Genomic DNA, 109,760 nt, shown 5'->3' with positions numbered 1-109,760 from the left:
ACCGGCTCCGGAGACCGAGTCGAGCGCTCCGGTCGGTTCGTCCGCGAGGAGCACCGCCGGATCGCCCGCTACCGCGCGAGCGACGGCGACCCGCTGCCGCTCCCCACCGGAGAGTTCGTGGGGCTCGTGGTGCAGGCGATGCCCGAGCCCGACCCGTTCCAGCGCAGCCTCGGCCCGGCGACGGCGTTCGGCCCGGCGCAGACCGGAGTACAGCAAGCCGTCTGCCACATTGTCGACAGCCCGTACGCCGGACGCGAGATGGAACTGCTGGAAGACGAATCCGATCCGGCCGGCCCGCAACGCGGACAGACCGGAATCGGACAGCCGCGCCACGTCGTACTGGTCGATCCGGACCCGCCCGCTGGTCGGCCGGTCGAGGGTGCCGAGCACGTTCAGCATCGTCGACTTGCCGGATCCGGACGGGCCGACGATCGCCACCAGTTCGCCCGCCTCGATCCGCAGCGACACTCCGGCCAGCGCGTTGACCCCGCCCGGATACACCTTCGTCACGTCGGTCAGCTCGATCACTTCGGGACCCCCACGCTCAGCCCGGCCGTGATCCCGGCGCCATTGATCTCGACCCGCCCGTTCGCGAACATCCCGGTCTTCACCGGCACGTACTGCGAACTGCCGTCGCGTACGACCTCGACGCCGAAACCACCCTCCTGCAAGGCGACCAGCGCCGCGACCGGCACGGTCAGCACGTTCTTCCGCTCCGCCGCCGTGAACGCGACATCGACCGAGGCCGGTGCCGCCGCCTTCTGGTTGCTTAGCGCAACAATCACCTCGAACTTGGTCTCCGGATCCTTGTCCTGCGACGCGGCCGGCACGATCTTCGTCGACACCTCGCTGATCCGTCCTGCCACCGTGCTGTTGTCGGGCAGCGTGACCTCGACCCGGGCGTTCACCTTGGCCAAGCGTTGATCGGCCGCGTCGAGTTCTACCGTCACCGCCTTGGTCGTCCCGGTGTAGGTCAGCACGGTTTGGCCCGGCGCGGTCGGCGAACCTTGCTGAGCAGAGAGACTGTCTATTCGGATCGGTCCTGCGGTGACGACCACCTGGCCCAGTTCGACGACACCTGTCTCGTCCAGGCCGCGGTCCTCCTGCCACTCCTCGACCGCGTCGGCGGTGGCGGACGTGTACTCGTCGTCGACCGTGAACCCGGTGTAGCCCAGTGCCTTGAGGTTCTGCTCGAGCTGCAGGACATCCGGTCCCTCGCTGTCGACAGAGAGCCTCCGGTAAGCCGGCAAAGCGCCGTACATGATGCTGGTCGGCTTGTTGTTCACCCTGTAAAGCGTCTGGCCGCGACTGAGCGTCTGCCCGGTGTCCGGCAGCCAGGTGACCGTGCCGGGGCTGCGACTCGCTGCTGTTGTTGTAGTGCCGTAGCCGAGCTCACCGTCGACCGTTTCGGTATCGGTGAGCGTCTGCCGATTCACCTTGGCGGTGTTCGGCGGTAGACCGGGGGAAGCCTTGTCGGCGGCCTGGCTGCTGTCGGTCCGGCTGAGCAGAACAGCAGTCAGTACGCCACCCGCTGCGAGCAGGGCTACGACCACCAAGGCCCGCCGCATCACTTGCCTGCCAGGATGGGCTGGCAGGCCTGCTGCGCCTTCTGGAAGTCCGGGTCGTCGCCGACTGTCTTGTCAATCATCACTCCGCGCTGACCGGGCTTCGGGTCCGGGAACTTCTCGACGCCGTTCTTCCGCATGCACTCGGCGAACTTCCGCCCGTTCTCCTCCGCCTGCGGATTCGCGTTGTTCGTCCCGTCGGCCTGCGGGTCGAACTGCTTGCAGGCCTCCATCGCCTTGTCGACGTCCTCCTTGCTCAGCCCGCTGCTCGGGTCCATCTTGAGCTGGATCCCCTTGCCTGGTTCGGGATCCTTCACGTCGAGACCGTGCTCCCGCAGGCACTGGGCGAACTTGATACCCATCTCATCCCGGCTGAGGCTCGCTGGAGCACTGCTGGAGCCGGTAGACGGCTGCGCACCGGTGCCCGAGGCCACCTGACTACCGTCGTCCGAGGATCCACACCCGGTCAGGACCAAGGCTGCGAGGGCCACTGCGGCACCGAGAATCTGTCGCTTCACGTCGTCTCCTTCGAGGTTTGCTGAGGTGACCCAGCCAAGGCCCGGGGGTGTTTCCCGGGTGTTTTCGTCCGCGGTAACGAGGGGGAAACACCGCGGTCGTGGATCATGGGGAGACCGACGGAAGGTGGCGGTGGGATGCGGGTACTGGTGGCCGAGGACGAACCGTTGCTCGCGGCAGCGATCGCGGAGTGGCTGCGGGACGAGGCTCATGCCGTCGACCTGGCGGCGGACGGCTCGGCGGCGCTCGAGCGACTGACAGTCAACGAGTACGACGTACTGGTGCTGGACCGTGATCTCCCGCGTGTGCACGGGGACGATGTCTGCCGATCACTGGTTGAGTCCGGATCGGTTACCCGGGTGCTGATGCTCACTGCGGCGGCCACGATCAACGATCGGGTGGAGGGACTTGGGATCGGTGCGGACGACTACCTGACCAAGCCGTTCGCGTTCGCCGAGCTGGCTGCGCGGGTGCAGGCACTGGGTAGGAGGAGTCGTCCTGCCGACCCGCCCGTACTACGGCGTCGCGGGCTGGCGTTGGATCCTGCCCGGCACGAGGTGTTCCGGGACGGCCGATATGTTCCGCTTGCGAAGAAGGAGTTCGCAGTACTGGCTGAGCTGCTCAGGGCTGACGGAGCGACCGTCTCGGCTGAGCAGCTGCTGGAGAAGGCGTGGGACGAGCATGTGGACCCGTTCACCGGGGTGGTCCGGCTGACCATTCTCAAACTGCGCCGGAAACTCGGTGAGCCGGCCATCGTCGAGACGGTGACCGGAGTGGGGTACAGGATCCCGTGACCCTTCGCCTCCGGCTCACCCTCATCTACGGCGGCCTGTTCATGGCGGCCGGCGTACTGCTGCTGGGCCTCACCTATGCGCTGTTCAATCAGCAGCTCTCCTCGGGTGATCACGTGATCATCAAGGGCACCTATCTGTCGCCACCGGCCAGCGGTGCGACCACCGGACCGCAACCAGTGCCACCCAAGAACGTGGTTGTCTTGAACAACAAGGGCGATGTGCTGACCGGCCCGGACGCCGAGAGGGCGATGAACGAACAACGCGACCAGTTGCGGTCGGCCGCTACCAAGTCGCTGCTGACCCAGGGCGGGATCGCTTTGCTGCTCGTGGGTGCTTTGGCGGCGGGGTCTGGGTGGTTGGTGGCGGGCCGGGTGCTGGCGCCACTGCATCGTGTCACCGATACCGCACGCCGGATTGCTTTGGCGCCGGCGGCTGGCCGTGGGCTGCATGAGCGGATCGCGTTGCGTGGGCCGGATGACGAGGTGAAGAACCTCGCGGATGCGTTCGACACGATGGTGGAGCGGCTGGACCACTCGTTCGACGGGCAGCGCCGGTTCGTCGCGAACGCCTCGCATGAGCTTCGTACGCCGCTGACTCTCGGGCGGGCGTTGGTGGAGGTTGCCATGCATCGTCGATCGGCTTCGGAGGATGTGAAGCAGCTCGGCGAGAGTCTGCTGGAGATCAACCGTCGGCATGAGCAGCTGATCAGCGGATTGCTGATCCTGGCCGATTCCGAGAAGGAGCTGACGGCTCGCTATCCGGTGAACCTGGCGGATGTGGTGAGTCACGTGGTGGCGCAGCTGGCGAACGAGGCGGCGGCGAGCGACGTCGTCGTACGGGCTGATGCTGGGGATGCACCGACGACTGGGGACGCGTTGTTGCTCGAGCGGCTGGTTCACAACCTGGTCGAGAACGCGATCCGCCACAACCACGCGGGCGGCTGGGTCGAGGTGCGGAGCCGGACAGTCGGCCCGGGCGAGGTGGGGACGGGCGGCGCTGGGTGGGTTGAGGTCGAGGTAGTGAACAGTGGGGCCGACGTACCGGCGTACGAGGTCGAAGGGTTGTTCAAGCCGTTCCATCGGCTGCGGGACGATCGGCTCGTCGCCGCGAAGGGGGCGGGGCTGGGGCTCTCGATCGTGCGATCTGTGGCCGAGGCGCACGGGGGATCGGTGCGGGCGAGTCCGCGTGACGGCGGTGGGTTGACGATTGTTGTGACCTTGCCTGTCGATCCTGGCTGATCCCGTTCGTGTAGTAGGTACTACTAGGGAGGTTGTCCATGAAGCAGTACCTGCTCAGCGTCTATCAGCCGGACGGGCCGACGCCGGAACCATCGGTGCTCGAACCGATCATGAAGAACCTGGCGACCTGGAACGACGAGCTGCGCGCAGCCGGTTCGTGGGTGTTCAGTGCCGGCCTGCATCCACCGGAGTCCGCGACCGTACTGCGTGCTTCGTCGGACGAGGTGCTGATCACGGACGGGCCGTTCACCGAGGGCAAGGAACATCTCGGCGGCTTCACGATCATCCAGGTGGAGGACCTCGACGAGGCGCTCCGCTGGGGTCGCGAACTGGCTCGGATCGTCGCGCCGTTGCCGATCGAAGTCAGGCCCTTCGCCTGATGCCTGCGTCGGTCTCGGCGGCGGAGGTTGCTGCGGTGTTCCGGGCCGAGTACGGGCGGGCGGTCGCCGTACTGGCGCGGGTGTTCGGCGATCTGGAGATCGCCGAGGACGCAGTACAGGAAGCCTTCGTGGCGGCGGTGGAGAAGTGGCCGGCCGCCGGGCTGCCGCCGAGTCCGGCCGGGTGGATCATCACGACCGCGCGGAACCGGGCGATCGATCGGCTGCGGCGGGAGGCATCGCGCGAGGACAAGCAGGCGCAGGCCGCCTTGCTGCAGGCCCGGGACGAGCCGATGGAGGAGGGTGTCGTGCGCGACGATCGGCTGCGGTTGATCTTCACCTGCTGCCACCCGTCGCTGGCGTTGAACGTGCGGGTCGCGCTGACGCTGCGGCTGCTCGGCGGGCTGACCACCACCGAGATCGCGCATGCCTTTTTGGTGCCTGAGGCAACGATGGCGCAGCGGATCGTGCGGGCGAAGGCGAAGATCCGGGCCGCGGGGATCCCGTATCGGGTGCCTTATGAGGCCGACCTGCCGGAGCGCGTTCGCGGCGTGCTGGCTGTTGTCTACTTGATCTTCAACGAGGGGTACGCCGCGTCGTCGGGCGACTCGCTGATCCGCTCGGAGCTTTGTCTCGAGGCGATCCGGCTCGGGCGGCTGCTCGTCTCGCTGATGCCGGACGAGCCCGAAGCCGTCGGCCTGCTCGCGCTCATGCTGCTGCAGGAGTCACGCCGGCCTGCTCGGGTCGGCCCTGATGGTTCTCTCATCCCGCTGCCTTTGCAGGACCGGTCGCTCTGGTCTGCCGAGTTGGTCGCGGAGGGGCAGGAGCTCGTACGCCGGTGCCTTCGCCGCGGCGCGCCTGGTCCGTATCAACTCCAGGCCGCGATCAACGCTGTCCACAGCGACGCCGCCGATGCTTCGGGCACCGCCTGGGACCAGATCGTCCAGCTCTACGACCAGCTGCTGCCTTTCACCCCGACCCCGGTGGTCGCCCTGAACCGAGCAGTCGCCGTCGCCGAAGTGGACGGCCCCGCAGCCGGTCTCGCCCTAGTCGATGACCTGGACCTCGGCAACTACTACCTCTTCCACGCCATCCGCGCCGACCTCCTCAAACGCCTCAACCGCTTCCCCGAAGCCACCGCCGCCTACGACGCCGCGATCCTCCTGGCCCCCACCACCGCCGAACGCAACTTCCTCACCGAGCAGCGCCACAGCCTCTGAGCCACGCTCTAGCTGGGCGCCCACCCCGTAGCCGTTGCCCACCGCTCGGCACCCGCCATCAGCACCTCGGTGGCGGGCGCCTTGATCTGCCCGTAGTCCATCAAGTCGGTCACGTTGACAGCCAGCCGCTGCTTGAACGCTCCCCACCCATCGCGCGCTCGCTCATCCGCCCGCAGATAGTCCCGAAACAGCAGCGCATACCGCGCGTTAGGCGCGCTGTGCAGCCGAACATGCACGTTGCAGGTGCGTGCACCGACCGGCGGAGCGAAAACCAACTTCTGGCACTCCTGCCCACTCGAGACCTCAACGTGGTTCCACGGCTCCGGGCGCAACCTGAAACCCAGGCCGGCCAGCGGCATTCCTTCGTCCAGGTCGGCCACGCGGATCTGCACATCGATGCAGTCCTTCGCAGGAAGTCCCGGCACCGAGGTCGATCCGACATGATCGATCACCAGCGCGCCGAGAATCGACAGTAGCTGTTCCGCGATCTTCTCGAACTCGCTCGGCCACTCGGCCCGGTAGTCGACAACGGAGATCCCCGTACTCACTTCATCCGGAAACGGCATGGCCCGATGGTTGCACGGTGATATATGCCCGCAGCCGACGCGGCCGGCTGACTAGAGTCCGGTGCTATGGGTGACGGGTTCGAGCTGGTGTGTGAGGTGGAGCCGCCGACGCGGCCGGATTTGACGAAGGTTCGGCATCAGATCGGCGTGATGAGTCCGATCGCGGATGCCTTCCTGATCCCGGACAACCACATCGGGCGGGCGACGGTGTCGAGTGTCGCGGTGGCGAACGAGGTGCAGGCGATGGGTGCCCGCGGGATCGCCTGCCTGAATTCCCGGGACCGCAATCTCCTGGGGTTCCGGCGCGACCTGCTGACCGCGGCGGCGTACGGGGTGCGGCAGTTCCTGTTCGTCCACGGCGACGAGCCGACCGCCGGCGCCCGGACCAGCCAGCTCACCGTGCGCACGATGATCGACGAGGCCCGGGCGACCTCGTTCCCCGGCATCGCACCGTTCCAGGTCGGCGCCGCGACCCGCCTCAGGCCCGTCCCCGCCTGGAAGGCCGAGGCCGACTTCCTCTACGTCCAGGTCAGCTACGACCTCGACGAACTCCTCCGCTGGCGGGACAGCGTCGCCGTCGAGAGTCCCGTGTACGCCGGGGTGATGGTGCTCGCGAGCGCCAAGATGGCCCACAATCTGGCCGCCCTGCCCCAGCTCACCATCCCCGACAGCCTCATCGCGGCCGTCGAGAAACACCCCGATGCCGGCGTTGACGCGGCCTGTGATCACATCCTCCAGATCAAGGCGTCCGGTGCCTTCGACGGGGTCCATCTGATCCCGGTCAGCCGCTATCGCCAGGTCGCGGCCCGCCTCGAACGGGAGCTCTGACCGGCTCGACCGCCCGTCGTACGCGCCTGTTCGTGCCCTTCGGGGCCGGGAGCGACTAGTCTCAGCGTGCAGAACCGACTGATGGAGGAGGAGGCGTGGCCGTACCTGGCAAGGGTCTGATCGATGGCCTGAAGGTCACCGCGAAGACGCTGTCCCGCCGCTCCGTCACCGAGCAGTACCCGGATGTCCAGCCTGAGCTGCCGCCGCGGACACGCGGCGTGATCGCGCTGATGGAGGAGAACTGCACCTCGTGCATGCTCTGCGCCCGCGAGTGCCCGAGCTGGTGCATCTACATCGACTCGCACACCGAGACCGCGCCGTCGGTCGGTGAGCAGGCCCGCGAACGCAGCCGGAACGTCCTGGACCGGTTCGCGATCGACTTCTCGCTCTGTATGTACTGCGGGATCTGCATCGAGGCCTGCCCGTTCGACGCGCTGTTCTGGTCGCCGGAGTTCGAGTACGCCGAGACCGAGCTGCGCAACCTCACGCACGAGAAGGACCGGCTCCGCGACTGGATGTGGACGGTTCCCGCGCCGCAGCCCATCGACCCGGGCCCGTCGGTCATCGAGCCTGGTCCTTCGGTCATCGAGCCGGGGGGCGAGGAGTGACCACTGCGCTCTTCTCCATCGCGGGGGCGGTGGCAGTGGCGGCGGCGGTGGTGGTCGTCACCACGCGCCGGATCGTGCACGCGGCGCTCTGGCTCGTCGTCGCTCTCGGCGCGGTAGCGGGTTGCTTCGGCGCCTTGCACGCGGAGTTCGTCGCGCTGGTTCAGATTCTCGTGTACGTCGGCGCGATCGTCGTACTGGTCCTCTTCGCCCTCATGCTCACCAAGGCCCCGACGAATCCGCTGCCGGCGTTGACGACCCGGCGCAGCCCGTTCGCCGCGCTGGTCTCCGCAGTACTGTTCCTGATTCTTGGCGCCGGCGTAGTGCTTGCCTTCGGCAACGAGAAGATCAAGCCGGTACCGGCCGGATCGGCCGACGCGATCGGTGCGTCGGTGTTCCGGGTCTGGGTGCTGCCGTTCGAGATCCTGTCGGTGTTGTTGCTCGCGGCATTGATCGGCGCGATCGTCCTTTCCCAACGGTCCGGAAAACTGTCGGAGCTCGATGAGAAGGTGTCGTCCTCGGGGAAGGGGGACGACTGATGCCGCTGATCCTGCCGCTGCTGCTGGCAGTGCTGCTGTTCTGCCTGGGCGTGTACGGCGTGCTCGCGCGCCGCAACGCCATCACGATGCTGATGTCCTTCGAGCTGATGCTGAACGCGGTCAACCTCAACCTCGTCGCCTTCGACGCCTGGCGGCTGGACGGCCTGGCCACCGGGCAGACCCTGGCGATCTTCGTCATCACCCTGGCCGCCGCCGAGATCGGGCTCGGCCTGGCGATCGTGTTGCTGCTGTTCCGCGGCCACGGCCATGTCGACGCCGACGCGGCACGTGATTTGCAGGAGAAGGGTGCCGGGCTGTGATCGCGACCGCCTGGCGGGTGATCGGCGTCGGCTTCTCCCTGCTGGTGATCCTGACCGCCATCCTGCTGTACGGCGTCGATCCCCAGCAGACCAATCTGGGCGGCAGCTTCGTCGGGTGGGACGTCTTCCTCAACTACGACTTCCGCACCGATGACCTGACCGTCTTCATGCTCGCGATCGTCGGCGTGGTCTCGGCCTGCGTGCAGCTCTACTCGATCGGCTACCTGGAGAAACGCGTCGCGTCGTACACGGCGCTCGTCACACTCTTCACCGCCGCGATGGTCACCGTCGTCATCGCGGACAGCCTGTTCCTGCTGCTGATCGGCTGGGAGGTGATGGGCGTCTGCTCGTACCTGCTGATCGGGCACTACTGGGAGCGCCGCGACGCCCGCGCCGGTGCGATGAAGGCGTTCCTGATGACCCGCCTCGGCGACGTCGGCTTCCTCTTCGGCATCTTCGTGCTCGGCCTCGGCTACGGCACCTTCAAGATCTCCGAGCTCGGCTCCGGCCCGATCTCGCCCGGTGCCCTCACCACGGGCACCCTGTTGATCCTGGTCGGTGTGGTCGGCAAGTCGGCGCAGGTGCCGCTGCAGACCTGGCTGCCCGACGCGATGCCCGGCCCGAGCCCGGTCAGCGCCCTGATCCACGCGGCGACGATGGTTGCGGCCGGCGTCTTCCTGATCGCCCGCCTGTACGACGTGTTCACGGCGGCCGGCACGACTCTCACGGTGCTCGCGATCATCGCCTGCGTGACGATGCTGTTCGCCGCCCTGTGCGCAATGGCCGCCGTCGAGGTGAAGCGGGTGCTCGCCTGGTCGACCGTGAGCCAGCTCGCCATCATGTTCGCCGGCCTGTCGCTCGGGACCAAGGAGGGCCGCCACGGCGCGCTCTTCCACCTGCTGACTCACGCCGCCTTCAAGGGTCTGCTGTTCCTCTGCGCAGGCGTTCTGCTGCATCAGGTAGGCAGTGCGGCCTTCGTCGTGCTGCGGCGCTACACCCGCCGCGGTGCCCTGCGTAAGGCGATGCCGGTCACCTTCGTCACGATGACGATCGGCCTCGGCGCGCTCGCCGGCGTGCCTGGCTTGTCCGGCTTCTTCTCCAAGGACACGATCGTCGAAGCAGCCTGGGATCACGCCCGCGACGGTTCCGCTGTCGGCTGGGCCGTGCTGGTCTCCGTCTGCTTGACGATCGTGATGACTGCCTTCTACTGCGTACGCCTCTGGCTCTGGGTCTTCTTCCGTACGCCGGCGCTCGCGGGCGCCCTGGGTGCGTTCGAGGCCGACGATCCGATGGCCGATCTCGAGGACCCGGACACCTCGAAGCTGCGCGACGGATCGTGGTTGATGCTCGCGCCCCTGATCCTGCTGGCCATCGGAGCCGCCGGGCTCGGCTACGTCGACGGGGTCCACGTGAACTGGGTGATCGCGCTGGTGACGACCGTGCTGGCGCTCTTCGGGGCCCTCCCGGCGTACTCGTTGTGGCAGCGTGGCGCGGATCCGCGGCCGGTGCTGCTGGAACGCGAGTTCGGCGTCGACCCGGCGTACCAGCGGCTGTTCGTCGTACCGGTGCGGTGGTTCGCCAGGCTTGCTGTCGGGGGCGATCGGGATGTGATCGGGGCGTATGTGCGGGCGACCGGTAGGACCGGGACGCTCGCGTCCGAAGGTTTCCGGCGGTTGCAGACCGGCAATGTGCAGACATACCTGACCGCGGCCGTGGTCGGTGTGGTCGCGCTCGCGATCCTGGCGGGGGTGATCGGCTCGTGAACTGGTTGCTGATCGCACTGCTCGCGGTTCCTGCGCTGGCTGCTGCGTTGCTGTGGGCGCTGCCTGCGGGGACGGGTGAGCGTGTTGCCGCGATCGTCGGCTCGGTGATCTCCGGTCTCGTGCTGATCGGCTCGGCCGTGCTCTGGTGGGACCTGCTGAGGCCTCGGGGCGGGTCGGTGACGCTGGGCCTGGTGGCCACGAACGACATCCCGAGAACCTTGCCGGGTGCGATCCATGCGTCCGCCCAGACCGACGTCTCCTGGATCCCGGCCCTCGACGTCCGGTTCCACCTCGGCATCGACACGATCTCGATGCCGTTGATCGTGCTCACCGCGCTGCTGGTCTTCCTCTGCTGTCTCTACTCCCTGCGCGTCACCCCGCGCGCGGGCAGGATGCGGTCGCTGATCGCGTTGCTGCTGGTGATCGAGACCGGCGTGATCGGGACGTTCTCGGCGCTCGACCTGGTGCTGTTCTTCCTGTTCTTCGAGGTCGTGCTGATCCCGATGTGGCTCGTGATCGACCTCTGGGGCGACCACCACGATCCGGTTGGGCGACGACGGGCCGCGACCACCTTCGTGCTGATGACCGTGCTCGGGTCGGCGCTGATGCTGGTCGGGTTCCTGCTGCTGCATCGCCTGCAAGGGACGTTCGATCTCGAATACCTGAGCAGCCATCCGTGGCGGAGTAGTGGCGGCACAGGGCTCAAGGCCGCGGTCCTGATCGCCCTCGGTCTTGCGGTGAAGATGCCGCTCTGGCCGCTGCACACCTGGTTGCCGGATGCACATGCGAAGGCCCCGACGGTCGGCTCGGTGCTCCTCGCCGGTGTGCTGCTGAAGCTCGGCAGTTACGGGATGATCCGGATCCTGCTCCCGGTGCTGCCCGGCGATTCGGCCACCATCGCGCCGTACCTGGGCGGTCTGTCGACCATCGCGATCATCGCCGGGTCGCTGGCCTGCCTCGCCCAGACCGACGTGAAACGGCTGATCGCGTACTCCAGCGTCGGCCACATGGGCTTCATCGGACTCGGTATCGCGACCATGTCACCCGCAGGCCTGAGCGGCGCGCTGTTCGCGAACCTCGCGCACGGCGTCATCACCGGCCTGCTGTTCTTCCTCGCCGGGGCGATCAAGGACCGGCACGACACCAGCGACCTGCGCGAGATCGGCCGGGCTCTCTACGCCCGGTTGCCGAGGCTCAGCGGGTTGCTGACCTTTGCCTGTCTCGCCTCGCTCGGGCTGCCTGGGCTGGCCGGGTTCTGGGGCGAGATGCTGGTCCTGCTCGGCGCTTACCATCCTGGTGATCGGTTGCCGCGGACAACATTCCTGGTGTTCATGGCGATCGCCGGCATCGGCACCGTGCTGACCGCGGCCTACTTCCTGCGGTTGATCCGGAACCTCTGCCAGGGTGATCCGGCCGAGTATCCGGCGACCGCGTTCGCGGTCGACGTGAGCCGGATCGAGCTGGTCGCCTGGTCACCGCTGATCCTGCTCACTGTCTTCCTCGGCGTCTGGCCCTGGTTCCTGCTCTCGTACTGGACGTTCGTATGACGATGACCTGGACCGACTGGCAGGCGATCGCCGTACCGCTGGTGCTCGCCCTCGGCGCCGTCACGGTGCTGCTCGCCGACGCCTTCTGGCGTACCGGCAGCAAACAGGTCAGGCACACGGTGATCACGCTGGTCACCGGCGCCGTGATCCTGTTCGGACTCGCCTTCATCGCGGTGCAGCGCAACGGGTTGAAGCCCGCGTTCTGCCGGGCCGCCGTCGAAGGGCCGGCCCAATGCAGCCTGGTCTTCGAGCCGCTGACCGTCGGATTGTGGGCCGTGCTGCTGATCGGCGGACTCGGAGTCGTCGGCCTCTCGGCGTACCGGCTGCTCGACGCTGACATCCCAGTGGGGGAGTATCACTTCCTTCTGCTCAGCGCGCTGACCGGGGCCACCGTGCTGGCCGGCGCGCGCGACCTCGCGACGATGGTGATCGCGCTCGAGGTCGTCTCGCTGCCGAGCTTCGCGATGGTCGCCCTGCGACGCGACCGCCGCGGCTCCGAAGGCGCGTTGAAGGCCTTCCTCGTCTCGGTCCTGTCGACCGCCGTGATGCTGTTCGGCATCTCCTACTTGTACGGCGTGACAGGCTCGCTCTATCTCCAGACGATCGTGACACGGCTCCCCGGGATCGATCCGGACCTTCGCCGGGTCGCCTTCGCGGCAGGCTTGTTCGTGATCGTCGGCTTCGGTTTCAAGATCGCCGCCGTGCCTTTCCACGGCTGGCTCCCCGACACGTACGCCGGTGCGCCGGTCGAGGTCGCCGCCTTCCTGGCCGTCGTCTCGAAGTCCGCCGGAGTCGCAGGTCTCCTCGTCCTGGTGACCTTCGGCGTCGCCCCGAGCGGCTCATCGCTCCGAACGGTCGTCTGCATCCTCGCCGCGGTCACCATGACCGTCGGAAACCTGGCAGCGCTCCGCCAGGTCGAAGCGGTCCGTCTACTCGCCTGGTCCTCGATCGGCCAGGTCGGGTTCTTGCTCGCACCGCTGGCCGTAGGCGACGCCCAAGCAGTCGTCGGCTATCTGGCTGCCTATGTAGTGGTCACCTTGGGAGCCTTCGGTGCAGTGGCAGTTGTCCAACGCCACCGACCGGCGGGCCTACTCACCGACTACCGAGGCATGGTCCGCTCCGAGCCAGGCCTGGGCACAGCGCTCGTCTTCTTCTTGGTCATCCTCGCCGGCCTACCCCCAGGCCTAGCCGGTCTCTTCACCAAGTTCGCCGCCTTCCAAGCAGTGCTGGACGCCCACATCGGCTGGCTCGCCGTAGTCATGGCGATCAACGTGATGATCGGCCTGGCCGTCTACCTCCGCTGGATCGCCGAACTCTTCCGCCTGCCCGCCGACGACCCGTTCTCGGTCAACATCGAAAACCCCGCCGTAGCCGTCATCAGCACCTGCGCCGGCGCCGCAGTAGTCCTCTCAATCCTCCCCGGCGCCCTCTTCGCACTAGTCACCTGAAATTGCACCAAGCTGCAGCCCGAAACTCTGTCGCTGCCTCGATCGGACCCGCAGACTGACTGTCCGGCTGGAGCTTGGAGAGGTGGTCCGATGAGGCGATTGTTGGCGATGGGGCTGGTTGTTTTGGCAGTGTCGGGCCTGCTACAAGCAGTGCCAGCCAGTGCGGACCCGTACAGGGCCGGATGCCACTTCGCCGGTGGCGGGAACAATCTGAAGTGGAAGGACCTAACGACCACATCGTCCTATTCGGCCGTCGCGCATGCCGCGATCGCGGCCTGGAACTCCACCAGCACTCAGTTCAACTTCGCCCAAGTCACCTCCGGCGCCAACGTGACCATCGCCGACGGGAACTTCGGCCCCCGCATCGATGGTTCTGCTACAGCTGGCATCACACTGACCAACACCGGCGGAGATCCGTTGGAGGCGTGCGTCGGCGGGACCTGGGACCAGGGACTCATCGTCTGGTTGAACACGTACTACACCGATTCCTATCCGCCCGAAAGGCGCCAGGCGAACATGGTGCACGAACTCGGCCATGCGCTCGGCCTGGACCACACCCAGGGCAGCACCGGCACTGAATGCATACCGTCGATCATGGACGTGAATCTCGACGTCAACTTCCCGCACTGCGGCCGCACAACCCCCAAACCGGAGGACATCGCCGACGTCAATTCCATCTACTAGCGCTACCTCAGGCGTGGGCTGTCCGGGTGATAGCTGCGCTGGCGCTCCGGCACAGCGTCGGCGAAGTCGCCGGTCCCGTTGATGACGTCGCCGGCGCCGAGGCTGAGGCCGCGGGCTTTGCCGAAGCCTTTCAGTACGGCGCCGCGACCATCGGGGTCGGGATAGCTGAAATCCTCGCCCGCGCCTAGGTCTATCTCCTGTGCGGTGATTTGGCCCAGCACCTGGCAGCCGGTGCCGAGCGTGGCGGGAGCGATGATGACTGGACCGCTGCTGATTCGGGTTCTGTCGCCGACAAGCAGTTGTCCTCCGCCGGCCATCAGCCGAGCGCCACCTTCGCCGATGCGGTTGTTGTTGCCGATGGTGATCGAGGCGCCGTTGGTTGCGGCGATGAAGGTGCCTGGCAAGAAGGTGTTGTCTGAGCCCAGCGAGCAGGAGCTGTCCGGGTCGCACTCGATGACGACGCCTGGGTACAGGACATTTACATCGCCTAGGACGACTCGGGTTCCCAACAGGACGGAGTACGGGTCGAGGATGATCGTGCCTGATTCGGCCAGCTCCAGGAGTTCGGAGACGGTGCGGAGGCCGCGGGCGGTTCGCTGCTCGTCGAGGATCATCCAGCCGACAGTACCTACTGGGTGTTGGCCAGGAAGGCCTCGTGTTGGGTGTTGGCGCGCTTCCAGAGTTCGGTGCGTTCCGTCGTACTGAGGTGAGTCAGCGGGAGGCTGAAGACGTCGGCGAGGACGGTGTAGAAGTCGGGTTCCGTCTCCAGGACGACGGTGTCGAGATCGGTGGCGGTGAGCTCGGTGAGGGTGAGCGCCCGGAGGATCGCCGTACTGCGGGGCTTGCGGCGGAAGCAGGAGAGCAGCCGGACGAAGGGTGACTCCGGCGAGACGGACAGATAGGCGTGCTGTTCCTCGAAGGCCTGCATGGTCGCGGGAGCCGACTCGAAGTCCATGCCGGTCAGGCTGCTGCGTGGATCGTGGTCGAGTCGCCAGCCGTCGACGAGCTCGGACGGCCGAAGACCCAGCTTGAACGGCTCCTGCTCGAAGGATCCGACGCCGAGCGGCAGCGGCGCGAGGAGGCCCTCACCAAGACCTACATCCGCGATCCACGCGCCCGGAGCGTCGGGCAGATTGTCGACGGTCAGGACCAGGTGGCTCGCGTCGACCTTCGCCGGACGATTGGGTGTTTCCGCACCGCCCCGATGCATCGTCACCCGGTAGCCGAGCGCGGTGAGCAGCGCGCCGAACGATCCGTTCAGCTGGAAGCAGTACCCGCCGGCTTCGCGCGAGATGATCCGCGCCGCGACCGCCTCCGGATCCAGCGGACCGCCGCGGCCGAACTGGTACTGCACCGTCTCGTACGGCACCGAGTCGGCGAACGCCGCCATCAGAGTCGTCAGTGCCTCGAGGCTCGGCCCGTCATGCCCGCGAAGTCCCAGTCGGCGAAGGAAGGCGGTCGTGTCCATGAGACCGAGGGTAGGCCGCAGGTACACGGACCTGGCAGGGTAGGGCCATGACTTCGGAGCGCATCTATGTCGGCAGCTACACCAGTCAGGCAGGTGGCGGGAAGGGCATCGGTTTCGGCCCGTACGACGAGTTGGCGGTCGCCGCGGCGACGGACGACCCGTCGTTCCTGACCCGTTCGGCCGACGGGCGGTTCCTCTACGCGACGAACGAACTAGAGGCCGGCCGGGTCAGCGCGTTCGCGGTCCACGAGAACGGCGAGCTGGAGTTCCTCAACGATCAGCCGACCGAGGGCGCGCACCCGTGCCACCTGGCGATCGACCCGACCGGCAGCTTCCTGCTCTCGGCCAACTACAGCTCGGGTTCGGTGGCGATCCACCCGATCGCACCGGACGGTTCGCTCGGCGACGCGACCCAGATTCTGCAGCGTGAAGGCAAAGGTCCGAACGAGGAGCGCCAGGAAGGCCCGCACGCGCATCAGGTGACGTTCGACCCGGCCGGCAAGTACGCGTTCGACGTCGACCTCGGGTCCGACAGCGTGCACGTCTCGACGCTGACCAGCCAGGGCCGGCTCGAGGCAGTCGACCGGCTCGGGATCCACGCCGGCGCGGGACCTCGGCACCTCGTCTTCCACCCGGCCGGCGGAGCGGCGTACGTGATCAACGAGCTGGATTCGACGCTGACGGTCTGCACGTACGACGACGGCAACCTGTCCGTCGTACAGACACTGTCGACCCGGCCCGATGGTGCTGAAGGGGAGAACTTCCCGGCCGAGGTGCTGGTGTCGGCCGACGGGCGGTTCGTCTACGGCTCGAACCGCGGCGACGACACGATCGCTGTCTTCGAGACCGGTGCCGACGGCATCGATGCGGAGCTGATCCAGACGATCGGTTCCGGTGGGGTCTGGCCGCGGCACCTTGCTTTCAGCAAGGATGGTGCCCAGCTGTACGCGGCGAACGAGCGCTCCGACACGCTGGCCGTCTTCGCCGTCGACCGGAGCAGCGGCGCCCTCACCGCAACGGGGACGCCGCTGAGCTGGCCCAAGCCGGTCTGCGTGCTCCCGGCCTGACCACGTGAAGGAGCCCCGGCCGAGGGCCCGGCCGGGGATCCTGACTTTGTCAGACGAGCTTTTCGAAGAAGAACTCGTGCTTGAGGAACGACACGTCGTACTCGTGACCCGGCTGCGGCGGCAGCAGTTGCGCGGCCTGGAACAACCGCCAGCCGTCCTTCAGCGCATCGAGCCCGGTCTCGTACGGCGGTACGTCGCTGTCACCCGTCGTCGGTGACGTCGCCCCGGTCCCGTCGTACTCCGACCAGCCCACCACCCGCGCGTCCAGCGCCGACGAGGCCAGGTACAGCACGAGGACCTGCTGGCGCAGGGTGTGCTGCTGAGTCGGCAGTTGCTGGGTTGTCATGCGATCTCCTTACCCTTCGCGGCGTGCGGGTTGAGGCTGCGCTGGGCGACCACTCGCTGCGGACGGTTCGACACCCGGGTGACCCAGTAGTCCGGGTCGTAGGTGTCGTCGCCGGTCAGGGCCTGCCAGAGCTTGACCCGGTTGTAGATCTCGAGTCGTCCGGTGGCGTTCTCGTACCAGGGGAAGTACTGGCCGAGCTCGGCCGCCACCTGCTCGTCGTACAGGTCGTCGGTGTTCCACAGCTGGACCTGGCGCACGGTCGGGTTGAACCGGATCTTGAACATGTAGCGGTCGATGCCGCTGTCGTTCCTCCGGCCGCCGTGCCAGATGCCGTGGTGCAGGAACACGACGGTGCCCGGCGGGCAGGTGAGCCGGGTCTGGCCGAGCAGGTTCTGGTAGCGGCCGGTGTCGGACTCGTTCGTCCGCCGCAGGTGGCTGCCGGGCACGCTGAGGGTGCCGCCCATCTCGAGCGTCACCTCCTGCGGGTAGTACATGAGCTGGACGTCGAAGGCGTCCGGGCGGACGTCGATGATCGCGTCGCCGTGCAGGTTCTGCGCCTCGCCCTCGTTCGCCTTGCGGATGTGCACCGCGTGGTGGTCGACGGTCGGCTCGGGCCCGACCAGGCTGTGGATGGCACCGGCGATCTCCGGCAGCTGCACCAGCTTCTGGACGAACTCGCTGCCCTCGAAGGCCTCAGAGAGCGGGGTGCCGTACGGGACGCCGGGGATGCCGGCCTTCAGTACGTCGATCGCCTCGCGGTTCATCTCGTCGGGAACGACGGCGTCCATCCGGTACGCGCCGGTGGCGACGAAATGCGCCATCTGGACCGAGGTGAGCAGGTTCTTGCGATGTGGATGGGGCATGTCTCTCCCTCTCGGGGCGACTGGTCCTTGGTGGTTGGTACTCGACCAGGCTAGGTTTCGGCCCGCTTGTTTCGCGTGGGTTGAGATCACCACTGGTGGTAATTTCTCACCATGGTTCTTCTCCACCTGGCGGAGCCTCCGGAGCGGGTGCACGTCGGGATCGGCATCCATGGCGTCCTCGGCCGCCGGGACGTGTACCTGTTGCCCGACCTCTGGCAGTTCCACCTCTACGGGTACTCGGCGGACCTGACAGTGGACGGTACGACGTACCCGGTCTCGCCGGGCTCGGTCAGTCTCGTGCCGGCCGGCGTACCGGTGGAGTTCGCCTATCGAGGCCGCTCGGAGCACCTCTTCGCACACTTCCGGCCGCGGCTGGTGGGCGAGCCGTCGTACGTGCCGGCAGTGCAGGACTCCGGTACTGCGGCGCCCGTCCTCTCCGACCTCCTCCGCCAGGCGATCGAGGCGACCCCGTCCGGATCGGCGCGGGTCGCCGCCGAGGTCTGGACGGCTCTGTGGCGAGTCGCCCAACTAGGCAACGCACTCGGGGAGGGCGGCGGCACCGCAGGCCACCCCGCCGTAGCGGCCGCCATCGCCTACATCGAAGCGAACCTGGCCCGCCCCCTCACCGTCCCTCTACTGGCCCGAGCCGCCGGTGTCTCCCACAACCACCTGACCCGCCTCTTCGGCTCAGAAACCGGTACGACGGTCGTCGCCTACATCCGCCGACGCCGGATGGCCCGCGCCCGCCACCTCCTGGTCTCCTCCACCCTCTCCATCCCCGCCGTAGCCGCCTCCGTAGGCATCCCCGACCTCCACGCTTTCAACAAATCCTGCCACCGAGAACTAGGCGGCTCCCCCCGCACCGTCCGAGCCGGCTGAGGGGAGCAGTCTGTAAATCTGTCGGCTTAGGTGTTTCGCAGGTAGAGGTCGCGGAGGAGGCAGATCTCCGCGCCGTGGTGGATGAGCTCCAGGTTCACGTACAGCATCTTTCGTGCCATCGGAGCGTCGGCGAACGCTGGCGGAAAGCCCTGTGGCTGGGCGAGACCGGCAGCGCCGAGGTTGCGAACGCCGTTGATGAACCGCTCGTACTCGTCATCTAGCTGCTGCAGTGCTTCTTGAGCAGTGCCCGGGTAAGAAAACGTCTCCGTGTCGGTGGCCGCCCGACCGAAGAGCTTGCTGTTCGTCGACGCGAGCCCGACGAGCACGTGCGCCAGCCGCCAGGCGATCGTCGTCACAGGTTCCTGCTCATGCGGCGGCTCGGCGTAGTCCAGGGTGAACTCGCCCGTTCCGAAGGAGATCGGCGCGGAACTTTGACCCCGGCGGCTGACCGTCCAGCAGTCTGCGACGGGTTGCCAGAAGTACTCGTCGTCGGTGAGCCCCTCGAGGCGGGGCCGGAGCTGTTGCCGCCAATGCGACTCGATCTGGTCGACCACCTCGACGCCCCAGTCAATATCCATCTCGAAGACTGTAGTCGCACGGAAATTGGGCTGCGGCTGGTGAAGCGTCGGGGGCATTGTGGGTGCGTGACTGAAAAGCTGCGGGCGTGGCTGGCGGAGGACTTTGGGCTGCAGGTTGGTGAGCTCGAGCAGGTTCACGAGGGGGCTGATGTTGCGGCTGAGGTGTGGCGGGCCGGCTCTTATGCCGTGAAGTGGTCTGGCGGTGGCAGCGACGCCGGGCCGCTGTCGACGGCGTACCTGGCGAGTAGAGGTGTCCAGGGAGTGCCTGCGCCGGTACCGACTCTCACTGGTGGCTTGTGGAGCGAGCGTGAAGGCCGACGATTGTCGGTGATGCCTTGGATCACAGGAGAGCGTGCCAGCGACACCGGGCTGACTCTCGACCAATGGACGTCGTACGGCGCTCTGCTGGCGGCCGTACATCGCGCAGCGCCGCCCGCTGAGCTACAAGCCGCACTGCCGCCGATCAACCCGATCAACGCCCGCATGCCCGCCCTGACTCGCTCTGTTCGAGCAAGGCTCACCACACCTGCAGACGCTGTTGCAGAGGAGCTGGCAGCCGTCTGGGAAGCTCACGACGACCTGATCGCTGCGGTGCTTGAACAGTGTGCGGACCTTTCGGGCCGCGACCTCGGCGGCACCGCGGTGCTCTGCCACGCCGACCCGCACCTCGCCAACGTGCTGATCGCTCCTGGCCAACTTCACCTCATCGACTGGGACGACGTAGTACTCGCACCAGTCGAACAGGACCTGATGTTCTTCCTGGGCGGCATGGGCACCATCGGCCCCACCACCGACGCCGAGGAGAAGGCGTTCTTCACCGGCTACGGACCGGTCGACCTCGACCCCACCCGGCTCCGCTACTACCGCTCCGCCCGAGCCGTCGAAGACTTCGCCGGCTGGTCCGACTACGTCCTCACCGACGCCCCCGACCGCCAAGAGCGCCTGAACGTCGTCAAATTCATCCTCGGCCCCAACGGCCTCGCAGTACGTGCTCTCGCCTGAAAGTCGCTCAGACGAGAGCACGACCCTGCGATGCCTTACCGATGGACGCAGACGGCCCAAGGGCCGCCGTCCCTGCTGACGCTTGCACAGGCCCAGTACCCGTTCGGTTCGGGGAAGGTGGTGATGTTGCCGCCTCCCGCCGGAACCCAGGCATCTGCCAGCTTGTTGCCGTTGACGTCGAGGAGCGTGGCCCAGCCCGCGTAGCTGTTGTTCCAGGCTCGTGCCTCCCAGTCGCCGTTGGCCGCCTGCTCGATGCAGGCGGTCCAGTTGCGGGCGCTGGCGCAGTACTGGGCCGTTGTAGTGGCGTGTGCCGCCGGAGTGGCGGTCAGAGTGGCCGCGATCGCACCGGTCGCAGCCAGGGCGGACATGATCTTGCGCATGAACTCTCCCCAGATCGAGAAAATGGGCGAGGTCAGGCTAGGCAGGGCGAAGCCGGCGACGACAGCATCTCGAAAAACTTCGAAATGACCTGCTGCTGTGTCAGGCGTGCCGGAGCCAGATGTTCGGCTCGACGTACAGGCCGGTGTCGGTCGGGCGATCGATGGCGAGAGTGGTCAGGCCGTCGGGGATGACGTAGGTGCCGGTCGCCGGGAACGCCATGCCGGTCCACTTCTCCCACTCGGCGACAGTGCCGGTCATCGTCTGGCTCGCCGGTGCTGGGGCGAGCAGTTGCGCGCCAAGCCGGACGTGCGTCCGCAGCCATGGATCCAATGGCAGCCCGTCGTCGCGCGTCCAGGTCATGAACTCGGCGATGTCGATCAGCGGGTACTGCGACTTCGACGTCGGCCGCACCGGTGCGATCATCCGGGTGAGACCGCTGGCCAGCGTGTGCTCCTTGAGCGCGGTGATCACCCGGCCGGCGTGGCCCTTGCCCTGCTCGTCGTTGCGCACGGCCGCAGCCATCAGGACAAGAGTGTTCGGCTGGATGCCCGCCTCGTACTCCGTGACCGACCGCGCGAGTGAATCGGTGAAGCCGCCCGGGAGGTCGTCGATCGACTCGTCCCACCGGATCGGCACACCCCAGCAGCCCGCGATCAGCCGCCGCTCGTCGCTGGTCACCAGGTAGAACTCCCAGTCGTGGAAATACTCGACCCGGCGCTCCCGGTACGGCGCGACGCCCGCATCGTGGAAGATGAATTCCGGCCAGTCCTCCACGAACCGCTGCTCGGCCTCTTCGTCCAGCTCGGGCGCCTCGGTCACAGGGATCAGCTCGTACATGCGATGAACGCTAGCGGCGACGCTGCCCGTATGCCAGAGATATAGCGCCGGCCTCGACGCTTGGAACCATGAGCTCCTTGGCGACCGCATCCGAAGAGGTCGGGCTCTCCGCGCCGGTGCGTCGCGAGCCCGGCCGCCACCGACCGTTGCTGGCCTTGCTCGGCGGGCTGGCGACCGTACTGACCCTGCTCAGCAACCGCTACGGCTACTACCACGACGAGATGTACTTCCTGGTCTCCGGCCAGCACCCGGCCTGGGGTTATCCCGACCAGCCGCCACTGACCCCACTGCTGGCCCGGCTCGGCAATGCACTGGCTCCTGGCGAGGTCTGGGCACTACGGATCCCTGCAACCGTCTGCACGGTGCTGACGGTGCTGTTCGTAGCTCTGCTGGTCCGTGAGATGGGTGGCTCGCGCAGAGCTGAGCTGCTCGCTGCAGGCGCGTTCTCCTGCTCGACGATGGTGCTGATCACCGGGCACGTCCTGGGAACGAGCACTACCGATCTGACCTTCGTCGCTGCGCTGAGCTGGCTACTGGCCCGCTTGATCCGTACCGGCAACTCCCGGCTCTGGCTGGTCATCGGTGTTGTCCTAGGCGTCGGCCTGCTCAACAAGATGACACTGGCGCTCTGGGTCTTCGCAGCACTGACAGCTCTTGTACTGGTTGGCCCCCGCCGGATCTTGTACAGCCGCTGGTTCCTAGTAGCTGGTCTGGTGGCACTGGGGCTCTGGACGCCGTACCTGCTGTGGCAGGCCAACCACGACTGGCCCCAGCTGACCATGGCTTCGGTACTACGGGAGCAGGCAGCCCAGGGCGGCTCACTGGGTCTACTGCCGTACCAAGTGGTCGTCGGACCACTACTGCTGCCGCTCTGCGTCGCCGGCGGCGTCTGGCTTTGGCGCAACCGCCAGTACCGCGTCTTCGCCGGCACCTTCATCACCTTCACAGCACTGCTCATGGCAACGGGCGGAAAGGCCACCTACCTGGCCAGCGCCTACCCAGCAGTCTTCGCAGGCTTCGGGATCGCCGCAGACCGCTGGATGCACTCCAGTCGCCGTGAACTGACCCTGTACGGCGTACTCGGTCTGTCGCTCGTGATCGCAGCACCTCTCGGCCTGCCTCTGCTGCCAGAGCGCGCCGCGGTCTCCTACGGCAACGCGTTGACCGTCGACCAGGCTCGCAGCCAGATCGGCTGGCCCGAGCTGGCCGACTCGGTCGCGCGGGCGATGCACCAGCTGGCTCCCGCCGAGCGATCTCGCACGGTCATCTACGCCTACAACTACGGGCAGGCCTCCGCGCTCCAGCGCTTCGGGCCGGCTCGCGGGTTGCCGCAGGCGTACAGCGGGCACAACGGCTTCGGCTACTGGGGTCCGCCGCCGGACTCCGCCAACATCGCGATCGTGGTCGACGGCTCCCGGCGTACCGGTCCTGAAGACGTCCCGGAGTGGACCCGGCAAGGCTGCGCGGTGCTGACCCGGGCCGGCACCGTCGAGAACCCGACGCCGACCCGCGAGAAAGGCAAGCCGATCTGGATCTGCCAACTCCGCCAACCCTGGTCAACCCTCTGGCCCCACCTGACCCGCCTCGGCTGACACGTCGGGCTACCCGGCCACGCGCCAGCCGCTTCGGGCAGCAGTGACTTCGGTCACTGCTGTCCGGGTCAGCGGTAGTTGACGAACTGGACGGCGAAGTCGAGATCCTGGCCCTTGATCAGCGCCTGGACCGCTTGCAGATCGTCGCGGCTCTTGCTGGAGACCCGCAGTTCGTCACCCTGGATCTGCGCCTTGGCGCCCTTCGGCCCCTCGTCGCGGATCAGCTTGGAGAGCTTCTTCGCGTTCTCCTGGGTGATGCCGGCGTTGATCGACGCGGTGATCTTGTAGATCTTGCCGGACAGCTTCGGCTCCTCGGCATCCAGGCCTTTCAGCGAGATCTGCCGCTTGACCAGCTTGTCCTTGAGCACGTCGAGGACGGCGTTCACCCGCTCCTCGGTGTTCGCCTGCATGTCGATCGTCTCACCGGTCAGCTTGATGGCCGCGTCGACGTTCTTGAAGTCGAACCGCTGGCTGATCTCCTTCGCCGCCTGGTTCACGGCGTTGTCCACCTCCTGGTGATCGACCTTGTTCACGATGTCGAAGGAGGACTCCGAAGCCATGGGCACTTCCTTTCAGAGTTGCGGTCTTTCCGATTTGCTGTGAGGGGCACTGTCTGTTGTATCGTCTCTCACGCCGGTCCGCGGACCAGCAGCACCCTGGCGGGTTGCCCGAGTGGCCAAAGGGAGCAGACTGTAAATCTGTCGGCTTATGCCTACGCAGGTTCGAACCCTGCACCCGCCACAGGAGCTAAAACAGCCCCTGACCTGCAGCGATGTGGGTCGGGGGCTGATTTGTTTGCCCGATGGGGCTGCGGGCGGTTGGGGAGGGTGGGATCCACCTAGGCTGCCGGGATGAAGGGGCTGGTGGTGGGCGGGGCGTTGGTGGTGGCGTGGGCGGGGTTCGTGGTTCACAACTTTGCTGATCTGGCCGGTCAGACGTTGTTGAGTCCGGAGACGTTGTATCCGTCGCTCGGGTATGTCGCGATTGCGGCGCTCTGGGTGGCTCGCGCACGGCGTACGGGCGGCTGGGTGGCGCTGGGGTGGGGTGGCCTGCAGTTGGTGGGTGGAGCGATCATCAGTGTGTTGCCGTTGTCGTTCCTGCCGTTCGGTCCGGAGCAGACGGTGCGGCACTATCTCTTCCATGTCCTGTACGGCGTGGCGCAGGTGCCGCTGCTGGTCGTGGCGTGGCGGGCGACGCGCCGTACCGGGGAATAGGCGGTGGTCAGGCCGGGGTTGGATGTTCACGTCGGAGTTGGCTGAGTGTTAGGCAGGAGAAGCAGGCGATGAAACCCACCGAGTTCGTCAAGGTGAATGGGCAGTTCTGGGGCGAGCACCTGCGGAGTGTGAGTGAGCACCTGCCGACGAGTCACTCCCGTGAGCTGCCCGGGCCGCTGCTCTACCCGCGGACGATGGTGCTGACCGAGACGCCGGACTGGAACATCTTGGAGCTCACAGGCGTGACCAGGGAGTACAGGTCGCTTGAAGTACGGCGCCAGAAGGCGGTCGGCATCGACCAGTACTTCGCGGACGCGGCCGGCTCCAAGCCTGTCGTGATCCTGCGCGAAGCCGATGTCTACCAGGACGCGACCATTGCGACCGAGGCAGGACGTTCCGTACTGCGAAGCGCCTACCCGGGTGCTGAGGGACTGATCGGGCGCGAGCTGGTCGGGACGGGCGACGGCAAGCTGCTCCAGTTCGCGCCGGGGAACTACTCCGTACTCCACCGGGTCCTGCTCGCGTCCGGCGAGCGACTGCACTGGACATTCCTGGCGATCGCGATCCACCGATCGGAGCCGGCGGACAAGTACCGCAACTTCCTGCAGAACCTGGTCAACGAGGCACCGCACATCGACCCGGTCGGCACCTTCGCCGTACCGCGGGGCGAACTCGAGCAGCTGCTCAAGGCGGACCCGTTCGGCAGCACCTACCACCAGGGCCTGCCCAAGACGACCGTCGGTGAGTTCCTGCAGCAGCACGAAGAGATCCTGCTGTCGGCCTTCGATGCGACCCAGCTGATCCGCGAGCCGGTCCTCGAGGCGGACGACGGTACGACGCTGACGCCCGACTTCATCCTCGAACGCGAGAACGGCAGCCACATCGTCGGCGACTTCGGGTTGCCGCTGCTGGAGACGGCGAAGGACGGCAAGAAGCGCCGCCGCGCGGCATCCGGTGGGCAAGCGCGACTCACGCAGTACAAGGAGTTCTTCTCGAACGCCGACAACCGCGCGTTCGCGAAGACGAAGTACGGCGTCGAGCTCAGCGATCCCCGGATCGTCCTGGTGACGTCCGGCCAGGAGGACGTCGAGGGCGCCTCGATCGACTACGACACCGTCCTCCGCCTGCACCTGGCCGCCAAAGCCTAGATAGCCGATGCCGTTGGGGGCCCAGAGCAACGGTCAGCGGCGCGTCGGGGAACCGGATTTGGGATGGGGTAGCAGACTGGCCGCTCGGAACCGGTGAACGGGAGGCACTGTGCTCGAGATCGGCTGGCTGACCTGGGCGCTGACGATCGGCCTGATCGTGGCCTTGCTCGCGGTGGATCTGGTGATCGCGGCCGTGCGCCCGCATCGGGTCGGCTTCGGGGAGGCGACCGCTTGGTCGGTCTTCTACGTGCTGGTGGCGATCGGGTTCGGGGTGTGGTTCGCCAGCGTGCACGGTGGTTCCTTCGGCGCGGAGTACTTCGCCGGCTACATCGTCGAGAAGAGTCTGTCGGTCGACAACCTGTTCGTCTTCGTGATCATCATGACCACGTTCGCCGTACCGGAGGAGCACCAGCACAAGGTGCTGACGTTCGGCATCGTTCTGGCGCTGGTGATGCGGGCGATCTTCATCGCGGTCGGCGCGACTCTGTTGTCGCTGTTCTCGTTCATGTTCCTGCTGTTCGGGCTGTTGCTGCTTTTCACGGCGGTGCAGCTTTTCCGGCATCGTGACGAAGATCCGGACGTCGAGAACAACGTGGTGGTGAAGGTCGCCCGGCGGGTGCTGCCGGTCACCGACGAGTACGCCGGGGGCAAGTTGCTCACCCGGGTCGACGGCCGCCGGGTCGTCACCCCGCTGTTCGTAGTACTGGTGGCCATCGGTGGTGTCGACCTGCTGTTCGCGCTGGACTCGATTCCTGCGGTGTTCGGCGTCACCGAGGAGGCGTACATCGTGTTCGCGGCGAACGCGTTCGCGTTGCTCGGCCTGCGCGCCTTGTTCTTCCTGGTCAAGGGGCTGCTGGACCGGCTCGTCTACCTGTCGGCCGGACTCGCGGTGATCCTGGCGTTCATCGGCGTCAAACTCATCCTGCACTGGGCGCACGTCGATCTCGACGACCGGGTTCCGGAGGTGCCGACATCGGTCAGTCTCGGCGTGATCCTGGTCATTCTGGTGATCGTCGTCGTCGCCAGCCTGATCAAGACCAAGGGCGACCCCACAGCCAAGGCACACCCGGGATCGCTGCGTGCCTCGGCCTCGGAGCCGTCGGAGTCCAAACCGAAGAACTAGGGCTACGAGTTCGCGCAGGCCGAAGGGTTTGGAGACGTAGTCGTCGGCACCCAGCTCGAGTCCGACGACCTCGAAGCTAGGCTCGGGCAGGTGACGACTGATTGGAACGCCTGGCATCGCGCGTACGACGATCCGCAGTCCGGGTTGTCCGAGCGGTTGCGGATCATTCAGGGGCTGATCGGGGAGTGGCTCGATCGGACCGCGCCGCGCGACGTGCGAGTGGTCAGCGCGTGTGCTGGCGACGGTCGCGACCTTTTGGGCGTACTACGGGATCGCGGCGACTCGGAGCGGGTCACGGCGACGCTGCTCGAGTACGACGAAGCGAACGTTGCCCGGGCTCGGTCGGCTGCGGCCGAGTTCCCGGCGATCTCGGTGCGTCAGGTCGACGCGGGGCACCTCACGGCGTACGAAGGTGCCGTGCCGGCCGATCTGATCCTGATGGCCGGCATCTTCGGCAACGTCAGTGATGATGACATCCGCACCACGATCGAAGCTCTTCCTGGCATGTGCAATCCGGATGCCCTGGTCATCTGGACCCGACACCGCGAAGCTCCCGACCTGACGCCGACCATCCGCTCGTGGTTCGCTGCCAACGGATTCACCGAAGAGTCGTTCCACGGTCCGGCCAACCATGTCATCGGCGTGGGCGCTCATCGCTACACCGGCCCGGCCCGGCCCTTGCCCGCTCCCACCACCCTCTTCACCTTCACCCACTAGACGTCTCTCGGCTTCAGGCGGGCTGAGGGAGGATGCGGGTGATGGCGGCCTGGACGTGGGACTTGTGGGTGGGGGACAGGTCCGCGATGAGGGCTTCGACGCGGGTGGTGTAGGCGTCGTGGGCCTGGTGGGCGAGCGTGTGGCCTTCGTCGGTGAGGGCGATCAGGCACGCCCGGCGGTCGGACGGGGCGGCCGAGCGGGCGACCAGCGAGCGGCGCTCGAGGCGGTCGACCATGCTGGTCAGGCTGGAGCGCTCGATGCTCATGATCCGGCTGAGCTCGGTCATGCCGAGGGGGCCGCCGAGCAGTACGCAGATCAGGTGCGCCTGCTGGGGGGTCAACCCGAGCGGCCGGCTCGTCTCGGCGTACAGGTCCTGGAGTACGTGCATCAGCTGCACGAGGGAACCGACCAGTTCCGTGTCGTTCGTCGTCTTGGTCACCACCCCTCCACTGTAGTCCGAGGACCGAACTGTTTGGTGTCCTGATAGTTCGTAGGTCTACTATTTAGATATACGAAGTATCTACTCAGGAGGCAGACCAATGAACGTGCGCTTCGGATATGGCTCACCGGCAGAGCTCCATGAGATGCCCGAGATCCTGCGGCTCGCCGAGCAGGCGGACCGCGATGGGCTCGATCACTTCTCGACCTCGGACCATCCGTACCTGGCCGAGCGTTTCGACGGCTACGCCATGGTCGGGTTCCTGCTCGGCCGGACCGAGCGCATCGCCGGCTTCGTCAACGTGACCAACCTGCCGCTCCGCCCGGCCCCGATGCTGGCTCGTACGGCGTCCACGCTGACCGCGATGTCCGGCAACCGGTTCATCCTCGGACTCGGAGCGGGCGGCGCGTGGGATCGGATCACCACGCTGGGAGTTCCGCGACTGAGTCCGGCGCAGGCGGTCGAGGCCTTCGAGGAAGCGATGATCCTGATCCGGCAACTCTCCGGCGGTGGACCGGCCGTTACGCAGTACGGGGTTGTAGATCTCGCGCCGTCGCCGATCCCGGCGGCGGAGATCTGGACCGGATCCGTCGGGCCGAAATCGCTCGCGGCGACCGGTCGCCAGGCGGACGGCTGGATCCCCGGTCACGCGGCCGACTGGCTGAGTGAGCCCTACCGGCGATCCCGCGCGATCATCGACGAAGCGGCGGTCGCGGCCGGCCGCGACCCATCCGAGATCGCCACGATCTACAACTTCCCCGGCGCGATCACCGCCAGGCCGCAGGCCCGCACGCGCACCGACGACGGCCGCTGGATCGGCGGCTCCCCGGAACAGTGGATCGAGGAACTCACCAGCGCAGTACTCGACCACGGCGCCGCCGGCTTCACCCTCTTCTCCACCGGCCCTGAGCCCTTCGACCTGACCCTCAAACGCTGGGCCGAGGAAGTAGCCCCCGCAGTACGAGAAGCCACCGCCCTACGGGTTGGGTGAGTCCACCGTGTAAGTCGAGTCGATGAGCTCGCTGTGGTCTCGCAGTCCCCGGTGATAGCTGAACCGGACACCTGAGGAGATGAGCGGCCACTGCGTGCCGGTGACGCGGAAATGAAGGTATATGAGGGGTTCGAGACTGGCGTGGGCCGGGACCTTCCGGCCCGCCACCGGTTCCGACCTGACCTTCGCGGGATCGAAGCCCTTGCCGTGCCCAGTCACCCAACTCATCGAAGGGCTGTAGTTGAGGTCGACCTGCTCGTACACCCTGGCATCGACGAACTCGAGACCGGCCGAGACCTTCTCTGGCGTGACAGTCCGGAGTTCGAGCGCCTGACCCGATCGATTGGTGGCCGGCGGCGCCAGGAAGTAGACGTCGTCGCCCTGCTGAACTCTGGAGATGCCCAACGTCATGCCACCCGAACCGTTCATCGAGTTGCGAGCGTCGAGGAGCAAGGCTCCGGCCAGAACTATGACTACGGCGGCACCGGCGATCAACAGGCGCTTGCGCATGGCTCCCCCTCGGAACGTGATACCGGCGTCACCCAGAGTAGGTGACGCCGGGGGCACGAGCGTCAGGCGAGGGTGGCTAGTTCGTCGGGGGTCAGTTTGAGGCTGCCTGCTGCCACGTTCTCCTCCAGGTGGGCGGGGTTGCCGGTGCCGGGGATGGCCAGGACGTGGTCGCCCTGGTGGAGGGTCCAGGCGAGGCGGATCTGGGCGGGTGTTGCGTTGTGGGTGGCGGCGAGGGTCTCGACCGCCTGGGTGTGGTCGGCGGTCGCGCCGGCTTCGCGTTCGGCGCCGGCGATCGCGAAGAACGGGACGTAGGCGACGCCGCGTTCGCCGCAGAGCGTGAGGAAGGCGTCGTCGTCGCGATGCGTGTCGAGGGCATAGCTGTTCTGGACGCAGACCACCGGCGCGATGGCCTGCGCCTCGTCGAGGTGATCGGGGCGGACGTTGGAGATGCCGAGGTGGCGGATCAGCCCGGCGTCGCGGAGTTCGGCGAGCCAGCCGAAGCGTTCCGTGATCGAGTCCGCGCCGGGCTTCTTCATGATCCGCAGGTTGACGACGTCGAGGTGGTCGCGGCCGAGCTGGCGCAGGTTCTCCTCGACCTGCCGGCGCAGTTCGGCGGCGGTGGTCGCGTTGTAGAAGCCGCGTTCGTCGACGCCGGGGCCGACCTTGGTGGTGATGACGAGCTCATCGGCGTACGGCGTGAGCGCGTCGCGGATCAGCTCGTTGGCGAACCGTTGCGGGCCGCCCTCGATCCCGAGCGTGCCGCCCGGCGACATGTAGAACGCAGCGGTGTCGATGTGGTTCACGCCGAGTTCGACGGCCCTGCGCAGGACCCGGATCGCTACTTCACGATCCGGATTCGCGGTGATGCGCATGGCGCCGAAGCCCAGCCGGTTGACGGTGAGATCGCCCAATTTCCAGGTACCCGCGGAGTCCGCGGAAATGTCAGCAGGCATCCCAAGAGCGTATGTCACTCTTCAATCGCGCCGCCGATACCGCGGAGGTGCTCGCGGAAGGTCAGGCCGGGGCGCTCGGTGCGTGCCGCGAGGTAGCCGGCGAAGTCGAGCTGCCGGCGCAACGTCGTACCGGCTTTGATCAGGTCGGACTGGTGACGTTCGGTGTCGCGGATCTGTTCGGCGAGGGTGAAGACCTCGTCGAGGCGGTCGGCGGGGACGAACGCGATGCCGTCCTCGTCACCCAGTACGACGTCGTCGCGGGTGACTGTCCATTCGCTGACGGTTGCGCGTTCCAACGCGTCGGCGGGGAGTGGGCGCAGACTCAGTGGGCCGGTCGGCATAGCGCCGAGGCTGTAGACGGGCAGGCCGACCGCAATGATGTCGACGGTGTCGCGGTGCAGGCCCCACAGGACGAGCCCGGAACACCCTGCTGCTTGGGCTTCGGCAGCGACCAGGTCTCCCGCGCAGGCTTCATCGCGACGGGCCTCGTTGTCGACCACCAGTACGTCGCCAGGCTCGGCCGACTCGAACGCCTCGAGGAAGATGTCGGTGCTGCCCACGTGCTTCGCGGGCAGGACGCGACCGGCGATCCTGGCCGGGAACACCGCTGTCAACGAAACCGTCCGCACCGGAAGCTGCAACCGCACACAAGCGTCGGCAACATGCGCGCACGTCAGCGTCGCGAACCGCTTCTGAAGTTCCGCCTGCTCCATCGTCCATCCCCTTGCCTCGTCGCTTCCCTGACCTTAGTCAGAGAACCGGATACTCCGCCACACCCTTCCGTGCTCAGCGGGTGAGGAAGGTGAGGATTTCTGCGAGGGGTGGGTTGTAGGCGGTGGTGGTGTCGACGGGGAGGGTCGGGACCGGGAGCGTGATCGGGTCGAAGGTGGTGTGGGTGCGGCGGTGGGCTTCGAGGTCGGGGGCGGTCTCGTGGGCTTGACGGAGCGGATTCGTCGCGGCGCGGGTGGTGATGCGGTCGAGCGCGACATCGAGGTCCACCGTGCAGTGGACGATGCGCAGGTCGGCCAGGTCGAGGAGGGGGCTGAGGCCGGGGCGCCAGAGCCGGTCCTGGAAGGCGGCTTCGGCGACGACCGTCGTACCGCGGCCGATCAGCAGGCCGATGACGTCGAAGAACGTCGAGAGGGTACGCAGGCTGAGTTCATCGGAGGTGCTCGGCTCGAAGCCGGGGGTCGCGTGGACCATGCCTTCCTTGATCTCGTCGCGGCAGATCGCCGGACAGCCGATCGCATTCGCCACTTGATGGGCGAGGGTCGTCTTGCCGGTCCCCGGCGGCCCACTGATCACCACAAGCATCGGCTTCGAACGCACCAACGCACCCTAGCGATCCGCGGATCTGCAGGCCATCAGTGGTGCTGCCGCAGGGCGGGCGGTGGTGAGCAACTGCGCTGCGGGAGGGGGCTCGGACGGGCCTGGACGACGCCGACTGATGGCGTGGCGGACCGCTGACCGCTGACCGCGCTCAGGATGAGGCGCGGTGCGGGTTGCGGGGAGGGTTGGACAGTGTCGGCGGTTCGCCTTGGCGTCGCGGCGGTCCTCAGCGGGGTCAGAGGAATGTCGGTGGCGGTGGTTACGGTTCTGGGGAGTGGCCGTTTGGGGGGAGGTTGGGCGTGACGACGTATTCGGCGGTGCGGACGACGGGGATCTACTGCCGGCCGGGGTGTGGGGCGAAGCCGTTGGCGGAGAATGTGCGGACGTTCGAGTTGGCGGCCGCGGCGGAGGCGGCGGGGTATCGCGCCTGCCTCCGGTGCCGGCCGTACCGGGTCGCCGGGACCGTGGCGGACGATGCGCCTGAGCTGGTCTGCCGGGCGGTGCAGTTCATCATCGCCGGGGCGCTGGACGAGGCGGGTGAGGCTGCGCTCGGGATGCGGCTGGGGATCTCGGCGCGGCATCTGCGGCGGCTGTTCAACGATCACCTCGGGGTGACGCCGGATCAATTCGCGCGGTCGCGGCGGGCGCACTTCGCGAGACGCTTGCTGGATGACTCGGAGCTGACGATCGCGGATGTCGCGTTCGCCTCCGGGTTCGGCAGTCTCCGCCAGTTCAACCGGGCGATGCGGGAGGTGTTCCGGGCGACGCCGCGTGAGCTTCGCGATCGACGCCGGCGGACGGATCGGCTCACGGCAGACGGCGGTCTCGTACTACGGATGCCGTTCACCCCGCCGTACGACTGGGACGTGATGTCCGGGTTCCTCGCGCGCAACTCGGTGCCCGGAGTGGAGTCGGTGATCGACGGGGTCTACCGCCGGTCGATCGCGCTGGACGGTGATCTGGGGATGTTGGAGATCGGGCCGGGCGGGGTCGATCACCTGCTGCTGACGGCTCATCTTCCTTACTGGGAAGGGACGATCCATGTCGTCGAGCGAGCCGGCTGTCTGGTCGGCTTGGCGACCGAGCCGGTGCTGGCGACTGCGCAGTTGGCCGGTGATCCGGTCATCGGGCCGTTGATCGAGGCGCGACCTGGAGTGCGGGTTCCTGGTGCGTGGGGGCCGTTCGAAGCAGCTGTTCAAGCGGTTGTCACGCATCACCCGGATCTCGGGGAGGCGAGTGCGCGCGACGTGTTGGCGCTGGTGGTCGAGGAGGTGGGGCCGCCGGCTGAGGGTCTGGGCTTCGGGTTGACGCATGCTTTTCCGTCGGCCGAGGCGGTTGCGGGAGCAAGCCTGTACGGCGTACCCGCAGAAGTCGCCCGAACGATCAAGACGCTGGCCAATCAAGTTGCTCTAGGCAACCTATCTCTGGAAGTACCCTTCGAAGAGCTGATCCCCGCCCTGACCGCGATCGATGGAGTCAGCGAGGAGGCGGCCCAATGGACAGCCCTCCGCCTCGGAGCCCGAGATGCCAGCCCCCACAGGTCGCACGAACTTGGTCCCGAGGTCGGGGAGTCCACCGAGGCATGGCGCCCGTGGCGCGCCCTCGCCTCGATGCACCTAGAGGTCGCCGCCACGGGACCCCGGTGACGCCGATGGACGCCGTCACGGGAGACCCGTGCGGCCGGGGACGCCGTGACGCGAAACAGCCGCCGTGCCCTGGTAGCAACGGCAGCCGGGTGGATGCCGATGGACGGGCGCCGGTAGCCCGCGCTCAGGTCTGTCTCCCGCCCAAAGCCGACCGCACTCCACACCCGCACCCGCACCCGCACCCGCACCCGCACCCGCACCCGGCACCCGCGCCCCGGCACCCCGCGGGTCCGCAGATCCAACTGCTCCCTGGCGGCCGCCGCGCCCTCGAGGCAACGGCGGCTTGGGGTCGTCAGCGTAAGAGGTTGTTGTGTTTGCCGTAGGCGACTGCGGTTTCGAGGAGGGTGTAGGTGCCGTGGGTAAGTAGTTCTTCGGCGGCGCCGGCGGCTAGGCCGTAGGCGCCTATGGTGATGGCTGGGCCGATGCTGAGCCGGGTTACGCCGAGGGCGACGAGCTCGGCGACGGTTGGTGCGCCGGGGCCGATCATCAGGTTGAGCGGACGGGACAGCTGCGGGACGAGTGCCCCGATCGCCACCGGATCCAGCAGACCGGGCACGAAAATCACGTCGGCGCCCGCGTCTACATAGAGCGCCGCCCGCTTGACCGTGTCGGCTGGATCGCCGAAGAAGTACGTATCGATCCGCGCGTTGATGCAAAGCTCGATCCCGGCCGCATCCGCCGCGGACCGAGCCGCCGCGATCCGCTCCGCCTGCGCGGAAGGATCGATCAGCGCACCACCCGAGCTGTCCTCGAGATTGATGCCGACGGCACCGATCTCCAGCACCTCGGCCACCGTCTCGCCGACCTCAGCCGGCGACCCGCCGTACCCGCCCTCGATGTCGGCGGTGACCGGCACGGCGACGACGGAGACGATCCGACGCAATGCCGCCAGCGCCGCCGCACGCGTGAGTCCGCCTCCGTCCGTCACCCCGTCGGCCCACGAAAGCCCCGCGCTGGTTGTCGCGATCGCCTTCGCACCGGCCGCCTCGATCGCCCGCGCCGAACCCGGGTCCCAGGCGTTCGGCAGCACCAGCGGCGGCTGCTTGTGCAACTCCTGGAACGAGCGCGCCTGCGCCACCCGGTCGATGGTCACAGGCTGACCAGCAATTCGTGGTCGATCTCGACGAACTCGACGATCAGGTCCGCGAACTGTCCCGCGATGAGCTCCTTGTACGCCGCCGAACCCGTGTGCGCGTCGTACGCCGCCTGGTCGGCGAAATGCTCCACGAACAGCAGGTAGTCGGGCTGAGCTGGGTCGCGATACACGCGGAACGACAGCGTGCCCTCCTCCTGTCCGGGACCCTGCGGTGCGAAGGCGTGGACGAGCTCCTCGGCCTTCGCCTGGTTGCCGTCCTTCAGCTTGATGGGGAATACCTTGGCAAGCACTTTCTTCCTCCTGAGGTTGTTTCTCGATGCCTCAAGATTCGCCCGGCCGGCCACCCCAGGTCTGGCCATATTCGGTCATGTCAGTCGAGCCGCCAGCCTCTCCGGCAGCGCAGGTAACTCCAGCCAGTGAGCCAGGAACCGAGCGCGATCCGCCAGCGCCGCCACGTCGTTGATCAGGTGCCCGGTGTCGTACCAATGGAATTCCTTCGGCTCGCTTCCACCGGCGAAGAACTTCTCCGACGCAGCCCGGCTGACGCTCTGATCGAACCGCGCCGACTGGAACAGCAACGCAGCGGGAGCCGCGTCGCCGACGAAGTTGATCGCGTCGTACGGCGCCATCTCGGCGAGCATCGGTTCGTACTGCGCTGGTGTCATCGCCTCGCGTGCGTTCTTGATCTCCGGGTACTCGCTCTCCCGGTAGTGAAAACTCGGCCCCGACAATCCGGAGTCGAAGGCGAAGCACCGGAACCGGTGATCGATGCCGCTCACGGTGCCGGCCATCATCGCGCCGAAGGAGTGCCCGACGCAGCCCAGCCGGAGTACGCCGTACTGCGTCTGCAGCAGATCGGCCGCGCGCCGGATCGCGAAGATCGACTGCCGGATGTTCGGCACCATCTCGCCGGTCGCCGCCATCGGCAGGCTGATCGCGATCCCGCCGGCCTCGGCGACCTGGATCGCCTCGGGCAGGAAGCCCTCGCGCCCGCCGGTCGAGTGCTGGTAGACGACACCGGCTTCGGCCTGGTAGACGGCACCGGCCTCGGTCGGCCCCACCAGATAGCCGATGACCTGATCGCCTTCGGCGTTGTCGAACCGGCAGTCGGCGATCACCACGCCGTCACGTTCGTCGAGCGTCGTCACCACCGGGTTGAGCGGCTGCTGCTGGTCGTACTCAAGTTCTCGCATGGCTCAACGGATAACCAGCTTTTGCCGGTGGCAACTAGCGCGTCTTGTTATTCGAGACTATATGTCTCACTGAGCAAGATCATGCGCTAGCCTGAGCGTGTCAACGACGACGAGGGAGTGGGCTATGAATAACGTGTACACGCACGGCCACCACGAATCCGTACTGCGTTCGCATCGCTGGCGGACCGCGGAGAACTCAGCCGGCTACCTGCTCGCCCACCTTCGCCCTGGCATGTCGTTGCTCGACGTCGGCGCGGGTCCCGGCACGATCACCGCCGACCTCGCCCGCCTGGTCCAGCCCGGCCCGACCACGGCGCTCGAGGCCAGCGATTCGGCCCTGGAGATCACTCGCGCGAACTTCACCGAACTTGACCTCGACGTCGAGTTCGTCGTCGGTGACGTGCACAAGCTGGACCTGCTGGACGACTCGTACGACGTGGTGCACGCGCACCAGGTCTTGCAGCATGTGGCTGATCCAGTGCAGGCGTTGCGCGAGATGCGCCGGGTCTGCAAACCGGGCGGGATCGTCGCCGCCCGCGACTCGGACTACCGCGCCTTCGCCTGGTACCCGTTGCTGCCCGAGCTGGACGAATGGATGGAGCTCTACCAGCGACTGGCGCGCGCCAACGGAGGCGAGCCGGATGCCGGACGGAGGCTGCTGTCGTGGGCCTTGGAAGCAGGGTTCGAGAACGTCGAGTCGACGGCAACCAACTGGACCTTTGCGAACGACGAGGACCGCGCGTGGTGGGGCGGCATGTGGGCCGACCGGATCCTCGAGTCCGCGATGGCTCACCAGGCGCGCGCGTCCGGCGTACCGGAGTCCACCCTGCAAGCCATCTCGGCCGCCTGGCACCAATGGTCAACCACTCCCGGCGCTTGGCTCTCCCTCCTCCACGGCGAAATCCTCGCTACTGCCTGAGCTGGTCGGTGGGCTCTGTGTGAACGCGGCGCCTAGCTGGTTGGTGCTGGGTCGGACAAGATGACGAGGTAGTGGTCGGGGTCGCGGAGCCAGAGTTCTTGGTGGTCGGCGTTGGGGTTGTGGTGAAGGGCGGTCTGGATGGTGAAGCCGGCTGAGCGGGCGCGGGCGGCGGCTGGTTCGAGGTCGTCGGTCTCGAACCAGAGGGCGAATCCGTTGCCCAGCGGGAGATTCGGGTCGCCGATCATGCCGTGGTGATGGCCTGCTTCGAGCTTGTGTAGTTGGAGGATCAGCTCGCCGTCGACCAGGAGTTGTTCGTACTCCGGTCCGCCGTGGCCACTCGCCGCGCCCAGCAGCACGCAGTACCAGGCACTGCTCTTCTCCACGTCCGTCACGGCGATCATGGGTTGCGGTCTGACAGTCATGGCTTTGACGTTAGAGCGCTCAGTCGTTGCCCGTCTTGAATGAATGGGCACGCTGGCGGGCGGCTTCGTAGAGGACGGCTGTTGCGGCGTTGGCGGCGTTGAGCGAGCTTGCTGAGCCGGTCATCGGGACGCGGACGAGCTGGTCGGCGAGGTCTTTCCAGGCAGCGCTGAGGCCTGAGGTCTCGTTGCCGATCAGGAGCAAGGTGGGTTGGGTGAAGTCGTGGTCGAAGATGTCGACGGTGCCGTGCTCGTCGGTGCCGACGATCACGATCGGGATGCCTTCGGTACGGCGTACCGAAACCCAATCCATCACCTCTCGCTGGGACGGAACGCGGACCGACGGCAGCGCGAAGATCGAGCCCGTGCTGGCGCGGACCGACTTCGGGTCGTACACGTCGGCAGCGTGCCCGGTCACGATCAGCCCGTCCGCGCCGAACGCGTCGGCGGACCGGATGATCGAGCCGATGTTCCCCGGCCCGGTCGGCCGGTCGAAGACGACTCCGAGGAAGTCCTGCTCGACCTTGATCCGGTCCAGGTCGTCGGGTGGCATCTCCATCACGGCGATCAACTCAGGCGCGTTCTCGCCCTTCTCGCCCAGTTCGGCCAGCAGATCCGCCGCCATACTCACCCGCTCGGCGCCGCGTTGCTCGCGCAACAACTCCTGCGCCCAGCGAGACAGCGGGCGATCCGGGTCATGGATCAACGCGCGGATCGGCCAGCCCTGCTCGACCGCGATGCTGATCGGCCGGACGCCCTGCACGAGAAACTCGCCCGCCCGCTGCCGTTTGTTCCGATTCCCCAGCAGCGCCTGCCACACCTGGAACCGCGCATTCCGACTGCTCACCCGCACGTTCGCCACCACCCCACCTTAGGACCCTGGCTAGCGCCGGAGGCAGCTCAGCAGGGCAGGCGAGGGCATCGAGGATGCCGCGGGCGCGTCAGGTGAGGCGTTCGATCAGGCCTAGTTGGTTGCCGTCCGGGTCGGCTGTGGTGACCAGGCGCTGGCGGCCCTGCGAGACGACGATCGGGTCGGTGGTGGAAATGTCGGCCGCGGTCAGTGTCGAGATGGTGGTGTCCAGGTCATCGACGAAGAAGTTGACCATCGTCTGGCCGGCGCGGTCCGGATCGTGGAACACCTGTACGACGCCGTGGTCGCTCAGGTGCCACTCTGCCAGCGTGTCCATCGGGCGTTCGTCGGCCTCGCGCTGGAAGAACGACGCGTAGAACTCGGACGCCTTGTCCAACTCGGTCACCGGAATCACCGCGAGCACTGCGTTGATCGTCATCGTCAGGTCTCTTCCGTCGGTGGGCCGCCCCGGATGAGCGCCCCTTCCTTCGGTACGTCGGTGCCCGCGGCGCCGCCTCGACATGCTTCTGCATTCGCGGTGTTACGGGAGGACTCGAGCGAGGAAATTGTCGATGAGGGCGGCGATTTCGGTGGCGTGGGTTTCCAGGGCGAAGTGGCCGGTGGGGAGGAGGTGGATCTCGGCATCGGGGAGGTCACGCTGGAACGCCTTGGCGCCGGCGGGTGGGAAGATCTCGTCGCCTTCACCCCAGACCGCGAGCAGCGGGACCTGGCTGGTCCGGAAGTACTCCTGGAACTTCGGGTACAGCGCGAAGTTCGTCAGATAGGTCCGCGCGAGATCCAGCTGTACGGCGTACGCGCCGGGCCGCGCCATCAGCGAAAGATCGTGCTGCCAGGCGTCCGGGCTGAGCAGCGTCTGATCCGCCACCCCGGTCTGGTACTGCCACTTCACCATCTTCTCGCTCTGCATCTGACTCACCGCCGCGCCCTTCTCCGGCGTCGGATCGGCGTCATAGGCAACGATGTCGGCCCACATCGCCTCGACCACGCCGTCCTCGTAGGCGTTGCCGTTCTGGGTGATCACGGCCGTGATCCGCTCGGGGTGCTCGAGCGCCATCCGCCAGGCGATCGGAGCGCCGTAGTCCTGCACATAGACCGCGTACGCCGTGAGGCCGAGCTTCTCGGTGAAAGCGGTCGTGAGCTTCGCGAGATTGGCGAAGCTGTACTCGTATTCGTCGGCGGCCGGCATGTCGGAGTACCCGAAGCCGAGGTGATCCGGCGCGATCAGGTGGAACTTGTCCGCCAGCTTCGGGATCAGGTCGCGGAACATGTGCGAGCTGGTGGGGAAACCGTGCAGGAGTAGCAGGATCGGCGCGTCGGCCGGACCTGCCTCGCGGTAGAAGATCTGGTGGCCCTCGACCTCGACGGTCCGGTGGTGGATGGTCATCTCTAACCCCTTTATCTGTCTAATCTGGTTACGAGGCACAGCTAACACTGGTTGGGTGTAACCTGTCAACATGTCCAATGTGGTTATGCCTGATGAGGCACTGCTGCTCGTACTGCTGAACTCGGCGCCGATGGTGGATGGTGTGCCGACCGACGAGCTGCGCGGCTCCGGTGCGAGCGACTGGCTTCGGGAGCATGGAATCCCGGGTCCGCCGGCCGCTGCGCGCGAAGTACGGGATGCGGTTGCTGCCGTCGTACGGGGGCAGGCCTCGGCGGGGAGTCTGCAGAAGTTCTTGGCTGGCGTGCGGCAGGTGCCTGTGGTGTCAGCCGATGGGGTGCGGTGGCGGCTTGAAGGTGGGCGGTTCGCGGCGCGGGCGGTGCTGGCGTGGGCGGAGGTTCAGGGCCGGCTGCGGCCGTGCGAGAACGCTGAGGAGTGCACCTTGTTCCTTATCGACCGGAGCAAGGCGAACGCGCGTCGCTGGTGCTCGATGTCTACTTGTGGCAACCGTCTGAAAGCCCGCCGCCATCAGGCTCGTCTCCACGAGTAGTGCTGCGCTTCGGGTGTTGGCTAAGTCACATTTTGCTGTGGACAACTCGGCGGTTTTTGACCACTCGTGGTTGTCGGGTGGGCGTGTCTGGGGATAACTGGGCCGGATTCGCTGTTTCGCCACAACCCCTTGTTTGCAAGGAGAATCGGCGATCAGAAACTGTCGGTCGAGGCCGGTAACGTTGTGGCCGTGGATCTCGTGGAGCTGCGGCCGGCGGTGTTGCTGAGCGATGACGAACTCGTCGTCGCTCTCGACGCTGTCCATGCAACCCGCGCCCAGCTCGACAGCTACGAACTGCAACTCGTCGCCCGTCTCCACGAGACCGGCTACGCAGAAGGGGCCGGAGACCACGACACTGTCCGATTCCTGGCGGACCGCTACCGCTTCGACACAAGCGTCGCCCGTCGCAAGGTCGACCTTGCGGCAGCGCTGCACAAGTATCCGGCGGTCGCCGCGGCACTGCCCGATCCGTTCGCCGCAACGAGCCCCGATGGCACGGTCCAGTACTGCGAACCCTCCGCCGACAGCGCTCCCTGTGGCTGCGGCCGATCAGGCGACGATGTTCCGTGTGTGTGCGGAGGGTCCGATGCGGCCGATGGAGGCGACTGCGAGCGCGGTTGTGGCGGATCCGGTTGTAGTGCGGGGGTTTTGCCGGTGTTGCTGCATGTGGATCAGGCGCGGGTGATTGTGGAGGCGTTGGAGCGGATCCCGGCGCGCGCGATGGTCCCGGTGGAGGATCTGCGGGTTGCGGAAGAAGAGTTGGTGAAGGCTGGACGGCATCTGTCCCCGGGCGACCTGCGCAAACTCGGCAGCCAGGTCCGGGACCGGCTCGACACCGATGGATCGGAACCCGCCGAAGACAAGGCTCGGCAGCGCGAAGCGCTCAAGATGACCAACGCCGAAGGTGGCGTGAAGTTCAACGGGTTCCTGGCCGCCGAGAACGCCGAACTGTTCACCGGTGCGATTCTGGCCGGCTCGAAGCCTCACAAGACCGTCGACGGCGGATCCGACCCACGCTCCCGGGAGAAGCGACAGGCAGACGCGCTCACTGGCGTCCTCCACGCCGCCGCCGCGACAGGTGACCTCCCAGCCAACGGCGGTGTCAAGCCACACATCACCGTCACGATGGACCTCGACGACCTCATCAACGCCGGTAAGCACGCCACCGGTGATCTCACCTACGGCACCGGCCTGTCAGCATCCGCAGTACGCATGCTGGCCTGCGACGCCGGGATCATCCCGATGGTCCTCGGCTCCGACAGCCAGCCCCTGGACGTAGGCCGTGAAGAGCGCTTCGTCACCGGCCCGATCCGAACAGCCCTCGTCCACCGCGACAAGGGCTGCGTCGTCTGCGGCGCCCCACCCATCTTTTGCGACGCCCACCACCTGATCCACTGGATCGACGGCGGCCCAACCTCCCTGTCGAACCTGGTACTCCTCTGCCGTGTCCACCACATCGCCGTACACCAGGGCCACTGGACGGTCACGATCACCGACAACCTGGTCGACGTCACCCGCCCCCATTGGACCGAACCCTCCAGACGCACCCTCTTCTCCCCACCCGCCAACCGACCACCATCACCACCACCCGGCCCCACATCAACCGCTGCCGCAGAGGCATGCACCGACCCCCTCGACCACAGCGACCCATCCACCCCCGACCCCGCCGAGACGCCCCACCCTGCCCAGGCCTGGCCCCCAACCTGCGACACCTGTCCCCCCACCCCACCCGAAGCAGCCCCGGCCCCCGGCGCCGCCGTGACACCCCGCCCTGCCCGGGCCTGGCCTCTGACCGGCGACACCCGTCGCCGCAACCCAGACGCCATCACCAACTTCAATCCCTGGGCCGACGATCCACCTGCCCCAACCCCCAACCGAGACGCACCCCTCAATCCATGGACCGACGAAACCGCCCCACCCCCGCCGGATGAGGCGGCCCACCTCGACCCTTGGGCTGAGGAGACCCCCGTTCCAACTCCAGGTGGTAGCCATCCCTTCAGCCCGCGGGGCGTCGAAACCGCTCAACTGCCGCCGGGTGAGGCGGTGCGCCTCGACCCTTGGGGCGAAGAGCCACCTGTTCCTACTCCACGCGAGGGGACACCCTTCACTTCGTGGGGTGATGAAGCCGACGTTGCAGTCCCGCATGCGGTGGCACCGTTGAATCCCTGGGGCGACCCGAGCATCGCTTCCACCGGATAAGTCCTCCAGTTTCGCAGGCCCACTGGCAAGGCCCCGGATGTGGATCCAGACCTCGAGCCAGAAGTCGAGGCCCGGCCGATGCCTCTCGCCTCTGGCAGGTCGGACCTCGACCCCGAAGTCCGAGTCGCGCCGGACCTCGACCCCGAAGTCCGGGTCGCGCCGGACCTCGACCCCGAAGTCCGGGTCGCGCCGGACCTCGACCTCGTCTCTTGGTGTCGACCCTCGACCTCAACCTCGAAAGGCGACGTCGACCTCGAACCCGACCTCGACGCCGATTTCGACCCAATCTCGTCGTTCCAAGCGCACGGTCGGACTGGGCCTCGGAGTCGGCCTCGGCTCGGAGTCGGAAATCGACCCCGGCCTCGGCTGAGGGCCGACCTCGGCTCGGAGTCGGATCGAGGGGTGCGGGTCGGTGGGGCGATGGGACGGCGAGGGTATGTGGGCGACGGTGCGGGTGTGCGGGGAGGCGGATGTGCGGGGAGGCGGACGGTGCGGGTACGTGGGGGCAGATGGTGCGGGTAAGTCGGGTGGGTCAATGGGGGGTGGGTCAGTGGGGGTGGGGCGAGGGTCCAGGTATGCCGCGGTGCTGGCGTGTCGGTCGGAAGGGCCTAGCGCGCCCGTGCCGGTGCCCGTGCCCGTGCCCGTGCGTGGGGGTGGGTGGGTTAGTGGGGCGTGGTTGGTTGGGTCAGGGCTTCGTGGGTGGTGGTGGCTTGGCGGCAGAGTTCTAGGAGTTCGGGTTCGTTTTTGACGATCTGTTTGGCTTTGGGGCCTAGGGCGATGATGTGGTCGCGGGAGTTGAGGAGGCGGCGGTAGATGCGTTCGCGTTCGGCTGGGTCGTCGGTGTATTCGGCGTCGAGGTAGGCGGTGGCGTCGCGGCGGACGTTGGCCATTGCGGTCTGGGTACGGCCTCGGGTGCTGAAGAGGGAGCCGAAGATCGTGATCAGCAGGACGACGAGGATGACGACCAGGGAGAGGCCGGTGGTGATCTCCATGACCTCGATCGGTTCGCCGCCGTTGATGAACGGCAGGTTGTTCTCGTGCAGCGCGTGCAGGATCAGTTTGGCGCCGATGAACGCGAGGATCGCGGCGAGTCCGTAGGACAGGTAGATCAGCCGGTCGAGCAGGCCGTCGAGCAGGAAGTACAGCTGGCGGAGGCCGAGCAGGCTGAACGCGGTGGCGGTGAAGACGACGAAGACGTTCTGGGTGAGGCCGAAGATCGCCGGGATCGAGTCCAGCGCGAACATCAGGTCGGTGCCGCCGATCGCCACCATCACGAGCAGCATCGGGGTCATCGCGCGGCGCCCGTTCAGTTGGGTGAACAGCTTGTCGTCGTCGTAGCTCTCGGTGGTCCGGAACAACTTGCGGGCCAGCCGGACGATGATGTTCTGGGCCGAGTGCGACTCCTCGGTCTGCGGCCGGAACATGTTGCCGGCGGTGATCAGCAGCGCCACGCCGAACAGGTAGAAGACCCAAGCGAACTGGTTGATCAGCGCCGAGCCGAGCAGGATGAATGCCGTCCGCGCGATCAGTGAGATGACGATTCCGATCAGCAGCACCTTCTGCTGGTTCTCCCGCGGTACCCGGAAGCTGCTCATGATGATCAGGAAAACGAACAGGTTGTCGACCGAGAGCGCCTTCTCGGTGATGTACCCGGCGAAGTACTCCGACCCCATCGAGCTGCCGCCGATCACGAAGGTCCCGACGCCGAACAGCAGCGCGATCCCGACGTACAGGCTGGACCAGACGGCCGCCTCTCGCGTGGTCGGCACATGTGCACCGCGCACATGGAACACGTAGTCGAACACCAGCAGCCCGACGATCGCCGCGACCGTCAGAATCCAGGCCAACGGAGAAACGGTCATCACGAATCCGATCAGGAGGGAGGCCGGCAGGTCGGGCACCAGCCAATCACGCGACGCTCGCAGCTGTCGTCCAACAACTCATCAGAAAACTTACCGAAAGAGCATCTTTGCACTTTCGGCAAGTTCTGCTACGGTCATAGGTATGGACGGTTTGCGGGAGAAGAAGAAGCGGGAGACCCGGATCGCGCTGAGCTGGGCGGCGGTCCGCCTGACGGTGGAGCGCGGCTATCAGAACGTGCGGATCGAGGACATCGCCGCTGAAGCCGGGGTCTCGTTGCGGACCTTCCGCAACTATTTCGCGAGCAAGGGCGAGGCGATCGCCGCCCGTCAGGTCGACCGGATCGCAGCGATCGCCGACGGTCTCCGGTCCCGTCCGGCCGAGGAGCCCCTCTGGGTGGCGATCCGGGCGGCGCTCGAGAAGCACTACCTGCTGGGCCAGCCCGGACAGGGGACTGCGCAGCCGCCGGATGAGCGGTGGCTCGCGGGAGTCCGGCTGATGGGCACCGAGCCGGCGCTGCGCGGCGAGTTGGCGAAGGCACACGCGCAGGTCCAGGAGTATTTCGCCCAGGCGGTCGCCGACCGGACCGGTGCCACCGGTTTGTATCCGCGGCTGGTCGCGGCCGTGTTCAGTTCCACTATCGCGACGGTGTCGGAGGAGTGGCAGAGCGCCGATCCGCCGAGACCGCTCGACGCGCTCCTCGACGAAGCCCTCGACCTGCTGACGACGGGCCTCCCGGAGCCTCACCCGAGGACCTGAGCTCCGGCAACACCCGAACCAACTGACGCCGGTACGCCGGGCGCTCGGTCGCGCCCAGAAAACCACCGAACCACCTCGGGCGATGCGTCATGCCCGAAATCATCTGAAAGGACTACCGCCATGGAACAAGTCGTCATCGCAGGTGCTGGCCCGAACGGCCTCATGCTCGCCAGTGAACTCAAGCTAGCCGGCGTGGATGCGATCGTCATCGAGCGCCTACCGGAACGCAGTACCGTCCCACGCGCCAACGGCCTGGTCGGCCAGGTCGTCCGCATGCTCGACCGCCGAGGCCTCTACGAACGTCTGAATCCCGGCCAGCCGATCCCACAGCCGACACCCCGGTTCTTCTTCGGTGCACTGCCGCTGGACCTGAGCCAACTCGCCGACAACCCGCTCTACCTCCTCCAAGTTCCCCAAGCCCGCATCGAGCAGGTTCTCCAGGAACGCGCCCTGGAGCTAGGAGTCGAGATCCGTCGTGGGCACGAGCTCGCCGGCTTCACGCAGAACCCCGACTCGGTCCGGATCCAGATCGACGGCCCGGACGGATCGTACGAACTCGAGGCCCACTACCTCGTCGGCGCCGACGGCGGCCACAGCCTCACCCGCAAGCTCGCCGGCATCGACTTCCCCGGCGTCACCCACGACGACACGGTCTCCCGTACGGCGCACGCCACCGTCTCCGCGGCGCTCGTCGACCCGGTCACCGGTGGGCTGGCCATCCCCGGCTACGGCAAGATCCCGCCGTTCATGCATCACCGGACCGAACGCGGCCTCTTCGTCTACGCCCCGTTGCCGGGTGGCCCGCCGCTGATCAGTACCGCAGAACGCGGTGTGGCGCCCGGAACCGACCCGGTGACGCTGGCCGAAGTACAGGAAAGCGCTGAGCGGATTCTCGGCGTCGAGCTGGAACTCGGTGCGCCCGAAGGCGATGGCCCGCATCAGTTGCGACGGGTGGAAGGTGGCAACAGCCGGTTGGCCGACCGGTTCCGCGAGGGCCGGGTGTTGCTGGTCGGAGACGCGGCGCACGTGCACTCGGCGATCGGAGGTCCGGGACTCAATCTCGGTCTGCAGGACACCATCAACCTGGGCTGGAAACTGGCGGCGGAACTCCAGGGCTGGGCGCCGGAAGGCCTGCTCGACAGCTACGAGGCGGAGCGGCGCCCGGCCGGAGAACGCGTGGTGATGCACACCCAGGCCCAGTCGGCATTGATTGCCCCAGGCAAAGAAATCACCGCCTTGCGGCAGTTGTTCACGGAGTTGCTCGACAATCCCGTGAACGTCCAGCACCTCGCGGACCTGATGTCGGGAGCAGACCTCCGGTACGGCGACGGTGCTGGGCACCCTCTCGTCGGCAAGTGGGCACCGGACCCGGTGATCACTGACGCCTCCGGTCGTTCGAGCCGGTTGGCCGAACTGACCCGTACCGCCCGGCCGCTACTGATAACCAAGACCTCGGTCTTCGCCGAACTCCTCCCTGACACAGATCGCATCGAGGTAGTCACCGGCGAGGGCCCGGAGTCGCCGTTGGCCTTGCTGGTCAGGCCGGACGGGTATGTGGCTTGGGCTGCCGACGTCGATGGTCCGGCCGAGCGGGAGGCGCTTGGTGAGGCGCTCGCCCGCTGGTTCGCAGTACAGGTTCAACCTCGGCCTTTGACCAACGCGACCAGGTAGCGGCAGTCCGCCGTACCGGGGTTCTCGAAGGTGGTCGGCGACGGTGCTCCGAGTTGGAGGCAGTCGCCGGCCGCGAGGTCGTGGATGACCGGACCTTCGTGGAAGCGGAGCCGGCCGTCGAGGATCCAGATCTGCTGGTACTTGAAGATGTAGGCGTCGGCCGGGTAGGCGACGGAGGCGCCGGGCGGGAGCTCGACCTCGACCAGTTCGAGCGGGCCGTCGGTCGCGGGGGAGACCGCGCGGCGGCGGTAGCCGGTCGCCGGGTCGGTCCAGACCGGCTGGTCGGCGGCTCGGCGGAGGAGATCGCCGGTACCTTCCTCGGCGCGAGCGACCAGTTCGGACAGCGTCATTCCGAGGGCGCCGGACAGGCGACCGAGCAGTACTGCGGTCGGCTGAGCCTCACCACGCTCGATCTTGCCGATCATCGCGCGGGAGACACCGGATCGCTCGGCCAAGGCGTTCACCGACAGGTCGAGCGCGATCCGGGCCTGCTGGACGGCGGCCGCGAGCGAGGCCGAGAGGGGATCTTCCATGCTTGCCACTATAGCGGCATGTATGGCTACTATGGTGACATGTTGATCAGGGATGCGACCGCCGCGGATGCCGAGGCCTGTGCAGCGATCTACGCGCCGTATGTGACCGGCACGGTGATCACGTTCGAGCTGGTTCCGCCGACGGTGGCGGAGATGGCGGAGCGGATCGCCAGGTCCCTCGAGAGCCACGCCTGGCTGGTGCTCGAGGACGACGGGCGAGTCGTCGGGTATGCCTATGGGAACCCGATGAAGCCGCGGGCGGCGTACCGGTGGTCCTGTGAGGTGAGCATCTATCTGGAGCACGGGCGACGGCGTACGGGCGGTGGGCGGGCTTTGTACGAGGCGCTGTTCGAGCGGCTCACCGAGCGGGGCTACCGGACGGCGGTCGCGGGGATGACGCTGCCGAACGACGCCAGTGTCGGCCTGCACAAGGCGCTGGGCTTCGAACCGATCGGGACCTATCGCAACATCGGCTGGAAGCTGGACGCCTGGCACGACGTCGCCTGGGCGCAGCGGACCTTGGCGACATCTCCCAACCCGCCTGCGGAACCCCGTTAGACCCCTGGCGCGGGGCAGCTGCCGCCGGGCGTGGTGGCGAGTTCGAAGTGCCAGATCTCATTGGCGAGCGTCTGACAGAGACCGAACTTGTTGCCGTGCCGATTCACCCAGTCGTCCGCGTCCGTCGGCCCGATGTCGACAGCGTTACCGGTCACGTGGTGCGAAGTTTCAGGACTAGCGACGTACTGCAAGGCCTTCTCCCTGCTCCCGTAGCGCTGGATCGCCTTCTCCATCAGCTCTTCCTGGTACTTCTTGCTCCGCCACCCAGTGGTCAGATGCAACTCGATCCCGTCGTGCTCTGCCGCCTTGGCTGCAGCCTGAACCGCTTTGAGCAGCTTCGGATTCAGCTTCGCGATACCCGGCAGATCGGTGTCGAACGGCGACGCATTGTCAGGCAGTACGCCGTCCGCCGCGCCCGGGATGCCGCCGCCCGAGCGATGTCGCGCGCTAGGCGTGTCATCCGGTTCGCTCGAGTTCACGCTGGTGGAGGAGGGTGTCTGGTCGAGTGAGCTGCAAGCGGCCACCCCGAAACTGATGGTCGCGGCAACGACCGCCAGCGCGATCAGTATCGTCAGCCGCCGCTCTCTCTTGCGGTTGGCAACAAGTTGGTCCATGCCTCAAGGCAATCCGACAAGCTGTTCCCAGGGCGTTGAGATTTTCGGAGACACTTTCGATACATCCTGCCTGCTTCAATGGGGATATGCGGGTTCTGGTCGTCGAGGACGAGGTCTATCTGGCCGAGGCGATCCGGGCCGGATTGCGGTTGGAGGCGATCGCGGCGGATCTGGCGTTCGACGGCGACGCCGCGCTGGAGTCGGTGAGTATCAACGAGTACGACGTGGTCGTGCTGGACCGGGATCTGCCCGGCACCAGCGGCGACGAGGTCTGCCGCCGGATCGTCGCGCAGGGCCTGCCATTGCGGGTGCTGATGCTCACCGCGGCCGGCGACATCGACGACAAGGTGACCGGGTTCCAGCTCGGCGCCGACGACTACCTGACCAAACCCTTCGAACTGCGCGAGCTAGTGGTGCGGATCCGTGCGCTCGGCCGCCGGCCGGCCGACTCGATGCCGACGGTGCTCGAGTACGCCGGGGTCCGGCTCGACCCGTTCCGCCGGGAGGTCTACCGGTTCGGGCACTACGTGAAGCTCACCCGCAAACAGTTCTCGGTCTTGGAGGTGCTGATGAAGGCCAACGGCGGTGTGGTCAGCGCCGAAACCCTGCTGGAGAAGGCCTGGGACGAGAATGCGGATCCGTTCAGCAACGCCGTCCGGATCGCGATGTCCGGGCTGCGCAAGCGGCTCGGTGATCCATGGGTGATCCACACCGTGCCCGGCGTCGGCTATCGGATGGGCTCGTGAGCCGGAACGGCCCCGGCAGTTTCGGTGCGGCAGAGTCACCTCGAGCCGGTGCTGACGGCGCGAGTGAGCCCCTGGTCGCCTGGCGGCCCCGACTGACTGTCCGGCTCCGGCTGACGCTCAGCTACGCGGGCCTGCTGGTCGTCGCGGGCGGGGTGATCGCGGTCATCATCTACGCGGTGATGCGGTTCGTCCCGAACTACCCGCTGACCGCTGCGAACCCACGCGACGAAGGCCCGGTCGCGACCCGCGGCGAGATCCTCGACACGGTCGTGTCGTTGTCGGTCTACGCGATGATCTTCCTGGCGATCGTCGGGATGGCCGGCGGCTGGTTCCTGGCCGGCCGGATGCTGCGGCCGCTGCAGGAGATCACCGCCGCGGCGAAGCTGGCCGCGTCCGGCCACCTCGACCACCGGATCGGGCTGACCGGGATCAAGGACGAGTTCACCGATCTGTCCGACACCTTCGACGCGATGCTGGCGAAGCTGCAGCAGTCGTTCGAGCAGTACAAACGCTTCGCGGGGAACGCGTCCCACGAGCTCCGGACGCCGCACGCGGTGATGAAGACGATGCTCGAGGTGGCGATCGCGGACCCGGATCACCAGGACGTCCGGGAGCTGGCGCGTCGGCTGCATGAGACGAACCAGCGCGGCATCGACATCGTCGAGGCGCTGCTTTCCCTTGCCTCGTTGGACAATCGGACCCTCGAGCTGGATCCGGTCGACCTAGCAACTATCACTCGCCAAGCGCTGAACGGTTTGCAGCAGGAAGCGGCCGCTGCGAAAGTCTCCCTCAGCGCCGACCTCAGCGAGACGGTTGTTTTAGGCAACGAGATCCTTCTGCACCAGCTGGTGATGAACCTCGGCCAGAACGCGATCCGGCACAACCTCACCTCCGGCGGCACCGTATCGGTTGCTGTCAGCAACGGTCGGCTGGTAGTCGGCAACACCGGCCCGATCGTCACGCCCGAGCAGGCGCGGACCCTGACCGAAGCGTTCACGAAGAGCAGCCGGTACGCCGATGGTCACGGACTCGGCCTCGCCCTGGTCGACCGGATTGTCGATCACCATCACGGCACCCTGGAGCTCCGGCCCAACCCGGCCGGCGGCCTGACCGCAACGGTGCTGCTGCCCCTGGACGCCACGATCAGCCCGTCGGAAGTACGCCGTACGGGCTGATCGTGGTGCGGTGGACTACGGGTTGAGGCCGTGCTCGCGGAGCCAGGGCTCGGGGTCGATCGGGTCGCCGCCGCCGGGCAACACCTCGAAGTGCACGTGCGGGCCGGTCGTGTTGCCGGTGACGCCGATCGCGCCGACCTGCGTGCCCGCGTTGACCGTGTCGCCGACCGAGACGGTGAAGGCCGACATGTGGCTGTACGACGTGACGGTGCCGTCCGCGTGCCGGACCTTCACCTGGCGGCCATAGGCGCCCTCGAAGTCGGCCTGGATGACCTCGCCGGCCATCACCGAACGGATCGGCGTACCGATCGGGGCGGCGAAGTCGAGACCGGTGTGGTTGTGCGCCCAGCGGCCGCCGCCCTGCCCGAAGCGAGCAGTGAGGTGGTAGCCGGTCGTCGGCAGGACGACCTTCGGCGCGGCGGCAGCGGCTGCCTTGGCAGCGGCCTTGGCGGCGGCCGCGGCCTTCGCGGCAGCAGCAGCCTTCGCGGCGGAAGCGGCCTTGGCGGCTTGGAGCGCGATCGCCCGGCGCTCGGTCAGCGTCGCGGTCGCCGCGAGCTTCGCATTCCGGGCGGCCGCCAGCTGGGCCGCGTTCTGGCGGGCGGTCTCCAGTGAGAGGTCGAAGCGGGACATGTCGCGGGAGCCGAGCTCACGCCGCTCGATCCGGGCAGCGGTCATGGACTCCAGCGAGGGGTTCACGCTGGTGCTGGTCGCGGTGGCGGTCGAGGCCGGGCTGATGCCGACCGCGCCGGCGCCGGCTGCTGCGGCCAGTGCCGCCGTCAGGCCGACGAGCTGGGCGCCACGCACGGTGTTTCGCCGGGTCAGGCGGTGCTTCGCCACCCGACGCGAGCCGGACGAACGGCGGAGCGCACGTTCTGCTTCCGGCACGTCATGGTGAGGGGACACGAGGGCCTTCCAGAGTCGAGTAGCCGCCGAGGTGTGCCCCAGCGACTGACCGACCATAACGATGAGGTCACGGTCGCCTCAAATGCGGACTGCGATCAGATCACGGAATTCGGTGACTTTCGGTAGCCGCCTTGGCTGGGTTCCGTGGCTGCTCAGGCGTACGGCGAAGGGTGAAGTGGTTGAAATTGGGCGTGATGGGGATCACTCGCGTCGAAGCGGTATCAGACCCTCGGAACTGGATATAGAGCGTCCAAATATTGAGAGGTTTGTCGACTGACTTACTAATCTTTCAATGTCCTCTCATACTGGAAGTCAGCCCCAGAGGAAGGAGACGCACATGACAGGCCCGGCCCCGCGCGAGCTCGCCTACTACCGTCTCCACATCGATCTGCTGCGCGTCTCCAGCGCACTGTGTCTTCTGTAGCCGCCTGAGCCCCACCGCTCTGTCAAGACGTCCCCGCAGCAGGGGACGTCCGCTGGGCCCTGCCCGCTTCCTGCGATGCCTCACCCCGCCCGGGAGAAGACCGTGTCGATCACCTCATTGCCGTCGGCCTCGACCGCCGATCCACCTGAAACCCTTGCGCTGCAGGACTCCGAGCTGACCGTGGTCGGTCGCCGGCACCCGTGGCGCTGGGTCGGCGTCGCCGTCGTCCTGGTACTGCTGGCGATGTTCGTGCACGGCCTGGTCACCAACCCTGGCTGGGAATGGCCGACGTTCTTCCAGTTCTTCACGACCCGGACGATCTTCTCCGCGCTGTGGGTGACGATCCGGCTGACCGTGTACGGGACGGTGCTCGGCTTCGCGCTGGGTGCCGTGATCGCCTCGATGCGGTTGTCCAAGAGCCCTTTCCTGCAAGTGGTTTCGTGGGGCTACATCTGGGCGTTCCGGTCGATCCCGCTGATCGTGCAGTTGCTGTTCTGGTTCAACATCGCCTACCTCTACCAGACGTTGAGCCTGGGGATTCCCTTCGGACCGGAGTTCGTGCACTTCAGTACGAACGATCTGTTCGGGCCGCTGGGCGCCGCCGTACTGGGTCTGGCTCTGCATCAGGCCGCGTACGCCGCCGAGATCATCCGCGGCGGCATCATCTCGGTGGATCAAGGACAGCTGGAAGCCGCTGCCGCACTGGGGATTCCGCGGCTTCGGCAGTTCTTCCGGATCGTGCTGCCGCAGGCGATGCGGTCGATCCTGCCGAACGCGGCGAACGAGGTGATCAGCCTGTTCAAGGGCACCTCGATCGTCTCGGTGATGGCGATCCCGGAGCTCTTCTACCAGGTGCAGGTGATCTATGGGCGCAACAGCCGCGTCGTGCCGCTGCTGATGGTGGCAACCGTTTGGTACATCGTGCTGACCACGCTGCTCTCGATCGTGCAGTTCTACGTGGAGCGGCACTTCGCTCGCGGTACGTCCCGATCGTTGCCGCCGACACCTATCCAGCGGGTACGCCGTGGTTGGCACACCTTGCGCGCCCGGGCGGCCTCATGAGCAACGTGATGGTCGACCTGCGCGGTGTGCACAAGAGTTTCGGCGACCTCGAAGTACTGAAGGGTGTCGATCTGGAGGTCCGGGCCGGGACGGTGACGGTGATCCTGGGGCCTTCTGGTTCCGGGAAGTCGACGTTGCTGCGGTCGATCAACCATCTGGAGAAGGTCGACAAGGGGTTGATCCGGATCGACGGACAGCTGGTCGGCTACCGGCGACGCGGCGACAAGCTCTACGAGTTGCGCGAGCGGGAGATCCTCCACCAGCGATCGCAGATCGGCTTCGTCTTCCAGAACTTCAACCTCTTCGGGCATCTGACGGCTTTGCAGAACGTCGTCGAGGCTCCTGTGTCGGCGCAGCGTCGTAAGCGGTCCGAGGTCGAACCGTTCGCGCGGGAGTTGCTGGCGCGGGTCGGTGTCGGCGACAAGGCGGATGTCTATCCCCGGCAGCTTTCCGGTGGTCAGCAGCAGCGGGTCGCGATCGCGCGGGCGCTGGCGTTGCGGCCGAAGGTGCTGCTGTTCGACGAACCGACCAGCGCGCTCGACCCGGAGCTCGTCGGCGAGGTCCTCGACGTGATCAAGGAGCTCGCCCGGGCCGGCGACACGATGGTCGTCGTCACCCACGAGATCGGGTTCGCGCGCGAGGTCGCCGACACCGTCGTGTTCATGGACGACGGGCGCATCGTCGAATCAGGGCCGCCTTCCGCAGTACTGGACAACCCCACTCACGAGCGCACGCGCTCCTTTATTTCAAAGGTCCTCTGATGTTTCCTGTACGCCGTACTTCCGTGCTCACCGCCGTCGCGCTCCTGCTGGTGGCCGGGTGCAGTGCTGATCCCAAGACCAGCAACACCAGTGCGGACCTGGGGGTGAATACCTCGGCATCGCAGAACCGCGTGGAGACCACCAAGAACGAAGCAGCGGCCGCGTTGCTGCCGGCGAAGATCCGGGAGCGCGGGACGTTGATCGTCGGGGCCGGCTTCGGGAGCGGGAACCCGCCGCTCGGGTTCATTGCCGACGACAACAAGACGCCGATCGGGATCGAGGTGGATCTCGCGTATCTGGTCGCCGGGGCGCTCGGGCTGAAGCCGGAGATCCAGGTGACGAGCTGGGAGAACCTCTTCCTGGGGATCGACTCGGGGAAGTACGACGCAGGGTTCTCGAACATCACGGTGACGGAGAAGCGGAAGCAGAAGTACGACTTCGCGACGTACCGCAAGGACGACATCGCATTCGAGGCGAAGAAGGGTGCCGGCTGGAAGGTTGCTAGCGGGAAGGACGTTGCGGGGAAGACGATCGCGGTCTCCTCCGGGACGAACCAGGAGAAGATCCTGGTCGACTGGAACGAGGCGAACATCAAGGCTGGGTTGCCAGCAGCAACCATCAAGTACTTCAGCAACCAGACGGACACCTATCTGGCGCTGACCTCCGGGCGGATCGACGCCTACCTCGGCCCGAACCCGTCGATCGCCTACCACGTGAAGACGGGCGGCCAAACCGAAACCATCGGCAAGTTCTCCGGCGCCGGTCCCACCCTGCAAGGTCTCATCGCGGCGACCACCAAGAAGGACGACGGCCTCGTCCAGGCCTACCAGGCAGCCATCAACGCGGTCATCGCCGACGGCACCTACGCCAAGGTCCTAGCCCGCTGGAACGTCTCCACCGAAGCAGTCCAAAAGTCCGAAATCAACCCACCCGGCCTCCCCCTCACCAACTGAAAGGCAGCCATGAAGAAGACAGTGCGGTTGGTGAGCTCAGGTTCTGCGCGGGCACGACTGGGGCTGGCTGCAGTGATAGCGACCCTTGCGGCTCCTCGGTCAACGACGGTAGTTGCGGGTAGGCAGCGGCGGAGTGTTGTTGCTGTGGGAGTTGTTGTTGGGCTGCTGGTCTTGGGTGCTTGTGCGGATCCAGTGGCTGAGGCGCCTACGGGTGGGGATGCGTCGGTGGTGTCGTTCGATACTTCGGCGGGGCAGCAGCACATCGTCAGCTCGAAGGTGGACGGGATTGCTGCGGAATTGCCGGCGAGCGTGCGGGACAGTGGGAAGTTGGTGGTGGGGAGCGGCTCGGCGGGAGGTGGATTGCCGCCGCTGGCGTTTACGGCGGACGACAACAAGACGCCGATCGGTGTGGAGATCGACATCGCCTATCTGGTGGCGAGTGTGCTCGGGCTGAAGCCTGAGATCCAGACGACCAGCTGGGAGAACCTCTTCCTCGGGATCGACTCCGGGAAGTACCAGGTCGGCGTCTCCAACATCGGGGTGTCGGAGTTGCGGAAGGAGAAGTACGACTTCGCGACGTACCGGCTCGGGTTGCACGCCTTCGAAGCCAAGAAGGGCTCCGGGCTCAAGATCAGCGGTCCGGCCGACATCGCCGGCAAGACGATCGCGGTCAGCTCAGGAACCTTGCAAGAAGCGATTCTGCTGGACTGGAACAAGCAGAACCTCGCCGCCGGACGTGCCGCCGCGACCCCGAAGTACTACCAATCGGCGACCGACTACTACCTCGCCCTCGAGTCCGGCCGCATCGACCTGTACCTCGGCCCGAACCCGACCGCGACCTACCACGCCGCAACCACCGGCAAGACGGAGATCGTCGGCACGGTCTCGTCGAGCTACCCGGTGCAAGGGCTGGTCGGCGTACTGACCAAGAAGGACAACGGTCTGGTGAAGGCTCTCTCGGACGCCCTCAACGCCGCGATCGCGGACGGCAGCTACGCGAAGGTCCTGCAGAAATGGGGCCTGTCCGCCGAAGCGGTGCCGAAGTCGCTGGTGAATCCGCCCGGCCTGCCCAAAGACAAGCAGAAGTGAGAGGAGCCACGGACCCGATGGCAACGATTGCGACAATCTCCAGCAGCCCGTCCGACATCTCCCGGACGGATGCGGTGCTCTCCTATGTGACGAAACGACTGCTCAGCCACGGCCACCAGGTGACGCCGATCGTACTGCGTGATCTCCCGGCCGAACCGTTGCTGCGCGGCCGTGCGGACGACCCCGGCATCCGGACCGCGATCGACATCCTCGCCGCAGCGGATGCCGTCGTGGTCACCACGCCGGTCTACAAAGCGGCGTACTCGGGCCTGCTCAAGGTCTTCCTCGACCTACTCCCGCAGTACGCGCTGCGCGGGAAGACGGTGTTGCCCTTGGCAACAGGTGGTACGCCGGCGCACGTACTCGTCATCGACTACGCCCTCCGACCGGTGCTCACCAGCCTCGGCGCGGGCGCGATCGGCCAGGGCTGGTTCGTGCTGTCTTCCCATGTTCGCCTGTACGACGGGGGCGGGCTGCTCCTCGATCCCGCGGCTTCGGTGCCGCTCTACCAGGTCACCGAGGCATTCCTGTCGACCGTCGCCGGGCAGCCTTCGGTGGAGAGCGCTCCTGTTCAGGCGGCGGCGTTGGAGGTGGTTCGCGCACGTCCGGAAGATCCCGCGGCGGCGCCGTTGCTGGCCGACCTCAGCGTTGAGTACAGCACTCGCTACGGGCGGACCAACGAGAACACGCAGCTGACCGAAGTACCGCCGTCGGACTTCTATCAGGAGCGGGGCGGGGCGTTCGTGCTGCTGCGGCATGACGGCGAGACGGTTGCCGGCGGGGCGATTCGCCGGTACGACGATGAGACGGCCGAGGTGAAGCGCATGTGGACCTCTCACCTGCACCGGCGGCAGGGGCTTGGGCGCAAGGTGCTGGCCGAGCTCGAGTTGGTCGCGGCCGATCTGGGGTATCGCAAGCTCTACCTGACGACGGGACCGCGGCAGCCCGAGGCAGCTGCGCTCTACCTGGCGGCTGGGTTCGAACCACAGTTCGACCTCGATGCCGATCCTGAGTCGATCGGGCCGCTGCCGTTCCGGAAGAACCTCCCGGTGCGACTGCAGGTGGCGTCATGAGCCGCCGGTTGATCACCGCGGTGGAGATCGACGGGGCCGGCGGGCATCCCGCTGCTTGGCGAGGCGCCGAGGTGGATCCTTCCGCGATATTGACCGGCGAACTCGCAGTACGGGCTGTTCAGCGGGCTGAGGAAGCGGGCATCGACCTGGCGACCTTCGCCGATGCGCTGGAGGCGCCTGCTGATTTGCCGGAGCGGGTCAGTGTTCGGTTGGATGCGGTGGGTTTGGCGGCTCGGGTGGCGCCGGTGACGGATCGGATCGGGTTGGTTCCGACGCTTTCGGTGACGCATACCGAGCCGTTTCATCTGCAGGCCTCGGTGGCGACGCTGGATCACATCTCGTCGGGGCGCGCGGGGTGGTTGGTCGACGTGTCTTCGTCGGACGAGGCGGCTGCGGTGATCGGGCGCCGGGAGCCGGCGCCGGCTGCTGAGACGTGGCGCGAGGCGCGGTACGTGGTGGATGTCAGCCAGCGGCTCTGGGACTCGTGGGAGGACGACGCGATCATCCGCGACGCGGCGAGCGGGCGGTTCGTGGATCGCGACCGGATCCATTACGTCGACTTCGAGACTCCGTCGTTCGCGATCAAAGGGCCATCGATCGTGCCGCGGCCGCCGCAGGGTCATCCGCTGACTGTTGTCCGGGTGGCGTCGGAGGTGGCGCTCCAGGCCGTCGGCGAAGCAGACCTGGTCCTCCTGCCCGGTACTACGGACTTGGCTAGCCGGCTGACCGCAGTACGAGCCACTAGCCCCAAACCCCGAGTCCTCATCTCAGTCACCGTCCACCTCAGAAACCCAGAAAACGTTCGCCGTTTCCCCTCAGATGACGGAGAGCTGGACTACGTCGGCGGCGTGGAGGGGCTGGCGGAGTTGGTTGGGGAGTGGGCTGAGGCCGGGGTGGATGGGGTTCATTTGCGGCCGGGGTCGTTGGAACTCGACGTACCGGTGATCGCGGACGAGTTGTTGCCGTTGTTGCGAGAGCGGGGGTTGGTTGGGCCGGCCGTGAAGCGAGCGGCGACGCTGCGGACTCGGTTGGGGTTACGGCGTCCGGAGAACCGCTACGCGGTCGGAGGCCGGCCATGACGCGGCCGGCGGTCACCCGCTCTGCGGTGGGAGGCCGGACATGACCAAGCAGATTCATCTGGCGGCGCATTTTCCGGGTGTCAACAACACCACGGTCTGGTCGGATCCGGAGTCGGGATCGCAGATTGACTTCGCGTCGTTCAAGCATCTGGCTGAGACGGCCGAGCGAGGCACGTTCGACTTCTTCTTCCTGGCGGAGGGTTTGCGGCTGCGCGAGGTGAAGGGGCGGATCCACGATCTCGACGTCGTCGGGCGACCGGAGTCGCTGACCGTGCTGAGCGCACTTGCGGCGGTCACCACGCACCTCGGACTCGCGGCGACGGTGAACTCGACCTTCAACGAGCCCTACGAGCTGGCCAAGCGGCTGGCGACACTCGACCACCTCTCCGGAGGCCGCGCCGCTTGGAACGTGGTCACGTCCTGGGATGCGTTCACCGGCGAGAACTTCCGTCGCGGGGGATACCTCGACAAGGCGGATCGGTACGTCCGGGCGCAGGAGTCGCTCCGGATCGTGCGCAAGTTGTGGGACTCGTGGTCGTCCGACGATCTCGTCCTGGCGCAGGAGGACGGCGTCTTCGCCCGTGAAGGCGCTGGGGCCTTCGCGGACGAGGGCCCGCACTTCGCCGTACGGGGGCGGTTCGGGTTGCCGCCTTCCCCACAAGGGCATCCGGTGGTGATCCAGGCCGGGGACAGTGACCAGGGACGGGACTTCGCGGCCGAGGGCGCGGATGTGATCTTCAGCCGGCACGGGTCGTTCGAGGCGGGACAGACGTTCTACAAGGATGTGAAGGCACGGCTGGCGCGGTACGGACGGACCGAGGAGTCGCTGAAGATCATGCCGGCGGTGACGGTGGTGGTGGCCGATAGCGATGCCGAGGCGGTGGAGAAAGCCCAGCACATCCGCGAGCAGCAGGTTTCCGGGCCGACGGCGATCGTGCTGGCCGAGTTGCTCTGGGGACGCGACCTGTCGGCGTACGACCCGGATGGACCGCTGCCGACGGAGGATCCCGTGGTCGGGTCGGGGGTTACGCAGGGGCGGGTCGGGTTCAACGACCCGGGGCCGATCGTGGCGGAGTGGCGGGCGCAGGCGGAGGCGAACGGGTGGTCGCTACGGGAGACCGTGATCAACCAGCAGAACCGCCAGACGTTCATCGGCTCGCCGGCGACGGTCGCCGAGGCGATGAACCGGCACGTCCAGGAAGACGCCGCCGACGGTTTCGTCCTGGTCCCCCACCTGACCCCCGGCGGCCTCGACCCCTTCGTCGACCAGGTAGTCCCGCTCCTCCGAGAACGCGGCGTCTTCCGTACGTCGTACTCCGGCCCCACCCTCCGCGACCACCTCGGCCTCTCCCGATGACTGGAGTAGTGAGGGCACTGATTGCCCCCGGCAAGAACTCCGGTGGACCAGAGACCGGCGAGGCCGCGCCGGTCGAGCGCGCGGCCGACGGGCCGAAGTCGATCGGGATCGCCGGTGCGTCCGAGCCGGGCGTCGCCACCGTTGTGTTTGTGGGGGGTGGGCCTCGGACGGTGGGGTTGTTGGAGCGGTTTGCTGCTAGTGCGGGGGAGTTGCTGGGTGGGCGGGAGGTGCGGATTCACGTGGTGGATCCGTACCCGGCCGGTGGTGGGCGGATCTGGCGGCGGGAACAGTCGCGGTTGCTGTGGATGAACTCGATGACGTCCGACGTCACGATCTTCACCGATGAGTCGGTGCAGTGCGACGGGCCGATCGTGCCGGGCCCGGATCTCGCCAGCTGGGTCGCGGGGGTCGGAGCAACCCGGCTGGAGGAAGCCGGCTTGGAGCCGTCGGGTCCGATGGACTTCCCGCCGCGCCTACTGCAGGCCGAGTACCTCGCCTGGGCCTGGGACCGAGTCGTCCGCTCCCTACCCCCCTCCGTCACCGTCCGGACCCACCTGGACCGCGCAGTAGATGTGTCTGCTGACAACCGGGTGGTGTTGGGGTCGGGGTTGGTGATTGAGGCTGAGGTTGTTGTGTTGGCGTTGGGGTATTTGGATCGGGAGCCTACTGAGGAGCAGGTGGGGTGGGCTGCGGCGGCGGAGTCGGCGGGGCTGACCTATATCGGTCCGGGCTACACCGCCGACATCGATCTGAGTGAGTTGCAGCCGAAGGAAAACGTTATCGTCCGCGGCTTCGGGCAGGCGTTCATCGACCTGATGGTGCTGCTGACCGAGGGACGCGGCGGCTGGTACGACGAATGCGACGGCCTACTCAGCTACCACCCGTCCGGCAACGAACCGATCCTGTACGTCGGCTCGCGGCGCGGCGTCCCGTACCACGCGAAACTCGGCTACACCGTCGCCGGAGCCACCCCCGTACCCACCCGATATCTGACAAGCGAAGCGCTCGACCGGCTCGGGCCGGGGGTGCTCGACTTCCAGACCCAGGTGCGCCCGCTGGTCGAGAAGGAGCTGACCTTCGCGCACTACCAGCAACTGTTCGAGGCGCATCCCGAGCGCACCCGTTGGACCTGGGACCGCTTCTTTTCCGTCCTGGACGGAAACTTTCCGCAAGACGCGGAATTTGTTTCCGCAGTTTCCGCGGCGATTCCGTCGGCCGAGGACCGGTTCGTCCTCGCCGAGGTGGATCGGCCGCTGGACGGAGTCCTCTTCGGCGATCGCGCCCGGCTCGAGCGGTCGCTGGTCGAGCTGATCGAGACGGACCTGCTGCGGCGCGCAGACCCGGAGTACTCGCCTGATCTTGCTGTTTTCAATGCCCTGTTGAGCGTCTACAGCGTGCTGTCGGTCGCGATCACCGCCGGCCGGTTGTCCGACGAGGACCGGGTGCGGCACGTCGAGACCGAGTGGCACGGGCTCTTCTCGTTCGTCGCCAGCGGTCCGCCGCCACGCCGGCTGGAAGAACTGCTCGCCCTGCACCGCGCCGGGATCCTCCGGTTCGCCGGCCCGGAGCTTTCGGTTGCCGTGGGCAAGGACCGGTTCGTCGCGAGGAGCCCCGCCGTACCGGATGAGATCGAGGCGCGGGCTTTTGTCGAAGCCCGGTTGCCGCGCCCCGACGTACTGGCTGCCACGGATCCGTTGGTGCGTGGGTTGCTGCGGTCCGGCCTACTGGCCGCGGACGAGCTGATCGCTGCCGACGGCACCAGCCTGGGTGGCGGCCAGCTCAAGGCCGACGGCTCCTGTCGCGCGATCACGGCGGACGGCTCGGTCCATCCGTCGCTGTTCCTGCTCGGCCCGTCGGTCTCCGGCTCGGCCGGCTCGTCGGGATTCTCCCGGCCCCATTTCAACGGTCCGGGCTTCCGCCAGAACGACGCGGTCGCCCGGCAGCTCCTTCGCCTCCTCGACGTCTCCGCGGAGAGGTCTTCGCAGAAAGCAGGTCAACGCCATGCCAGTTGAGTTCCTCGGTATCGCCGGTACGAACCCGGCCAGCGAGGTCACCCCGCGGCCCGGCGGCTCGCTCGATCTCGAGTACACCGCCAAGCTCGCCCGCGCGCACGAGGACAACGGCTGGGACCGGATCCTCTTCGCCTACCACTCCGGCTCGCCCGACCCGTCCCAGGTCGCGGCCTATGTGGCCGGCAAGACCGACCGGATCAACCTGGTGGTCGCGCACCGGCCGAACGTGGCGTACCCGACGCTGACAGCGAAAACGTTTGCGACCCTGGACCACATCAGCGGCGGCCGGTTCGAGGTCCACGTCATCACCGGTGGGTCGACCGCGGATCAGGCGGCCGAGGGCGATTTCCTGGCCAAGGACGACCGGTACGGACGAACTCGGGAGTTCATCCAGATCCTCAAGCAGGCTTGGACTTCCGACGAGCGGTTCGACTTCGCCGGCAAGCACTACCAGTTCGAGCAGTTCGTCGCCGACATCAAGCCACTGCAGCAGCCGCGACCGCGGATCTCCTTCGGTGGCTCGTCGGCGGCCGCCTACGCGGTCGGCGCAGCGGAGGCGGACATCTTCGCGCTGTGGGGTGAACCGCTGGCCGGGACGCGCGAACAGCTCGCGACGATCGACACCGAGGCCGCGAAGGCCGGTCGCACCGATCGTCCGATCATCCAGATCGCATTCCGGCCGATCCTGGCCGAGACCGAGGAACTCGCCTGGGCGAAGGCGGAGAAGATCCTCGGCCGGATCAAGGACGTTCAGGCCGGCGGTGGTGCCGCGCGAGGCCGCTATCGCGATCCGCGGAAAACCCCGGAAAACGCTGGTTCGCAACGTCTGCTCAAAGCCGTCGAGGCCGGCGAGCGGCACGACCGGGCGCTCTGGACCGCGCCGACCGGTCTGACCGGTGGCGGCGGAAACTCCACAGCACTTGTCGGTACGCCGGAAACCGTTGCTGCCGCGTTGCTGGATTACTACGACCTCGGCGTCCGGATCTTCTCTGCTCGTGGCTACGACATCTACGACGACGCAGTCGACTTCGGCCGCTACGTGATTCCGCTGGTCCGCGAAGAGGTCGCGCATCGCGAGAGCGCTGTCCGGAAGGACCTGGCCTCATGAGTTACGAGAGCGACTGGCAGCTCTGGCACATCGCCCGCGAACAGGATCTGAGCACCGACTACGGCTGGCTCAGCATCACAGCCTTCAACTGGCTCACTATTACGCCTTCTGAGCTCCCTGGACTACCTGGCAAGTGGTGGGCAGCGAATGGCGAGGCGCATGTCGAGGCAAGCGGGCTAACTCTCGACGGTGAGCCCCTGGACGGTGCTGCGTCAGCCAGCGTGGCTGAGGCGGGTTCACTGGGATGGCTCTACTACGGCGACAAGCTCGCAGAGCTCGTACTGCGTGGTGGTCGGTACGCGATCCGGCAGCGCGACCCGGAGGCTGCTACGCGAGCCGGGTTCAACGGCGTACCGGCGTACCCCGTGAATCCGCGCTGGAAGGTCACTGGGTACTTCACGCCGTTCTCGGAGCCGGAGCGAGTCGAGGTGGCTACTGCTCGGCCGGACTTGCGGCAGCACGTCACTGCGGTCGGCACAGTCCACGTGGCGCTTGGCGATTCGGCGTACGAGCTGGTTGCTACTGCGGCGGGTGAGGGGCGGCTGAACTTGTCGTTCCATGACGAGACCAATGGGGTGGAGACGGCTCCTTGGCGCACTGTGACAACCGGTGTAGTGCAGGGCGATCGCAGTGTGGAGCTGGACTTCAACCGGACGATCAACCTGCCCTATGCGTTCACCGACTTCGGCACATGCCCTGCACCGGTGGCCGGCAACAACCTGGCGCTTCCCGTGACCGCGGGGGAGAAGGTGCCGCGGTGAAGTTCTGTACGTACACGCTGATCGACAACTCGCCGGACCCGATCAGCGGGCGACAGCTCACGACGTACGAGCGGTTCCAGCACGTGGTCCGGCAAGCGCAGTGGGCGGAGGAGCTGGGCTTCGACGCGTACGGCGTGGGGGAACGGCATGCGCAGCGGTTCATCTCGTCCTCGCCACCAGTGGTGCTCGCGTACATCGCAGCAGCCACTAGTCGGATCCGGCTGCTGACTACGGTGACTGTGTTGTCGCTGCTGGATCCGGTGCGGGTAGCGGAGGACTACGCGACGCTGGATCAGCTGTCGGGCGGTCGGCTCGACATCATCATCGGCAAGGGGAACGACCCGGACCAGAACGCGCTGTTCGGGTACGACCTGGACGGGCAGTGGGATCGGAACCGGGAGAAGTACGAGCTGCTGCGGCGGCTTCTGCTGGAGACGGACGTGACCTGGTCGGGTACGTATCGGCCTGACTTGGCTGGGGCGACTACACAGCCTCGGCCTTTTCAGCAGCTGGGGATACCGATCTGGCACGGCTCCGCTTCGTCTACCGAGTCCACGGAGCTGGCGGCGAAGTGGGGCGAGCCAGTGTTCTCGGCGAACGGGTTCCATCCGATGGCGAAGTACGCGGGGCTCATCGACCACTACCGCGAGCGCTGGGCGGCGTACGGGCGTGATCCGGCGGACGCTGTGGTCGGTGCCGGGTTCAACGGGCTCTATGTGAAGAAGACGTCCCAGGAGGCGGTGGACGGGTACCGGCCGATCTTCGACGCGTTCATGGATTCTCCGGGCGCCCGGCACAACCAGTTGCCGTTCTCGACGCTGGAGGAGTTCCTGGAGAACGGGTCGGTGCTGGTCGGGTCGCCCGAGCAGGTGATCGACAAGTTCGGGCGGTACCAGGAGGCGTTCGGGCATGAGCTGTCCGGCGTCTCGCTGGAGGTCGCGGGGTTGCCCGAGGACGAGAACCGGGCCAGCGTCGAGACCTTCGTCACAGAGGTCGTCCCGGTCCTGCGGGCGGCGTACCCGAGCCGGGTCTGGGCCGCCTGAAAACTGGTCGGAAGAGGGTCTGGGAACCGGTATGCTTCTCGGGTCGGAAGAGGGGGCCACAAGGCTCGGTCAGCTCGATTTCACATCGGGGTGGCAGACCGTGTAATCTCTCTCCTCGGTTCGCCCCTTTAGCTCAGTCGGCAGAGCGTCTCCATGGTAAGGAGAAGGTCTACGGTTCGATTCCGTAAAGGGGCTCTGAGAATCACCGTCCCATCCGGTTGTCCCGGGTGGGATGATGGACTCTCTGGCGGGGTAGCTCAGGTGGTTAGAGCACACGGCTCATAATCGTGGTGTCGCGGGTTCGACTCCCGCCCCCGCTACCCACCGAACGCAGTATCTCGAGAGTGCGATCACCCCAGTTGCGCACTCCTGACAAGAAGAGGCACCAGTGGCCAAGTCGACAGACGTCCGCCCGAAGATCACGCTTGCTTGCACGGTCTGCAAGGAGCGCAACTACATCACCAAGAAGAACCGGCGCAACGACCCGGACCGTCTTGAGCTGAAGAAGTACTGCGCCCGCTGCAACGACCACACCGACCACCGCGAAACCCGCTGACCCCAGCCGTTTCCGCTGGTCCACCCCAGCACCCCCGAAAGGGCCGCTCCACCCCGGAGCGGCCCTTTCGCTGTGCCCAGACACCACCGGCATCCGACTTGCCGGCCGTGGGCATCGACGCCGCACATGAGGCTGATGATCAGATCCACTTGTCCGGTCGACGGCGCTCGGCGCGCGAAGTACTCGGTCGTAAACCTTCTCCGGCAGCTGGGAACGCCGCAGCGCAGTCTCGTTGATGCTGAAGTAGCCGACGTCGGCAAAGCGCTTGTGCGGTCTCGGGTTGCCCGGCGGCATAGCCAGGATCACGTGCTGTTCAGGACGGACCTGCTTGACCGCACGAATCGCCGGTACGAAGTCGGAGTCAGCACTGATCAACAAAGTCAGGTCTGTCATCCCGCGTGCTGCGTCCGCGACCATCGCTACGGCGAGGGCGACGTCGGTCTCCTTCTCCTCATAGGACCGCACCTTGCGAGGACACCCGCACAACCAGTCTTGCGAACACTGCTTGCAGGGAGCCAGCTTCTTCGGCTTGAACCAGCCGAGTTGCAGGTCGAGCTTCGGACCACACTGGGACTTCAATGCCTCCAGGTAGTGCTGCTGCCTGGCTGATGCCTCAGGTTCGCTGCGCACCAAGGTTGTGTAGTACCGCACGACCGCTACCTCGTCCTCCGGCCGCAGGTGTTGCACCAGCTCGACGAGATCGAGCCAGAGATATCTGCGGGCGAACTTGTTCTTCATCCCGTAGTACAGGTTGAAGCCGTCGATGTATGCGGCAACCGATGCCATGGCGGATCCCCCAGGTCACGATCCGCCGGGGATGGCGAACTCGTGGTAAAGTCAACTCATCGAATGCCGGTTCGGCCGGCTGGAATGGCCCCCTCTCGAGGGGGCCGTTTTTTTGTGCGGCGAACCTTGGCGTGATCACTGTCGGTTATATCCCGCTCTACCGACAGTTCTCAAACGGTGAGGATGGGGCGGCCGGTTTCGTAGGCGTGGAGGCGGTGGGGGCGGGGGGTTAGGCAGCAGGAGCCGCAGACGGTGCCGGCGGCGGTTTGGCTGGTGTAGTAGAGGCAGCAGGTGTTGCGGAGGTAGACGAGTTTGCTGGCGGCTAGGGCGACGTCGCCCAGGCGGGAGAGGCCGGCGGGGGCTCGGGTGATGAAGGTTTCCCAGCGGTCCAGCAGGAACGACGGGTCGGTGGTGATCTCTTCGCGGGTGGCGGCGCAGAAGGCCATCGCGCAGCCGGCTGCCACGCCGCCGTGGAGTTGGCGGAGGCCGGCTCTGGTGCGGCGGTGGAGCTCGGCCGACAGTGGCAGCAGGTGCTGAGTCAGCACGACGTCGTACAAGGTTTCCAGGCCGCCGGGCAGGAAGCGGGCCGAGCGGATGGCGACGGACGCGATGCCGTGGCCGTCATGCGGACGGACCCAGAGATTCGACGGGCGGATGTCGAGGACGCGGCCTTCCAGGGCCCAGAGCAGCAGCGCGGTCGCGGGGGCACGGCCGGCGTAGAAGGACATCAGGCTGAGCGCGGCGGCGTGCGCGCTGACGTGTCCGCCGGCGTCGTTGTCGCGCTTGAGGAGTTCGGTCAGCTCGGGGCCGTCCGGTTCGAGGATCCGGTCCACCCGGAGCCAGTCCGGGCCGTCCGGTTCGCCGAGCTCCACGCCGTACCGAGGGGCGTACTGAGCCAGAGCGGCCACGCCCGCGCGTCCTGCCGTCACACATCCACCTTCCAAGTCAGATGAGTGGGTGGCGGCACTCGAGGAAACAGTCTGCCAGTAGGGTTACTGGCCATGACGATCGACGCCACGATGGTCGGCCGGAGCTACACGGCCGCCGAGTCCTATCAGGTCGGCCGGGAGAAGATCCGCGAGTTCGCCGAGGCGATCGGCGACCCCAACCCGGCGTACCGGGGAGCCGATGCCGTCGCGCCGCCGACGTTCGCGTTCGTGCTGAGCGCGCCCGCGCTGGATCTGCTGCTGGCGGATCCGGAGCTCGGGCTGCGGCTGGACCGGATCGTGCACGGCGCACAGAAGTTCAACTACGTCCGCCCGATCCGGGTCGGCGACGAGGTGGCCGCGACGGCGACCATCACCACCGTCCGCAAAGCAGGTGACGTCGAGGTGATCATGTACGAGACCGTCCTGACCGGCAGCGACGGTGAGCAGCTCGCCACCTCGACCGCGACCGTGTCCCACAACCGGGCGGACTCATGACCGCCGCCGAGGTGGGCACCGAGCTGCCGCCGCTGACCGTGACCGTGCGGCGCGACAACCTGGTCCGGTACGCCGGGGCAAGCGGCGACTTCAACCCGATCCACTGGAACGACCGGATGGCCGTGGCGCTCGGCCTGCCCGGCGTGATCGCGCACGGGATGCTCACGATGGCCTCCGCGGCCCGGGTCGTGACGGACTGGATCGACGATCCGGCCGACCTGATCGAGTACGGCGTACGGTTCACCAAGCCGGTCGTCGTCCCCGATGACGACAAGGGCGCGACCGTCACGTTCTCGGCGAAGGTGGACAAGGTCGCCGACGGCCGGGCCGAGATCGACATCACCGCGATCTGTGGCGACGAGAAGGTTCTCGGTCGCGCCCGGGCGGTAGTGCGCGTCTCGTGAAGACCGATGTGCGCCTGGCCGAGCTGACCACCCTGCGGGTCGGCGGGCCGGCCGATCGTCTGATCGAGGCGACCACCGAGGAAGAGCTGATCGCGGCCGTCCGGGATGCCGACGCGGCCGCCGAACCGGTGCTGCTGGTGTCGGGCGGCAGCAACATGGTGATCGCCGACGAGGGCTTCCGCGGCACGGTGATCAAGGTCGCCACCACCGGCATCCGGGTCGACGCCGATGCGTGCTCCGGTGCGATGATCCACGTCGCCGCCGGCGAGGACTGGGACGACGTCGTCCAGCGCGCGATCGCGGAGGAGTGGTCCGGGCTCGAGTCGATGTCCGGCATCCCCGGTCTGGCCGGTTCGACGCCGGTGCAGAACGTCGGCGCCTACGGGCACGAGGTGGCCGAGACGATCGCATCCGTCCGCGTCTGGGACCGGGTCGACAACGCAGTACGGACGATCTTCGCCGCCGACTGCGGCTTCAGCTACCGGACCTCACGCTTCAAGGAGGACCCCGCCCGGTACGCCGTACTCGACGTCGCCTTCCAACTGCCACTCGGTGACCTCTCCGCGCCGATCGGGTACGCCGAACTCGCGCGGGTACTCGATGTCGAGCAGGGCTCCCGGGCACCGATGACCGAAGTACGGGAAGCCGTGCTCGGGTTGCGGCGGAGCAAGGGGATGGTGCTCGACGAGGCGGACCACGACACGTGGAGCGCCGGGTCGTTCTTCACCAACCCGCTGCTGGACGCGACTGCCGACGTACCGGCTGGTGCGCCGCAATGGCCGCAGCCTGATGGTCGCGTGAAGACGAGCGCGGCCTGGCTGATCGAGCACGCCGGGGTCGCCAAGGGGTTCTCGATCGGCGGAGCCGCGGTGTCGTCGAAGCACACGCTGGCGCTGACCAACCGTGGTGACGCGACGGCGAAGGAGATCCTCGCGCTGGCGGCCCATGTCCGCGCCCAGGTCCACCAGGCCTTCGGGATCACCCTCGTCAACGAACCAGTACTGGTGAACTGCTCGCTCTGAGCTGACTCTTGGTGTAAAAGCCTTCACAGATCGTCAAGCGGTCCTCTAAGGTGCAAGCCACTCTCGGGGGAGAGGCTCGCGGGTATTACGGCCCGTGGGCGTGGGGCTATTGGGAGGACATCGCATGAACTTGCAGTTCAAGCGTGCCTTGGTGGGTATGTCGGCGGTGGCGCTCGTCGCCGCGGCCGCGAGCCAGGGAACCGCCGCTGTATCGGGTGCGAGCGACCAGATCACGCCGCAGCAGAAGAAGACACTGCAGGCCGGCATCCAGCTGGCACCGAAGAGCACCAAAGCACCGACAGCGACCGTGAACGGGAAGGAGGTCGCCCGGCCCAACCCGTACCTGGCGAACACCCCGGACGCGGCCGCGACCGACTGGTCGTACTGGCACAACCTGATGGATGCCAAGGGCAAGCAACGGGCCAAGTCGGCCGGGCTCGCCGCGGCCAAGACGAAGGCGGCCGGTAGGGCGCTGCCGTCGCCGATCCTGCACGACGAGGAGGAGCCGGACGCGATCTCGGGCTCCAACGACACCCAGGACTCCGCGGAGCGGGTGGCCGGCTTCGGGACCGGCGCCAAGGAGAACCCGCGGCTGCGGATCCTCGGCAGCATGCCCGACCTGACGCCGCCGCAGTTCGGGATCGGCACCGGCGACGAGGACAACGGGTCGATCCCGCTGGCCACCGAGACCGGTATCGGGACCGCCGGACGGCAGCAGATCCTCGCGACCGGCACCCTCGGCGACGGGCCGCACGGGACCGACGGGGACGACAGCAACGACTTCGACTTCTACAAGCTGACCGCCCCCGCCGGCCGGACGCTGAAGGTGAGCACCGAGGGCTCGGGTAGCACCGACACCGTGGTCGGCGTCTACAACGCGGCGGGCACCTTGATTGCTGCTGACGACGACAGTGGTGCCGGCGCCACTAGTCTGCTGACCTTCGACCTGCCGAGTGCGGGCGACTACTACGTCGTAGTGGCCGGCTACAGCCTGAACGGACCGTTCCCGACCGACCCGACCGACTCGGGTTCCGGCACCTTCGGAGCGCTCAAGGGCGACTACACGGTGACTATCGGCGCTGTCGTGGTCGACAAGGACTACTACGGCGTGAAGCTGAAGAAGGGCGATGTGCTCGGCGGCAGCGTCACCGGTGCGGCCTCGCGCCTCGTAGTACACAAGGTCGACGGTAGCCAGGCAGTCGGTTCCGAGCAGGACGCGTCGTCGCTGTACCCGGTGACGTCGCCGCTGCCGGGCGGTGGCAACGCGGTCTTCGCGTACGTCGCGGAGGAGGCGGGCTGGTACGCCGTGTCGGTGGAGAACGGGGTCGGATCGTACGACGCGACGCTCGAGGTCTACCGGTCGGGCGCCGAGCTGGACAAGAAGCAGCAGACGATCTTCCTCGACTTCGACGGAGCCCGGGTGAACACCGCGATCTTCGGTGGGCCCGGTGTCCGGCAACTGTCGCCGTTCAGCGCCTTCGTGGCCCGCTGGGGGCTGCCGAAGTCGGCGGAGAACGAGCTGATCACCAGGATCACCGCGACGGTGACCGAGAACATCAAGACCGATCTGATCGCCAAGGGCCTGAACTCGAACGTCGCCGTCAAGGTGCTGAACAGCCGCGACAGCGCGGACCCGTTCGGTCAGGAGAACGTGTCCCGGGTCGTCATCGGCGGCACCATCGCCGAGTCCGGGATCGACACGATCGGGATCGCGCAGACCATCGACCCGGGCAACTACGGGCACGAGGAAACCGCGCTGGCGTTGATGGACGTGTTGTCCGACCCGGCCAACGGATTCGGTGACCCGTCGATCAACAGCTACCTGACGCCCGCGAGCAACAAGATCAAGTTCATCTCGCAGGTGGTCGGCAATGTCGTCTCGCACGAGACGGGTCACTTCGTCGGCAGCTACCACGTCGACCAGTTCAACCCGACGTACAACCTGATGGACCAGGGCGGCAACTTCCCGTTGCTGTTCGGCGTGGGTCCGGACGGCATCGGCGGCACCGCCGACGACATCGACGTCGACTTCGGTGAAGACACCTACAACCCCAACGAGGGCTTCACCGGCACTGAAGACACGCTGAACAACACCGCTTGGGCCCTCTCCAAGCCCAAGGGATAAGAGCGTTGCGGCGTACTGCGGGCTTGGTCCTGCAGTACGCCGTACCGTCTGCTTGTGGGTATTCCAGGTGAGCGGCGGATGTGGCCGTTGTACGCGGCTGGGTTCACGACTGCGTTCGGGGCGCATGCGGTCGCTGCGAATCTGGGTGGGTTTTCCGACGATGCGGTGAAGTCGCTGTTGACGCTTGGCTTCCTGCTGGCGCTGTACGACGGCGCCGAGGTGGTGCTGAAGCCGGTGTTCGGCACGATTGCCGACCGGATCGGTGCCCGGCCGGTACTGCTGGCCGGGTTGGTCGGCTTCGCGGTCGCCTCCGGGGTGTATGTCGCAGCTGACAGCACGGGTTGGCTGTGGGTTGCGCGGCTGGGGCAAGGGGCTGCCGCGTCGGCCTTCTCGCCGGCGGCTTCTGCTTTGGTGGCGCGGTTGAACCCGGCAGCCACGCATGGGCGCGCGTTCGGCAGCTATGGGTTCTACAAGAGCATCGGCTACACGCTTGGGCCGCTGCTTGGCGGTGCGCTGGTGTGGCTGGGCGGGTTCAGGCTGCTGTTCGCGGTGATGACCGTGCTCGGGTTGGTGGTGGCAGGTTGGGTGCTGCTCGCCGTACCGGCTGTGCCGCCGTTGCCACGCACCCGGCAGACCGTTGTGGATCTGGCTCGCCGGATCACTGATCCGTTGTTTCTGCGGCCGACCGCTGCGCTTGCTGGGGCTACTGCGGCGCTGTCTGTCGGTGTCGGGTTCCTGCCGGTGACTGGCGCGGCAGCAGGACTGGGGACTGTGGCTACTGGTGCAGCTGTGTCTGTGCTTGCTCTGACGGCAGCACTCGTTCAGCCGCGTACCGGTCGAGCACTGGACGCAGGCCGGATCACCACGCGGGGTGGTTTGGCAATAGGTCTCCTCTTGGCAGCGGCCGGCCTGGGCTGCGCCACGCTGCCCGGGATCATCGGCGTCCTGCTGGCCGCAATACTGATCGGAACCGGCACCGGACTCATCACCCCACTAGGCTTCGCCGCCCTGGCCGCCTCAACCTCACCGGACCGCCTAGGCCAAACCATGGGCACAGCCGAACTCGGCCGAGAACTAGGAGACGCCGGCGGCCCCCTCCTGGTCGCAGCCATAGCCACAACAACAGCCCTCACCTACGGCTACGCAGCCCTAGCAGTACTCCTAGCCGCACTCCCCCTACTAGCCCTAACAACCGCCCGCCTCCGCAAACCCTGAGCAGAACCTGCCGAACCGGTCCGGCATGGAGCATGATTTTGCTTGCTCGGGGCAATAGCCTTTGAGAAGTGAACCCGGCAGCCATCCGGACGGTTGGTGAGCCGGGTTCTGCGCGTCTAGACACGATTCAGAACCCATTCTGCCCGGATCAACTGGCGCCATTCCCCACCCTTGGCCCAGGCCCAGACGATCGCGTCCGGAACCCACAGCATCAGATCCAGCTGTGGCGCGAGCAGTTCGTACTGCAGCGTCGCGGCGCACCCAAATCGCCGCACAGCCTGGGGGAGTTCCGTCGGCGGAGAAAGCTATTGTTTATGTTGAAAGCCCCGGTGGACCGCTGACTTCGGTCATGTCGCCGGGGCTCTGACGTTTCCTGAGCCCTGTGTTTCAGGTGAGGGTGAGGTTCTTGATCGGGGTCCATTCGTACATCTGGTGGTCTCGGTTGAGGTTGATGAGGGAGACGGCCGTGATGGTGGTGGTGGCGGTTGCGGCGGGTGCCTTCGCCAGCTGGTGGATGAGGGGGGCGATCGGGGCCGGGGTGTTCCAATAGCCCAACGAGACATGCGGGTTGAGCTGGGGGAGTTCGGGGATCGCGTCGGGGCCCCAGACGTCGCCGATGGCGGCTCGGAGACGGTCGCGGAGGTCTTGGAGCGGGGCGACGGGGGTCACCGGCAACTGCACGGTCTCGGGGTCTACGACGGCGGGGCCGATCGTTACCTTGAAGGGAGCTGAGCGGGCGAGCCGGGATTCGGCGGCGAGGACGATCTCGTCCAGGTCGGCGGCGGGGACGCGGTCGGCGAAACCTACGCCCTGCATGGTGAGGTGCAGCCACTGCGGCGGCACCGGGTCGATTCCTGGCAGGGCGGCCAGGACGTCGGCGTACGACGTGACGAGGCCTGTCACCGCAGGAGCGTCGGCGAACGTCAGGTGCCAGGTGTAGAAGGAACGGCCGGGGCGCCAGCCGGGCCGCCAGTACCAGTGGTCGCGAACCTCATCGATCATCGGTGACTCCAATCAGTCGGTCCGGCCGCGAGTCGGCGGCCGGGCGTCGTACGAACTCGCGAATGCCTTCGTGCATCGCCTGAGCCTTGTTCTCGTCCGCGTAGCGCTCACTCCGCAGCAGCGCCGCGATCTCGCTGACCCGGTGGATCAACGGACGCACCCTGTACTCCGGGGGGATCGCGAGCACCGGTCGCAGCGCCTCCACGGCGCCGTCCAGTTCGCCGACCTCCAGCCGCCCCTTCACCTGCTGCAGCCGGACCATCCGCTCGGACCCGTAGTTGCGCAGCGCGTGCGGTGCCGCCTCGAACAGGGCGACGCCGCGATCGGCGTGCTGCAGCGTGTACTTCGTCTCGCCGAGCGCCAGGTGAGCGTCGGACCACAGTCCCTCCGCGCGCTCCGGCGTACAGCGGAACGGTCCGCCGAGGTCGGCGACCGACGCGTTGACCGTGGTCCGCTTCGCGGCGTCCAGCGCCTCGCGGGCCTCGTCCAGCCGGCCGATCCGGCCCAGGTCGACCGCGGCCGCGCTCGCGAGGAACAGGGCCGACGTGCCCTCGGCGTACCGGAGTCCGTCCTGGGCGAACTCGGCCGCGCGGCTGAAGTCGTCCTGCCAGAACGCGGCGGTGTGCTGGGTGGCGCGGACCCAGGCCCGGAGTTCGTCGAAGTCGGCGGCTTCGGCGCAGGCCCAGGCGGTCCGGGTGTGGCTCTCGGCGATGTCCGGCCGGCCGAGATCGACCGACATCCAGCCGAGCAGGGTGATCGCCCAGCCGGCCGCGGCGTACAGGTCGCGGGTCTGCTGCGGCGGTTGCCGGCCGGACAGCAGCTTGAACGCGCGGTCGCGGACGGCCTTGGTGCGCTGGAAGAGCGGCTTGGTCGGCACCTTGAGGTAGCTCTGCGCGATCCGCTCGATGTCGGCGTGCAGTTGCTCGACGGTGAGCTCGCCGACGTTCGATTCCTCGGCCAGGGTGAGCAGCGAGATCGACTCGTCGCCTGCGTCGATCAGGTCGTCGGACAGCCCGGCCGTCGAGTACGGCGCCGGCTCGGGCTCCGGCTCCGGCTCCGGGTCGAGCGTGCCGCCCGGGTTCGGCGGGACGAAGCCCAGGTCGGCGTCGCTGCTGACGTTCAGCACCTGGCGCAGACCCGACCGGTACGCCGCGCCCGGCCAGCGCACGGCGCCCCGCTCGAGCTTCGCGATGTAGTGCCCGTCCAGTTCGTACTGCGTATCGGTGGTCTGCCACAACCAGAGGCAGACCGCCTCCGCAAGCTCCGCGCGGGACATGTATTCGCCCGGCGCACGCCGCGACGGGGTCCGCTCCCGGGCGGCTCGTAACAACCCATTGCCCTCTGACATGGCGGTAACTGTAGGTGCCCGAACACCCTTTGTGACGGTCAAAACATGCCTTGTGGACGAGCTGCCCCACGCTGCCCCGAGATGCCCCACGATGCCCCGGTTTTTCAACCCACATTAGTGTTTGGGGGGTGCCCGAAGAACCTTTCACCATCCTGCGTGCCGAGCTGTCTTTGTTCGATCGGGCCGAGGAAGCGTTCGCGCTGCTCGAGACTTTTCTGGAGGTCGGGCAACCTTGGATCAGTAGGGTGGATCTCGATCCGGCTCTGCTGGAGCTGCCGGACGAGATGACCGACGATCGGGTCGTCGTCCAAGGGCTGATCGACGCGATGCCGGCGACGGAGCCGAAGCGGCACTGGTGGTCGACGGCGTCCGGACGCGAGTACGACCTGAGCGACGAGCAGGCGCGCTGGGACTTCACCCGGCTCGCCTACTGCTCGATCCTGGCGACAGTCTGGGGCGACGGCACCACGTACTTCGAGGTCGCCGACCAGACCAGTGCCACCTACTGGCTGCCCGACTCCCTCAAAGCCGTGTACTTCGACGCCATCACCGCCAAGGGCTGGCAGATCCCTGCGCACTGGGCCGCCGCGATCCCGCAGTACAAGAAGCCCCGATGGAAGCGCTTCTAGAAGCTGGGCAGTTTCGCGAGTGAGGCCTGGATGTCGGCGTTGTCCCACGCGCGGTCCGTCATCGCGCCGGACAGATAGGCGTCGTACGCCGCCAGGTCGAGGTGCCCGTGTCCGCAGAGCGCGGTCAGGATGACCTTCTCCTCCCCGGACTCCTTGCAGCGCTCCGCTTCCTCGATCGCGGCGGCCAGCGCGTGCGTCGGCTCCGGTGCCGGCACGATCCCCTCGGTCCGGGCGAACAGCACGCCGGCCGCGAAGCAATCCGACTGGTTCTTCGCGATCGCCTCGATCTCGCCGGTCTCGTAGAGATGGCTGATCAGCGGGCTCATCCCGTGGTACCGCAGCCCGCCGGCGTGGATCGGGTCCGGCACGAAGTCGTGTCCGAGGGTGTGCATCTTCATCAGCGGCGTCATCCCGAGCGTGTCGCCGAAGTCGTAGGCGTACGTCCCCTGCGTCAGCGACGGGCACGCGGCCGGCTCGACAGCCCGTACGACGGGAGCCATCCGGCCGGCCCATTTCTCCCGCAGGAACGGGAACGCGAGTCCGCCGAAGTTCGACCCGCCACCGGTACAGCCGACCAGGACGTCCGGTGTCTCACCGACCATCGCGAGCTGGATCAGCGCTTCCTCGCCGATGATCGTCTGGTGCAGCAGGACGTGGTTGAGCACGCTCCCGAGCGCGTAGTGCACGTCGTCGGCCTGCACGGCCATCTCGACGGCCTCGGAGATCGCGATCCCGAGCGAACCGGTCGATGCCGGGTTGTCCGCCAGGATCTTGCGGCCCGCCTCGGTCAGCTCGGACGGGCTCGGGTGCACGGTCGCCCCGAACACCTCCATCATCGTCCGCCGATAAGGCTTCTGGTCGTACGACGCCCGCACCTGCCACACCTCACACTCCAGCCCGTACTGCGCGCACGCGAAGGCCAGCGCCGTTCCCCATTGGCCGGCGCCCGTCTCCGTGGTGAGCTTCCGGACACCCGACTTCGCGTTGTAGTACGCCTGCGGTACGGCGGTGTTCGGCTTGTGCGACCCGGCCGGTGATACACCCTCGTACTTGTAGTAGATCCGCGCCGGCGTATCGAGCGCCTTCTCCAACCGGTGCGCCCGGTAGAGCGGACTCGGCCGCCAGAGCCGATAGACATCGAGCACCTCGCCCGGGATGTCGATGTACTGCTCCTGCGACACCTCTTGCAGGATCAGGTCCATCGGGAACAGCGGCGCCAGATCGTCCGGCCCGACCGGCTGCCCGGTACCCGGGTGCAGCACCGGCGGCGGTGGCGTCGGCAGATCGTGCAGCACGTTGTACCAACGCGTCGGCAGCTCGTCCTCAGGCAGCAGGATCTTGGTCGGCATCATGCACGCAAAGTTAGGCCCGCTCCGAGCCCGCCGCAATGCCCTCGCCATGCACTCGCTGAGCACTCAGCATGCACTGGTCAGGAAGTCACCGTCGCGGCGTGATCGACGCCGAGCCACTCGTCGATCTCCGCGAGCAGTCCCTTCTGCACGTCGGCCGGCGCGGTCGACGCGAGCACCGAGCCCCGGGCCAGTTCGGCCAGCTCGGTGTCGTTGAAGCCGTGCACATTCCGCGCCGTCTCGTACTGTTCTGCGAGTCGCGAGCCGAACAGGAGCGGGTCGTCTGCGCCCAGGGCGATCCGTGCGCCCGAGTCGTACAGCTGGCGAAGCGGTACGTCCGCCGCGTGGTGGTAGACGCCCAGCGAAACGTTGGAGGCAGGACAGACCTCCAGCGCGACTCCAGCGTCGACCACACGCTTCAGCAGGTCAGGGTCCTCGACAGTGCGCACGCCATGCCCGATCCGGCCGGCTCCCAGCTCGTCCAGGCATGTCCGCACAGTCGCAGGCCCACAGAGCTCACCACCGTGCGGTACTGCGAGTAGGCCCGCGTTCCGCGCGATCCGGAAAGCCGGTGCGAACTCCGACGTCGTCCCGCGGCGCTCGTCGTTGGACAGCCCGAAGCCGACCACTCCACGGCCCGCGTACTGCGCCGCGAGGCGGGCGAGCGTCCGTGCGTCCAGGGGATGCCGCGTGCGATTAGCCGCGATCACCACCTGTACTCCGATCCCGGTGGAGGCAGCCGCATCGCGCGCGGCATCTAGGACCAGATCGGTGAATTCGGTGATCCCGCGGAACCTGCCGGCGTACCCGGACGGGTCCACCTGGATCTCTAGCCAGCGGGAGCCGTCGGCGCGGTCGTCCTCGGCTGCCTCACGGACCAAGCGGCGTACGTCGTCCTCGGTGCGTAGTACGGACCTGGCGATGTCGTAGAGGCGCTGGAAGCGGAACCACCCGCGCTCGTCGGCGGCGGACAGATCCGGCGGCCAGTCGGTGCGCAGTGCGTCCGGGAGCCGTACGCCGTGCTTGTCGGCCAGCTCGACCAGGGTCAGGTGCCGCATGGAGCCGGAGAAGTGCAGGTGCAGGTGGGTCTTCGGCAGCAGCCGCAGGTCCCGACTCGTCATTACAGAAGGTTACCGACGGATCCTCTCCTGACGAAACCGGCGGGTCCACCCGGCCCGAAACCGGGTGGACCGCCAGGATCAGCGGGAGACCTTGTAAGCCCTCGTGATCGTCTCCTGAACCGTGTTGCCCTTCGAGTCGGCCGCCTGCGCCCGGACCGACACGTACGTCGAGCCGTCGGGCACGTATACGACCGCTGCGAACTTCCCGCCTCCAGTGGAGCGCAGAGGAGCAGTCCGCCAGGTCTTGCCGTCATCGGTCGACGTCTGGACCTTCACGCCCTTCAACTGCCCGACCGGGGAGCCCTGCTGGGCCTCCGCAACGATCGGCAGCACGTGCGTCCGTCCCGCCTTCAGCTCATCACCCGGTAGGAACCGAATTGCCCACAACGGCAGGGCCGCCATACCCGCAGTGGTCGTCGACTTGAAGGTCCACGAAGTCTGCGTGGCGGTCGACAGGTCGAGTACGCCGGACCCCGCCGTCCGCACATCGAGGCGATAGTCCCCCGGACCCGCTGGTACGACGACCTCCGTGTCCTTGGGAGCTTGGAACGGATAGTCCAGCGAGGCCAGCTGCAGCCCGTTCCGGTAGAGGTCCATCGACCCGCGACCGGCGATCCCTTCGCCGTAGTGGCCATCCTTGTCCGCCTGGGGTGGCGTCAGGCCCATCGTGTCGCCGGTCCGTGAGACCCATGGCGAGTGCGCTGGGAGCGCCGGTCCGACCACAGCACGACCCCAGTTCTGGCGGTAGGTCCGGCCAGGCTGATAGGTGGACGGCGCCGAGTACAGGAACGCGGCCTCGGCGTCCCCGTTGGTGTAGATGAGGTAGCCGTCCCAGGTGACGTTCTCAGTCGTCACGTAGATCGAGGGCGTGGCCGGGAGGTGGCTGTACGGGTAGCCGTAGCCGGATCCACCCGACCGCACAGGACCTTCGCCATCGATCCCCCACACGGAGTCGGTGCCGCCTGCCTGGGCCGCAATGGTCGGCTTGACTGTGGCCAGATCACTCTGCCGGACAGCCTTCTGGACACCGTTGAAATACCCGTCCGGGTTCGTCCAGAGCAGGGCGAAGATGTACGGCGAGTTGTCGAAGAACTCTCCGCCCTCCGGATCAGGCCGGGCCCACTGGCTGGCTACCTTGCCGGTGACCTCCGGCACCGACGGGCCGAGTTGTGCTGTGAACAGCCGGACGGAGTCCAGCGTGCCGCCGATACCGCTGGACCAGCCGCCGTCCCCGATCGCCAGGCTGTAGGAGACCGTCGTGAACGCGTTGCGGGCAGCGGCTTCGGGCACGCTGATGGTGACCGGCTGAGCCTGCCGAGCGTCGACTGCGATGGTCTGGTCCGAGGTCAGGTCGAGCTTCGGCTGGACCAGGTTGCTGGACTCGGCCGCGTGCCGCTCGGTGCCGACGGTGGAGTCCAGCAGGTAGCGGCCCTTCGGCAACCGAACGTTGGTGACCCCGTCGTCCTCGGCGAAGTACCGGGGCCAGTCCTGAGTGTCCCGGTTGACGACGATGTCGAGGTAGTCCGCAGTAGCCGCACCGGTCCGGTCGAGGTGCTTGATGGTGAGGTCGTAGCTCTCCTGCTCGCGCTCGACGGACAGTGTGGTGGTCAGCGTCGCAGGCCCGGCCTTGGCGACCAGGCTCCCGGCGTACCGGCCGTCCGGTCCGGCGAAGTTCGTGTTCGAGGTGACAACGACGTCGGCCGTCCCATGAGCGGGCACGCTGAGGGTCGAGGCGCTGAGCCGTACTGCGTTCGCCGGCGCGGGCTTGCCGTCCGGGCCGGTGAAGGACGCGGTCAGGTCGAGGGAGACCGCCGCCGCCGTCGGGTTGGTGTAGGTGATTTCCTTGCTCTGGGCAACATCGTCGGTATGCGGCCAGCGCTGCGCGTCGAACGCCAGCGCACCGTTGTCCGAGGTCACCGGCAGCTTCGTGGCGGCCGCTACGTCGATCCGGCCGCGACCCTGGGCTTCCACCGGTACGCCGGCCGCCGGGATCGCGGTGCCCATCAGAGCAGCCTTCAGCTGGGGCGCCTTCCAGTCGGGATGCTGCTGGGCCAGCAAGGCGGCGGCACCGGCGACGTGCGGCGTCGCCATCGACGTACCACTCAAGCGCAGGTAGCTGGTGCCGACCGGGTCGCCGATCTGGCTGTTCGACGCCTTCGCGGCGACGATGTCGACGCCCGGCGCGGTCACGTCCGGCTTCGGTGCGCCGTCATCGACCGTCGGACCGCGGCTGGAGAATTCCGCGAGCCGATCGTCGCGGTCGACGGCGCCGACGGTGAGCGCCGCCGCGGCGCTCCCCGGCGAGCCGACGGTCCCCTCGTACGGGCCGTCGTTGCCAGCGGCAACGACAAAGAGCGTTCCGTACTGCGTACTCAGGCTGTTCACGGCTTGCTCGAGCGGGTCGATCCCCGGTCCGTCATAGCCGCCGAAACTCAGGTTGATCACCTTCGCGCCCTGCTGGACGGCCCAGTCCATGCCGGCCAGGACCCACGAGTCGGAGCAACCGTCGTACACGCAGACCTTGCCGGACAGCAGGTCCGCGTCGGGTGCTACGCCCTTGTACTTGCCGTCCGACGCGGCAGCCGAACCACCGACGATCGAGGCCACATGAGTCGCGTGACCGCTCGCGTCCTCCGGGCCTTCCGGGGTGAAGTTCGCCGACTGCAGCCGCCCGGCGAAGTCGGGATGGGCCGCGTCGACACCACTGTCCAGTACCGCGACCTTCACGCCGCGACCGGTGTAGCCGGCGGCCCAGGCCTCGGGAGCGCCGATCTGCGGGACGCTGTGGTCCAGCAGCAGCTTGCGCCGGCCGTCGAGCCAGATCTTGTCGATCCCACTGGCCGCCTTGCGAGCGCTGGTCAAGGAGCTGAAGAGCTCGGGGAGTTCGGCGGTGGGGATCCGGGCGGCCCGGCCGTTGATCGCCGGGAGTTCGCGCTCGGCGGTGGCGCCGGAGTCGCGCAACGTCGCCGACGCGGCGGCCGGCGTACCGGCGTACGTGATGATCAGGGGGAGGCTCTCGGGGGAGCCGGCGGCGAGCAGTTCGGTGACGTCGAACAGCCGCGGATCGAGGCGCTTGCTGCCGAGCAGCCTGAGGGCATCGGAAGGGACGACGGACAACCGGCCGCCGGATCGGTGGGTGCTGAACCGCACCTGCTCGCGCCCGGGGCCGGGGATCGTCTGGACCTGCTGCTGATCGGCGGAGACGCGGACCCGGTCGCCGGTGATCAGGGTGACCTCGTGAGCCGACGGCGTGGCCGGCTTCGGGTGTTGGGTGGCCGCGGGAGCGGGAACTGCGGCGGCCGCGCCGAGAACCATGGCGAGCAGCGCCGCACCGAGCGGCCGCAGCGTTCGGGTGATAGGTCTCATACTCACCCGACGCTCGGCCGGTCGGCTCCGTTACAGGGCAGCCGACACTTCGAAGTACTGCGAAATGTCAGCCCAGCAGCTTCTGGATGCGGGAGACGCCTTCGACCAGGTCGTCGTCGCCGAGGGCGTAGGACAGCCGCAGGTAGCCGGGGGCGCCGAAGGCCTCACCCGGTACGACGGCGACCTCGGCCTCGTCCAGGATGATCTCGGCCAGCTCGGTGGAGCTGTTCGGCGTACGGCCGTTGATCTCGCGGCCGAAGACACCCTTCACCGACGGGTAGGCGTAGAACGCGCCGGTCGGCTCGGGACATTCGACGCCGGGGATCTCGTTGAGCATCGAGACCATCAGCTTGCGGCGCCGGTCGAACGCGACCTTCATCTCGTCGACCGCGGTCAGGTCACCGGAGACCGCGGCGATCGCGGCCCGCTGGGCGACGTTGCAGACGTTCGAGGTCTGGTGCGACTGCAGGTTGGTGGCCGCCTTGATGACGTCCTTCGGGCCGATCATCCAGCCGACCCGCCAGCCGGTCATCGCGTAGGTCTTGGCGACGCCGTTCAGCACGATGGTGCGGTCGGCGAGCTCCGGTACGACGACCGGGATCGAGGTCGCCTTCGTGTCGCCGTACGTCAGGTGCTCGTAGATCTCGTCGGTGATCACCCAGATGTCGTGCTCGAGCGCCCAGCGGCCGATCGCCTCGATCGCCTCCGGGGTGTCCACCGCGCCGGTCGGGTTCGACGGGGAGCAGAACAGCAGCGCCTTGGTCTTCTCGGTCCGGGCGGCCTCGAGCTGCTCGACGGTGACCAGGTAGTTCTGCGTCTCGTCGGCGAGCACCTCGACCGGTACGCCGCCGGCCAGCAGGATCGTCTCCGGGTAGGTGGTCCAGTACGGCGCCGGCAGCAGCACCTCGTCGCCCGGGTCGAGCAGCGTCGCGAAGGTGTTGTAGACCGCGTGCTTGCCGCCGTTGGTGACCAGGACCTGCGAGGCCTCGACCTCGTAGCCGGAATCCCGCTTCGTCTTCTCGACGATGGCCTGCTTCAGCTCCGGCAGACCGCCGGCCGGGCTGTAGCGGTGGTTCTTCGGATCGCGGGCCGCCTCGACGGCGGCCTCGACGATGTAGTCCGGGGTGGGGAAGTCCGGTTCGCCGGCGCCGAAGCCGATCACCGGCCGGCCGGCCGCCTTGAGCGCCTTCGCCTTCGCGTCCACCGCGAGCGTGGCCGATTCACTGATTGCACCGATCCGTGCAGAAATACGGGAGACCATGGCGCCCATCCTGGCACTGGCGGCCCGCCGGCAGCACCTCGGTATCGCCTGGTGGCCGCCGGGGTCTTCCGGGCCGGTCCCGGAACTCCGGCCGACCCCGCGCCGTTGTCGGGTGGTGGAGACGGTATGGTTCTGCCCGCGGTACGGCGTCCGGCACAGGGCGTGGCGGGCGCTCGGTGCCTCACCTGACCTCAGTTCGACCAGGTGGCCCCGACCCCGTACACTCTTCTAGTCCGGGCGTTGATGGCCCTGATCCGGCATGCCCTGGATCAGGTCCGGTGGCGTCTGGGAAGCAGTACCAGATTTGCAGAGGGCACTAGCTCAACTGGCAGAGCATCGGTCTCCAAAACCGAAGGTTGGGGGTTCAAGTCCCTCGTGCCCTGCAAATCCTGACCGGCGCAGGGCCGGCCAGGGACGCCGCTAGCGAAAGAGGTAGGTCGTGACGGAGACGCGCACCCCGGCACCGTCCGGCGCCGGCAAGCCGGCGGAGAGCAAGTCGGGCAACCGGCTGCTGCGCTTCTATCGCCAGGTCGTCGCCGAGCTCCGCAAGGTGGTCTGGCCGACCCGCAAGCAGCTGTCCACCTACTTCATGGTCGTGCTGACCTTCGTGGTGTTCGTCATCGCGATCGTGTCCGTGCTCGACCTGGTCTTCGGCTGGGCGATGTTCAAGATCTTCGGCTGATCGGCACTTCGATCGACCGGCACCAGCCTGACTCACCCCCGATGCACAGATGACGGAGTACAACGTGTCCGACCAGCGCGACGACGAGGTCCTCGAGGTAGAGGACGAGTTCGACGTATCCGCTGACGCCGTCGACCTCGGCTTCGACCTGGACGACGAGGACGACGACGACCTGTTCGCCGACCTCGACGTCGAGGTGGCCGACGACGACGAGGACGACGACGTCGACCTCGAAGCCGACAGTGAGTACTCCGCCGACGACGAGGCCGAGGACGGCGCCGCGGAGTCCGACGACTCCGACGACGAGCCGGTCGTGGTCGTCGCGGCCGCCGACGCCGCGGAGGACGACGAGGTGGTCACCGCCGCCGACGTCGACGACGCCGCCGAAGAGCTGGCCGAGGAGACCGCCGAGGTCGCGCCGGACGACACCGAGGAGCCCGCCGTCGCACCCGACGCGGTCGTCTTCTCGAGCGCCGACTCCGACTCCGCCTCCGACGAGTCCGACGACGATGACGACGATGACGACGAAGAAGAAGCCGAGGAAGAAGCGGTGCCGGCCGAGCCGGTCGACCCGCTGGAGGAGCTGCGCAACACGCTGCGCTCCCAGATCGGCGACTGGTACGTGGTGCACACGTACTCAGGGATGGAGAACCGGGTCAAGGGCAACCTGGAGAACCGGATCAACTCCCTGAACATGGAGGACTACATCTTCGAGATCATCGTGCCGACCGAAGAGGTCGCCGAGATCAAGAACGGGCAGCGCCGGATGGTCAAGCGCACCGTGCTCCCCGGCTACGTGCTGGTCCGGATGGACCTCACGGACGAGTCCTGGTCGACCGTGCGGCACACGCCGTCGGTGACCGGCTTCGTCGGGAACAGCCAGAAGCCCGTCCCGCTCAGCCTCGAAGAGGTCGAGAAGATGCTTGCTCCGGCCGTCGTGGCGGCGGCCGAGGCGGCGGCAGCCGAGACCGGTGCCGCACCCACCAAGACCGCGGCCAAGAAGAAGGTCGAGGTCGCCGACTTCGGCGTCGGCGACTCGGTCATGGTGGTCGACGGGCCGTTCGCGACCCTGCACGCCACGATCACGGAGATCAATGCCGACGCCCAGCGGATCAAGGCGCTGGTGGAGATCTTCGGCCGGGAGACCCCGGTGGAACTCAGCTTCAGCCAGATCCAGAAAGTCTAAGGACCCGAGAGAATGCCTCCCAAGAAGAAGATCGCTGCCCTCGTGAAGGTGCAGCTCCAGGCCGGTGCCGCGACGCCTGCCCCGCCGGTCGGTACCGCGCTCGGTCCGCACGGCGTCAACATCATGGAGTTCTGCAAGGCGTACAACGCCCAGACGGAATCCATGCGTGGCAACGTCGTGCCGGTCGAGATCACCATCTACGAAGACCGCTCCTTCACGTTCATCACCAAGACGCCGCCGGCGCCGGAGATGATCAAGAAGGCCGCGGGCCTGCAGAAGGGTTCGGCCGTCCCGCAGAAGGACAAGGTCGGCAAGATCACCGCCGACCAGGTCCGCGAGATCGCCACCACCAAGATGCCGGACCTGAATGCGCGCGACATCGACGCCGCGATGAAGATCATCGAGGGCACCGCGCGCTCGATGGGCGTCGTCGTCGAGAAGTAACACCCCCCAGTACGACGTAACTGCAGTTGTGGCAGGGCGAAGCGCCGCCCGTGACACCACATCCCAGAGAGGAACAACATGACTCAGCGCAGCAAGAGCTACCGCGCCATCGCGGAGAAGATCGACTTCGACAAGCTGTACACGCCGCTGGAGGCCATCAAGCTGGCCAAGGAAGCGGCGGCCGGCAAGAAGCTGAACTCCACCGTCGACGTCGCGATGCGCCTCGGGGTCGACCCCCGCAAGGCCGACCAGATGGTGCGCGGCACCGTCATCCTTCCGCACGGTACGGGCAAGACGGCTCGGGTCCTCGTCTTCGCCACCGGTGAGAAGGCCGAGGCCGCCAAGGCCGCCGGCGCCGACTACGTCGGTGACGACGACCTGATCAAGAAGGTGACCGACGGCTGGCTGGACTTCGACGCCGTCGTCGCCACGCCTGACCTGATGGGCAAGGTCGGCCGGCTCGGCCGGGTGCTCGGACCGCGTGGTCTGATGCCTAACCCGAAGACCGGCACGGTCACCCCGGACGTGACGAAGGCTGTCAACGAGATCAAGGGTGGCAAGATCGAGTTCCGGGTCGACCGGCACGCGAACCTGCACTTCATCATCGGCAAGGCGTCGTTCGACGATGCCCAGCTGGTGGAGAACTACGGCGCCGCACTGGAGGAGATTCTCCGGCTGAAGCCCTCCAGCTCCAAGGGCCGGTACATCCGCAAGACGGTCTTCTCGACCACGATGGGCCCGGGCGTCCAGGTTGACCCCAGCATCACCCGCAACCTGCTCGAGGACCCGGCCGAGGTCTGATCCTCATCGGCTGAGCACTGACAGAAGGGCCCCGGTCCCTAACGGACCGGGGCCTTTCTGCGTTCAGCTTTCTCTCGGCAGACCAGGCGGAGCGGCCGGTCGGCCGTTTGGACGGTCCACCCGTCGGCATGCCGTTCCAGCACCGTGCCCGCCTTGTGCGTGCACCTTTCATCCGGCCATCCCGCTAGCACCTGAGCCCTCGTCTTTCCACCACTAACCGGTACGCCGTACGTGGCGACCACCTCGCGCAGGCCCACCCCGGGGATCTCGGCCCGCGCTTGCGGTGCGACCACATTGAGCGCAGCGACCTTCCGGCGTACGACGTGAGCCGGCTCGGTCAGGTTAACGAGCATCTCCGCCGAGGTGAAGAACGGCGCTTCGGTCGCCTCGGCCAGGTTCTGCCACAGCCCGGGTTCACCCGCGACCGCCCGCGGTACGGCGAAGTCCAGGCATTCACCGAGCATCTCCTGCCACACCTTGAACAGCGCCGGCCCGTTCAGGTCGTCCGGCAGCGGCCGGGTCCGCTGAGCCAGGATCGCGCCGGTGTCGAACTCGGCCGCGGTCCGGTGCACGGTCACCGCGACCTGGTCGTCACCTTCGTAGATCAGCCGGGCCGGGTTCGGTCCGCGCCCGATCGGAAGCGCTGACGGATGGCAGTTGATCGCACCGTACTTCGGGATGTCGAGTATCTCGGCCGGGATCAACCGCGGGAACGCGGCCGAGATGACGAGATCAGGCGCAACCGTCGCGATCACCGACGCGGCGACCGTGCGGAGCTTGCTGGTGATCAGGATGTTGGCGCTGGCCGGCAACCCCAGCACCAGCGGGTTCCCGTCGTACCGCTGACCCGCCTCGACCGGCGGCGAGACGACCAGCACGATCTCGTGACCGTGCCGGGCCGCCCAGTCGGCGGCCACCTGGTAGCCGCCCAGGAACGAGGTGAGGACGACGATGCGAAGTGTCATGTCAGGCATTACGGTTCGCCCGCGTGATCCGGTTTCAGCGCTCGACCAGATCGGGCGAGAGCGAGGCCAGCTCCGGTACGCCGATCAGGCGCATCGCGTGCTCGAGTTCGACCCCGAGATCGCCGATAAGCCGGGTGACGCCGGCCGAGCCGCTGACCGTAAGAGCCCAGAGCGCCGGCCGGCCGACGAAGATCGCTCGGGCACCGAGAGCCAGGGCGGCCAGGACGTGTTCTCCGCGCCGGATGCCGCCGTCGACGTACAACTCGGTACTGGAACCCGAGAGCGCCTCCGCGACCTCGGGAAGTGCCCGGGCGGTCGAGATCGCACCGTCGAGTTGGCGGCCGCCGTGGTTCGACACGATCACCCCGGCCGCGCCCGCATCGGCGCAACGCTTGGCGTCGTCACCGCGCAGTACGCCCTTGACCACGACGGGGAGGCCGGTCCGCTCGGCGAGCCAGCCGATGACGTCCGGCGTAAGGTCGTCCGCCTTGCCGAGGTCGTCGGCTTCGTACTCGTCCTCATCGAGGTTGGCCAGCAGGTGCTCGGGCGGAATCACCTCCCAGATGGTCGGCCCGTCGTCCTCCTTCCGCCCGACGACCGGTGTATCAGCAGTCAGTACTACGGCACGCGCGCCGCCCTCGACCGCCTTGTCGAGCATCTTGAGCGTCACGTCGCGGTTCTTCACCACGTAGATCTGCAACCACCAGGGTGCGCCGACCGCGCCGATGTCGGCGAACGTCGTACCGGCGTTGCTGGAGACGCCGAGGAGGGAGTTCGCTGCTGCGACTCCTTCGGCCATCGCCCTTTCACCGGCTGGATCGGCCTGCCGCTGGAGGGTGGTCGGGGCCACCATGACCGGCACGTCGAGCGGGGTGCCGAGCACCGTCGTACGGAGGTCGACAGCCGAGACGTCGGTGAGGATGTGCGGGCGGAAGCGGTAGGAGCCCCAGGCCGCCACCGCTTCGCCGGCGGTGATGCCGCCGGCCGATCCCTGCCGGAAATACCGGTGGACGGGCTCGGGCAGCTTCTCGGCGGCGGCCGCTTCCAGGGTGTCGATCCATCGCATGCTCTTGATCGTGCCACCGCTGCGGGGCTCGGTGTGGCGAGCCGCGGCCGAAATGCCCGGGCGGCGGGTGGATCGTGCCCGGTAGAGTAGTGGCATGCAGTTGTCTGGGCAGCGATTTCTCCGCCCCGGCCGGCACAGTGGTGCCGACGGGGTGAGTCGCTGCTGCGCTCTCTCCTGAGGTGACCGCGGCCGGTCGGGGTGTCTTCTCCCTCAACCGCTGCTCACCTCTGGAGTTTTGCCATGTCTGTACTACGTGCCGAAGAACTGCACGCTGCCTTGTCCCTGCGCGATCTTGCTGATCCTGCTCAAGGGCCCCATGCGATCCAGCTGATCGTTGACTCTCTGCGTACTGCGCTGAGCTCTGCTTGGCCGTATACCGAGATCTGGACCCGCCGGGATCATCCTGTGGTCTCGCTCGCCGACAACTACGACAACCTCGGGTACGCCGCCGATGCGGTGACTCGCGAGGAGCGTTACACCCGCTATGCCTCTGCTACTGAGGTGTTGCGGAGCCACACGTCCGCGATGATTCCGCCGGCACTTCGCTCGTTGGCTGAGTCGTCGGCTTCCGATGTGCTGATGGTTTGTGCGGGGATCTGTTACCGCCGCGATTCGGTCGACTGGCAGCACACCGGTACGCCACATCAACTCGACCTCTGGCGGATCAGCCGCAACGTGTCGCTCGGGGAGGCGGAGTTGGAGGAGATGATCGCGCTCCTCGTCTCGACCGTGCTGCCCGGGCAGACCTATCGCACGGTGCCGGCGGTGCATCCGTACACGATCCACGGTCGCCAGATCGACGTCCTGCTGGACGATCAGTGGATCGAGATCAGCGAATGTGGCGTCGCGGCTCCTGCCGTACTCCGGCGCGCGGGACTCGACGATCGCTGGACCGGCCTGGCGATGGGGCCTGGTCTCGACCGGCTGTTGATGCTCCGCAAGGGGATCCGCGACATTCGGTTGCTCCGGGCAACGGATCCGCGGGTCGCGCGGCAGATGCTGGATCTCTCGCCGTACAAGGCTGTCTCGTCGATGCCACCGGTGCGACGCGATCTCTCGCTGGTGGTGGGTGCTGCTACCGATATCTCCGACGAGGCGCTGGGCGACCGGGTTCGTCTGGCATTGGGTGCCGATGAAGACGCCGTGGAACTTCTGGAGGTGCTCAGCGAGACGTCGTACGAGGATCTGCCGGAGAGCGCACGCAACCGGCTCCAGCTGCGACCAGGTCAACGCAACGTCCTGGTCCGCCTGATCCTCAGATCTCTGGATCGAACCCTCACCGACCACGAGGCGAACCTCCTCCGCGACAGGGTCTACTCAGCCCTCCACGAAGGCGTGGTCCCGGAACTGATCGTCCACTGAGCAAGCTCAACGGTTTCTCAGGGCGCGGCTGGCAACGACGAAGGCGCAGATTGCCAGCGGGACCTCCAGCAGGACGGCTTCGGTGAGGGAGAGAGTGTGGTCGAGGCCGGGACCCGAAGTACTGACGTCGAACCAGGCGTCGGCGAGAAGCAGGGTCCCGGCAGCGGCCGCACTCAGCGCGGCACGGATGTCCTGCTTGTGCAGCAGGTACGCCGTGAACGCGGCCGCGATCGCCGTCCCGCAGTCCAGCCCGATCCAGGCGAGCTTCCAGTGATTCGCCTGGTAGGTGGACGGCAGCGTGGCCGCGAGGATCAGGCACCAGGGAAGGAGCACCGCTGCGACTCCGGCGGCCACCAGAACTGCGATACCGCCGGGGGAGCGCCGCGGGCGGACGCGTCCGTCGAGGCGCCCCTCGGCCAGGTAGTCGTCCAGAGCCTCGGCCACGCGGTCGTCGATCGCGTCGCCCAGTGCGTCGGGCAGCCGAGCGGGAAGGAAGCTTTCGGGCTGCGAAACCGGCCGGTCCGGGAAGGTCGTCGTCATGCCTTTGAGACTCCCGAAATCCGGCCCCGAACACAGTCAGGCCAACCCACGAAGACGATGGGGGGATAACCCCCGGTCGCTTCGGTGGTTTCCCTCATCCCGCCCGCCCCATCGGCCCCGTAGGTTGTTGCCTGCGGCCAGCACCAGGCGGCCGGACACAGAAGGAGGTGCTGCGGAGTGGCGACCACCACCGTGAACCCGGTTCCCCGCGCACCCTGGCGGCTCTGGCGTTCGCCGTACCTGTGGCTGGCCACTGTTCACCTGCTCGGCGACGGCGTCGTCGTCCTGGTCGTGGGGCTGCTGGTCCTGCTGATGCTGATCGTGGCCGCGCTCGCCCTGCCGCTGGCCTACCTTGGCATTCCGTTGACGGTCGGCGCGACCAGGGTCGTGTACGCCGCCGCCGGCTGGGAGCGCGCCAGGGCCGCGATCACTCGCGGCCAGCTGATTCCGCCGTTGCTGCCACCGGCTCGCACCGGGGCAGCGGCCAAGGATGCTCGGGCAGCCCTCGTCGACCGTGCGCTGTGGCGGCAGTTCGGGTACTTCGTCGTGCTGTTCGGCATGGCTTGCGTCGGCATCCCGGCGATCGTGCTGGCCTGGTCCGTGCCGCCGGTGCTGATCGCGTTGCCGTTCTATTACTCGGGCTGGGCGGCTCAACGGTCTCAGCTGGGACCGTTCGTGATCGACAGCATCACCAAGGCTTGCGTGGCCGGAGCGCTCGCCCTCGTCTTCCTGCTGGTGCTGTCACCGCTGATGATCCGCGGGCTGTCCGCGGTCGACGGCATCCTGGCCCGCAACCTGCTCGGCGCCTCGGCAACGGGCGCGCTGGTCAAGCGGGTCGATCAGCTCGTGGAGAGCCGGCAACAGGTGGTCGACTCGGTCGAGGCCGAGCGGCGCCGGATGGAGCGCGACCTGCACGACGGGGCTCAGCAACGGCTGGTCTCGCTGGCGATGACGCTGGGCCGGGCGCGGAGCCGGATCGGCGATTCCGATCCGGCGGTCAAGGGGCTGATCGAGGAGGCGCACGCCGAGGCGATGCAGGCGATCACCGAACTGCGCGACCTCACCCGCGGGCTGCATCCGCCGGTGCTGACCGACCGCGGGCTCGATGCGGCGATCTCCGCGGTGGCCGCGCGGGCGCCGCTGCCGGTGCGGGTCGACGTCCGGGTCGACCCCAGGCCGTCGCTGACCATCGAATCGATCGTGTACTTCGTCGTCACCGAGTCCCTCACGAACATCGCGAAGCACGCCCAGGCCGCCCGGGCCGCGGTCCGGATCACCCGGGTCGGCGACCGCCTGCGGCTCGTGGTGACCGACGACGGCCGCGGTGGTGCCGACCCGGCGCTGGGCACGGGCCTGCAAGGTCTGATCGATCGCGTGTCGGGTGTGGACGGAGATTTCTCGGTGGTCAGTCCGATCGGCGGGCCGACCGTGCTGACGGTGGAGGTGCCATGCGGGTCGTGATCGCCGAGGATTCGGTGCTGCTGCGGGAGGGGATCGTCCGGCTGCTCGAGGAGCAGGACTGCGAGGTGGTGGCCGCCGTCGGCGACGCCGGCCAGCTGCTCAAAGCGGTGGACGAGCACGATCCGGATGTCTGCGTCGTCGACGTACGGATGCCACCGACCTTCACCGACGAGGGGCTGCGGGCGGCGCTGGTGATCCGGGAGCGGTCGCCGCAGATCGGGGTGCTCGTGCTCTCGCAGTACGTCGAGGAGCGGTATGCGAGCGAACTGATCGGCAACAACCCGGGCGGAGTCGGTTATCTGCTGAAGGACCGGGTCGGCGACGTCGACCAGTTCATCGACGGATTGCGCCGCGTCGCCGCGGGAGGCGCCGCGCTCGATCCGGAGGTCATCTCGCAACTGCTGGTGCGCTCCCGGAAGGCGGATCCGTTGGCCGTGCTGAGTCCCCGCGAGCAGGACGTACTGCGCGCGATGGCCGAAGGCCGCTCCAACACGGGCATCGCCAAGCAGCTCGTGGTCGGCGAGGGGGCGATCGAGAAGCACATCAGCAACATCTTCGCCAAGCTCGGCCTGGCCGCGGCCGACGGCGAGCACCGGCGGGTCCTGGCCGTTCTCAAGTTCCTGGAGTCGTGATGACGAAGGCACAGTGGAGAATGCTGCAACTGGGGCTGATCCCGGTGCTCGCTCTGGTTCTCGGCGGTGCCGCGGTCACGGTCTCGGTGATCCGCGGCAAGCTCGACTACAAGTACGCGACGACCTACGACCAGCCGATCGACGCGGTGACCATCACGGCGAACGTGGTGGTCGCCGTCACTCGCAGCACCGACGGCAAGGTGCACATCGCGCTGAGTGGGACCTACACGGCCGGTCAGCCGACGATCGCCGTACGGAAGCCGGCCCCGGCGTCGCGCGAGCTGGAGATCGGCGCGGACTGCGAAGGATCCGATTGCCGTCTCGCCCTTGCCGTCGAGTTGCCGAGCGCCACCCGGCTGTCCGTCAGCGCCTCAGGGACGTCGGTCGAACTGCGTCAGTTGACCGGCGACATCCAGGTCACTGCCGACAACGGCTCGGTGAACGGGACACGCCTGGGCAGCGCCTCGGTCTCGGTCAGCGCGCAGAGCGGCTCGGTGGATCTCGCGTTCGACCGGGCACCGGCCAACGTCGAGGTGACCAGCAGCAACGGTTCCATCGAGGTGCTGGTGCCCCGGACAGCGACGTACGCGATCGACGCCGCCGCTGACTCCGGCTCCACCCAGCTCAATGTGAACAACGATCTGAGTTCGCCCAACCGGCTCCACCTTCGCAGCAGCAACGGCAGCATCACCGTCGACCCCAGGTGACGAGAGCTGGGCTCAGATGATCGCCCAGAGCAACGACGCCATCCCGAAACCGACCAGAGACAGGACGGTTTCCAGCACCGACCAGGTCAGCAGGGTCTCCTTGACCGTCATGTTGAAGTACTTGGCGACGATCCAGAAACCGCCGTCGTTGACGTGACTGAGGATGATGGAGCCGGCACAGATGGCGGCGGCGATCAGCGCCAGGTGGGCCTGTGAATAATGATCGGCAGTGAGCAACGGCCCGACGATCCCACCGGTGGTGACGATGGCGACGGTCGCCGAACCCTGCGCGATCCGCAGGCCACAAGAGATGACGTAGGCGAGCAACAACACCGGCAGTCCCGCACTCGACAGGCTCTTGGCGAGGGCGGCGCCGACGCCGGTTGCCGAGATGACTGCGCCGAAGAAGGCACCGGCACCGACGACAAGCAAGATCATGCCGACCGGCTTGAGTGAGTTGCTGGAGAGCTCGCTGAACTCGGCGTTCGTCATGCCGCGGCGTACGCCGAGCAGGTAGTACGCCAGCAGTACGGCGAGAAGCAGGGCGACGGCCGGGTTGCCCAGGAAGGTCAGCACGCTCAGGAGATCCCGATGCGGGTCGAGGATCAGCGTGCCGAAGGTCGCACCGAGAATCAGGACCAGTGGCAGCAGGATCACCGCCAGCACCAGGCCGAGCGGCGGTTCGGGCTTCTCGACATCGTCCTGAGCCTTCTCGGCGATGATGAACTCATCCGGTACCGAGATCGGAACGCGAGGCGCGATGTAGAGCGGCCAGAGGATGCCGGCTACTGCGAAGGCGGGGAGACCGCAGGCGAGGCCGATGATGATCAGCCAGCCCATGTCGACATGCAGCAACCCGGCGACAGCTGTCGGACCAGGGTGCGGCGGCAGGAACGCGTGCGTCATCGACAGACCCGCAAGCACCGGCAGCGCGTAGAGCACGAGCGACTTGCCGCCACGCTTCGCCGCGACGTACACGAGTGGCGCGAGGACGAAGATGCCGATGTCGAAGAAGACCGGGATGCCGAAGATCAACCCGACCAGGCCCATCGCGACCGGCGTACCCTTCGGGCCGAACAGCTTCAGCAACCGCCGGCTGAGCACGTCCGCGCCGCCGGAACGCTCCAGCAGCGCGCCGAGCACGGTCCCCAGTCCGATGATCACGGCGATATGGCCGAGGATGCCGCCGAAACCCTTCTCCAGCACGGAATCACTCGATTTGAGCGCCGTACCGACGATCTGCCGGACGTTCAGCCCGGCCGCCAGGGCCAGGAACAGGCCGGTGGCGAGCAGCGAGATGAACGGCTCGAGCTTGATCTTGATGATCAGGAACAGCAGCAGGGCGATGGCCACCAGACACAGCAGCAACAAACCTGCCGTGTCGTGGTGCAGCCAATCAATGGCACCGGACATGGGGACACTCCGAGGATCTAGCGGGGGCGGGCGGCGGGATAACTGAAAGGGAAGGAAGGAAAGAAGGAGGGAGGGCGGGTCTAGCAGGGGACGGCGGGGACAGCTAGAAGGGAAGAACGGGGACAGGTCTCAGACCAGGGCTGTGCAGAAGGCGGTGGCTTTGGTGGTGATGTCGGCCCAGCGGGCGGCTTCGACGTCGGCGGGGGAGACTACGTCGGTGCCGGCGCTGACCGCGAGGGCACCGGCGTCCAGGAACGCGCGCGCGTTGCCGGCGTTCACACCGCCGGACGGGACCAGCGGTACGCCGGGGAACGGCCCACCGAGGTCTTTCAGGTACTTCGGTCCCAGCTGATGCGCCGGGAAGATCTTCACCGCGTCGGCCCCCAGCGCCAGGGCAGTCATCACTTCGGACGGTGTGAAAGCTCCGAGAACGATCGGTATCCCCCCAGCGTGCGCCGTCGCGACGATCGCTGCCGCCTCCAACCCCTGCCCCGGCGTCACGATGAACTGCGCCCCCGCATCGACCGCCTGCTTCGCCTGCGCAGCCGTCTGCACCGTCCCCGCCCCCACCACGGCACCGGTCTCGGCCGACGTCGAAGCAGCCCGCTCCAGATGCCGCGGCAGCTCCGGTGTCGTGAAGGTCAGCTCGACCACATGGATGCCTCCGGCAACCAGAGCGGCGCAGAGGTCACGCGCGTCGTCGATCGCCGGCGCCCGCACGACGCTCAGTACGCGGTCTTGGCGCAGCAGGTCCAGAGTGCTCATCAGTTTCCTTCGTTCGAGGCGGGGGGCCGGCGGATCGCACGGCCGGGCAGTTCATCGGTACGCCGTCCGTCGGCGATCACCGGGACGCCGTTCACCAGCACCCACGGGATCCCTTCGGCCTGCTGACGCGGGTTCTCGAAGGTCGCCGCGTCGCGGACGGTCAACGGATCGAACAGCACCAGATCCGCGGCGTACCCCTCCCGGATCAGCCCTCGATCGCGAAGCCGCAGCCGGCCCGCGGGCCGTCCGGTCAGGTGGTGGATGCAGTCGGCGAGTTCGAGAATGCCCAGCTCGCGGACGTAATGCGCGAGGTAGCGCGGGAACGTCCCCCAGGCGCGCGGGTGTGGTTTGCCGCCGACCAGGATCCCGTCCGATCCGCCGGTGTGGGTCGGGTGCTGCATGATCGCCTGCACGTTCTCCTCGTGCCCGACGTGCTGCAGGATCGTGGTCGCCAGGTTGTCCCGGATCAGCAGATCGAAGAACACGGTCGCCGGCGGCTGACCCAGATCGGTGGCGATCGCGGCAATGGTCTTGCCGACGGCAGAAGACAGCGCGGAGTTCTTCACCCCGCCGATCTCGATCGTGTTCCAGTCGGTCACGCAACCGTGGCAGCCGTCGGTCCCGACCTGCTCCAGTTCGTAGGTGATCCGGTCCCGATCGGCCGGATCGTTGAGCCGGGCGAGCAACGCATCCGGCCCACCCTCAGCCGTCCAGCTCGGCAGGATCGCAGCCAGAGTCGTTGCCCCCGGCAAGTACGGATAGGTGTCGGTGGTGATGTCCACCCCATCGGCCAGCCCCGCGTCGATCAGCGCCAACAGGTCGCCACCGCGACCCCGGTTCGGCTCGAAGTTCATCGTCGCGTGGGTGAGATGCAGCGCGCAGCCGGCTTCCCGGGCGATGTCGATCATCTCGCCGTACGCCTCCAGCGCGCCCTTCCCGTACGACCGTTGGTGCGGGCTGTAATACCCGCCGTACGACGCAACGACACGGCACAGCTCCACCAATTCCAAGGTGTCGGCGAACATCCCCGGCGTATAGGTGAGCCCACTGCTCATCCCCGCTGCACCTTCGGCGAGGCCGACAGCCAGCAGCCGCTTCATCTCGTCCAGCTCAGCCCGGGTCGCCGGGCGATTCGCCGTGCCGACCACCATCATCCGAAGCGTGCCCTGCGGGACCAGGTACGCCGCGTTGCAGGCGATCCCCTGGTCCAGGCGATCCAGGTACCCGGCGACCGTGGACCAGGAGAAGTCGAAGTCGTCCGGCTCACCGTTCCAGCCGGCGATCTGGCGGCGTACGGCGGACCGGGTCGGGTCGTCGATCGGCGCGAACGACAACCCGTCCTGGCCGAGCACCTCCAGCGTGACGCCCTGGCTGACCTTCGCCAGGTGGTCCTGGTTCGCCAGGATCTGCAGGTCGGAGTGTGCGTGCATGTCGATGAAGCCCGGCGACAGCGCTAGTCCATCGGCAGAAATAGTGGATGAAGCAGCTGGCAGATCGTTGCCGACAGCCACGATCCGCCCACCCGAAACGGCGACGTCCGCGCGTACGCCGGCCGCGCCGGTCCCGTCGTACACGGTCGCGCCGGTGATCAGCAGGTCAGTCATCGGTGCCCCATCAGAAGAAGGTGCGGATCAGGTCGACCACGACGGGGTCGTCGGCGTCCGGGTCGTCGACGACCGGGATCAGGCCCCACTTGTCGAACGATGTACAGGGATGGGAGAGCCCGACCCGCAGTTCGTCGCCGATCACCACTTCGTCCGTGCCGAAGGTGAGGAACCCGTGCTGGTCGTTCATCTTGGTGACGGTCATCCCCTCGACCGGACGGACCGCAACGCCCGCGGCGCGCGGCCGGAGCAACTGGGGCATCGGCATGCCTTCGTCGAACGGCAGATCCCGTTTGCCGGCATCGAAGATCGCCAGGCCCGGCTCGGGTTGTGAGGTGATCCGGATCCAGCCGTGCATGGCCACCTGCAGACCTTCGCCGTCGGTTCGCGGCTCGGCACCGAGCGGGGAGATCTCGCGGTAGTACCCGTCGTCGTGCGCGATGTAGGCACCGGATCTGATCACCACCCGGGCTCCGGTCCCGGCGAGCGGGCTGAGCACCTTCGCCACCTGCTCGAAGTACGCGCTGCCGCCCGCGCTGACGACCGGCACCAGCCCCTCGTCGTACCGGCCGTCCTCCTGCAGACGAGTGTGGATCGCGGCGAGATCGCGGAGGTACGAGCGCACGTGCTCGAGCCCGGATTCGCTGGCACTGTGAGCGATCGCGCCCTCATACCCGGCGACACCGGCCAGTCGAAGTGTCGGTGCGGCCGCGATCGCGTCGGCAACGGCGAGAGCTGTCTCGGCACCCCGCGCACCGGTGCGACCACCGGCGCCACCGACCTCGACCAGTACGTCGAGTTGGCGCGCGTCAGGTCCGACGTACGCCGAACGCGCGGCCTCCATGATCTCGACGGTGCGGACCGAGTCGGCCCAGACCATCACCTCGAAGCTCTCGTCGGCCGCGAGCTGATCGGCGATCCAGCGGAGCTGCAGAGGGGAGACCACCGAGTTCGCGATCATCACCCGGCTGACTCCGAAGGCACGGGCGACGCCGAGCTGGAAGACGTTCGCGAACGTCATGCCCCAGGCACCGGCCTCGAGCTGGGTCGCCCAGAGCGTGGGGGCCATCGTGGTCTTGCCGTGCGGCGCGATCTCGACGCCGTGCTCGGTGCACCAGCGGGCCATCGTCTCGACGTTGTGTCGAAGCCCCGCGGCGGACAGTGTGAGCAGGGGAGTCGGCAGCGCGGACAACCGGGGCTTTCCGGCCAGCACCTCCGCGACGGTCCGGCCCCAGAACGCCGGCGGCAGCGCCTTGTCCCGCCAACTCACCGGCTGGTCGGCCAGGGCGGCGACGGCGGCGGCATCGTACGAAGCTGACATGACGTCCTCTGAGTCGGGAGTTGCAAGGGAGTTGCAAGGGATGCAACTATCGTTGCGCATTCTGATGTCTCGGTTGTAGCATCGCGCCAGAACTTCCGTCAACGACAGACGCCCGAGAGGACTGGCCGATGGTCGATGTGGTGCCTCGAGCGATCTGCCTGGGTGAGGCGATGATCATGCTCGCCGCCGAGACCGGTGCCCCGTTGGAAGATGTCGAGACCTTCCGGCGGTCGGTGGGCGGCGCCGAGTGCAACGTCGCGGGCGGACTGGCCGCGCTCGGCATCCCGACCGGCTGGGTCTCGCGACTCGGTGCGGACGGCTTCGGCCGGCACGTACTGCGTGACCTGGAGTCCCGTGGAGTCGACGTCGGCGGAGTCGAGGACGACCCACTACGGCCGACTGGGCTCTACGTGAAGCACACCATCGGCGGCCGGACCCGGATGCACTACTACCGCTCCGGCTCAGCAGCTGCCGCGATGAATGCGGACTTCCTCGACCGTACGGCGGTGCGCAACCGCCTGGTCGGTGCAGAGCTCGTCCACACCACGGGTATCACTGCAGCGATCTCCACCACGGCCGCTGAACTACTGGACCGACTGGCTGCGTTGCGAGACACGCTGGGCTTCACCCTGAGCGTCGACCTGAACTGGCGACCAGCCCTGTGGCGTGACGCGAACCCTGCTCCACTCTGGCGACTGCTGCGCGCTGCCGACGTCGTGCTGATCGGTGCAGACGAGGCAATGCTCTTCGCTGGGACCAATGACCCGCAGGAGCTTCGGCAGCTGTTCGGTCCACGCTCAACGTTGGTAGTGAAGTCCGACTCGCACGTTGCACTCGCACTGGAGCCGAGCGGAAGCAGTACGTCGGTGCCGGCACTCACCGTCGACGTGGTCGAGCCGGTGGGGGCAGGAGACGCCTTTGCAGCTGGGTACTTGGCTGGGACGTTGCAGGGGTTGCCGATGGAGCAGCGGCTTCGGTTAGGGCACCTGAGTGCGGCGGCAGTGCTGGCGGTGCCGGACGATCACGCTGCGCCGCCGGAACCCGTAGTACGGGATGCTTTGCTGCACTGCTCCGACGAGGACTGGGCGCATACGCAGGTAGGTGCTGCAGGCATCAATTCGCCTGCGCTGGTTGGAGGTGCCGTATGAGTCAGAGCCTGGCCAGAGCGCTGCAGATCCTGGTGAGCCTCGGCGAAGGAGACAGGTCGTTGGACCAGCTCGCTGCCGAGTTGAACGTGCACAAGACGACTGTGCTGCGGCTACTGCGCACTATGGAAGTAGAGCGCTTCGTACGCCGCGACGAGGCTCACCGCTACCGACTGGGCTCACGACTGTTCTCGCTGGCCGATGCGGCGCGCGAGCAACACGTCGTACGGGCTGTTGCTGCACCTCACCTGCGGCAGTTGAACCAGCGGACCGGGCAGACGGTGCACCTGGCGGCGTACGAGAACGGGCAGGTCATCTACATCGACAAGCTCGACAGCGTGCAGTCTGTGCGGATGTACTCGCAGATCGGTGTGCCTGCAGCGCTGCACTGTACGGCGGTCGGCAAGGTGCTCCTGGCTGCTCAGCCGAAGCGGCAGCGGGAGGCACTGCTGACGACTATCGACTACCGGAAGTTCACCGAGAACACGATCACCTCTCCCGATCAGCTGCGCGAGGAGCTGGACCTGGTGCGCTCGCAAGGCTGGGCGCACGACCGGGCCGAGCACGAGTCGTTCATCAACTGCATCGGCGCTCCGATCAAGGAGAAGTCCGGGCGGGTGGTCGGGGCCGTCTCCGTGTCTGTCCCGGACGTTCTGCTCAACTACGAGCAGGTGCTGGAGTTGCTGCCGGACCTGCTCACCACCACGGCAGCCATCGGCGCCGACTACAACTAACCGGAAGGCTTTACTCACATGTCCGAGAAGACCGTCATCTCCACGCCCGACGCGCCCGCGCCGATGCCCGTGTTCTCGCAGGGGGTGCGCAAGGGCGGCATCCTGCAGGTGTCCGGCCAGGGCTCGGTCGACCCGGCCAGCGGCGCGTTCGTCTTCGAGGGCGACGTGAAGGCGCAGACCACCCGGGTCCTGCAGAACATCGAGGCGATCCTCACAGCCGGCGGCGCCACCTTCGACGACGTCGTCATGCTCCGCGTCTACCTCACCACCCGCGAGGACTTCGCCCCGATGAACGAGGCCTACGCGGAGTTCGTCGGCGCCCGCACCCCCTCCGGCGTCCTCCCCTCCCGCACCACCGTCTTCACCGGCCTCCCCCTCCCCCAAATGCTCGTAGAAATAGACGCCCTCGCCGCCCTCGACTGATCACCCCGACACCGACCAGGACTCCGCCCTGGACTGATTCCGTGTCCTGAGACTGGGGGTCTCAGGGGGTGGTTGAAGGTGGGACTATGGCGGGGATGGGTTCTCCGGGTGGGCTTCTGCGGATTGCTCCTGCTGTTTATTTGCCGGCGTTGTTGTACGGCATCGGGCAAGGAGCTATTGCGCCCGTGGTCGCCTTGTCTGCCAGGGATCTCGGGGCTGCTGTCGCGACGGCCGGGCTGGTGGTCGCGGCGGCTGGGCTGGGGCAGGTGGTCGGCGACATCCCGGCCGGTGCGCTGACAACGCGGATCGGGGAGCGGCGGGCGATGCTTGCCGCGACCGGGCTGGTGTCGGTCGCGCTGGTCGCGTGCCTGCTCGTTCCGACCGTCTGGGGGCTGGCGATCGCGATCTTCGCGACCGGACTCGCCGGTGCCGTCTGGGGACTGGCGCGCCAGGCCTACCTCAGTGAAGCCGTGCCGATCGAGCTCCGCGCGCGAGCGCTCTCCACGCTCGGCGGCGTCCAGCGGATCGGCTCGTTCATCGGCCCGTTCCTGGGCGCCTTCGCGATGAAGTTCCTCGGCACCGACGGCGCCTACTGGGTCCACCTCGTCGCCGCTCTGCTCGCCTGCGTGGTTCTCCTCAGCCTCCAGGACATCGAGTCCGTACGCCGTGCTCGCGCGAGCCGCCCCGTGGTCGTCCAGTCAACCGCCGCAGTCATCAAAGAACACCTGCCCGTACTACGAACGCTCGGCGTCGGCGCTCTCCTCGTCGGCGCCGTACGCGCATCCCGGCAGGTAGTGATCCCCCTCTGGGCCGAACACCTCGGCCTGGACCCGCAGACAACCAGCCTGATCTTCGGTGTCTCCGGCGCGGTCGACATGCTGCTCTTCTATCCAGCCGGTTCGGTGATGGACCGCTTCGGCCGCAAGTGGGTCGCAGTCCCCTCCATGGCCGTACTCGGTCTCGCACACCTCTTACTACCGTTGACCCACTCAGCACCGGCGTTGACTGCAGTCGCCTTGTTGATGGGGATCGGCAACGGCCTGGGTGCCGGCGTCATCATGACCCTGGGAGCCGACGCGTCCCCATCGATCGGCCGGGCACAGTTCCTCGGTGCCTTCCGCCTCTTCGCGGACACGGGTAACGGAGCAGGGCCGCTGCTGATCGCGGCCGTGACCGCGGTGGCCGGCTTAGCGCCCGCAGTACTGGTGATGGGTCTTACTGGTTGGGCAGCTGCGACAGCTATGAGCCGTTGGATCCCGCCGCGCCCCGATTGAGGTAGGTGTCGAGCATTGCTGCGCCATGCAACATCGCCCGCGTACGCCGATCGTGTGCTGCCCGCCGCTCGGCCACAGCAGCTCGCAGCGCCTCAGTGCTTCCCGTATGCCGAAGCCCTTCAAGCACCGGCCGGATCTGCTCGAACCCGTACCGCCCCTGCCGCAACATCGCGATGATCCGCGCATCCCTGATCTGCAACGCCCCGTACCGCCGGTACTTCGTACTCGGCTCCCGCGGCGGCATCAGCAACCCAGCCGACTCCCACAGCCGCAACGTGGCCGCCCGTACGCCGAGTTGCTGCGCCAGTTCGCCAACGAGCAGCGCTGGTCCGACGCTCGGCGGAGGTGGATCCAGGAACTGCTCGGCAGCCGCCCCGAGCGCATCACTCATCTCGTCGGTCGCCAACCGTCTTGCGTGCAAGGCCGCGTGGCCCTCGTCGATCAGCCGAAGCGCCAACGCCTCGTCGCCCGCATTCACCGCCCGCATGATCTCGGCCGCCTCCTCACGTCCGAACCCGGGCGCCAGGGCCCGGAACGCACGGAGAGCAGCCACATGCACCGACTCGTACTGCCGGTACCCGCTGGGGCTGCGAGCGGCCGCCGGTAGAACCCCCTCGGCCTCGTAGTTGCGCACCAGCTGCGCCGAGATGCCCGCTTCCCGCGCAAGATCCACCGGCCGCAAACCCATTCCGGCACCCTACTGTGGGAACCGATTTGGTCGTGGAGCCGTGGCTTGTTACCTTTGAGGCTGCCAAAGACCGCTGGTCGCTGCTCCCGGAGTAGCTGAAGGTCCCACAAGCTCGTGGGCGGCCCGCGTAGGTGACAAGTTAGTGGAAGTCTCACGCCCTTGCGCCTGCGCAGGGGCGTTTTCGATTTCTGAGGGTCCTGGCCGGTGTGGCAAAGAAGCCCAACTCTGTCTTTACGACAGGGCGGAAGGAGACCCATGGCGAGGCCGGACAAGGCTGCCGACGTCGCAGAGCTCACTGAGAACTTCAAGAGCTCTGCCGGCGCCGTGCTGACCGAGTACCGCGGACTCACCGTGGCGCAGTTGCGGCAGTTGCGCACTACGCTCGGTGACGACGTGAACTACGCCGTGGTGAAGAACACGCTGACCAAGATCGCGGCCAAGGACGCGGGAGTGGAGTCGTTCGACTCGCTGCTGCAGGGTCCGTCGGCCATCGCCTTCATCAAGGGCGACCCGGTGGTCGCGGCCAAGGGGCTGCGTGACTTCGCCAAGGCCAATCCCCTTCTCGTCATCAAGGGCGGTGTGCTTGATGGCAAGGCACTCAGCTCCGACGAGATCACCAAGCTCGCTGACCTGGAGTCGCGTGAGGTTCTCCTCTCGAAGCTCGCAGGTGCGATGAAGGCGGCCCCGCAGCAAGCGGTGTCGCTGTTCGCTGCTCCGCTCGCGCAGGCTGCCCGCCTGTTCGCGGCGCTGCAGGACAAGTTGCCGGCCGAGGACGCCCCGGTGGCGGACGAGGCTCCGGCTGCGGAGGCTGTGCAGGATGCAGTCGACGCACCTGCCGCAGAAGAGGCGAGCACCGAGGAGACCGCGTCAGCCGACAGCTGACCCGTTCACTTCACGCAGGACCCCATTCAGTAATCACCTAGCAACACATTGAAGGAAGGACCGCCACCATGGCGAAGCTCAGCACCGAAGAGCTGCTCGGCCAGTTCAAGGAACTCACCCTGCTCGAGCTCTCTGAGTTCGTGAAGGCATTCGAGGAGGAGTTCGGCGTGACCGCCGCTGCTCCCGTCGCCGTTGCCGCGGCCCCGGCCGCCGGTGGCGCCGCTGCCGAAGAGGCTGTCGAGCAGGACGAGTTCGACGTCGTCCTGGAGTCGGCCGGCGACAAGAAGATCCAGGTCATCAAGGAGGTGCGCGGTCTCACGAGCCTCGGCCTGAAGGAGGCCAAGGACCTCGTCGAGGGTGCGCCGAAGGCCATCCTGGAGAAGGTCGACAAGGCTGCCGCGGAGAAGGCCAAGGAGGCCCTCGAGGGCGCCGGCGCCACCGTCACCCTGAAGTGACCTTGTAGTACCTGAGAAGGGCGGTCCCGCAAGGGGCCGCCCTTCTTGCTGTCTTCAGACCCGTACTGCGCGTCGCCGGGCCAGCGACAACACCCACCGGCGTCCGGGTGCTCCTATATATCTGTGGGCACCTTCCGCGACCAGCACGGTGAAGCCGATCCAGCCAACGGCGAGCAGGGCACCCCACAGCGAGCCGGAGTGAACCGGTCCGAACCCGTCGAGCACCAGCGTCTTCACCAGGAACGCCTCATAGCCGACGACTCCGAGCCTGACCGGGACAGTCCCAGCCAGTACGGCGGAGACACGAGTCGTCCTGAGCACACTGAGAATCACCAGTCCGAGTGGCACGGACCAGAAAACGCTGTAGTGAAGCGCGCTACTGCTGGAGACGCATGAGAGAACGACTGCATAGACAAGCACGACGACCTGCACCAGGTACGCCGTACGCCGAGTCAGCCGGAAGCCAGAAGTCGCCAGGCTGGCCAGCACCATCCCCAGCACCAGGTCCGGGATCCACACCAGTGGGTTGCGGTAGAGCCAGTCATCGGAGCCGGTGCCCAGTCGGAGCGCCAGGACGACAACCTGCACGACCACTGCGCACACAGCGGCTCGGGTCGGATCTGCAGCGACGACTCGGGTCAGGAGCGGATACGCGACGTACAAGACGAGTGCAGTACCGAGGAACCAGGTCTGCTGGCCGAGTACGGAGCGGACCCACTCGCCGCCGTTCAGCCCGCCCAGCACGCGTACCCCACTGCCGACCACGACGTACAGGGGTCCGAGTCGCGCGAGCCGGGCCACCGCGTAGCGACTGACCGGACGCCTGCCACTCAGGCCTGGGTAGTTGTAGGCAAGGACGAACCCGGACAGCAGGAAGAAGAACGGCACTCCTAGCGAGCCGGCTGCAACCAGTTGATGTAGGACCGGGGGAGCGGTTCGCCAAACGCCCACCTGCGAGGCGATGACTCCCAGCACCGCCAGGCCTCGCAACCCTGTCAGTGCGAGGATCTCGGGACGTGGATGACGCAGGCCGGCACCGGCGTCGACCGATGTGAGTCCCGTCACGCCGACACCTCCGACGGCGTACGCTCAGTGACCAGTTGTCGACTGGTACGCCGCGCGACAACCCGTAGTACAGCCCGTCGTGCCGGTACTTCGATCAGCCGATGGGCACCCTCGCCGACCAACAGGCAGAGGCCGATAGTCACCAGGACAGATCCGTAGACAGCCCAGCTGGACGGACTCGACACCAGGTCGAACCGATCCTTCCCGAGATAGGGCAGCAGTGGTCGGTGGGTCAGGTAGAGGGCGTAACTCGCAGTACCGAGTGAGACCAGCGCACGCGTGGAGAAGAACCTCGACAACCAGGCGGTCGGTGCAGCGGCGAGTGAGAGCAGCAGTACTGCGAACGGCACCGTCCACATCGCGCCGTAGAAGGCCGGCAACTCCCAAGACGCATAGCTGGGACCCAGCGCCGCCACGACCAGCACCGCCGCAACACAGGCGACCTGCAGCCAGCCGGCGATCCGACTGCGTAGCCGGAGACCACGCAGCAGAAGGAAAGCCAGCGACATCCCGATCACGAACTCGGACAGTCGCGGCAGCGGGTTCCGGTAGAGCCAGCGATGTCCCGATGCCGGATTGTCGATCGCCAGATGCGCCCAGCCCTCAGCCGTGAACACCGCGACCAGCAACACCTGTACTGCGAACGCCGCGGCCATCACCCAGACCAGCCCGGCAGCGCCGAACCGCTTGGAGACAAAGGCGATCACGGGGATCAGCAACGGGAACAACGCGTAGAGGAAGAGCTCGACGCAGATCGACCAGCCCGGTGGGTTGTAGCTGGCCTGGCCGATCGAGTAGTCGCCGGACCAGGTCTGGATCGCCAGCACATGCCGCCACAGCGCCTCCTGCGGTATGCCGCGTGCTGCTCGCTGCACCACCAAGAAGAGCAGTACAGCCCAGTAGAGCGGCATCACCCGGGCGATCCGCGCCAGGTAGAACCGCCAGAGCCTGGTGCCCGACGACATCGTCAACGACGAGTAGTTCCAGGTGAGCACAAGCCCGGACAGCATGAAGAACAGTGGCACCCCGATGTAGCCCGAAGCGGCAAGATTCCGCAAAGGTTCTGGGGCGGAAACTGGTAACCCGATGTGATGGACCACGACGGCGAGGGCTGCCGCGGCTCTGACACCGGTCAGCGCTAGGATCTCGGAGCGCGGGTGTCGGAGCTGGTCACCGTGCTGCAGGGAGGTAAGGCCCTGTGGCGCACGCGGCCGCAGGCGGTGCAACCAAGCAGCTGGCCGCGGCACAGTTCCTCCGGCAACTCGGACTCTTCGCCACCTCGAAGGGGCGGACGCGCAGGACTGTACCTGACCGGTCCGGTCCAGACCGGTGACCGGATGTACGCGCCGGACGGAGCGTGACCAGAGCGTGACTCATCGGTCACCGACACTTGACATCCGGGGGTTACGTATTAAGTGACTCGTGCGTAACCTAGGGCACCGCGCCCTCGTTGGACCGTCGAAGCGTCGTCGGTCGGGGCTGCAGAACAATCCCGTTGAGTCTTGATCGATGTGGAGGGCCAGGTGGGCGTAGAAGTCCGCGTCGAGGGACTGACCAAGTCCTTCGGAAGCCAGCTGATCTGGGGCGACGTGTCCCTGACGCTGCCGGCCGGCGAGATCTGCGTGATGCTGGGCCCTTCCGGTACCGGGAAGTCCGTATTCCTCAAGACGCTGATCGGTCTGCTCAAGCCGGACCAGGGTCACGTCTTCATCGAGGGCACCGACATCGCCACCTGCAGCGAACGCGAGCTGTACGAGATCCGCCGGCTGTTCGGCGTGCTCTTCCAGGACGGCGCGATGTTCGGCTCGATGAACCTGTACGACAACGTCGCCTTCCCGCTCCGCGAGCACACCAAGAAGTCCGAGTCCGACATCCGCTCCATCGTGATGGAGAAGATGGAGATGGTCGGCCTGGTCGGCGCGGAGAAGAAGCTGCCCGGCGAGATCTCCGGCGGGATGCGCAAGCGGGCCGGGCTGGCCCGCGCGCTGGTGCTCGACCCGGAGATCCTGCTGGTCGACGAACCGGACTCCGGCCTCGACCCGGTCCGTACGTCGTTCCTGAACCAGGTGATGATCGATCTGAACGAGGCGTTCGGCGCCACCTTCCTGATCGTCACCCACGACGTGAACACTGCCCGGACTGTGCCGGACAACATCGGGATGCTCTATCACAAGCACTTGGCGATGTTCGGCCCGCGCGAGATGCTGCTGTCCAGCGAGGAGCCGGTAGTCCGGCAGTTCCTGAACGCGCAGATGATCGGCCCGATCGGCATGTCGGAGGAGAAGGACGCCGAGGAGCTGGCCGCCGAGGCGGACCAGGAGCTGCCGCCGCTGCCACCGATCCCGCTCCAGCAACTCCCGAGCAGCGGCCTGCTCCGCCCGACCCAGCGAGTCCCCGGCCAATGGTGCGCGGACAACGGGGTGACCCCACCTCCAGGCTCGTTCGCTTCGAGCACGGTGGGGGCGCGGTGACCATTAACGCGACCGCCCCGCTGAGGAACGCTGGGAACCTCTTTGCTTTTGCGTTGGACACCGCCCGGGCGTCGGTCCGGCGGCCGTTCCAGGTGCGCGAGTTCCTCCAGCAGGCCTGGTTCGTCGCCAGCGTGACGATCATCCCGACCGCGCTGGTCGCGATCCCGTTCGGCGCGGTGATCGCGCTGCAGGTCGGTGGGCTGATCAAGCAGTTCGGCGCGCAGGCGTTCACCGGTTCGGCCGCCGTGCTGGCCGTCGTCCGGGAGGCCTCGCCGATCGCGACCGCGCTGCTGATCGCGGGCGCCGGGGGTTCGGCGATCTGTGCCGATCTCGGGTCGCGCAAGATCCGCGAAGAGCTGGACGCGATGATGGTGCTCGGTATCGACCCGATCCAGCGCCTCGTCGTACCGCGGGTGCTCGCCACCATGATGGTCGCGTTCTTCCTGAACGGCTTCGTCAGCGTCGTCGGCGTGATGGGCGGCTACGTGTTCAACGTGGTCCTGCAAGACGGTACGCCGGGCAGCTACATCGCCTCGTTCACCGCGCTCGCCCATCTCCCGGACCTCTGGCAGGGCCAGGTCAAGGCGCTCGTCTTCGGGTTCCTCGCCGCCGTCGTCGCGTCGTACAAGGGCATGAACGCCGGTGGCGGTCCGAAGGGCGTCGGTGACGCCGTGAACCAGTCGGTCGTGATCACCTTCATGCTGCTGTTCGTCGCGAACTTCTCGATGACGGCGATCTACTTCCAGCTCGTTCCGCCGAAGGGGGCCTGACATGTCGGCCCTCGACTACCTGATCAAGAAGCCGCTGAGCTCGCTCGACCACCTCGGTGAGCAGCTCGCCTTCTACATCAAGGCGCTGGCCTGGTCCGGCAAGTCGGTCACCCGGTACCGCCGCGAGATCCTCCGGCTGCTCGCCGAGGTGACGCTCGGCACCGGTGCCCTCGCGGTCATCGGCGGCACCGTCGGCGTGATCACCTTCCTGGCCTTCTTCACCGGCACCGAGGTCGGCCTGCAGGGCTACTCGGCGCTGAACCAGATCGGTACCTCGGCCTTCGCCGGCTTCGTCTCGGCGTACATCAACACCCGTGAGATCGGCCCGCTGATCGCCGGCATCGCGCTCGCCGCGACCGTCGGCTGCGGGTTCACCGCGCAGCTCGGCGCGATGCGGATCAGCGAGGAGATCGACGCCCTCGAGGTGATGGCGATCCCGTCGCTGCCGTTCCTGGTGACCACCCGGATCATCGCGGGCCTGGTCGCGGTCATACCCCTGTACGTCGTGGGTCTGCTGGCCTCGTACTTCGCGACGCGGCTGACCGTGACCACCTTCTACGGGCAGAGCACCGGGACGTACGACCACTATTTCCATCTGTTCTTGCCACCAGGTGACGTGCTGTGGTCCTTCGGGAAGGTGCTCGTCTTCGCCGTCCTGGTGATCCTGGTGCACTGCTACCACGGCTACCACGCATCCGGCGGTCCGGCCGGAGTAGGAGTCGCCGTCGGCCGCGCAGTACGGACCTCGATCGTCGTGATCAACGTCGTGGACCTGCTGCTCTCGATGGCCATCTGGGGTACGACGACCACGGTCAGGCTGGCGGGGTAGCGCCATGAGACAAACACTGACCAGGCGAATTCTCGGCACGGCCTTTATCGGGCTGCTGTGTTTCCTGCTCTGGCTCACCTATGCCTTCTACGCGAAGGTCTTCACCGACACGGTGACGGTCGAGCTGAAGACCAGCCACATCGGTCTGCAGCTGAACCGGCACGCGGACGTGAAGCTGCGCGGCATCATCGTCGGCGAGGTGAAGAAGGTCTCCACCGACGGCGACGAGGCAACCGTCGAGCTGTCGCTGAAGCCCGACCAGGTGAAGGAGATCTCCAGCCAGGTCAGCGCGCGGATCCTGCCGAAGACCCTGTTCGGTGAGAAGTACGTCGCGCTGGTGCCGCCGGAAGGTCCCGAGGGCCGGGCGATCAAGGCCGGCGACGTGATCAGCCGGGACAAGACGGCGGTCGGGATCGAGATCGAGAAGGTGCTGAACGACGCGCTGCCGCTGCTGCAGGCCGTCGACCCGGCCGATCTGAATGCCACCCTGAACACGCTGGCGACCGCGCTCGAAGGCCGGGGTGAAGAGGTCGCCAAGACCCTCACCCAGCTCGACGGCTACCTGAAGAAGCTGAACCCGCACGTGCCAGGCCTGATCGCGGCGCTGACCAAGCTCACCCAGGTCTCGCAGATCTACGGCGACGTGACGCCGGACCTCGTCCGGGCCCTGCGCAACCTGACCATCACCGGCAACACCGTGGTGGAGAAGGAACAGCAGCTGCAGAAGTTCTTCACCGACGTCCAGACGCTGTCGACGACCGGCGACGGGTTCCTGAAGGAGAACGAGGACCGGGTGATCCGCCTCGGCGAGGTGAGCCGGCCGGTGCTCGACCTGCTGGAGCGGTACTCGCCGGAGTTCCCCTGCTTCCTCAGGGTGATGACGGAGACCGCGCCGATCCTGAACGACACGTTCCGCGACGGCCGGCTGCACATCAACCTGGAGCTGATCACCAACCAGCCCACGCCGTACCAGTCGAACGAGCTGCCGGTCTACGCCGATCACCGCGGGCCGACCTGTGTGGGCAAGAACTACAGCGTGCCGGGGGAGAAGCCCGGCCCGTACACCCAGCAGAACCCGGCTCCCTACGTGACCGGCGAGGACGGCGTGATCGGTGACCACAACAAGACCACCCGGTTCCCGCTGAACCTGACCCTGAACCGGTCGGCGCCCGGGTTCGCGATGGACAACGGAGGCGCCGGTACGCCGGCCGAGCAGAGGGTGATCGACTCCTTCGCCGGCCCGGCCATGGGCGTCCCGGCGAACGACGTACCGGATCTGACCACCCTGATGATCGGCCCATTGGTCCGCGGTGGGCAGGTGAATCTCAAATGAAACTTTTCGACAAGAAGACCTCGTTCGACACGATCCGGCTCGGGATCTTCGTGGTGATCACGACGATCGCGACCGCGCTGCTGGCCGTCACGATCGGCAACATCAGCTTCAACTCGACCACGAAGTACCGGGCAGTGTTCACGGACGTGGTCGGGCTGAACAAGGGTGACGACATCCGGATCGCAGGCGTCCGGGTCGGGCAGGTCGACAAGATCGCCATCTACCAGGACAAGTACGCGATGGTGACCTTCAGCGTCGACTCCGACCAGTCGGTCGACACCACCACCCGGGCGACGCTGCGCTACCGGAACCTGGTCGGCAACCGCTACATCGCGCTCACCGAGGGCGTCGGCGGCGGCACCCGGATGCGGAAGAACGGGATCATCGACAAGGACCGGACCGCACCCGCGCTGGACCTGTCGGTGCTGTTCAACGGGTTCAAGCCGCTGTTCACCGCGCTCACCCCGGCCGACGTGAACCAATTCGCCTTCGAGGTCATCAAGGTCCTGCAGGGCGAGGGCGGCACGATCGAAAGCCTGCTGGCCCGGACCGCCTCGCTGACCAGCACGCTTGCCGACTCCGACCAGGTGATCGGCGACCTGATCACCAACCTGACCTCGACCCTGCAGATCGTCTCGCAGCGGCAGCAGAACTTCTCCCAGTTGCTGGTGAACCTGCAGCAGTTCATCACCGGGCTGAGCCAGGACATCAACCCGATCCTCGGTTCGCTCGGCTCGATCAACTCGCTGAACACCAAGACGGCCGGCCTGCTGCAGCAGTCCCGGGTGCCGCTGAAGGCGGACCTCGACAAGCTCCGGACGACGGCGACGACGCTGGACGACACCCAGGCGATCTGGGTGAAGACGCTGCAGTTCATGCCCGAGAAGCTGCAGACGATGACCCGGACCGCGCAGTACGGATCCTGGTTCAATTTCTTCCTCTGCGGCTTCGACGGCAACGTCACCCTGCCGCTAGGCACCCGCATCCCGGTGAGCTACCAGAACAACTCCGCGAGGTGTGCGAAGTGAAGCCCTTCCGCGAGCAGAACCAGGTCACCATCGGGGTGGTCGGGCTGACGATCATCGGGTTGATCATGCTGGCTGCGTTCAAGGCTCAGGATCTGCCGTTGATCGGTGGCGGGACGAAGTACTCCGCGCAGTTCTCCGAGGCCGGTGGGCTGAAGCCGAACGACGAGATCCGGGTCGCCGGCGTACGGGTCGGTCAGGTCCGCAAGGTGGAGCTCGAAGGCACCCACGTCCGGGTCGACTTCGTGGTCGACAAGGGCGTCAAGCTCGGCGACCAGACCGGCGCCGAGATGAAGATCAAGACGCTGCTCGGCCAGAAGTACCTGAAGCTGAACCCGGCCGGCAAGGGCCAGCTCAAGGAGGGCACCGAGATCCCGCTGGCGAGGACGATCTCGGCGTACGACGTGGTCGACGCGTTCACCGATCTCGCCAACACGACCGACCGGATCGACACGGCGCAGCTGGCCAAGGCGCTGGACACGCTGTCGTCGACGTTCAAGAACACGCCGGAAGAGGTCCGCGCGTCGCTCGACGGACTGTCCCGGTTGTCCCGGAACGTCGCCAAGCGCGACGAGCAGCTGAAGCAACTGCTGCAGCACTCCGACGTGGTCACCAAGATCCTTGCCGACCGCAACCAGCAGCTGATCAAGCTGCTGAAGGACGGCAACACGGTCTTCCAGGCGGTCCAGGCGAGGCGTGCGCTGATCCACGAATTGCTGGTCTCGACCCAGAAGCTGTCCGCGCAGATCACCGCGCTGGTCCGCGAGAACCGCAAGGATCTCGGCCCGACGCTGCAGAAGGTCAACGCCGTACTAGCGGTCCTGCTGAAGAACCAGGACGCCCTGGA

General features: G+C 67.1%; 114 protein-coding genes, 4 tRNA genes and 3 pseudogenes (2 of these 121 cut by a window edge). 73 read left to right on the top strand and 48 right to left on the bottom strand.

Translation table 11 applies throughout. The annotated features are described in order from the left end of the window. The 3 genes in view from ABZ004_RS03330 to ABZ004_RS03320 are tightly spaced (each overlapping or abutting the next) and all read right to left on the bottom strand, a layout consistent with a single transcriptional unit that may run on beyond the window. A protein-coding gene (locus ABZ004_RS03330) for an ABC transporter ATP-binding protein (protein WP_355678125.1) crosses the window boundary here: on the bottom strand, positions 1–528 show its 5' portion. It extends 138 nt beyond the left edge of the window; the window shows 528 of its 666 coding nt (coding positions 1–528); it begins with the start codon at positions 526–528; the stop codon falls past the left edge of the window. Next, positions 525–1,568: a peptidoglycan-binding protein gene (locus ABZ004_RS03325; protein ID WP_355678124.1), complete on the bottom strand. Its 1,044-nt coding sequence runs from the start codon at positions 1,566–1,568 to the stop codon at positions 525–527. The genes ABZ004_RS03330 and ABZ004_RS03325 overlap by 4 nt, the downstream gene beginning before the upstream one ends. Beyond that, on the bottom strand, positions 1,568–2,083 hold the full coding sequence (locus ABZ004_RS03320; RefSeq protein WP_355678123.1) for a hypothetical protein: 516 nt from the start codon (positions 2,081–2,083) through the stop codon (positions 1,568–1,570). The genes ABZ004_RS03325 and ABZ004_RS03320 overlap by 1 nt, the downstream gene beginning before the upstream one ends. Before the next feature lie 135 nt (positions 2,084–2,218). Here ABZ004_RS03320 and ABZ004_RS03315 point away from each other — a divergent pair, with 135 nt between their 5' ends. The 4 genes from ABZ004_RS03315 to ABZ004_RS03300 are packed head-to-tail and all read left to right on the top strand — an operon-like array spanning position 2,219 to position 5,710. After that, the gene (locus ABZ004_RS03315) at positions 2,219–2,875 is read left to right on the top strand and encodes a response regulator transcription factor (protein WP_355678122.1); all 657 of its coding nucleotides are present in this window, start codon (positions 2,219–2,221) and stop codon (positions 2,873–2,875) included. Next, positions 2,872–4,113 (top strand): HAMP domain-containing sensor histidine kinase, encoded by a 1,242-nt coding sequence (locus tag ABZ004_RS03310; RefSeq protein WP_355678121.1) that lies wholly within the window; start codon positions 2,872–2,874, stop codon positions 4,111–4,113. The genes ABZ004_RS03315 and ABZ004_RS03310 overlap by 4 nt, the downstream gene beginning before the upstream one ends. 38 nt (positions 4,114–4,151) lie before the next feature. Beyond that, a complete protein-coding gene (locus ABZ004_RS03305) occupies positions 4,152–4,493 on the top strand; it encodes a YciI family protein (RefSeq protein WP_355678120.1) in 342 nt (113 codons plus the stop codon). After that, positions 4,493–5,710 carry an RNA polymerase sigma factor gene (locus ABZ004_RS03300; RefSeq protein WP_355678119.1) on the top strand — a complete coding sequence of 406 codons (1,218 nt, stop codon included), beginning with the start codon at positions 4,493–4,495 and terminating at the stop codon, positions 5,708–5,710. The genes ABZ004_RS03305 and ABZ004_RS03300 overlap by 1 nt, the downstream gene beginning before the upstream one ends. Before the next feature lie 8 nt (positions 5,711–5,718). Here the strand turns inward: ABZ004_RS03300 and ABZ004_RS03295 are convergent, their stop codons facing one another. Further along, positions 5,719–6,276: a GrpB family protein gene (locus ABZ004_RS03295; protein ID WP_355678118.1), complete on the bottom strand. Its 558-nt coding sequence runs from the start codon at positions 6,274–6,276 to the stop codon at positions 5,719–5,721. Positions 6,277–6,342: 66 nt separating this feature from the next. Between ABZ004_RS03295 and ABZ004_RS03290 the strand changes: the two genes are divergently transcribed. The 8 genes and pseudogenes from ABZ004_RS03290 to ABZ004_RS03255 all read left to right on the top strand — a co-directional run bounded on the left by ABZ004_RS03290 (position 6,343) and on the right by ABZ004_RS03255 (position 14,010). Beyond that, positions 6,343–7,104 carry a methylenetetrahydrofolate reductase gene (locus ABZ004_RS03290; protein ID WP_355678117.1) on the top strand — a complete coding sequence of 254 codons (762 nt, stop codon included), beginning with the start codon at positions 6,343–6,345 and terminating at the stop codon, positions 7,102–7,104. 230 nt (positions 7,105–7,334) lie between these two features. After that, positions 7,335–7,556: pseudogene (locus ABZ004_RS03285) on the top strand (4Fe-4S binding protein); the annotation flags it as partial. A 152-nt stretch (positions 7,557–7,708) separates the two neighbouring features. Further along, positions 7,709–8,248 carry an NADH-quinone oxidoreductase subunit J gene (locus tag ABZ004_RS03280; RefSeq protein WP_355678116.1) on the top strand — a complete coding sequence of 180 codons (540 nt, stop codon included), beginning with the start codon at positions 7,709–7,711 and terminating at the stop codon, positions 8,246–8,248. Beyond that, complete coding sequence (gene nuoK, locus ABZ004_RS03275; RefSeq protein ID WP_355678115.1) at positions 8,248–8,568, top strand: NADH-quinone oxidoreductase subunit NuoK; 321 nt, start codon at positions 8,248–8,250, stop codon at positions 8,566–8,568. Before ABZ004_RS03280 ends, nuoK begins: the two co-directional genes overlap by 1 nt. Then, positions 8,565–10,331, top strand: a complete 1,767-nt coding sequence (locus tag ABZ004_RS03270; RefSeq protein ID WP_355678114.1) for a proton-conducting transporter membrane subunit — start codon at positions 8,565–8,567, stop codon at positions 10,329–10,331. Before nuoK ends, ABZ004_RS03270 begins: the two co-directional genes overlap by 4 nt. Then, entirely contained in the window at positions 10,328–11,878 is a 1,551-nt protein-coding gene (locus ABZ004_RS03265) for an NADH-quinone oxidoreductase subunit M (RefSeq protein ID WP_355678113.1), read from the top strand. The genes ABZ004_RS03270 and ABZ004_RS03265 overlap by 4 nt, the downstream gene beginning before the upstream one ends. After that, a complete protein-coding gene (locus tag ABZ004_RS03260; protein WP_355678112.1) occupies positions 11,875–13,326 on the top strand; it encodes an NADH-quinone oxidoreductase subunit N in 1,452 nt (483 codons plus the stop codon). Before ABZ004_RS03265 ends, ABZ004_RS03260 begins: the two co-directional genes overlap by 4 nt. Before the next feature lie 90 nt (positions 13,327–13,416). Next, positions 13,417–14,010 carry a hypothetical protein gene (locus ABZ004_RS03255; RefSeq protein ID WP_355678111.1) on the top strand — a complete coding sequence of 198 codons (594 nt, stop codon included), beginning with the start codon at positions 13,417–13,419 and terminating at the stop codon, positions 14,008–14,010. A 2-nt stretch (positions 14,011–14,012) separates the two neighbouring features. Here ABZ004_RS03255 and ABZ004_RS03250 read toward each other — a convergent pair whose 3' ends face one another. Together ABZ004_RS03250 and ABZ004_RS03245 are read right to left on the bottom strand one after the other, a co-directional pair. Then, positions 14,013–14,624, bottom strand: a complete 612-nt coding sequence (locus tag ABZ004_RS03250; protein WP_355678110.1) for a hypothetical protein — start codon at positions 14,622–14,624, stop codon at positions 14,013–14,015. A 14-nt stretch (positions 14,625–14,638) separates the two neighbouring features. Beyond that, the gene (locus tag ABZ004_RS03245) at positions 14,639–15,478 is read right to left on the bottom strand and encodes an arylamine N-acetyltransferase (protein WP_355678109.1); all 840 of its coding nucleotides are present in this window, start codon (positions 15,476–15,478) and stop codon (positions 14,639–14,641) included. A gap of 47 nt (positions 15,479–15,525) precedes the next feature. On the opposite strand from ABZ004_RS03245, the gene ABZ004_RS03240 reads away from it, so the two are divergent. Continuing rightward, positions 15,526–16,545, top strand: a complete 1,020-nt coding sequence (locus tag ABZ004_RS03240) for a lactonase family protein (RefSeq protein ID WP_355678108.1) — start codon at positions 15,526–15,528, stop codon at positions 16,543–16,545. A gap of 49 nt (positions 16,546–16,594) precedes the next feature. Here the strand turns inward: ABZ004_RS03240 and ABZ004_RS03235 are convergent, their stop codons facing one another. Further along, a complete protein-coding gene (locus ABZ004_RS03235) occupies positions 16,595–16,891 on the bottom strand; it encodes a hypothetical protein (RefSeq protein WP_355678107.1) in 297 nt (98 codons plus the stop codon). Continuing rightward, entirely contained in the window at positions 16,888–17,754 is an 867-nt protein-coding gene (locus ABZ004_RS03230) for a phytanoyl-CoA dioxygenase family protein (RefSeq protein ID WP_355678106.1), read from the bottom strand. Before ABZ004_RS03230 ends, ABZ004_RS03235 begins: the two co-directional genes overlap by 4 nt. Before the next feature lie 111 nt (positions 17,755–17,865). Here ABZ004_RS03230 and ABZ004_RS03225 point away from each other — a divergent pair, with 111 nt between their 5' ends. Continuing rightward, entirely contained in the window at positions 17,866–18,633 is a 768-nt protein-coding gene (locus tag ABZ004_RS03225) for a helix-turn-helix domain-containing protein (RefSeq protein ID WP_355678105.1), read from the top strand. A gap of 26 nt (positions 18,634–18,659) precedes the next feature. Here the strand turns inward: ABZ004_RS03225 and ABZ004_RS03220 are convergent, their stop codons facing one another. Beyond that, on the bottom strand, positions 18,660–19,211 hold the full coding sequence (locus tag ABZ004_RS03220) for a DinB family protein (protein WP_355678104.1): 552 nt from the start codon (positions 19,209–19,211) through the stop codon (positions 18,660–18,662). A 66-nt stretch (positions 19,212–19,277) separates the two neighbouring features. On the opposite strand from ABZ004_RS03220, the gene ABZ004_RS03215 reads away from it, so the two are divergent. After that, entirely contained in the window at positions 19,278–20,213 is a 936-nt protein-coding gene (locus ABZ004_RS03215; protein WP_355678103.1) for an aminoglycoside phosphotransferase family protein, read from the top strand. Between the two features lie 35 nt (positions 20,214–20,248). On the opposite strand, the gene ABZ004_RS03210 is transcribed toward ABZ004_RS03215, so the two are convergent. Then, positions 20,249–20,593 carry a hypothetical protein gene (locus ABZ004_RS03210; protein WP_355678102.1) on the bottom strand — a complete coding sequence of 115 codons (345 nt, stop codon included), beginning with the start codon at positions 20,591–20,593 and terminating at the stop codon, positions 20,249–20,251. A gap of 100 nt (positions 20,594–20,693) precedes the next feature. Continuing rightward, positions 20,694–21,431, bottom strand: a complete 738-nt coding sequence (locus ABZ004_RS03205; protein WP_355678101.1) for a hypothetical protein — start codon at positions 21,429–21,431, stop codon at positions 20,694–20,696. Positions 21,432–21,499: 68 nt separating this feature from the next. Between ABZ004_RS03205 and ABZ004_RS03200 the strand changes: the two genes are divergently transcribed. Further along, positions 21,500–23,023 (top strand): glycosyltransferase family 39 protein, encoded by a 1,524-nt coding sequence (locus ABZ004_RS03200; protein ID WP_355678100.1) that lies wholly within the window; start codon positions 21,500–21,502, stop codon positions 23,021–23,023. 68 nt (positions 23,024–23,091) lie between these two features. Here the strand turns inward: ABZ004_RS03200 and ABZ004_RS03195 are convergent, their stop codons facing one another. Then, on the bottom strand, positions 23,092–23,583 hold the full coding sequence (locus tag ABZ004_RS03195) for a YajQ family cyclic di-GMP-binding protein (protein ID WP_355678099.1): 492 nt from the start codon (positions 23,581–23,583) through the stop codon (positions 23,092–23,094). 98 nt (positions 23,584–23,681) lie between these two features. Here ABZ004_RS03195 and ABZ004_RS03190 point away from each other — a divergent pair. The 4 genes from ABZ004_RS03190 to ABZ004_RS03175 all read left to right on the top strand — a co-directional run bounded on the left by ABZ004_RS03190 (position 23,682) and on the right by ABZ004_RS03175 (position 26,508). Then, positions 23,682–23,764 (top strand) — tRNA-Tyr (locus ABZ004_RS03190). 110 nt (positions 23,765–23,874) lie between these two features. Continuing rightward, positions 23,875–24,237: a hypothetical protein gene (locus ABZ004_RS03185; protein WP_355678098.1), complete on the top strand. Its 363-nt coding sequence runs from the start codon at positions 23,875–23,877 to the stop codon at positions 24,235–24,237. Between the two features lie 68 nt (positions 24,238–24,305). Next, entirely contained in the window at positions 24,306–25,385 is a 1,080-nt protein-coding gene (locus ABZ004_RS03180; RefSeq protein ID WP_355678097.1) for a hypothetical protein, read from the top strand. Positions 25,386–25,494: 109 nt separating this feature from the next. Beyond that, complete coding sequence (locus tag ABZ004_RS03175) at positions 25,495–26,508, top strand: TerC/Alx family metal homeostasis membrane protein (protein WP_355678096.1); 1,014 nt, start codon at positions 25,495–25,497, stop codon at positions 26,506–26,508. Here the strand turns inward: ABZ004_RS03175 and ABZ004_RS03170 are convergent. Beyond that, a pseudogene (locus ABZ004_RS03170) lies at positions 26,464–26,580 on the bottom strand (DNA-binding response regulator); the annotation flags it as partial. The gene ABZ004_RS03175 and the pseudogene ABZ004_RS03170 overlap by 45 nt on opposite strands. A gap of 18 nt (positions 26,581–26,598) precedes the next feature. On the opposite strand from ABZ004_RS03170, the gene ABZ004_RS03165 reads away from it, so the two are divergent. Further along, the gene (locus ABZ004_RS03165) at positions 26,599–27,225 is read left to right on the top strand and encodes a class I SAM-dependent methyltransferase (RefSeq protein ID WP_355678095.1); all 627 of its coding nucleotides are present in this window, start codon (positions 26,599–26,601) and stop codon (positions 27,223–27,225) included. A 13-nt stretch (positions 27,226–27,238) separates the two neighbouring features. Here ABZ004_RS03165 and ABZ004_RS03160 read toward each other — a convergent pair whose 3' ends face one another. Then, positions 27,239–27,667, bottom strand: a complete 429-nt coding sequence (locus ABZ004_RS03160) for a MarR family transcriptional regulator (protein WP_355678094.1) — start codon at positions 27,665–27,667, stop codon at positions 27,239–27,241. A gap of 97 nt (positions 27,668–27,764) precedes the next feature. Here ABZ004_RS03160 and ABZ004_RS03155 point away from each other — a divergent pair, with 97 nt between their 5' ends. After that, on the top strand, positions 27,765–28,655 hold the full coding sequence (locus ABZ004_RS03155; protein ID WP_355678093.1) for an LLM class flavin-dependent oxidoreductase: 891 nt from the start codon (positions 27,765–27,767) through the stop codon (positions 28,653–28,655). On the opposite strand, the gene ABZ004_RS03150 is transcribed toward ABZ004_RS03155, so the two are convergent. The 4 genes from ABZ004_RS03150 to ABZ004_RS03135 all read right to left on the bottom strand — a co-directional run bounded on the left by ABZ004_RS03150 (position 28,641) and on the right by ABZ004_RS03135 (position 31,447). Further along, a complete protein-coding gene (locus ABZ004_RS03150; protein ID WP_355678092.1) occupies positions 28,641–29,165 on the bottom strand; it encodes a hypothetical protein in 525 nt (174 codons plus the stop codon). The genes ABZ004_RS03155 and ABZ004_RS03150 overlap by 15 nt on opposite strands. Before the next feature lie 62 nt (positions 29,166–29,227). Further along, positions 29,228–30,118 (bottom strand): aldo/keto reductase, encoded by an 891-nt coding sequence (locus ABZ004_RS03145; RefSeq protein ID WP_355678091.1) that lies wholly within the window; start codon positions 30,116–30,118, stop codon positions 29,228–29,230. Between the two features lie 14 nt (positions 30,119–30,132). Then, complete coding sequence (locus tag ABZ004_RS03140; protein WP_355678090.1) at positions 30,133–30,831, bottom strand: RraA family protein; 699 nt, start codon at positions 30,829–30,831, stop codon at positions 30,133–30,135. 73 nt (positions 30,832–30,904) lie between these two features. Further along, a complete protein-coding gene (locus ABZ004_RS03135) occupies positions 30,905–31,447 on the bottom strand; it encodes an AAA family ATPase (protein WP_355678089.1) in 543 nt (180 codons plus the stop codon). A 299-nt stretch (positions 31,448–31,746) separates the two neighbouring features. Here ABZ004_RS03135 and ABZ004_RS03130 point away from each other — a divergent pair, with 299 nt between their 5' ends. Then, positions 31,747–33,093, top strand: a complete 1,347-nt coding sequence (locus tag ABZ004_RS03130; protein ID WP_355678088.1) for an AlkA N-terminal domain-containing protein — start codon at positions 31,747–31,749, stop codon at positions 33,091–33,093. 292 nt (positions 33,094–33,385) lie between these two features. On the opposite strand, the gene ABZ004_RS03125 is transcribed toward ABZ004_RS03130, so the two are convergent. From ABZ004_RS03125 to ABZ004_RS03115, 3 genes are all read right to left on the bottom strand, one after another. Beyond that, positions 33,386–34,186, bottom strand: a complete 801-nt coding sequence (locus ABZ004_RS03125; protein WP_355678087.1) for an isocitrate lyase/phosphoenolpyruvate mutase family protein — start codon at positions 34,184–34,186, stop codon at positions 33,386–33,388. Continuing rightward, positions 34,183–34,479 (bottom strand): antibiotic biosynthesis monooxygenase, encoded by a 297-nt coding sequence (locus ABZ004_RS03120; protein ID WP_355678086.1) that lies wholly within the window; start codon positions 34,477–34,479, stop codon positions 34,183–34,185. The genes ABZ004_RS03125 and ABZ004_RS03120 overlap by 4 nt, the downstream gene beginning before the upstream one ends. Positions 34,480–34,554: 75 nt before the next feature. After that, the gene (locus tag ABZ004_RS03115) at positions 34,555–35,382 is read right to left on the bottom strand and encodes a prolyl oligopeptidase family serine peptidase (RefSeq protein ID WP_355678085.1); all 828 of its coding nucleotides are present in this window, start codon (positions 35,380–35,382) and stop codon (positions 34,555–34,557) included. 124 nt (positions 35,383–35,506) lie between these two features. Between ABZ004_RS03115 and ABZ004_RS03110 the strand changes: the two genes are divergently transcribed. Next, positions 35,507–36,301 carry a methyltransferase domain-containing protein gene (locus ABZ004_RS03110; RefSeq protein ID WP_355678084.1) on the top strand — a complete coding sequence of 265 codons (795 nt, stop codon included), beginning with the start codon at positions 35,507–35,509 and terminating at the stop codon, positions 36,299–36,301. A gap of 32 nt (positions 36,302–36,333) precedes the next feature. Here the strand turns inward: ABZ004_RS03110 and ABZ004_RS03105 are convergent, their stop codons facing one another. From ABZ004_RS03105 to ABZ004_RS03090, 4 genes are all read right to left on the bottom strand, one after another. Next, positions 36,334–36,723, bottom strand: a complete 390-nt coding sequence (locus ABZ004_RS03105) for a VOC family protein (RefSeq protein ID WP_355678083.1) — start codon at positions 36,721–36,723, stop codon at positions 36,334–36,336. A 19-nt stretch (positions 36,724–36,742) separates the two neighbouring features. Beyond that, positions 36,743–37,582, bottom strand: a complete 840-nt coding sequence (locus ABZ004_RS03100; RefSeq protein ID WP_355678082.1) for an RNA methyltransferase — start codon at positions 37,580–37,582, stop codon at positions 36,743–36,745. Positions 37,583–37,661: 79 nt separating this feature from the next. Beyond that, the gene (locus ABZ004_RS03095) at positions 37,662–38,009 is read right to left on the bottom strand and encodes a hypothetical protein (protein WP_355678081.1); all 348 of its coding nucleotides are present in this window, start codon (positions 38,007–38,009) and stop codon (positions 37,662–37,664) included. A gap of 102 nt (positions 38,010–38,111) precedes the next feature. Continuing rightward, entirely contained in the window at positions 38,112–38,975 is an 864-nt protein-coding gene (locus ABZ004_RS03090; protein ID WP_355678080.1) for an alpha/beta hydrolase, read from the bottom strand. Between the two features lie 70 nt (positions 38,976–39,045). On the opposite strand from ABZ004_RS03090, the gene ABZ004_RS03085 reads away from it, so the two are divergent. Together ABZ004_RS03085 and ABZ004_RS03080 are read left to right on the top strand one after the other, a co-directional pair. Then, positions 39,046–39,522, top strand: coding sequence for a CGNR zinc finger domain-containing protein (locus ABZ004_RS03085; protein ID WP_355678079.1), 477 nt, complete (start codon positions 39,046–39,048; stop codon positions 39,520–39,522). A 189-nt stretch (positions 39,523–39,711) separates the two neighbouring features. Further along, positions 39,712–41,721: a DUF222 domain-containing protein gene (locus ABZ004_RS03080; protein ID WP_355678078.1), complete on the top strand. Its 2,010-nt coding sequence runs from the start codon at positions 39,712–39,714 to the stop codon at positions 41,719–41,721. Positions 41,722–42,383: 662 nt separating this feature from the next. Here ABZ004_RS03080 and ABZ004_RS03075 read toward each other — a convergent pair. Then, the gene (locus tag ABZ004_RS03075; RefSeq protein WP_355678077.1) at positions 42,384–43,583 is read right to left on the bottom strand and encodes a TerC family protein; all 1,200 of its coding nucleotides are present in this window, start codon (positions 43,581–43,583) and stop codon (positions 42,384–42,386) included. 142 nt (positions 43,584–43,725) lie between these two features. On the opposite strand from ABZ004_RS03075, the gene ABZ004_RS03070 reads away from it, so the two are divergent. Further along, entirely contained in the window at positions 43,726–44,340 is a 615-nt protein-coding gene (locus ABZ004_RS03070) for a TetR/AcrR family transcriptional regulator (protein WP_355678076.1), read from the top strand. Between the two features lie 120 nt (positions 44,341–44,460). Next, positions 44,461–46,011, top strand: coding sequence for an FAD-dependent monooxygenase (locus ABZ004_RS03065; protein WP_355678075.1), 1,551 nt, complete (start codon positions 44,461–44,463; stop codon positions 46,009–46,011). Here the strand turns inward: ABZ004_RS03065 and ABZ004_RS03060 are convergent. Beyond that, entirely contained in the window at positions 45,978–46,544 is a 567-nt protein-coding gene (locus ABZ004_RS03060; protein WP_355678074.1) for an XRE family transcriptional regulator, read from the bottom strand. The genes ABZ004_RS03065 and ABZ004_RS03060 overlap by 34 nt on opposite strands. Before the next feature lie 39 nt (positions 46,545–46,583). On the opposite strand from ABZ004_RS03060, the gene ABZ004_RS03055 reads away from it, so the two are divergent. Further along, complete coding sequence (locus ABZ004_RS03055; protein ID WP_355678073.1) at positions 46,584–47,102, top strand: arsinothricin resistance N-acetyltransferase ArsN1 family B; 519 nt, start codon at positions 46,584–46,586, stop codon at positions 47,100–47,102. Here the strand turns inward: ABZ004_RS03055 and ABZ004_RS03050 are convergent. Next, positions 47,099–47,716 carry a M15 family metallopeptidase gene (locus tag ABZ004_RS03050; RefSeq protein WP_355678072.1) on the bottom strand — a complete coding sequence of 206 codons (618 nt, stop codon included), beginning with the start codon at positions 47,714–47,716 and terminating at the stop codon, positions 47,099–47,101. The genes ABZ004_RS03055 and ABZ004_RS03050 overlap by 4 nt on opposite strands. An 86-nt stretch (positions 47,717–47,802) precedes the next feature. Between ABZ004_RS03050 and ABZ004_RS03045 the strand changes: the two genes are divergently transcribed. Further along, positions 47,803–48,462 carry a response regulator transcription factor gene (locus tag ABZ004_RS03045; RefSeq protein WP_355678071.1) on the top strand — a complete coding sequence of 220 codons (660 nt, stop codon included), beginning with the start codon at positions 47,803–47,805 and terminating at the stop codon, positions 48,460–48,462. After that, complete coding sequence (locus ABZ004_RS03040; protein ID WP_355678070.1) at positions 48,459–49,637, top strand: HAMP domain-containing sensor histidine kinase; 1,179 nt, start codon at positions 48,459–48,461, stop codon at positions 49,635–49,637. Before ABZ004_RS03045 ends, ABZ004_RS03040 begins: the two co-directional genes overlap by 4 nt. A gap of 15 nt (positions 49,638–49,652) precedes the next feature. Here the strand turns inward: ABZ004_RS03040 and ABZ004_RS03035 are convergent, their stop codons facing one another. After that, positions 49,653–50,540 (bottom strand): M23 family metallopeptidase, encoded by an 888-nt coding sequence (locus ABZ004_RS03035; RefSeq protein ID WP_355678069.1) that lies wholly within the window; start codon positions 50,538–50,540, stop codon positions 49,653–49,655. 292 nt (positions 50,541–50,832) lie between these two features. On the opposite strand from ABZ004_RS03035, the gene ABZ004_RS03030 reads away from it, so the two are divergent. From ABZ004_RS03030 to rpmG, 15 genes are all read left to right on the top strand, one after another. Continuing rightward, on the top strand, positions 50,833–50,964 hold the full coding sequence (locus ABZ004_RS03030; protein ID WP_355678068.1) for a putative leader peptide: 132 nt from the start codon (positions 50,833–50,835) through the stop codon (positions 50,962–50,964). A 75-nt stretch (positions 50,965–51,039) separates the two neighbouring features. Next, positions 51,040–52,026 carry an amino acid ABC transporter permease gene (locus ABZ004_RS03025; protein ID WP_355678067.1) on the top strand — a complete coding sequence of 329 codons (987 nt, stop codon included), beginning with the start codon at positions 51,040–51,042 and terminating at the stop codon, positions 52,024–52,026. Continuing rightward, on the top strand, positions 52,023–52,787 hold the full coding sequence (locus ABZ004_RS03020; RefSeq protein ID WP_355678066.1) for an amino acid ABC transporter ATP-binding protein: 765 nt from the start codon (positions 52,023–52,025) through the stop codon (positions 52,785–52,787). The genes ABZ004_RS03025 and ABZ004_RS03020 overlap by 4 nt, the downstream gene beginning before the upstream one ends. Beyond that, positions 52,787–53,740, top strand: coding sequence for an ABC transporter substrate-binding protein (locus ABZ004_RS03015; RefSeq protein WP_355678065.1), 954 nt, complete (start codon positions 52,787–52,789; stop codon positions 53,738–53,740). Before ABZ004_RS03020 ends, ABZ004_RS03015 begins: the two co-directional genes overlap by 1 nt. A 225-nt stretch (positions 53,741–53,965) precedes the next feature. Further along, positions 53,966–54,829: an ABC transporter substrate-binding protein gene (locus tag ABZ004_RS03010; RefSeq protein ID WP_355678064.1), complete on the top strand. Its 864-nt coding sequence runs from the start codon at positions 53,966–53,968 to the stop codon at positions 54,827–54,829. 17 nt (positions 54,830–54,846) lie between these two features. After that, positions 54,847–55,902 (top strand): NADPH-dependent FMN reductase, encoded by a 1,056-nt coding sequence (gene ssuE / locus ABZ004_RS03005; protein WP_355678063.1) that lies wholly within the window; start codon positions 54,847–54,849, stop codon positions 55,900–55,902. Further along, entirely contained in the window at positions 55,899–56,981 is a 1,083-nt protein-coding gene (locus tag ABZ004_RS03000) for an LLM class flavin-dependent oxidoreductase (RefSeq protein ID WP_355678062.1), read from the top strand. Before ssuE ends, ABZ004_RS03000 begins: the two co-directional genes overlap by 4 nt. Before the next feature lie 40 nt (positions 56,982–57,021). Beyond that, a complete protein-coding gene (locus ABZ004_RS02995; RefSeq protein ID WP_355678061.1) occupies positions 57,022–58,338 on the top strand; it encodes an NtaA/DmoA family FMN-dependent monooxygenase in 1,317 nt (438 codons plus the stop codon). Continuing rightward, the gene (locus ABZ004_RS02990; RefSeq protein WP_355678060.1) at positions 58,335–60,350 is read left to right on the top strand and encodes an FAD/NAD(P)-binding protein; all 2,016 of its coding nucleotides are present in this window, start codon (positions 58,335–58,337) and stop codon (positions 60,348–60,350) included. The genes ABZ004_RS02995 and ABZ004_RS02990 overlap by 4 nt, the downstream gene beginning before the upstream one ends. Then, on the top strand, positions 60,340–61,458 hold the full coding sequence (locus ABZ004_RS02985) for an LLM class flavin-dependent oxidoreductase (protein WP_355678059.1): 1,119 nt from the start codon (positions 60,340–60,342) through the stop codon (positions 61,456–61,458). Before ABZ004_RS02990 ends, ABZ004_RS02985 begins: the two co-directional genes overlap by 11 nt. Then, entirely contained in the window at positions 61,455–62,219 is a 765-nt protein-coding gene (locus ABZ004_RS02980) for a DUF1684 domain-containing protein (RefSeq protein ID WP_355678058.1), read from the top strand. Before ABZ004_RS02985 ends, ABZ004_RS02980 begins: the two co-directional genes overlap by 4 nt. Then, positions 62,216–63,262, top strand: a complete 1,047-nt coding sequence (locus tag ABZ004_RS02975) for an LLM class flavin-dependent oxidoreductase (RefSeq protein WP_355678057.1) — start codon at positions 62,216–62,218, stop codon at positions 63,260–63,262. Before ABZ004_RS02980 ends, ABZ004_RS02975 begins: the two co-directional genes overlap by 4 nt. A 122-nt stretch (positions 63,263–63,384) precedes the next feature. Further along, positions 63,385–63,457 (top strand) — tRNA-Thr (locus ABZ004_RS02970). A gap of 51 nt (positions 63,458–63,508) precedes the next feature. Beyond that, positions 63,509–63,582, top strand: a tRNA-Met gene (locus ABZ004_RS02965). A gap of 68 nt (positions 63,583–63,650) precedes the next feature. Further along, positions 63,651–63,818 carry a 50S ribosomal protein L33 gene (rpmG, locus tag ABZ004_RS02960; protein WP_112249091.1) on the top strand — a complete coding sequence of 56 codons (168 nt, stop codon included), beginning with the start codon at positions 63,651–63,653 and terminating at the stop codon, positions 63,816–63,818. A 264-nt stretch (positions 63,819–64,082) separates the two neighbouring features. Here rpmG and ABZ004_RS02955 read toward each other — a convergent pair. Together ABZ004_RS02955 and ABZ004_RS02950 are read right to left on the bottom strand one after the other, a co-directional pair. After that, positions 64,083–64,604, bottom strand: a pseudogene (locus ABZ004_RS02955) (NYN domain-containing protein); the annotation flags it as partial. Between the two features lie 170 nt (positions 64,605–64,774). Next, positions 64,775–65,533 carry a (2Fe-2S)-binding protein gene (locus tag ABZ004_RS02950; protein WP_355678056.1) on the bottom strand — a complete coding sequence of 253 codons (759 nt, stop codon included), beginning with the start codon at positions 65,531–65,533 and terminating at the stop codon, positions 64,775–64,777. Positions 65,534–65,605: 72 nt separating this feature from the next. On the opposite strand from ABZ004_RS02950, the gene ABZ004_RS02945 reads away from it, so the two are divergent. The 5 genes from ABZ004_RS02945 to ABZ004_RS02925 all read left to right on the top strand — a co-directional run bounded on the left by ABZ004_RS02945 (position 65,606) and on the right by ABZ004_RS02925 (position 70,794). Beyond that, positions 65,606–66,028, top strand: a complete 423-nt coding sequence (locus ABZ004_RS02945) for a MaoC family dehydratase N-terminal domain-containing protein (RefSeq protein WP_355678055.1) — start codon at positions 65,606–65,608, stop codon at positions 66,026–66,028. Further along, positions 66,025–66,432, top strand: a complete 408-nt coding sequence (locus ABZ004_RS02940; protein ID WP_355678054.1) for a MaoC family dehydratase — start codon at positions 66,025–66,027, stop codon at positions 66,430–66,432. Before ABZ004_RS02945 ends, ABZ004_RS02940 begins: the two co-directional genes overlap by 4 nt. Beyond that, on the top strand, positions 66,429–67,454 hold the full coding sequence (locus ABZ004_RS02935; protein WP_355678053.1) for a UDP-N-acetylmuramate dehydrogenase: 1,026 nt from the start codon (positions 66,429–66,431) through the stop codon (positions 67,452–67,454). Before ABZ004_RS02940 ends, ABZ004_RS02935 begins: the two co-directional genes overlap by 4 nt. Positions 67,455–67,578: 124 nt before the next feature. Further along, positions 67,579–69,579 (top strand): PPC domain-containing protein, encoded by a 2,001-nt coding sequence (locus ABZ004_RS02930; protein WP_355678052.1) that lies wholly within the window; start codon positions 67,579–67,581, stop codon positions 69,577–69,579. Between the two features lie 54 nt (positions 69,580–69,633). Beyond that, positions 69,634–70,794, top strand: a complete 1,161-nt coding sequence (locus tag ABZ004_RS02925; RefSeq protein ID WP_355678051.1) for an MFS transporter — start codon at positions 69,634–69,636, stop codon at positions 70,792–70,794. A gap of 116 nt (positions 70,795–70,910) precedes the next feature. On the opposite strand, the gene ABZ004_RS02920 is transcribed toward ABZ004_RS02925, so the two are convergent. From ABZ004_RS02920 to ABZ004_RS02910, 3 genes are all read right to left on the bottom strand, one after another. Then, positions 70,911–71,069 carry a hypothetical protein gene (locus tag ABZ004_RS02920; protein WP_355678050.1) on the bottom strand — a complete coding sequence of 53 codons (159 nt, stop codon included), beginning with the start codon at positions 71,067–71,069 and terminating at the stop codon, positions 70,911–70,913. A gap of 112 nt (positions 71,070–71,181) precedes the next feature. Continuing rightward, complete coding sequence (locus tag ABZ004_RS02915) at positions 71,182–71,796, bottom strand: 2'-5' RNA ligase family protein (protein ID WP_355678049.1); 615 nt, start codon at positions 71,794–71,796, stop codon at positions 71,182–71,184. Next, complete coding sequence (locus ABZ004_RS02910; RefSeq protein ID WP_355678048.1) at positions 71,786–73,144, bottom strand: hypothetical protein; 1,359 nt, start codon at positions 73,142–73,144, stop codon at positions 71,786–71,788. The genes ABZ004_RS02915 and ABZ004_RS02910 overlap by 11 nt, the downstream gene beginning before the upstream one ends. A gap of 128 nt (positions 73,145–73,272) precedes the next feature. Between ABZ004_RS02910 and ABZ004_RS02905 the strand changes: the two genes are divergently transcribed. Then, entirely contained in the window at positions 73,273–73,773 is a 501-nt protein-coding gene (locus ABZ004_RS02905) for a hypothetical protein (RefSeq protein ID WP_355678047.1), read from the top strand. Here ABZ004_RS02905 and ABZ004_RS02900 read toward each other — a convergent pair. From ABZ004_RS02900 to ABZ004_RS02885, 4 genes are all read right to left on the bottom strand, one after another. Beyond that, a complete protein-coding gene (locus ABZ004_RS02900; protein WP_355678046.1) occupies positions 73,770–75,125 on the bottom strand; it encodes a TrpB-like pyridoxal phosphate-dependent enzyme in 1,356 nt (451 codons plus the stop codon). The genes ABZ004_RS02905 and ABZ004_RS02900 overlap by 4 nt on opposite strands. A gap of 77 nt (positions 75,126–75,202) precedes the next feature. After that, positions 75,203–76,243 (bottom strand): adenosine deaminase, encoded by a 1,041-nt coding sequence (locus ABZ004_RS02895; RefSeq protein ID WP_355678045.1) that lies wholly within the window; start codon positions 76,241–76,243, stop codon positions 75,203–75,205. 78 nt (positions 76,244–76,321) lie between these two features. After that, positions 76,322–79,609: a S8 family serine peptidase gene (locus tag ABZ004_RS02890; RefSeq protein WP_355678304.1), complete on the bottom strand. Its 3,288-nt coding sequence runs from the start codon at positions 79,607–79,609 to the stop codon at positions 76,322–76,324. Positions 79,610–79,676: 67 nt separating this feature from the next. Further along, positions 79,677–80,870 (bottom strand): pyridoxal phosphate-dependent aminotransferase, encoded by a 1,194-nt coding sequence (locus tag ABZ004_RS02885; RefSeq protein WP_355678044.1) that lies wholly within the window; start codon positions 80,868–80,870, stop codon positions 79,677–79,679. A gap of 310 nt (positions 80,871–81,180) precedes the next feature. On the opposite strand from ABZ004_RS02885, the gene ABZ004_RS02880 reads away from it, so the two are divergent. The 5 genes from ABZ004_RS02880 to rplA all read left to right on the top strand — a co-directional run bounded on the left by ABZ004_RS02880 (position 81,181) and on the right by rplA (position 83,983). Continuing rightward, a tRNA-Trp gene (locus tag ABZ004_RS02880) sits at positions 81,181–81,253 on the top strand. 56 nt (positions 81,254–81,309) lie between these two features. Beyond that, positions 81,310–81,552 carry a preprotein translocase subunit SecE gene (gene secE, locus ABZ004_RS02875; protein ID WP_112243312.1) on the top strand — a complete coding sequence of 81 codons (243 nt, stop codon included), beginning with the start codon at positions 81,310–81,312 and terminating at the stop codon, positions 81,550–81,552. Between the two features lie 49 nt (positions 81,553–81,601). Further along, on the top strand, positions 81,602–82,738 hold the full coding sequence (gene nusG, locus ABZ004_RS02870; RefSeq protein ID WP_355678043.1) for a transcription termination/antitermination protein NusG: 1,137 nt from the start codon (positions 81,602–81,604) through the stop codon (positions 82,736–82,738). Positions 82,739–82,750: 12 nt separating this feature from the next. Further along, positions 82,751–83,182: a 50S ribosomal protein L11 gene (gene rplK / locus ABZ004_RS02865; protein ID WP_112243308.1), complete on the top strand. Its 432-nt coding sequence runs from the start codon at positions 82,751–82,753 to the stop codon at positions 83,180–83,182. Positions 83,183–83,260: 78 nt separating this feature from the next. After that, positions 83,261–83,983 carry a 50S ribosomal protein L1 gene (rplA, locus tag ABZ004_RS02860; protein ID WP_355678042.1) on the top strand — a complete coding sequence of 241 codons (723 nt, stop codon included), beginning with the start codon at positions 83,261–83,263 and terminating at the stop codon, positions 83,981–83,983. A 38-nt stretch (positions 83,984–84,021) separates the two neighbouring features. On the opposite strand, the gene ABZ004_RS02855 is transcribed toward rplA, so the two are convergent. Next, positions 84,022–84,948, bottom strand: a complete 927-nt coding sequence (locus ABZ004_RS02855; RefSeq protein WP_355678041.1) for a formyltransferase family protein — start codon at positions 84,946–84,948, stop codon at positions 84,022–84,024. Between the two features lie 34 nt (positions 84,949–84,982). Next, a complete protein-coding gene (locus ABZ004_RS02850) occupies positions 84,983–86,014 on the bottom strand; it encodes an alpha-hydroxy acid oxidase (RefSeq protein WP_355678040.1) in 1,032 nt (343 codons plus the stop codon). Positions 86,015–86,254: 240 nt separating this feature from the next. Between ABZ004_RS02850 and ABZ004_RS02845 the strand changes: the two genes are divergently transcribed. Next, positions 86,255–87,376: a hypothetical protein gene (locus tag ABZ004_RS02845; protein WP_355678039.1), complete on the top strand. Its 1,122-nt coding sequence runs from the start codon at positions 86,255–86,257 to the stop codon at positions 87,374–87,376. Between the two features lie 6 nt (positions 87,377–87,382). Here the strand turns inward: ABZ004_RS02845 and ABZ004_RS02840 are convergent, their stop codons facing one another. Continuing rightward, positions 87,383–87,916: a hypothetical protein gene (locus ABZ004_RS02840; RefSeq protein ID WP_355678038.1), complete on the bottom strand. Its 534-nt coding sequence runs from the start codon at positions 87,914–87,916 to the stop codon at positions 87,383–87,385. A gap of 177 nt (positions 87,917–88,093) precedes the next feature. Here ABZ004_RS02840 and ABZ004_RS02835 point away from each other — a divergent pair, with 177 nt between their 5' ends. From ABZ004_RS02835 to ABZ004_RS02825, 3 genes are read left to right on the top strand one after another with little or no spacing between them, the layout of a single operon-like run. After that, complete coding sequence (locus ABZ004_RS02835; protein ID WP_355678037.1) at positions 88,094–89,377, top strand: histidine kinase; 1,284 nt, start codon at positions 88,094–88,096, stop codon at positions 89,375–89,377. After that, positions 89,365–90,009 carry a response regulator transcription factor gene (locus ABZ004_RS02830; protein WP_355678036.1) on the top strand — a complete coding sequence of 215 codons (645 nt, stop codon included), beginning with the start codon at positions 89,365–89,367 and terminating at the stop codon, positions 90,007–90,009. Before ABZ004_RS02835 ends, ABZ004_RS02830 begins: the two co-directional genes overlap by 13 nt. After that, complete coding sequence (locus tag ABZ004_RS02825) at positions 90,009–90,716, top strand: DUF4097 family beta strand repeat-containing protein (protein ID WP_355678035.1); 708 nt, start codon at positions 90,009–90,011, stop codon at positions 90,714–90,716. The genes ABZ004_RS02830 and ABZ004_RS02825 overlap by 1 nt, the downstream gene beginning before the upstream one ends. A gap of 12 nt (positions 90,717–90,728) precedes the next feature. Here ABZ004_RS02825 and ABZ004_RS02820 read toward each other — a convergent pair whose 3' ends face one another. From ABZ004_RS02820 to ABZ004_RS02805, 4 genes are all read right to left on the bottom strand, one after another. Continuing rightward, the gene (locus tag ABZ004_RS02820; protein WP_355678034.1) at positions 90,729–92,129 is read right to left on the bottom strand and encodes a gluconate:H+ symporter; all 1,401 of its coding nucleotides are present in this window, start codon (positions 92,127–92,129) and stop codon (positions 90,729–90,731) included. Positions 92,130–92,258: 129 nt separating this feature from the next. After that, on the bottom strand, positions 92,259–92,894 hold the full coding sequence (locus ABZ004_RS02815) for a bifunctional 4-hydroxy-2-oxoglutarate aldolase/2-dehydro-3-deoxy-phosphogluconate aldolase (RefSeq protein ID WP_355678033.1): 636 nt from the start codon (positions 92,892–92,894) through the stop codon (positions 92,259–92,261). Beyond that, positions 92,894–94,498: a D-aminoacylase gene (locus ABZ004_RS02810; RefSeq protein WP_355678032.1), complete on the bottom strand. Its 1,605-nt coding sequence runs from the start codon at positions 94,496–94,498 to the stop codon at positions 92,894–92,896. Before ABZ004_RS02810 ends, ABZ004_RS02815 begins: the two co-directional genes overlap by 1 nt. Before the next feature lie 10 nt (positions 94,499–94,508). Then, positions 94,509–95,819, bottom strand: a complete 1,311-nt coding sequence (locus tag ABZ004_RS02805; protein WP_355678031.1) for an amino acid deaminase — start codon at positions 95,817–95,819, stop codon at positions 94,509–94,511. Positions 95,820–95,947: 128 nt separating this feature from the next. Between ABZ004_RS02805 and ABZ004_RS02800 the strand changes: the two genes are divergently transcribed. The 4 genes from ABZ004_RS02800 to ABZ004_RS02785 all read left to right on the top strand — a co-directional run bounded on the left by ABZ004_RS02800 (position 95,948) and on the right by ABZ004_RS02785 (position 99,395). Beyond that, the gene (locus tag ABZ004_RS02800; RefSeq protein WP_355678030.1) at positions 95,948–96,967 is read left to right on the top strand and encodes a sugar kinase; all 1,020 of its coding nucleotides are present in this window, start codon (positions 95,948–95,950) and stop codon (positions 96,965–96,967) included. Then, on the top strand, positions 96,964–97,698 hold the full coding sequence (locus ABZ004_RS02795; RefSeq protein ID WP_355678029.1) for an IclR family transcriptional regulator: 735 nt from the start codon (positions 96,964–96,966) through the stop codon (positions 97,696–97,698). Before ABZ004_RS02800 ends, ABZ004_RS02795 begins: the two co-directional genes overlap by 4 nt. A gap of 18 nt (positions 97,699–97,716) precedes the next feature. Next, on the top strand, positions 97,717–98,121 hold the full coding sequence (locus ABZ004_RS02790; RefSeq protein WP_355678028.1) for a RidA family protein: 405 nt from the start codon (positions 97,717–97,719) through the stop codon (positions 98,119–98,121). A 95-nt stretch (positions 98,122–98,216) separates the two neighbouring features. Next, positions 98,217–99,395 carry an MFS transporter gene (locus ABZ004_RS02785; RefSeq protein ID WP_355678027.1) on the top strand — a complete coding sequence of 393 codons (1,179 nt, stop codon included), beginning with the start codon at positions 98,217–98,219 and terminating at the stop codon, positions 99,393–99,395. Here ABZ004_RS02785 and ABZ004_RS02780 read toward each other — a convergent pair. Further along, a complete protein-coding gene (locus tag ABZ004_RS02780) occupies positions 99,361–100,083 on the bottom strand; it encodes a MerR family transcriptional regulator (protein ID WP_355678026.1) in 723 nt (240 codons plus the stop codon). The genes ABZ004_RS02785 and ABZ004_RS02780 overlap by 35 nt on opposite strands. A 255-nt stretch (positions 100,084–100,338) precedes the next feature. Between ABZ004_RS02780 and rplJ the strand changes: the two genes are divergently transcribed. Continuing rightward, positions 100,339–100,965 (top strand): 50S ribosomal protein L10, encoded by a 627-nt coding sequence (gene rplJ, locus ABZ004_RS02775; RefSeq protein ID WP_355678025.1) that lies wholly within the window; start codon positions 100,339–100,341, stop codon positions 100,963–100,965. 68 nt (positions 100,966–101,033) lie between these two features. Next, positions 101,034–101,420 carry a 50S ribosomal protein L7/L12 gene (rplL, locus tag ABZ004_RS02770; RefSeq protein ID WP_355678024.1) on the top strand — a complete coding sequence of 129 codons (387 nt, stop codon included), beginning with the start codon at positions 101,034–101,036 and terminating at the stop codon, positions 101,418–101,420. Between the two features lie 54 nt (positions 101,421–101,474). Here rplL and ABZ004_RS02765 read toward each other — a convergent pair whose 3' ends face one another. Both ABZ004_RS02765 and ABZ004_RS02760 read right to left on the bottom strand, forming a co-directional pair. Next, positions 101,475–102,485, bottom strand: coding sequence for an acyltransferase (locus tag ABZ004_RS02765; protein ID WP_355678023.1), 1,011 nt, complete (start codon positions 102,483–102,485; stop codon positions 101,475–101,477). Then, the gene (locus ABZ004_RS02760) at positions 102,482–103,732 is read right to left on the bottom strand and encodes an acyltransferase (RefSeq protein ID WP_355678022.1); all 1,251 of its coding nucleotides are present in this window, start codon (positions 103,730–103,732) and stop codon (positions 102,482–102,484) included. The genes ABZ004_RS02765 and ABZ004_RS02760 overlap by 4 nt, the downstream gene beginning before the upstream one ends. 276 nt (positions 103,733–104,008) lie before the next feature. Between ABZ004_RS02760 and ABZ004_RS02755 the strand changes: the two genes are divergently transcribed. The 6 genes in view from ABZ004_RS02755 to ABZ004_RS02730 are tightly spaced (at most 4 nt apart) and all read left to right on the top strand, a layout consistent with a single transcriptional unit that may run on beyond the window. Beyond that, a complete protein-coding gene (locus ABZ004_RS02755) occupies positions 104,009–104,956 on the top strand; it encodes an ABC transporter ATP-binding protein (RefSeq protein ID WP_355678303.1) in 948 nt (315 codons plus the stop codon). Then, positions 104,953–105,726: an ABC transporter permease gene (locus ABZ004_RS02750; RefSeq protein ID WP_355678021.1), complete on the top strand. Its 774-nt coding sequence runs from the start codon at positions 104,953–104,955 to the stop codon at positions 105,724–105,726. Before ABZ004_RS02755 ends, ABZ004_RS02750 begins: the two co-directional genes overlap by 4 nt. 1 nt (position 105,727) lies before the next feature. Beyond that, positions 105,728–106,555 (top strand): ABC transporter permease, encoded by an 828-nt coding sequence (locus ABZ004_RS02745; protein WP_355678020.1) that lies wholly within the window; start codon positions 105,728–105,730, stop codon positions 106,553–106,555. A gap of 4 nt (positions 106,556–106,559) precedes the next feature. After that, positions 106,560–107,888 (top strand): MCE family protein, encoded by a 1,329-nt coding sequence (locus ABZ004_RS02740; RefSeq protein WP_355678019.1) that lies wholly within the window; start codon positions 106,560–106,562, stop codon positions 107,886–107,888. After that, positions 107,885–108,916: an MCE family protein gene (locus ABZ004_RS02735; RefSeq protein ID WP_355678018.1), complete on the top strand. Its 1,032-nt coding sequence runs from the start codon at positions 107,885–107,887 to the stop codon at positions 108,914–108,916. Before ABZ004_RS02740 ends, ABZ004_RS02735 begins: the two co-directional genes overlap by 4 nt. Next, positions 108,913–109,760, top strand: the 5' portion of a protein-coding gene (locus tag ABZ004_RS02730) for an MCE family protein (RefSeq protein ID WP_355678017.1). 163 nt of this gene lie beyond the right edge of the window; only the first 848 of its 1,011 coding nucleotides appear in the window; it begins with the start codon at positions 108,913–108,915; the stop codon falls past the right edge of the window. Before ABZ004_RS02735 ends, ABZ004_RS02730 begins: the two co-directional genes overlap by 4 nt.

The sequence above is a fragment of the Kribbella sp. NPDC006257 genome (genome assembly GCF_040613535.1).
In the GTDB taxonomy this organism is placed as follows: Bacteria; Actinomycetota; Actinomycetes; order Propionibacteriales; family Kribbellaceae; genus Kribbella.
The sequence above is the reverse complement of the archived record's forward strand: the minus strand, read 5'-3'. Positions and strand labels throughout refer to the sequence as shown.

Bases quoted from the DNA above. Each gene is read 5' to 3' on its own strand.
- ABZ004_RS02785 (WP_355678027.1), top strand. From the start codon at position 98,217: ATGGGTTCTCCGGGTGGGCTTCTGCGGATTGCTCCTGCTGTTTATTTG.
- ABZ004_RS03015 (WP_355678065.1), top strand. From the start codon at position 52,787: ATGTTTCCTGTACGCCGTACTTCCGTGCTCACCGCCGTCGCGCTCCTG.
- ABZ004_RS02900 (WP_355678046.1), bottom strand. From the start codon at position 75,125: ATGATGCCGACCAAGATCCTGCTGCCTGAGGACGAGCTGCCGACGCGT.
- ABZ004_RS02945 (WP_355678055.1), top strand. From the start codon at position 65,606: ATGACGATCGACGCCACGATGGTCGGCCGGAGCTACACGGCCGCCGAG.
- ABZ004_RS02885 (WP_355678044.1), bottom strand. From the start codon at position 80,870: ATGGTCTCCCGTATTTCTGCACGGATCGGTGCAATCAGTGAATCGGCC.
- rplK (WP_112243308.1), top strand. From the start codon at position 82,751: ATGCCTCCCAAGAAGAAGATCGCTGCCCTCGTGAAGGTGCAGCTCCAG.
- ABZ004_RS03240 (WP_355678108.1), top strand. From the start codon at position 15,526: ATGACTTCGGAGCGCATCTATGTCGGCAGCTACACCAGTCAGGCAGGT.
- ABZ004_RS03090 (WP_355678080.1), bottom strand. From the start codon at position 38,975: ATGACCATCCACCACCGGACCGTCGAGGTCGAGGGCCACCAGATCTTC.
- ABZ004_RS03085 (WP_355678079.1), top strand. From the start codon at position 39,046: ATGTCCAATGTGGTTATGCCTGATGAGGCACTGCTGCTCGTACTGCTG.
- rplJ (WP_355678025.1), top strand. From the start codon at position 100,339: ATGGCGAGGCCGGACAAGGCTGCCGACGTCGCAGAGCTCACTGAGAAC.
- ABZ004_RS02985 (WP_355678059.1), top strand. From the start codon at position 60,340: ATGCCAGTTGAGTTCCTCGGTATCGCCGGTACGAACCCGGCCAGCGAG.
- ABZ004_RS03185 (WP_355678098.1), top strand. From the start codon at position 23,875: ATGAAGGGGCTGGTGGTGGGCGGGGCGTTGGTGGTGGCGTGGGCGGGG.
- ABZ004_RS03140 (WP_355678090.1), bottom strand. From the start codon at position 30,831: ATGGAGCAGGCGGAACTTCAGAAGCGGTTCGCGACGCTGACGTGCGCG.
- ABZ004_RS03300 (WP_355678119.1), top strand. From the start codon at position 4,493: ATGCCTGCGTCGGTCTCGGCGGCGGAGGTTGCTGCGGTGTTCCGGGCC.
- ABZ004_RS03245 (WP_355678109.1), bottom strand. From the start codon at position 15,478: ATGGACACGACCGCCTTCCTTCGCCGACTGGGACTTCGCGGGCATGAC.
- ABZ004_RS03105 (WP_355678083.1), bottom strand. From the start codon at position 36,723: ATGACTGTCAGACCGCAACCCATGATCGCCGTGACGGACGTGGAGAAG.
- ABZ004_RS03000 (WP_355678062.1), top strand. From the start codon at position 55,899: ATGAGCCGCCGGTTGATCACCGCGGTGGAGATCGACGGGGCCGGCGGG.
- ssuE (WP_355678063.1), top strand. From the start codon at position 54,847: ATGGCAACGATTGCGACAATCTCCAGCAGCCCGTCCGACATCTCCCGG.
- ABZ004_RS03095 (WP_355678081.1), bottom strand. From the start codon at position 38,009: ATGACGATCAACGCAGTGCTCGCGGTGATTCCGGTGACCGAGTTGGAC.
- ABZ004_RS03155 (WP_355678093.1), top strand. From the start codon at position 27,765: ATGAACGTGCGCTTCGGATATGGCTCACCGGCAGAGCTCCATGAGATG.
- ABZ004_RS02735 (WP_355678018.1), top strand. From the start codon at position 107,885: ATGAAACTTTTCGACAAGAAGACCTCGTTCGACACGATCCGGCTCGGG.
- ABZ004_RS03145 (WP_355678091.1), bottom strand. From the start codon at position 30,118: ATGCCTGCTGACATTTCCGCGGACTCCGCGGGTACCTGGAAATTGGGC.
- ABZ004_RS02890 (WP_355678304.1), bottom strand. From the start codon at position 79,609: ATGAGACCTATCACCCGAACGCTGCGGCCGCTCGGTGCGGCGCTGCTC.
- ABZ004_RS02740 (WP_355678019.1), top strand. From the start codon at position 106,560: ATGAGACAAACACTGACCAGGCGAATTCTCGGCACGGCCTTTATCGGG.
- ABZ004_RS02850 (WP_355678040.1), bottom strand. From the start codon at position 86,014: ATGCGATGGATCGACACCCTGGAAGCGGCCGCCGCCGAGAAGCTGCCC.
- ABZ004_RS03065 (WP_355678075.1), top strand. From the start codon at position 44,461: ATGGAACAAGTCGTCATCGCAGGTGCTGGCCCGAACGGCCTCATGCTC.
- ABZ004_RS03150 (WP_355678092.1), bottom strand. From the start codon at position 29,165: ATGCGCAAGCGCCTGTTGATCGCCGGTGCCGCCGTAGTCATAGTTCTG.
- ABZ004_RS03045 (WP_355678071.1), top strand. From the start codon at position 47,803: ATGCGGGTTCTGGTCGTCGAGGACGAGGTCTATCTGGCCGAGGCGATC.
- ABZ004_RS02745 (WP_355678020.1), top strand. From the start codon at position 105,728: ATGTCGGCCCTCGACTACCTGATCAAGAAGCCGCTGAGCTCGCTCGAC.
- ABZ004_RS03315 (WP_355678122.1), top strand. From the start codon at position 2,219: ATGCGGGTACTGGTGGCCGAGGACGAACCGTTGCTCGCGGCAGCGATC.
- ABZ004_RS03180 (WP_355678097.1), top strand. From the start codon at position 24,306: ATGAAACCCACCGAGTTCGTCAAGGTGAATGGGCAGTTCTGGGGCGAG.
- ABZ004_RS03225 (WP_355678105.1), top strand. From the start codon at position 17,866: ATGGTTCTTCTCCACCTGGCGGAGCCTCCGGAGCGGGTGCACGTCGGG.
- ABZ004_RS02930 (WP_355678052.1), top strand. From the start codon at position 67,579: ATGAACTTGCAGTTCAAGCGTGCCTTGGTGGGTATGTCGGCGGTGGCG.
- ABZ004_RS02895 (WP_355678045.1), bottom strand. From the start codon at position 76,243: ATGACGAGTCGGGACCTGCGGCTGCTGCCGAAGACCCACCTGCACCTG.
- ABZ004_RS03025 (WP_355678067.1), top strand. From the start codon at position 51,040: ATGCCTCACCCCGCCCGGGAGAAGACCGTGTCGATCACCTCATTGCCG.
- ABZ004_RS03200 (WP_355678100.1), top strand. From the start codon at position 21,500: ATGAGCTCCTTGGCGACCGCATCCGAAGAGGTCGGGCTCTCCGCGCCG.
- ABZ004_RS02825 (WP_355678035.1), top strand. From the start codon at position 90,009: ATGACGAAGGCACAGTGGAGAATGCTGCAACTGGGGCTGATCCCGGTG.
- ABZ004_RS03115 (WP_355678085.1), bottom strand. From the start codon at position 35,382: ATGCGAGAACTTGAGTACGACCAGCAGCAGCCGCTCAACCCGGTGGTG.
- ABZ004_RS02915 (WP_355678049.1), bottom strand. From the start codon at position 71,796: ATGATCGATGAGGTTCGCGACCACTGGTACTGGCGGCCCGGCTGGCGC.
- ABZ004_RS02810 (WP_355678032.1), bottom strand. From the start codon at position 94,498: ATGACTGACCTGCTGATCACCGGCGCGACCGTGTACGACGGGACCGGC.
- ABZ004_RS02840 (WP_355678038.1), bottom strand. From the start codon at position 87,916: ATGACGACGACCTTCCCGGACCGGCCGGTTTCGCAGCCCGAAAGCTTC.
- ABZ004_RS03325 (WP_355678124.1), bottom strand. From the start codon at position 1,568: ATGCGGCGGGCCTTGGTGGTCGTAGCCCTGCTCGCAGCGGGTGGCGTA.
- ABZ004_RS02780 (WP_355678026.1), bottom strand. From the start codon at position 100,083: ATGGGTTTGCGGCCGGTGGATCTTGCGCGGGAAGCGGGCATCTCGGCG.
- ABZ004_RS03290 (WP_355678117.1), top strand. From the start codon at position 6,343: ATGGGTGACGGGTTCGAGCTGGTGTGTGAGGTGGAGCCGCCGACGCGG.
- rplA (WP_355678042.1), top strand. From the start codon at position 83,261: ATGACTCAGCGCAGCAAGAGCTACCGCGCCATCGCGGAGAAGATCGAC.
- ABZ004_RS03210 (WP_355678102.1), bottom strand. From the start codon at position 20,593: ATGCGCAAGATCATGTCCGCCCTGGCTGCGACCGGTGCGATCGCGGCC.
- ABZ004_RS03305 (WP_355678120.1), top strand. From the start codon at position 4,152: ATGAAGCAGTACCTGCTCAGCGTCTATCAGCCGGACGGGCCGACGCCG.
- ABZ004_RS03195 (WP_355678099.1), bottom strand. From the start codon at position 23,583: ATGGCTTCGGAGTCCTCCTTCGACATCGTGAACAAGGTCGATCACCAG.
- ABZ004_RS02790 (WP_355678028.1), top strand. From the start codon at position 97,717: ATGTCCGAGAAGACCGTCATCTCCACGCCCGACGCGCCCGCGCCGATG.
- ABZ004_RS03060 (WP_355678074.1), bottom strand. From the start codon at position 46,544: ATGGAAGATCCCCTCTCGGCCTCGCTCGCGGCCGCCGTCCAGCAGGCC.
- ABZ004_RS03250 (WP_355678110.1), bottom strand. From the start codon at position 14,624: ATGATCCTCGACGAGCAGCGAACCGCCCGCGGCCTCCGCACCGTCTCC.
- ABZ004_RS02820 (WP_355678034.1), bottom strand. From the start codon at position 92,129: ATGTCCGGTGCCATTGATTGGCTGCACCACGACACGGCAGGTTTGTTG.
- ABZ004_RS02910 (WP_355678048.1), bottom strand. From the start codon at position 73,144: ATGTCAGAGGGCAATGGGTTGTTACGAGCCGCCCGGGAGCGGACCCCG.
- ABZ004_RS03030 (WP_355678068.1), top strand. From the start codon at position 50,833: ATGTCCTCTCATACTGGAAGTCAGCCCCAGAGGAAGGAGACGCACATG.
- ABZ004_RS03260 (WP_355678112.1), top strand. From the start codon at position 11,875: ATGACGATGACCTGGACCGACTGGCAGGCGATCGCCGTACCGCTGGTG.
- ABZ004_RS02800 (WP_355678030.1), top strand. From the start codon at position 95,948: ATGGTCGATGTGGTGCCTCGAGCGATCTGCCTGGGTGAGGCGATGATC.
- ABZ004_RS02940 (WP_355678054.1), top strand. From the start codon at position 66,025: ATGACCGCCGCCGAGGTGGGCACCGAGCTGCCGCCGCTGACCGTGACC.
- ABZ004_RS03220 (WP_355678104.1), bottom strand. From the start codon at position 19,211: ATGGATATTGACTGGGGCGTCGAGGTGGTCGACCAGATCGAGTCGCAT.
- ABZ004_RS02990 (WP_355678060.1), top strand. From the start codon at position 58,335: ATGACTGGAGTAGTGAGGGCACTGATTGCCCCCGGCAAGAACTCCGGT.
- ABZ004_RS03205 (WP_355678101.1), bottom strand. From the start codon at position 21,431: ATGTACGAGCTGATCCCTGTGACCGAGGCGCCCGAGCTGGACGAAGAG.
- nuoK (WP_355678115.1), top strand. From the start codon at position 8,248: ATGCCGCTGATCCTGCCGCTGCTGCTGGCAGTGCTGCTGTTCTGCCTG.
- ABZ004_RS02995 (WP_355678061.1), top strand. From the start codon at position 57,022: ATGACCAAGCAGATTCATCTGGCGGCGCATTTTCCGGGTGTCAACAAC.
- ABZ004_RS02845 (WP_355678039.1), top strand. From the start codon at position 86,255: ATGTCTGTACTACGTGCCGAAGAACTGCACGCTGCCTTGTCCCTGCGC.
- ABZ004_RS03075 (WP_355678077.1), bottom strand. From the start codon at position 43,583: ATGACCGTTTCTCCGTTGGCCTGGATTCTGACGGTCGCGGCGATCGTC.
- nusG (WP_355678043.1), top strand. From the start codon at position 81,602: ATGACGGAGTACAACGTGTCCGACCAGCGCGACGACGAGGTCCTCGAG.
- ABZ004_RS02805 (WP_355678031.1), bottom strand. From the start codon at position 95,819: ATGTCAGCTTCGTACGATGCCGCCGCCGTCGCCGCCCTGGCCGACCAG.
- ABZ004_RS02855 (WP_355678041.1), bottom strand. From the start codon at position 84,948: ATGACACTTCGCATCGTCGTCCTCACCTCGTTCCTGGGCGGCTACCAG.
- ABZ004_RS02830 (WP_355678036.1), top strand. From the start codon at position 89,365: ATGCGGGTCGTGATCGCCGAGGATTCGGTGCTGCTGCGGGAGGGGATC.
- ABZ004_RS03235 (WP_355678107.1), bottom strand. From the start codon at position 16,891: ATGACAACCCAGCAACTGCCGACTCAGCAGCACACCCTGCGCCAGCAG.
- ABZ004_RS03020 (WP_355678066.1), top strand. From the start codon at position 52,023: ATGAGCAACGTGATGGTCGACCTGCGCGGTGTGCACAAGAGTTTCGGC.
- ABZ004_RS02980 (WP_355678058.1), top strand. From the start codon at position 61,455: ATGAGTTACGAGAGCGACTGGCAGCTCTGGCACATCGCCCGCGAACAG.
- ABZ004_RS03230 (WP_355678106.1), bottom strand. From the start codon at position 17,754: ATGCCCCATCCACATCGCAAGAACCTGCTCACCTCGGTCCAGATGGCG.
- ABZ004_RS02795 (WP_355678029.1), top strand. From the start codon at position 96,964: ATGAGTCAGAGCCTGGCCAGAGCGCTGCAGATCCTGGTGAGCCTCGGC.
- ABZ004_RS03055 (WP_355678073.1), top strand. From the start codon at position 46,584: ATGTTGATCAGGGATGCGACCGCCGCGGATGCCGAGGCCTGTGCAGCG.
- ABZ004_RS03070 (WP_355678076.1), top strand. From the start codon at position 43,726: ATGGACGGTTTGCGGGAGAAGAAGAAGCGGGAGACCCGGATCGCGCTG.
- ABZ004_RS03295 (WP_355678118.1), bottom strand. From the start codon at position 6,276: ATGCCGTTTCCGGATGAAGTGAGTACGGGGATCTCCGTTGTCGACTAC.
- ABZ004_RS02815 (WP_355678033.1), bottom strand. From the start codon at position 92,894: ATGAGCACTCTGGACCTGCTGCGCCAAGACCGCGTACTGAGCGTCGTG.
- ABZ004_RS03050 (WP_355678072.1), bottom strand. From the start codon at position 47,716: ATGGACCAACTTGTTGCCAACCGCAAGAGAGAGCGGCGGCTGACGATA.
- ABZ004_RS03255 (WP_355678111.1), top strand. From the start codon at position 13,417: ATGAGGCGATTGTTGGCGATGGGGCTGGTTGTTTTGGCAGTGTCGGGC.
- rplL (WP_355678024.1), top strand. From the start codon at position 101,034: ATGGCGAAGCTCAGCACCGAAGAGCTGCTCGGCCAGTTCAAGGAACTC.
- ABZ004_RS03110 (WP_355678084.1), top strand. From the start codon at position 35,507: ATGAATAACGTGTACACGCACGGCCACCACGAATCCGTACTGCGTTCG.